Below are 113,593 nucleotides of genomic sequence, written 5' to 3' on the forward strand. Positions count from 1 at the left end.
CACCCGGCCGCGGGCCGCGTAGGCGGGCGAACGCCGTCCACTGTGGCCGTGCCGGCCCCGTGAGCGGGCGGTCAGCGTGCGGGTGCGGTAGGCGGCGCCGACCGGCGCGGCGCTGGGCGGCGGCGCCGCGGGAGCGCCGCCGGGCCGGTCCTCGGCGTCGGGCGCGACGTCCGCGCCGCCGGGCCCGTCGGGCCGCGGCTCGTCCGGACCCGGCCCGCCGCTACTGCCGCCCGGTCCCGGATCGTCGTCCGGACGCGGCCCGCCGCCGCTACCGCCCGGTCCCGGATCGTCGTCCGGCTCCGGCGGCGGGTCGGCCGCCCGCGCCTGGGCCAGCGCGTCGTCCAGGGCCTGCTGGTCGGCGCCCGGCGGGTCCAACGGGTCGCGCCGCCGCCGGTGGGGCAGCGCCAACCGAGCCGCGTCGTCGACCTCCTGGTCGGTGACCGTCGGCCGGTCCCGCCAGGCGGCCAGCGCGACCGCGGTGCGCGCGATGACGATGTCGGCGCGCAGCCCGTCGACGCCGTACGCCAGGCAGATGCGGGCGATCCGGACCAGCACCGCGTCCGGCAGGGCGACCTTCGGTAGCCGGGCCCGGGCGGTGACGATCCGCTCGGCGGTCGCCGCGTCGGCGTCGGCGAACCGCGCCGCGAACGCGGACGGGTCCGCCTCGTGGGCCAGCCGGCGGCGCACCACCTCGGCCCGCTCGGTGGCCTCCGCCGGCGCGCTCACCTCGACCACCAGCCCGAACCGGTCGACCAGTTGCGGGCGCGGCTCGCCCTCCTCCGGGTTCATCGTGCCGACCAGCAGGAAGCGGGCGGCGTGCCGGAGCGAGACGCCGTCGCGCTCGACGAACGCCCGGCCCATCGCGGCCGCGTCGAGCAGCAGGTCGACCAGGTGGTCGGGGAGCAGGTTGACCTCGTCGACGTAGAGCGCGCCCCGGTGGGCGGCGGCCAGCAGGCCGGGCTCGTAGGCCTTGGTCCCCTCGGTCAGGATCCGCTGCACGTCGAGGGTGCCGACGACCCGGTCCTCGGTGGCGCCGACCGGCAGCTCCACCAGTCGCGCCGGCCGGGTGCTCGACGCGGCGCCGGCGTGCGGGCCGTCGGGGCACGACGGGTCCGGCGCGGCCGGGTCGCAGGCGAAGCGGCAGCCCGGCACCACCGCGATGGCCGGCAGCAGCGCGGCCAGCGCACGCACCATCGTGGACTTCGCGGTGCCCTTCTCGCCGCGCACCAGCACCCCGCCGATGACCGGCGAGACGGCGTTGAGCAGCAGGGCCAGGCGCAGGTCGGCGAGGCCGACGACAGCGGAGAACGGGTACGCGGGGCTCAACCCACGTGCCGGCGCGACGACATGGCGCAATCCCTTCCGCGGGTGTCCACGCCCGCGATGGTTCGACGGCGAGCGGCCGAGTGTCCTGGCTCCCGGATCGACGCTTCCCCTCGGCCTTCCAACCCTTGCGGGCCGTGACCATCGGGTGAGGGTTCGCTCCCCGGTGACAGTGGCGGGACCGCCCCGGAATCGCACCGGGTTCCTCCGCACCGCTCGTTGCCCATGCTGACCCACCGAGGCGGGCCGCGTCAAAGGGAGGGGAATCACGCCCCCTCCAGATCGCCCTCCGTCCGCAGGTACTCCGCCCGCAACGCGTCGATGGTCTCCGGCGCCGGCGCGGCCCACAGACCGCGTTCCGCCGCCTCCAGCAGCCGCTCGGTGATGCCGCGCAGCGCCCACGGGTTCGACTTGTCGAGGAACTCGCGCACCGACGGGTCCAGCACGTACGCGGCCGCCAGCTGCTCGTACATCCAGTCGTCGACCACGCCGGCCGTGGCGTCGTACCCGAAGAGGTAGTCGACCGTCGCGGCGAGCTCGAACGCGCCCTTGTAGCCGTGCCGGCGCATCGCCTCGATCCAGCGCGGGTTGACGACCCGTGCCCGGAACACCCGCTTCGTCTCCTCCGCGAGCGAGCGCGTGCGGACGTCGTCGGGACGGTGCGAGTCGCCGATGTACGCGGCCGGGTCGCTGCCGCGCAGGGAGCGCACCATGGCCACCATGCCGCCGTGGTACTGGAAGTAGTCGTCGGAGTCGGCGATGTCGTGCTCGCGGGTGTCGACGTTCTTGGCCGCCACGGCCATCCGCCGGTAGACCGTCTCCAGGTCGCCGCGCGCGGCCCGGCCGTCCAGCCCGCGACCGTAGGCGTAGCCTCCCCAGACCGCGTACACCTCGGCGAGGTCCCGGTCGTCGCGCCAGTTGCGGGCGTCGATCAACGGCAACAGGCCCGCGCCGTACGCCCCCGGCTTGGAACCGAAGATCCGGGTGGTGGCCCGCCGCCAGTCGCCGTGCGTGGCCTGGTCGGCCAGGGCGTGGGCGCGGACGAAGTTGTCGGGCTCGTCCAGCTCGGCCACGGCCGCGATCGCGTCGTCGAGCAGGGCGATCACGTGCGGGAACGCGTCGCGGAAGAAGCCGGAGATGCGCACGGTGACGTCGATGCGCGGCCGGCCCAGCTCGGCGCGCGGCACGATCTCGAAGCCGGTGACCCGGCGGGACGCGTCGTCCCAGACCGGGCGGGCCCCGATCAGCGCGAGCACCTCGGCGATGTCGTCGCCCTGGGTACGCATCGCGCTGGTGCCCCAGACGGTCAGCCCGACCAGCGGCGGCCAGTTGCCGGTGTCCTCCCGGTGGCGGGCGAGCAGCGAGTCGGCGAGGGCGCGGCCCACGTCCCAGGCGTTGCGGGAGGGGATCGCCTTGGGGTCGACGGAGTAGAAGTTGCGGCCGGTCGGCAGCACGTTGACCAGACCGCGGGTAGGTGAACCGGACGGGCCGGCGGGCACGTAGCCACCGTCGAGGGCGTGCGTGACGGCGGCGATCTCGTCGGTGGTGGCGGCGAGCCGGGGCACCACCTCGGTGGCGGCGAACCGCAGCACCTCGACGACCGCGTCGGGGGCGCGGCCCAGGGTCTCGGTCGTGGCGGCCGCCGCCTCGCCGGGCGCCCAGTCGCGCTGCTCCATGGCCACCACCAGCCGGCGGGCGACATCTTCCAGGGCGTCGCTCTCCAGCGCGGTGTCGTCGAGGCCGAGGTGCGCGGCGAGCGCCTCGCGCAGGCCGGGCAGCGCGCCGCGGCGGCCGCCCCAGACCTGCCGCGCCCGCAGGATGGCCAGCACCATGTTGGTCCGGGCCTCGCCCTGCGGCGGCGCGCCGAGGACGTGCAGGCCGTCGCGGATCAGCGAGTCCTTGATCTCGCACAGGTAGCCGTCGACGTGCAGCACGAAGTCGTCGAACTCGTCGTCGCCCGGCTGCTCGCTCGTGTGCAGGTCGTGGTGTAGCTCGGCGGCGCGGATCAGCGTCCAGATCTGGGCCCGCAGCGTGGGCACCTTGGCGGGGTCGAGCGCCGCCACGGTGGCGTACTCGTCGAGGAGCTGTTCGAGCTTCGCCATGTCGCCGTAGGTGTCGGCGCGGGCCATCGGCGGCACCAGGTGGTCGACGATCGTCGCGTGGCCGCGCCGCTTCGCCTGGGTGCCCTCGCCCGGGTCGTTGACCACGAACGGATAGACCAGCGGGAGGTCGCCGAGGACCGCGTCCGGGGCGCACTCCGCCGACAGGCCGAGCCCCTTGCCCGGCAGCCACTCCAGGGTGCCGTGCTTGCCGAGGTGCACGACGGCGTCCACGTTGGACGCGAGCCAGCGGTACGCGGCCAGGTAGTGGTGTGACGGCGGCAGGTCGGGATCGTGGTAGATGGCGATCGGGTTCTCGCCGAAGCCGCGCGGCGGCTGGATCATCAGCGTGACGTTGCCGTAGCGCAGGGCGGCCAGGACGATGTCGTCACCGTCGACGTAGAGCTCGCCGGGCGGCGGTCCCCAGTGCGCGGTCAGGGCGTCCCGCAGCGCCGGCGGCAGGTCGGCGAACCACTGCCGGTAGGTCGCCGCGGGCACGCGGACGGGCGCGGCGGCGAGCTGGTCCTCGGTGAGCCACTCGACGTCGTGGCCGCCGGCGGCGATCAGCGTGTGGATCAGGGTGTCGCCGTCGGTGGGCACGTCGCCCACGTCGTAACCCGCCGCGTCGAGCGCCGCGAGCAACGCGACGGCGGAGGCCGGCGTGTCGAGGCCGACGGCGTTGCCGACGCGGGAGTGCTTGGTCGGGTACGACGACAGCACGATCGCCAAACGCTTCTCGCTGTTGGGGATCTCCCGCAGGCGCGCGTGCCGGACGGCGATGCCGGCGACCCGGGCGGCGCGCTCGGGGTCGGCGCGGTAGACGGGGACGCCGTCGGGGCCGGGCTCCTTGAACGAGAACGGCACCGTGACGAGCCGGCCGTCGAACTCGGGGATGGCCACCTGCATGGCGGCGTCCATCGGGGTCAGGGCCGCGTCCGACCGCTGCCAGGTGTCGCGGGTGGTGGTGAGGCACAGGCCCTGCAGCACCGGGACGTCGAGGGCGGCCAGCGCATCGACCGACCAGGCCTCGTCGTCACCGCCCGCGCTCGCGTCGGCCGCGTTGGTGCCGCCGGCGGCCAGGACCGTGACGATGAGCGCGTCGCAGCCGTCCAGCAGCTCGTAAAGGCCGGTCTCGGCGGAGCGCAGGGACGAGGCGTACACCGGAAGTGGTGTGCCGCCCGCCTTCGCCACCTCCGCGGCCAGGGTGTCGACGAACTCCGTGTTGCCGGCCAGGGCGTGGGCGCGGTAGAAGACGATGCCGATCGTCGGGCCGGTCTTCGCGCGGGCCTCGCCGTGGCGTCCGTAGGCCGGGAACTCGACCGGGGGCGCGAAGCCCTCGCCGGCCATCAGCAGCGTGTCGGCCAGGAAGCGGCGCAGCTGGAGCAGGTTGGCCGGGCCGCCGGCGACGAGGTAGCGCTGCGCGTCGGCGACCACGCCGGCCGGCACGGTGGACAGGGCGGTGAGCTCGGCGTCCGGAACCGCCTCGCCGCCGGTCGCGACCACCGGGAGGCCGGCCGCGAGCACCGCGTCGACCCCCTCGGGCCAGGCCCGGCGGCCGCCGAGGAGCCGCAACACGACCCCGTCGGCGCCGTCGAGCAGGGCGGGCAGGTCCTCGGTGGTCAGGCGGGCCGGGTTCGCCACGCGCCAGCCCGCGCCGGCCGCGGTGGCGGCGAGCAGGTCGGTGTCGGCGGTCGAGAGGAGTACGAACGTCACGCGTCGGAGACTAGTTCGCGGACCCGTGCCGCGGCCGCCTCGGGTGTCTCGACAGTGGGCATCGCGACGGTCAGCGGGCGGTCGACCAGGACGACCGGGATGCCGCGCTCGCGGGCGGCGTCGAGCTTGGCGCGGGTGGCATCGCCACCGCTGTCCTTGGCGACGACGACGTCGATCGCATGCCTCCGCAACAGTTCACGTTCACCGTCGATGGTGTACGGGCCGCGGTCGAGGAGCACCTCGACGGTGTGCGGAAGGTCCTCCGTCGGTGGGTCCACGCACCGGACCAGCATCGGCATGCCGAGTGTGACGAACGCGGCGAGGTGCTGCCGGCCCGTGGTCACGAACGGGCGGGCGCCGTGCCGGGGCAGGACGGCGGCGGCGGTGTCGAGGTCGGGGACGCGGTGCCAGCGGTCGCCGGGCTGCTCGGTCCATCCTGGACGCAGGAGGCGCAGCTTCGGTGTGCCGTGCGCGGCGGCGGCGTGGGCGCTGACGGTGGTGGCGAACGGGTGGGTGGCGTCGACCAGGACGGCCGGTCGATGGGCGGCCAGCCACGCGCGGAGGCCCTCGGCGCCGCCGAAGCCGCCGATGCGGGTCCCGCCCGGCGGGGTGCGCGGTTCGCGCGTGCGGCCGGCCCAGGACGTGACGACGGTGAGGCGCTCGTCTCCGTGCAGGAGGGTGGCGAGCGCGCGGGCCTCGGTGGTGCCGCCCAGCACGAGGACCGTGGTGGTCATCCGCGGCGGCGGAGGAGGTAGGTGTCCATGATCCAGCCCTTGCGGGCGCGGGCCGCCGCGCGTACCTCGTCGATCTCGTCCCTGATCTCGCCCAGCTTGCCGGCGCGCAGGATCTCGTCGTCGGTGCCGACGTAGGCGCCCCAGTAGATGTCCACGTCGGGATCGACGGTCCGGTACGCGTTGCGGGCGTCGAGCATCACCACCACGTCGTCGACGCCGTCGGGCAGGCCGTGCTCGGCCAGCCGGCGGCCGGTGGTGATCTGGACGGCCCGGCCGACGCGGTTGAGGGTGATCCCGTGCCGGGCGGCCAGCGCGCTGACGCTGGAGATGCCGGGGATGACCCGACATGTGAAAGCGACGCCGTGGATCTCCTCGAGCGAGGCGATCGTGCTGTCGAAGAGCGCCGGGTCGCCCCAGACCAGGAAGCCGCCGGTCTGGTGCTCGGTGAGCTCGTCGCGGATCAGGTCGCGGAAGAGGGCGGCCCGCCGGCGGCGCCAGTCGTCGACCGCGCCCGGATACGCGCGCGCGGTGCGGTCGCGTTCCGGGTCGCCGACGGTGACGACGCGGGCGCGGGCCGCGTACTCCTGGAGCATGGTCCGGCGCAGGTCGGTCAGGTCGCGCTTCTCGTCGCCCTTGTCGACGAGGAAGGCGGCGTCGAGGCGGCCGAGCGCCTTGACCGCCTCGATGGTGAGCTGGTCAGGGTCGCCGGCCCCGATTCCGATGACGAGCACCTCGCGCATGGGGTCCAAGTGTGCTCCATCGATGGGTTTAGGCTCGCACGCGTGCCGCCGCCCCGCCCCACCGCCGCAGCCGCCGCTCCGGCGCTGGCCGCCGCCGCCGCGATCGGACCCTATTTCGCCTGGGAGGCGTGGTCGCCGGCGGCGTCCTGGCGGCCGTTCACCGACCTTTTGACGCCGTCGGTGGCGCGGGACCGGGTCGCGGTGGCACGGTCGACTTTGGTCGGTGCGTTCGGCCTGTCCTCGGACGACGTGCCGGCGCGGGTGGTGGCGTCGATCTACTTCATGGGCGTGGCGTCCCGGCTGCTGTCGCCGCCGTACGGGGCGGCGGTGGCGGGCGGCGCGCTGCCGCAGCCCAGCCGGGCCAACCTGTGGTGGCGGCCGGTCGCGGCGGGGCCCGTTCCGATCGCCTACGGGGCGGTGCCGGCTGTGTCCACCGCCGGCGCGGCGCCGGCGGAGATCGCGTCGATGCTGGTCACCGTTCCGCTGGCGGAGACGGTGACGCCGCTGCTCGAGCTCTTCCGGGCCGAGTTCCGGCTCTCGCCGAAGGTGCTGTGGGGCAACGTCGCGTCGGCGCTGGCCGGCGCGGCCGGCGTCCTCGCCGACACGATGCCGCGCCACGCGGCCCGGGCGGGCGCGGTGCTCGACCATGCGCTCGCGCTGCCGCCACTGGCCGGCTCCGGCACGGTCGTCCGCCCGGCGGCCGACCCGCGGCGCTTCCTGGTGCGCGCGAACTGCTGCCTCTACTACCGCATCCCGGGCGGTGGCACCTGCGCGGACTGCGTGCTCACCTCGGACGCGGACCGCCGCGAGCAGTGGGCCGCGCTACTGGGGTGAGCCCCCTCTTTTATTTCGAAAACCATCAATGTTGCCCGTGCCGGGGCAGACGTGGTGGAATGGCTCGCATCGCCGCAGCACGGGGGCAACCGTGCTGATCACGGCCAGTGCCGGGCCACCTCCACGACGACGGGCTTCGCGGTCCCGTCGGCCAACGCTTCACGATCGGCGACGAGGTGACCATGATTTCCAGACAGACATTCGCGGGGTGGCACCGCAACCGCTTCGTATGGGTGGCGGTCGTCCTGCTGGCGGTGTCGGCCGGCGCCGCCGTGCTGGCCAACACGTCCGAGGCGCAGCCGGCTGACCTGCGCGGGCAGATCCTGAGCCGGATGCGCACGACGCTCGAGCAGGCCGATCCGGGGCAGCACCACCACGCCGGGCACCCTGGCCAGTCGGCGGTGGCGGCGTCGGTGGTCTGCGGGGTGCACGTCTACGGCTACGAGCCGGCCTCGGTCACGGCGCTGGCGGACGTGCGTACCGTCTATGGCTTCCATCTCTGCGGTGTCGCCGAGGCCAAGCGTCCCTGGGACGTCGCGGTCAAGCTGGCCGGCCCCGTGATCATGGACATGGCCACCGAGCCGCCGGGCATCCAGGTCGTCGAGGCGACGGCCGAGGTGAAGTTCGTGGACCGGCTGCGGGAGATGTTCCCGCCCGCGTACGCGGACCTGGCGTCGAAGGAGGCGCTGGCCGAGTCGGAGATGGCCGACCTGCGCCGCCGGTACGACGCCGCGGCGGGACTTTGACCCGTTACCTTGCTATTTATCACCATCGATGCCATAGTCGATGGAAGCGCTCCCATTCCGACCGTTTCATCAGAACGGAGGATGAACAGTGCATCCACGTAGATCCCGCCCGGCCCTTCGGGCGCTCGTCCTGCTGACCGCCATCGTGGTCGGCATGTTGCCCTGGGCCGGCGCGGCCCAGGCCCACGGCACGATCATCAACCCGCAGAGTAGGGCCTACCAGTGCTGGAAGACCTGGGGCAGCCAGCACATGAACCCGGCCATGCAACAGCAGGACCCCATGTGTTGGGCGGCCTTCCAGGCCAACCCCGACACCATGTGGAACTGGATGAGCGCGTTGCGGGACGGCCTCGCCGGCCAGTTCCAGGCCCGCACCCCGGACGGGCAGCTGTGCAGCAACGCCCTGTCCCGGAACAACACGCTCAACCAGCCCGGCGCCTGGAAGCGGACCAATGTCGGGACCAACTTCACGGCCCAGTTGTACGACCAGGCCAGCCACGGCGCTGACTACTTCCGGGTCTACGTCACCAAGCCGGGGTTCAACCCGGCCACCCAGAGCGTCGGGTGGGGCAACCTCGACCTGGTGGCGACGACCGGTCGGTACGCGCCGGCACAGAACATCTCGTTCAACGTCTCGGTCTCCGGACGCTCCGGCCCGCACGTGCTCTTCGTGATCTGGAAGGCGTCGCACATGGACCAGACCTACATGTGGTGCAGCGACATCAACATCGCCTGACCAACGAACGCGGGAGCCGTGCCTGCACTCCGGCCCAGGGCAGCGCTGTCCTGGGCCGGAGGTTTGCCGCCGCTGCGCAGTGGTATCTCCAGCGTCGTGACGGCAACGGATGAGGAGCGGGACGTCGTCGACCTGCTCCGCGCGCAGCACGACGAGATCAGGGCGCTGTTCACGCTGGTGCGCTCGAGCACGGGTGACCGCAAGCGCGAGGCCTTCCAGGAGCTGGTGCGGCTGCTGGCGGTGCACGAGAGCGCCGAGGAGCAGGTCGTGCACCCGGCGGCCCGCGGCGACGGCGACGACGCGGTGGTCGACGCCCGGCTGCGCGAGGAGGCCGAGGCGAAGCAGGTGCTGGCGGACCTCTACGACCTGGGGGTCGAGCACCCGAAGTTCGACATCAGGTTCGCGGACTTCGAGGACGGTGTGCTGTCACACGCGCTCAACGAGGAGCGCGACGAGTTCCCGGCGCTGCGCCGCCGTCACTCTCCCGAGAAGCTGCGCCGGATGGCCGAGGCGGTGGAGGCCGCCGAGGCGATCGCGCCGACCCGGCCGCACCCGGCGGCGGGGGAGAACCCGGTGACGAACCTGCTGGCCGGCCCGCCGGTGGCGATTGTCGACAAAGCCCGGGACGCGGTACGCGACTGGCGACAGTCCCGGGACGCCTGACCATCTTCGGTCTCGTCACCCCTTGAGCGCGCCCGTGAGGCCGCCGACGATCCGGCGTTCGAAGAGGCTGAAGAAGACCAGGGCCGGGATCATCGACAGCGACGTGAAGGCCAGCACCTTCGCCGTGTCGACCGAGTACTGCGACGCGAACGCCTGCACCCCCAGCGGGAGCGTGAACGCCTCCTGGTCGTTCAGCAGGAACAGCGGCAACAGATAGCTGTTCCAGCTGCCGATGAACGCCAGGATCCCGGTCGTGATCAGGCCCGGCACGGACAGCGGCAGCGCCATCCGCCAGAAGAAGCCGAGCCGGCTGCACCGGTCGATGGCCGCCGCCTCCTCGATCTCCTTGGGGATCGCCTGCAGGAACGGCACGAGGATGATGACGGTCGTGGGCAGCCCGAAGGCGATCTGGGGGAGGATCACGCCGGGCAGCGTGTTCACCAGGCCCAGGTTCTTCACGAGGATGTAGAGCGGCGTGATCGCGACCGTGATGGGAAACATCAGCCCGGAGGCGAACAGCGCGTACATCGCGCCGCGGCCCCGGAACTTGTAGCGGGCCAGGACGTAGCTGGCCATCACGCCCAACGTGACGACGCCGACCGTCGTGGCGACGGCCGCGATCGTCGAGTTGGTGACCTGACGCCAGAACGTCTCGCCGCCCAGCACGTCTGTGTAGTTGCTGAACACCCACGGGCTCGGCAGGCCGGCCGGGTCGACGGTGATCTGCGAGTTGGTGCGGAAGCCGCCGAGGATGATGTAGATGACCGGCCCGAGCATGAGACCGATCAGCATCAGGGCGACGAGATAGACGATCGGGCTGCCCCAGCGGGTGTCCCGCCGCGGCCGGCGCCGGGCGGCACTGAGTGTGGCCATGTCCTACCGTCCTTCGGTGAGCGCGCCCTCGGTGTCCCGGCGCAGCACGAAGCGCTGGTACACGAGGGCGATGAGCAGAGAGATGAAGAACACCACGACCGCCACCGCGTTGCCGTAGCCGAAGTTGCCCGCGTTGCGGCCCTCGGTGACCATGTACGTCACCATCGTCGACGTGCCGGCCGTCGACGCGACGTACTGGCCCCAGATGATGTAGACGAGGTCGAACAGCTGCAGCGCGCCGATGATCGACAGGAAGGCCCAGATCCGGATCGTCGGTCCCAGCAACGGCAGGGTGATCCGCCGCTGGGTCTGCCAATATGACGCGCCGTCCACCGCGGCCGCCTCGGACAGCTCCTCCGGGATGTTCTGCATCCCGGCCAGGAACAGGATCACCGCGAAGCCGATGTACTTCCACGTCAGGATCGCCATCAGGGTCCAGATGGCGAGTTTGGGATTGGCCAGCCAGTCCTCGGCCAACCCGCCGAGACCGATCGACCGGAGCACGCCGTTGACCGCGCCGCTGGACTGGAGCAGCAGGCTCCAGGCGGTGCCGGCGATGACCTCGGCGATGACGTACGGGACAAAGATGAGCACCCGGATGACCGACTGGCCGCGTATGCGCTGGTTGAGCAGCAGGGCCAGGGCGATGGCGATCGGACCCTGGATGACCAGCGACAGCACGACGATCAGGCCGTTGTGCCACAGGGCCGACAGGAAGGCACTGTCCTGCAGGATGGTCCTGTAGTTGTCGAGGTTGACGAAGTTCGTCGGGACCCCGAAGCCCTTCCACCGGTAGAAGCCGTAGTACCCGGCCAGGACGACCGGGAAGATGACGAAGCTGAGGAACATCAGGATCGCCGGACCGGACAGCGCCGCGATCTCCAGACGTTGGGCCCAACCGATTCCACGCCGGCGGGGACGGGGCGGAGGTGGCGCCTGCACGCCACCTCCGCTCCGCACGCGACCGCCGGGCGCATCCTGTGTGACCGCTGCGCCGTCGCTCATCGTCGCGTTACCCCTCAGCCCTTCTTGGCTGCTTCGTTCACTGCCTTGATGATTCCGGCGACGTCACCCTTGCCGGCCAGCAGATCCACGACGCTGACATTGAGGGCGTTGCCCACGTTCTGGCCGTACACCGTGTCCAGCCACTGCGAGACGTACGGCGCCTTGTTGTAGGCGTCGAGAACCGCCTTGAGGTAGTCCTCGGTGACCGCGCCCTGCGCGTCCTTGTTGACCGGCAACGCGTTGAAGCCCTTGTAGTAGGCCTCCTGCAGGTCCTTGGTCAGCAGGAAGTTCAGGAAGTCGGCGCACTCCTTGGGCGCGCCCTCCGAGCACGAGTAGCCGTCGGCGCCGCCCATGATCGCGGCCGGGTCGCCCTGGCCACCGGGGACCGCCGGGAAGGGGAAGAAGCTCAGGTCGGGCAACGGCTTCTGGTCCTTCGTCAGCGAGGCGATCACGCCCGGGTCCCAGGCGCCCATGAGCTCCATGCTCGCCTTGTAGTTGGCGACCAGGCCGGCTGAGCTTCCCGCGCCCTGCTGGGCCGAGGTGGTCAGGAACCCGTCGTTGAACGGCTTGGTGTCGGCGAAGGCCTTCAGGTCCTCGCCGGCCTTCGTCCAGCAAGCGTCGTCGAAGGTCTTGCTCTTGGCCGTGGCCTCGAGCGTCGACTGGCTGCACGCGCGCAGCGCGAAGAAGTAGTACCAGTGCGCGGCCGGCCAGGCATCCTTGCCGCCGAGGGCGATCGGCGTGCCGTTGGCCTTGAGCTTGGTCACCGCGGCGTTGAGCTCGTCGATCGTCGTCGGGACCGCCGTGACGCCGGCCTTCTCGAAGATGTTCTTGCTGTACCAGAGACCACCGGGAAGGATCGAGATCGGGACGGCGTAGGACTTGCCGTCGACCTGACCCGTCTGCAGCGCCGCTTCGCCGACCGCCTGCCTGGTCGCGTCGGTGATGTCGGCACTGATGTCCTTGAGCTGGCCGGCCTCGACCATCGCGGCCATCTTGCCGCCGCCCCGCTGCAGGAAGATGTCCGGCGCGGAGCCTGAGTTCAGCGCGGTCTGTAGCTTGCCGTCGAGGTCTTCGTTCTGAATGGACTGAATCTTGATGGTGACGTTCGGGTTGGCCGCGTGGAAGTCGGCGGCCGCCTTGTCCCAGAACGCCTTGCCCGGGCCGGTCGTGGCATTCATCCACAGCTGCATCGTGACGTTGCCGCCGGAGCTGCCGCTGTCGTCGTCGCCGCTACCGCACGCGGCCAGGCTCGCGGCGGCCAACGCCACCACGGCGGCCATCGCGAAAGTCTTCTTAGGTGCCATGCAGTCACCCCTCGGAACCGAAAGTTTCGGAGTGTTTCCGGAATATGACGCTCAAGCTAGGAACAGATCCATGTGCATGTCAAGATGTACGCGTGGACGGAAACTGGCGGTACATGAGCCGAATCCGCACCGAAATTATCTGTGGAAGTTGCGGCGGCCGCCCGGTCCTGGTCGGAGGCCCGAGGTGACCGGGGACCACCTCGGTCATCGCCTCGGCGACGTCCTGGTCACCGTGCTCGACGTCGATGGACGGCCGGTGTGCGACGACGAGGTCGTCGTCGAGCAGCGCGCCCACGCGTTTGCCTTCGGCAACATCGGCTTCGACCTCGTCCCCCTGGCCAACGAGGAGGCGGGCGGCGGCCTGGCGGGGCTGGCCGACCTGTGGCTGGACGTCTTCAACACCGCGACGCTGCCGTTCTACTGGGGTCCGTTCGAACCGCGGCCCGGTCGGCCCGACACCGCGCGGCTACGCCGGGCCGCGACGTGGTTCGTCGACCGCGGCTGCCGGGTGAAGGGCCACCCGCTGGTGTGGCACACGCTGAGCCCGGAGTGGCTGCACGAGCTGACCACCGACCAGGTCGAGGCCGCGGTCCGGCAGCGCATCCGGCGCGAGGTGGCCGGCTTCGCCGACGTCGTGTGGGCCTGGGACGCCGTCAACGAAGCGGTGATCATGCCGGTGTTCCGCAACGAGCGGCGCCGCAACGCGATCACCCGGCTGGCGTGGGACCGGGGGCGGATCGCGACCGTCCGGCTCGCGTTCGCGGAGGCGCGGGCGGCCGATCCCGGGGCCACCCTGGTGATCAACGACTTCGACCTGACCACGGCGTACGAATGCCTGATCGAGGGTGTCCTCGAGGCGGGCGTCCGGATCGACGCGATCGGGCTGCAGAGTCACATGCACCAGGGCTACTGGGGTGAGGAGCGGACGCTGGCGATCCTGGATCGGTTCGCCCGGTTCGGGCTCCCGCTGCACCTGACCGAGACCACGCTGGTCTCCGGCCCGCTCATGCCACCGGAGATCGAGGATCTCAACGACTACCGTCCGGTGTCGTGGCCCTCGACGCCCGAGGGGGAGCGGCGACAGGCCGACGAGATCGTGCGGCACTACCGCACGCTGTTCGCGCACCCCGCGGTCGAGGCCGTCACCTACTGGGGGATCACGGACGACGGCGCGTGGCTCGGCGCGCCCTGCGGTCTCGTCCGGGCCGATGGCACGCCGAAGCCCGCGTACGACGCCTTGCGGGGACTGGTGAAGGGCGAGTGGTGGCTTTCGCCGACCGTGCGGCGGACGGACGGAGCCGGGCGCCTGGTGGTACGCGGCTACCACGGGGATTACGTTCTCCGGTGCGCCGGGCGCGCGGCGCCCTTCACCGTTGACGCGACGGCGACGCCGGTGACGCTCCGGCTCGCGGAGTAGGCGGCCCGCCCAGCAGTTGGTCGTCACTCACCGTTGTCGTTTTCTTCGGATCATGGCGTGCGATCGCCGCCGGCGCGCGTCCGTAGCACGGCAAAAGAAGGCGCCGCGCGGAGTCGGCAGATCCCCGCGCGGCGCTTTCTTTCGGTGTTCTATCGGCCGGCCAGCAGCCGGTTGACCGCCGCGTCGACGTCCAGGTGGTCGGTTTCGCGACCGCGCGGGACGACGACGTAGGTCCGTCGCAGGAACCGCACCAGCACGCTGCGTGGCACCTCGAACAAGGCGTTCCCGTCGGGTGACGAGAGGGCCAGTGCGACGAAGTCGCCCCGCGGCGTGGCCCACGGCCAGACCCGGACGTCGCCGATGCCGGCGGGCTCGTCGAGGCCCGTGACGAGCAGCTCACGGGCGAACGACCAACTCACCGCCTCGCCGCCGGCCGAATCCGCGTGGAACAGGACGTGGACCGCGTACGGGTCGGCTGGGTCGTAGCGCAGGCTGGCGCGCACCGGCAGAGCGGTGGCGTCTGGTGCGACGAGCCGCAGTGAGGTTTCGACCTCAACGGTCGTCGGTCGGATGACACTCATGTACGTTCTCCCCCCGGCACCGCTGCGGGACGCGCTTGCCCCGCGTTTCCCATACTCAGGTGATACTCCTACTTACGCTCCGTCAATCGCTGATCTCACCCAGTAGTGGGAAGACGGTGCGTTATTGCATTACAAGCCCGGCAAATTGCGTATAATGCCCGACTTGCTGTGGTACTGGGCACCGTCCGGCGTCGGGTAGCTCAGACGTCGACTCAGTTCGGTAACGTCGAGCGGTCCCGTTGAGTGACGGGCCGAAGCGGAGCCGGAGTGGATTGGGCGATGAAACCATCCTCAATGGAGCAAATGGGCAGCGGCCCGGAGCTGGCGGCGACCACCGGGGAGGAGCACGGGGTGACGCTCGATCGGGGTAGCCCGCCCGAGAATTCGGAATCCGGGGCGGTTACGGACCTTTCCAGCACATCCCGCCCCCATCGTGGTCGCGTCGGCGAGACTCTGGAGCTGATCCGGGCAAACCCGACCGGACGGATGATCCTCCGCATCTCGGTCGCGATTGCCGGCCTGGCGGTGGTCGCTCTGGGTATTCTGCTCATACCGCTACCCGGCCCGGGCTGGTTCATCGTGATCGGTGGCCTGGCCATTTGGGCGCTGGAGTTCACCTGGGCCAAAAAGCTCCTCACCTTCACCCGCCGCAACGTCCGCGCCTGGACCTCCTGGATCGGCCGCCAACCGTGGCCGTTACGGTCGGTAATCGGCGCGGTGGGGCTGGTCTTCGTGGCCTTCATCGTCTGGGCCTCGGTACGCGTCAGCTTCGACATCGACCTGATCACGGAGACACGGAACTACTTCGGTTGGTGAGGCCGGTGTGCACGGCAGTGTCGGGATCGGGTATTGTCGTGCGCGCTGAGGGCGATTAGCTCAGCGGGAGAGCGCTTCGTTCACACCGAAGAGGTCACTGGTTCGATCCCAGTATCGCCCACAAGCTTCAGGTGCCCCTTGTCCGCGGAGTGCGCGGACCTGGGGCGCTTGTCATGTCTGCCCCGGGGCCGAGCCCCGGGGGCCCCACGGTGGTGGTTGCTGCGTCGAGCCTCGGGTGCCCCACGGTGGTGGTGGTTGCTCTGCTGCCGGCTTGCTGCGGCGAGGGGTGGCCGCCAGCTGGGGGTCGGGCCGAGCCTGGGGTGAGGTTGGCACGCGTTTGCTTGCCTGCCGCGTGCGGTCACCGACCGGGCGGGACGTCGGCCTGTTCCTCCCACCCCGCAACGGCGTCTACCTGATCCGCAACACTCTCTAACTCCAACGGCAACTCGATCACGGTCCCGCGGTCGTGCGATCTCCTCGTTGACGACCGCCGCGTTCGCGGGCGTGAATGGCTCGTCCTCGCAGATCGCGTGAATCCGTCCACCCTTCCGGCCGGCTGTCGTGAGCTTGTGCCCGAGAGGCTGGTCGCGCCGCCGTCCACCATGGACTTCATTACGTGGAGGGCGTACATCCGGATCCGCCGAATCGACGTCGAGTCCAGGCCCAGCGCGGCAGCGTCGTCACCATCGCGGACCTGCAAGCAGCAGCCGTGGACGTCGGAGCCATCGAAGACGCTGAAGAACCGGCGGCGGGTTAGCACGGGCTTAACCCGGCTTTATCCCGCCGCGCGCGAGGCTGGGCCGTGCTCAGGCCGGGGAGGGACCGGGCCGGGTCTACGCGGAAGGATCACCTATGCGAATTCGATCGCTCGGAGTGCCGGCTCTGGCCGTCGCACTGCTGACGGCCGTCACACCGACCGCCGCCATGGCCGGGCCCGCTACCTTCGGCCCGCCGGTCGACGTCGCGGCGGGCGGTGTGCCGGGCGCCATGGCCACCGGGGACCTCGACGGCGACGGCCGGGCCGACCTGGCGGTCGCGCACCCGGACGCGGACCGGGTCTCGATCCTGCTCAGCCGCGGGGCGACCGGCTTCCGGAGCAGGACCGTGGTGGCCCTCGGCGGCGCGCCCCGCTCGGTCGCGCTCGCCGACGTTGACGGTGACGGCCGGCGGGACCTGGTCGCCACGGTCGTCGACATCGGGCTCGATCAGGTGGTGGTCGCCCGTGGTCGAGGCGACGGCCGATTTCGGGTGCCCCGGGTGATCGACCTGGCCCCCAACAGCTTCCCCCGGAACCTGGTGCCAGCCGACCTGGACGGTGACCGGGACGTCGACCTCGCGCTGACCCTCGCCGGGCGGGAACAGGTGCAGGTGCTGCGCAATGACGGACGGGGCCGGTTCACACCAGGGGTGACGCTGGCGGCCGAGCCGACCGCCAACGACGGGCTGGCCGGGACCGACCTCAACGGGGACGGCCACACCGATCTGGTCGCGACCGGCGGCGGCTACGGCCGGGTGGTGACCTGGTTGAACGCCGGCGACGGCACCTTCGCGCCCGGGGTGTGGCACGAACTGCCGACTCCGCGCAGCCCGGCCGTGCTCGCCGACTTCGACGCCGACGGTCGGGTCGACGCGGTCGTACCGGGGTCCGAGTGGAGCGACGCCCTCTACCTGGCGGGCAACGGCGACGGCACCTTCACCGAGGAGCGCACGCTCGCTTTTGGCCAAGGTGAGCGGACCGCCGCCGCCGGGGACTTCGATGGCGACGGTCGCGCGGATCTCGCGTTCGGCGGCGGCTACTACGGCGTGCTGGTGATGCTCGGCAACGATGACGGCACTTTCCAGACTCCGGCCACCTTGGCCACGCCCGGTACTCCCGGCCCGCCCGTGGTCGATGACTTCACCGGGGACGGGCGGGACGACATCGTCGTGCCGAACGCCAACGGCCTGAGCGACATCCTCTGGTACTTCCCGGCCGGCTGAACGCTGGCAAGCCCGCCGACCGACGAAGCGCCCGGGATCCGCCGGGCGCTTCGTGCGGGTCACGCCGCCTCGCGGTCGTGGCGGACCTCCAGACCCAGCCAGGTGGCCAAGCCCGCGATCTCCTCGTCGACCGCCGCAGCAGTGGCGCCGTCGAACGGTTCGTCCTCGTGGATCGCGGCGACGCGCAGGACGCCGGCCTTGCGGTCGGCCGTGGCATCGAGCTTTCCGATCAGGCGGTCGCCGTGCAGGATCGGGAGGGCGTAATAGCCCCAGCGGCGTTTCGCGGCCGGCTTGTACATCTCCAGGCCGTAGTCGAAGCCGAACAGCTCCAGCAACCGCCGGCGGTCGTGGACCAGGCGGTCGAAGGGCGACAACAGCGCCGTACGCCCGGCGAAGTGTCCATCGAGGTAGACCGGATCCACCCGCCACGTACCCTTGACGCCCTCGACGACCGCGGGTTCGCCGGCCGCACCCACGTCGTACGGCTCGATCGGGACCTTCGTGGTCTTCGCGCGGGCGATGCCTAGCGCCGTCAAGCGGCGGGCGTCGCGGCGGCGCAGGGCCTCCTCCAGCGGGACCGGCGGGTCGTCGGGATAGACCCGCTCCGCCAGGTCCCACAGCCGCTCGCGGCCCAGGCGGCCGGCCACCGCTACCTCGCCGAGGACCGACATGATGTCCAGGAGGCGGATCACGTTCTGGTCGTTGGTCCAGCCCGTCGACCGCCACGGTACGGCGCAGGTGTCCGGCAACAGCCGCGACGGCAGTGGGCCCTCCGCCCCCAACCGGGCCAGGATGTCGCGCCGGCAGGCGTCGTTGGCGGTCAGCCACTCACGGCGGCGTTGCTGCCACGCAGCCGCGGCGTCTCCCCGTGCGGCCGTCATCTCCGCCCGATACAACGTGACGTCCTCCGCCGGCCGGATCGTCGCCCACAGCTCGACCAGCGACCGTTTCGCCAGCGCCGACACCAGGTCCGCCTGCGAATGGGTCGCGCCGAGGCGGCTCCAGGCGACCAGGTCGGCCGTCGGAGCCACGGCCGCCGTCGGGTCGATCTGGAGCAAGGTGAGATGTCGCACCAGGTCCAGAAGGGACGTCGGCCGGGTCGCGTCGAGGAGCTGAGCCCGGACGGCGATCCGACGAGCGTCCTCAATGGATAGCTTGTGGACGGTCATCACCGGCCCGCGAGGAACTCCAGCGTCCGCCGCACGACGAGCGCGGTGGCGTCGGCGTCATAGGCCGCCAGGCTCGAATCCGTGAACAGGTGCTGGTCGCCGGGGTAAAGGTAGAGCTCGCCGTCGTCGGCGGCCGCGACGATCGCCCGGGCCGCGTCGATGTCGCCGCCCTCCTCCGCGAAATAGGGGTCGTTCTCCATCGCGTGGATCCGGACCGGCACCGCGGCCGGCCACTCGCCGCCGAACTCGGCCGGCGGAACGCTGGTGTGGTAGAGCAGCGCGCCCCGGGCGCCCGGGCGGGTCTGCGCGAGCAGCTGTGCCGGCATGCCGCCCAGCGAGAAGCCGCCGTAGACGACCGCCTCGGGCAACGCCGATGCCGCCGCCGCACCCGCCGAGAGCAGGGCGTCGAAGCCGACCTTCCGGGCGTACGCCATGCCGTCGTCGATGGTGTCGAAGGTGTTGCCCTCGTAGAGGTCGGGCGTGTGCACGGTGTGTCCGGCGGCGCGGAGCTCGGCGGCGAACGCGAGCACGCCCGGCGTCAGTCCCTGCGAGTGGTGGTAGAGCACAACCTCAGCCATGCTGCCTCACTCTAGGTGGCCGGCGCGCCCCGCGCTGACCAGCCGCTCGCCCAGCGCCGTGACCGCCGCCCGCAACTCGGGCCCGCCGACGACCGTGAAGGGCATCGGCATGGCGGCGAGCTGCCGCGCGTACCACTGTGGGTTGCTGGTCGTCGCCCGCAGGCGGGTGCGCGTCTCCGTGTCGGGCTCGAGCCGGCCGAGGCTGCGCGGCGTCCAGCGGCGGACCTCGGCGACGGGCGCGTCGATCAGCACCTCGACCCGATGATCCCAGTCGCGGGCCAAATGATCTTCAAGGGTACGCAACGCGTCGAGCTCGGCCGGCGGCTCGAACGTCTCGGCGGTCCGTGTGACCGTGGTGATCCGGTCGACGCGCAGTGCCCGGACGGCCTCGCGCGCCGGCGACCAGCAGAGCAGGTACCAGCGGCTGTGCCGGAGCACGACGGCCCACGGGTCGACGGTCATGGCACCTTGCACCCGGGCGTATCCCAGGCTCAGTCGGCGGCCCGCCGCGCAGGCCTCGATCAGCTCGGCGACGGTCTCGTGCCGCACCGGGTCGGTGCCGGCCGGCCGCTGCCGCAGCGGGCGGATCGGCTCGACCACCTGGCGCGGTAGCACCCGGAGGATCTTGGCCAGCCCGCCGCCGACGAGATCGGTGGCGTCCGCCGCGCCGGGGTGGCCCTCCCGCACCGCCATCACGAGCCCCATCGCCTCGGCCGCGGTGAGCATCAGCGGCGGCAGGCGCAGGCCGCGACCGACCTGATAGCCGCCGTACGGGCCGGTGGTCGACTCGATCGGCATGCCGGCCTCGCGCAGGATCGCGACGTAGCGGCGGGCGGCCCGCTCCGTCACGCCGAGTCGCTGCCCGAGCCGCTCGGCCGTGATCCCTGGCGAGTTCTGGATGGCCTCGAGCGCGTTGAGCGCCCGCGCGGTCGGACTGAGGTCTCGCATCCCGGAAGTATTACGTCCGGGATCCGCTCTAGCCTCCTGCCCATGACGCCTCTCCAGGAACCACCTGCCGCCGGCAACGAACTCGACACCCTGCTCGGCGCGCTCGAACGGCAGCGCCGCTACATCGCCTGGAAGTGCGGGGGCCTCGACGCCGCCGGCCTGCGTACCACCCTCGGCCCGTCGACGATCACCCTCGGTGGCCTGCTCAAACACCTGGCCGTGGTCGAGGAGCACACGTTCGCGGTGAAGCTGTTCGGCCGTCCGATGAACCCGCCCTTCGCCGATGTCGACTGGGACGCGGACCCGGACTGGGAGTGGCACTCGGCCGCCTCGGACCCGCCGGAGTCGCTGATGGCCAGGTGGGAGGCGTCGGTAGCGCGGGCGCGGGAACTGGTGGCCGCGGCGCTGGCCGAGGGCGGCCTCGACCTCCTGGGCGTGGCCGCGTGGCCCGACGGCCGCCGGGCGAGCCTGCGGCGCCACCTCATCGACATGATCGAGGAGTACGCGCGCCATGTCGGCCACGCCGACCTCATCCGCGAGTCGATCGACGGGGTGGTCGGCGAGGATCCGCTTGACGACCAAGCTCGGTAAGTCGTAGCTTACCGTTCATGGCCACTTACCAAGCCTGGGAAGCCTTGGGAGACCCGCGCCGCCTCGCGATCGTCACGGCCCTGGCCGAGCGACCGCAGGCCGTCGGCGAGCTTGCCGACACGTTGCCGATCAGCCGGCCCGCCGTGTCCCAGCATCTGAAGGTGCTCAAGGACGCGGGCCTGGTCACCGACCGCGCGGTCGGCACGCGCCGGGTCTACCGCCTCAACCCGGCGGGCGTGGCCGCGCTGCGCGACCAGCTCGACACGTTCTGGGCCCGTGCGCTGGAGGGCTACCAGGAGGTCGTCGACGAGAATGAGGAGACGTCATGACACAGGCAGCGGACGTGGTGGTCCGCCGGCAGCTCGTCGTGGAGGCGCCGATCGAACGCGCGTTCGCGGTCTTCACGGAGCGGTTCGGCGACTTCAAGCCGCGCGAGCACAATCTGATGCAGGCCCCGATCGTGGAAACGGTCTTCGAGCCGCGCGTCGGAGGCAACATCTACGACCGCGCGGAGGACGGCACCGAGTGCCGATGGGCACGAATCCTGGCGTACGAGCCGCCGAACCGGGTGGTCTTCAGCTGGGACATCAATCCGCGCTGGCAGGTGGAGACGGATCCGTCGGCGACGAGTGAGGTCGAGGTCCGTTTCGTGTCCGAGTCGCCCGGTCGGACGCGGGTGGAGCTGGAGCACCGCAACCTCGACCGGCACGGCTCGGGCTGGGAATCGGTCCGCGACGGCGTCGCGCACGACGAAGGTTGGCCGCTCTACCTGAAGCGGTACGCGGCGCTGCTCGACTAGCCGCTACGTTGTGCGGGCGAGGCGGGGCGCCGCCTCGTCCGCACGTTCGGACGGGGGCGCGTTCGTTTCGACGGCTGGCTGCAGTAGTTTGTCGTACCCCTCTCCTAACCTCCTGAGCATGGAGACGCCGGTGCGACGGGTCGAGCGGGCCGACACGCCAGTCATGTTCATCGCGGCCCGGGACGAGTCCGACGAGATCGGTCCGGCCTGGGATCGCCTTGAGTCCATTGTGGGATCGCTACGCGGTCGCCGTTTCTTCGGCGTTTTCGACGATTCCGGCGTCTACCGCTGCTGTGTGCAGGTCCGCGACGGTGACGACGCTTCGGCGCTGGGCCTGGAGTCGGCGGTGATCCCCGGCGGTTCATATCTGTGCGCGACGCTACGCGGACCGCAACCCGAGGCATACAGCCTCCTAACGCCGACGCACGACGAGCTACGGCGCCGCGGCGAGCGCGACGCCACTCGACCCAGCATCGAAAGCTACCGCCGCCACGACCGGATCGACGTCCTCATGCCGGTGCTGTCCGGGCCGTGACGCGCGGCTGGTTCGATCGGGGATCCGCGAGGGCCAGGACTTGGTGCTGGGTTCCGGCAGAATGCGTGCGTGCGAGTCCATCCTGAGGTCGAAGATCTGTACCCGGAGGTGGCGGCCGCAGGCAGCCTTGCCGCCGCCCTCGACGCCGGGGCGGTTCGCCATGGTCTGTCACTCGGCTTCGTTCGATCGCCGGACACACTCGCGCTGCTGACCTCGGCAATCGTCCCGAGTGGAGTTGCGGTTCGCAACGATCTTGCGGTGAGCGGACGCAGGGATCAACGCCGTTTTGACGTCCAAGGATGGGGGGAGGGCATCTGGTTGATCGCCGGTGGCACCGGAGATCTGGTCGACGTCGTTCGAGCCGCGCACAGTTGGCGAGCCGGCGTGCCGCTGCACGACATCAGAAGCGCGGTGCCATTCGTGGAGCTGACTCGTCGAGCCGAGGTGGTCGAGCAAGGCCCGGCCAGCGTGGTGGAGGCTGAATGGCAATGGCTTCTGCGAAGCACTGACGAGACGGGTTCGCCGAACCAGCGAGCGCTGATCCAGGCGGCCTACCACGACCCGAGACTACGGCGCCTGTATCCGTACACCAGCAACTCCGTCTTGAACTTCTCCACTACCACGGGATATCCGTTCTCGCCCAGCCCGGTCAACCTCAGCGCGCATGGTGCGCGCTCGACCTTCCGGGTTGGGCGACATGTCGAAATCCTCGGAGAGACCGCCACTGCCGCGGAGGCCGTGGCGCTGGCCGTTGCTCACATCCCGGCAGACCTCGGCCCGGCCGTCGCTGGAAAATACGAGGCCTGACCGCCGAAACGGCAGGCGTTCACCGGTCCGTCACTGGAGGTATCGGGACGGTGACGTTCGTTGATACCTTGAAAGGATGCGGTCGCGGCGCGGAACCGACCCTGCCCCACAGGAACAGGACGTTCAGGCGTATCGCGGGGCCGTCAAGGATCTCCAGCGGTCCTCATACCGCAACCTGCGCTACGCCATCGCGAACGTGTGCGTCTTCTTCGGCTTCGCCGCGGCACTCAGCTCCACAACCGACGACGGACAAGCCGTCCCAATGATCGTGACGATCGTCGGCGGGCTCGTGGCGGCGTCGACCTACTTCATCAAGAGCTGGGCACTCGTGGTGTTCGCCGCCGTCGTTACCGCGTGTGGAGTGACGCTGATGGCGATCGCATCATGATCTAGCGCGCCCCGGCATGCCCCGGCCGTGACCAGCCGCGAGACCGGCGTTCGCGTAGCCTCGGGCGGTGGTTATAGAGATCGTTCTCGAAACGCATGCTCTGACCGAGGACAACGAGCGCGGTGTCGCGACCGGATGGTTGCCCGGGCGGCTCTCCGCCCAGGGACGCGAAGATGCGGCGGCGATGGGGCGGCGGCGCCAGAATGACGGGATCGGTGCCGTGTTCTCTTCCGATGTGCGGCGGTCGGTCGAGACCGCGGAGATCGCGTTCGGGGGCAGCGGCATTCCGATCTTCTACGACTGGCGGCTGCGGGAGTGTGACTTCGGTGAGCTCAACGGGTCCCCGGGCGACCGGCTGAAGGCCGGTCGAGCCCAGCACATCGACCGGCCCTATCCCGGTGGCGAGAGCCACCGGCAGGCACTGCGAAGGGTGGCCGGCATGCTCGCTGATCTGCCGTCGCGGTGGGACGGTCGGCGCGTCATGTTGATCGGTCACCTGGCGACCTATCGGGCCCTGGAACACGTCGTCAACGGCGTCCCGGTCGAGGACGCCGTCAACGCCGACTTCACCTGGCAGCCCGGAGGCTGGGAATACCGCCTGGAGACAGCAGCCTAGGGTTCCGTGCCGGCCACGCGGACGCCGTCCACATAGACCGTGATCCGGATGTTGGTGTCGTAGCCCGGGGCGTTCGGGCGGTAGCTGTGGTCGTCGGCCTCGGCGAACCGCGACCAGTCCGACTTGGCCAGCCGAAGCTGGATCTGGCCCGTCGAGGCGTTCGCCGCCAGTGTGCCCGCGGTGAAGCCCACCTCCAGATAGGCGTCCGCCCCCGGCCGGGCCGTCGCCAGCGGGACCACCCGCCGGGTCACCGAGCCGCAGCCGACCGCGGCCCAGTCACACCACGCGTTGACCGTTGGCGCCCCACCGTCCCTCGTGAACCAGTAGCGCGCCGTGACCCGGTTCAGCGACACCGGTGTCGACCCCGCGTTGTCCAGCGCCAACCCCGGCTTGATCTGGTTGTCCGACGGCGACCAGTCCAGGTTGAGGTAACGCGCCGCCAACGGGGCGGCGCCAGGGCGCGGCGCGGTCACCACCGTCAACCCGGGGGAGGGCGGCGACTGGTTGCCCGCCGCATCACGTGCACGCACTGTGAAGCGGTACTCCGACGCCGGCTGCAACCCCGTCACGGTGACCGACGCGCCGGAAGACGTCGCCGCGCGGTAGATGTAGTCGGTGTGCTGCGCCCACACCTCGTAACCGGTAACACCGGTGTCGTCGGTCGACGCCGGCCACGACAGCGTCACCGAGTCCGGGGAGACGGCCGACGCGACCGGAGTGCCCGGTGCCGTCGGCGCGGTCGTGTCCGCCGCCGGCCGGTCCAGCACGAACAGCGTGATGCTGTCCGCGGGAAACGTCGCCGAGAAGGACGAGCCCGCCACCGGCTGGTCGGCGGCCCGGACGATCGCCGCGGGGTTGTCCGCGCCGTAGCGGTAGACCCGGGCGGTCCCGGACGAACGCCCGACCAGCGAGACCGGCGCCGTCTGCTCAGCCCCGCTCTTGTTCACCACCAGCACCGTCAGCGCACCGTCAGACGACCGCTCGGCCCCGTACACGGACAGCACCGACTGGTCCGCGCTCGACGCCCGCACCCCGACATCGCCGAACCGACCGCCGGTGCCGTCATAGTTGCGGTACATCCGGAACGCGTACGCCCCCGGGTCGGACGACGCCGGCGGCGCCCACAACGTCGCCAGGTCCAGCCGCTCCCGACCGAAGATGCCGAGGATGTCCGCCTGCGCCAGCGCACCGTTCACATGGTCGAGCGCGCCCCAGTTGTATTCGGTCACCGCCGTCTTCGTACCCGGATACTGCGCCGCCACCAGCTCCCGCATCCGCGGCACCAACCGTACCGGCGTGTTGATCCAGCTCTCGTCCACATAGGTCGGATCCCACAGGGCGCGCGTCGACCGCAAGCGCAACGCATTGGTCGCCGGATCGGTTCCGTTGCCGAACGCCACCCCACTCGCCTGCGGATAGAAGTGCATGTCGAAGTAGTCCAGCACCCGCTGGCCGTGCGCCTCCTCATAGGCCCGCATCTGCTGCAGGTACCACGTCGCGAAGGGCAACCCGCCGCGCGCCGACTGGTCCGGCGGCGAGGCCCAGCAGCCGGTGCGGCCACACGTCTCCTGGTCGAGGCCCGAATAGTCCCAGCTCGTCCAGCCCCACCCGACAGGACCCAACGTGGCCGCGGACGGGTCGGCCGCCTTCACCGCCGCCCCGATCTCGTAGGCCCGGTCCCGCAACTCCACCGAGCTCGCCCCGACCGGATGCACGTCGCGATGCGTGCTGTGCCAGATGTCCGGCTCGTTGTCGAGGTTGTAGAACGCCACCCCGCCATCGGCGGCCGTGCCGTACTTCGACGTCAGATGCCCGATCCAGTCCCGCACATAGGCCGCACCCACCGGCGCGCTCGTGTCCCGCGGATCGTTGCCGGTGACGAAAGTGCCGTCCGGCCGCACACCGTTGCCGCAGTCGGGCCGCCACTCGTCCGTCCGTTGCTGCGGACCATATTTCGCCACCGAGAAGCCGCACGAACCGTCACGCGCCTTGGGCGCCCACCCGATCAGCGGCACGGTAAGGATCGTGTCGGCGCCGGTCGAACGATCCTGCTCCACGAACCTGTCGGTCGACGACCCGTCCGGCAGGTCGCCCGGAGCGGCGTTCTCCTCCGCGATGTTCTCGAAGAACCAGTCGCTGGCCCGGTTCGTGGTGTCGTACCGATAGTCGTACCGCGTCGTGGCGTTGCCGCCCCACCGCCGCACCGGCAGGTCGAGCTCGGCGGCCAGCGCGGCGTCCGCGAAGTTCATGCCATAGACGTACGGGCTGATCGCGTGCCGGTCGGCGGTGACGTCGACCGTCAGCGCGGGACCGGCGGCGGCGGCAACCGCGACGGTGGGGGAGGCGGCCAGCAGGACCGCGGCGAGCAACGGGCGCATAGGGAGTCCAAGGCGGTCAAGGCCCGCGAACGGGCGGCAGAGGATGAGGTCCCAGCCCGGACCGCTGCAGACTAACTGACCGACGTCGATTCCCGCTACCTCGGACGAGGCGCATGGGATGCGGGATCGCGCAGGCCCGACTACGGTCGGGCGATGGCCCTAATCGGTCAACCAGCAGGAGGCGGCGCGGGTGCGACGCCCGCTCCCGGCTGGGCCGGCGTCAGCACGGTCACTCTCCGCGAGCTGTCCGAAAAGCACGACCTGACCGCGGTACGCCGGTGCGACAGCCACGTCCTCGTGCTGGTCACGGTCGGCCACGGTCAGCACGAGATCGACTTCCGCACGTACCCGTGCCGGCCTGGGACCCTGCTCTGGGTCCGGCCCGGCCAGGTGATCCGGTTCGGTGGCAACGCCGGCCTCGACGCGATCGTCGTCTGCTGGGAGCCGGCCGCGGTCGCCGAGGTCGCCGACGACCCGGCGCTGCTCGACGGCGGCCTGGGGCCCGCCTACTGGCAGCTCGCCGGCGAGGACGAGGACGCCGTCATCAACGAGGTGAGCCAGCTCGTCGTCGACTGCCAGCGCCACAAGTCCGGGACCCTCGCCGCCGGCCTGCTGCGCCATCAGCTCGCCGTGCTGCTGCTGCGGATCGCGCTGCTGCCGGGCCGCGCGCCCGCCGAGCGCAACGACGCGTACGTCCGGTTCCGTCTGGAGGTCGAGAAGGACTTCACCCAGACCCGGCGGGTCGAGGAGTACGCGGAGCGGATGGGCTACTCCGTCCGCACGGTCACGCGGGCCTGCCTGGCCGCCACCGGACGCAGCGCGAAGCAGGTCATCGACGACCGGGTGACGCTCGAGGCGATGCGGCTGCTCGCGGTCACCGAGGACCCGATCGCCGACATCGGCCGCCGGCTGGGTTTCCCGGAGCCGACCAATTTCGGCCGCTTCTTCCACCGCGAGGCCGGCACCAGCCCGGGCGCGTTCCGGGCCGCGCAACGGTCCGGGCCGCGGGGCGTGCTGCCGACCCAGCGGCGGGGTTCGCCGGCAGATCTCCACGGGCGGCCCGCGCCGCGGATCGCCGGCGAGGCATGATGGTCCCGTGCAGATTTCGGCGCGTGGCGACTACGCGGTCCGGGCGGCACTGAGCCTGGCCGCGGCGTACCCGTCGGTCATGTCGGCCCAGGCGTTGGCCGCCGACCAGGACATGCCGCGCAAGTTCCTCGAAGCGGTCCTCGCCGACCTGCGCCGCGCGGGCATCGTGCGCGCGCAGCGCGGCGCCGAGGGCGGCTACACGCTGACGCAACCGCCCCGCGAGGTGACGATCGGCGCGATCCTGCGCGCGGTCGACGGCCCGCTCGCCGGAGTGCGCGGCCTGCGCCCCGAGGAGACGGCCTACGAGGGATCGGCCGAGAACCTGCCCCGGGTCTGGGTCGCGGTGCGGGCCGCCGTGCGCGAGGTGGTCGACGAGACGACGCTGGCCGACGTGCTCAGCGGCAAGCTGCCGGCCCACATCCGCAAACTCACCACGCTTCCCGACGCCTGGCAGCCGCGCTAGCCCGCTGACGCCACGCACCGCACCCCCGTCAACGCGATCCCGGCCCGCCGCTCGTCGTCCTCGTCGAGGCCGAGATCGGCGAAGAAGTACGGCGCGGCGGCGAGCGAACGCACCACGAACCGCCGGCGCAGCGCCGCGACGATGCGGTCGGCCCGGTGCAGGCCCTCCGCCGCGGCCCAGCCGTCGAGGTAGTCCGCCCAGGCCAGTCCCGACTCCCGCCACCGGGCCGCGTGCCGGTGCAACCACCCGTCGCCGCCGGCCGGGAGCCGGTCGAAGCACCAGCGGGCCGTCCGCTCGTCGAAGCGTTCCCGCGCCCACTCGACCACCACCACCGTGCCGCCCGGTCGCAGCGCGCCGGCGATCCGGTCCACCATCACGTCGAGGTCGGCAACGTGGTGCAGCGATGTGCACGCCACCACCGCGTCGACGGGTTCGGGCGCCGCGAAGCGTTCGAACTCCATCTGATGGAACCCCGCGCCCGCCGGTGCCTCCGGATCGACCCCGTCGGCGGCATGGCCGGCGGAGAGCAGCGCGGGAACGAACCCACCCGACGGTCCGCAGCCGATCTCGACCACCCGGGCCGGCGCCGGCGGCAGCGCGGCCCGCACGAACGGCCAGGTCGCGTCCAGCCACCGCCGGGTCGGCTCCGCCGTCATCGTTCGTCCACGACCTCGGCCGTCTCGACGCCCGTGACGGTGACCAGGGCGAACGCCTCGCCCGCGACGGGCAGTCGGGCCGCGGCGGCCGCCTCCACGTCGGCGACCGAGTTCCAGGACCAGGTGTCGGTCCAGGTTCCCTCCTCGTCCTTCGTGAGGCGGGTGGCGGTCGGGCCCGCGAACCCGGCACGGACGCTGGCGATCAGCTCCGCCCGCTTGGCCAGCAGTCCGTCGGTGTCCGAGGTGTTCGCGGTGAACCGGGTGACACGCACGATCGACATTTCCGATCTCCTCGCTAGAGTTGCTCACTAGTGACTGACTCTAGAGTTACACTAGGGCGGTGACGAGCGTCAAGGGCAAGGCAGCGAACCGGCGTACGGCCAAGGCGCGCGAGACGCGCACCCGCATGCTGGATGCGGCGCGGGAGCTGTTCGTGGAGCGAGGCTACGGCGCGACGACGCTGGCCGAGGTGGCCGAAGCCGCCGGCGTGGCGGTGCAGACGATCTATTTCACCTTCGGCAACAAGCGGGCGCTGCTCAAGGAGATGGTCGACGTCACCATCGCCGGTGACGACGAGCCGGTGGCCACCATGGACCGCCGGTGGTTCCAGGACGCGCTGGCCGCCCCGACCGCCGCCGCGCAGCTCCGCGCCCAGGTGGCGGGCTCCTGCGCGACGCTCGACCGGGTGGCGCCGATCATCAAGATGCTCACCCTCGCCGCGTCCAGCGACCCCGAGATCACGGGGCTGTGGCCCGACGCCGACCCGCGCTACACGGTGCTCTCGACCTCGGCGGCCGCCCTCGTGGCGAAGCCCGACGCCAGGCCCGGCGTCACCGCCGCCGACGCCGCCGACCGGCTCTACGCGATCCTCTCGCCGGAGCTCTACCTGATGCTGGTGCGCGAGCGGGGCTGGTCGCCGGAGCGCTACACGGAATGGGCGTTCGACACGCTGCGTCCACAGCTCTGCGCTTAGGGCCTATCCGGTGGATCATGCCGGCGCTCCGGCGGGCCCAGACGACGACCGACCGCACGTGGGGAGGGGCCGGATACAACACCGGTATCCGACCCCTCCCCACGCACGCCCGGACGCCGCCTGGACCTCGCCGGAGCACCACCCTGACCCACCGGATAGGCCCTAGCGGGAGCGGAGGCAGGATGGCACCATGCCGACCGACGACACCGCCGCCATCGAGCGGCTGATCCGCGACTGGGCAACGGCCGTGCACACCGGTGACCTCGACACGGTGCTCGCCGACCACGCCGACGACATCGTGATGTTCGACGTGCCACCGCCGTACGCCGGGGTCCGTGGCCTGGCCGCCTATCGCGAGACCTGGCCGCCGTTCTTCGAGTGGCAGCGGCAGGGCGCGGAGTTCACGATCGAGTCACTCGACGTCACGGCCGGTGACGACGTGGCCTTCGTGCACGCCCTGCTCCGCTGTGGCACCGCCGCCGAGCTCGAGGCGAAGCCGGAGATGCGGCTGCGGCTCACCGTCGGCCTGCGCAAGCGCGACGGTCGCTGGCAGGTCACCCACGAGCACCACTCGTTCGCCGACGACAGCGCGAGCTGACACCGTCCACATCGGATGGTCCGGGCCGGCCGGTTCGGCGGTACGGTGATGCGATGGAGTTTCAGGATGTCGTCCGCAAGCGGCGGATGGTGCGCAGCTACGATCCCGACCGGCCGGTGCCCGCCGAGGTCGTCGACCGGATCGTCCGCAACGGGCTGCGCGCCCCGTCGGCCGGCTTCTCGCAGGGGTGGGGCTTCCTGGTCCTCGACCAGCCCGCGGACCTCGACCGCTTCCGGGCGGCGATGCACCGCTCGGCCGAGCCCGAGAAGTGGTTCGCGTCGCAGTTCGCCGCTCCGCTGCTGATCGTGCCGTGCTCGCACAAGGACGCCTACCTCGACCGTTACGCGCAGGCCGACAAGGGCCACGAGGACCGCTCCGACGCCTGGTGGCCGGCGCCCTACTGGGACATCGACACCGGCATGGCGTCGCTGATGATGCTGCTCACGGCCGTCGACGCGGGGCTCGGCGCCTGCTTCTTCGGCATGCCGATCGACGCGATCGAGCCGTTCAAGGACGAGTTCGGCGTGCCGGCCGGCTTCACCCCGATCGGCGCGATCTCGGTCGGCTACAGCGACGAGCCGCCGCGCGACCTCAAAGGCCGCCGCCGGCCGACCGACGACGTCGTCTTCCGCGGCCAGTGGGGGGAAGCTGGTTAGGCTTCCGCCGGCGGGAACGCCGGCCCCCAGTCCGCCAGCATGGCGGTGCGCAACGCCTGCCCGTCGGTTACGAACGGGCACAGCAGAGACTCGGTGACGCTGAGTCGGGCCGCATGGTCGACCACGCGGAGGACCGCCGCGAGGGGAATCCATCGCCATCCCTTCCGGCCGCCCTGCCACGCCGACAGCAGCATGCCTCTTCCCTGCCGCGAACCACCGCCATCGCCTTCCGGATCGAAGACGCCGTCCACGATGCCGACGAAGACTCCGCTGATGTCGATCACCGCCATGCCCGCCCGGACATCGTTCATGTCAGGCTCTCCTCCCGCCGGGAACTGCGCACCCTTGGTTCGCGGTTGCTGGCCTGAACGGATGCACAAGCGTCGCGAAAAGTGCGGGAGCGGAGAAGATCAGCTGACCAGCACCGGGTCGCTCTCGTTGTTGGCGCGGTCGAGCGACGTCACGCAGTAGTTGCCCGCCGGGCCGATCCAGCTCGGCAGGTCGCTGGCCCGGACCGTGGCGACCAGGCTGGCCTTCTGCGCCTCCGGGTCGGCCAGATAGATCGCGTAGCCGGTCACGTCGTCGACCGGGCGCCAGGTCAGCACCGTGCGGTCGCCGTCGCGCCGGGCCCCGGTCGGGGTCGGCGCCGGCGGCCGCGCGTCGCGCAGCCGGGTGACGGTCGGCACCAGGGCGGGCGCCGCGTAGTGCGCGTCGCGATAGCGGGTCACGGCGCCGAGCCGGTCCGCACGCACCTGCTTGGCGCTGAAGTGGATGCTGCCGCTGACCCCGTAGCGGTCGTTGAGCGTGAGCTGCCGGTCGAGCTCCGTCGGCTTGCTCCACGGCCCCGGCTCGCCGACCCGGTAGTCGGCCTGCCCGACGTAGAGCTGCACGCCGGTGTCCTTGACCGTGTCGGCCCACCAGGGCAGCAGCTTCGCGTAGTCGGCCTTGTCGAACCCGATGTTCCAGTAGAGCTGCGGGACGATGTAGTCGAGCCACTTCTCCCGTACCCACTTGCGGGTGTCGGCGTAGATGGCCTCGTAGCTCTCCAAACCCTTGGTCGGTGAGCCGGCCGGGTCGGACGCCTTGTTGCGCCAGATGCCGAACGGGCTCAGGCCGAAGCGTACCCACGGCTTGGATTCGCGGATCCGCTGGCTGATCTCCTGCACGAAGGTGTCCACATTGGCCCGTCGCCAGTCGCCGCGGGACATGCCGCCGCCGTAGCGCGCGTAGCTGCGGTCGTCGTTGAACTCGTGCCCTTCCGGGTACGGGTAGAAGAAGTCGTCGAAGTGCACACCGTCGATGTCGTAACGTTTGACCGCGTCGAGGATCGCGTCCTCGACGTGCCGCCGCGCCTCGGGCACGCCCGGGTCGAAATAGAAGCGACTGTTCCGCGTGCCCTCCGGGAACGCCACCGCCCACTCGGGGTGCTTGCGCAACGGGTGGTCCGGCGCCAGCTTGGCGAAGTCGGCGCCGGCGCCGCCCGAGGTGGCCGGCTGGCTGCCCCGATAGGGGTTGAACCAGGCGTGGAACTCGAGGTTGCGGGCGTGCGTCTGCTCGATCATCCAGGCCAGCGGGTCCCAGCCCGGGTCCTTGCCGCGCTCGCCGGTCAGCCATTCCGACCACGGCGCGTACGCGGACGGCCAGAACGCGTCACCGCTGGGTCGGACGTGCACGAACATCGCGTTGTGGTTCATCTTCTGCGCGAGGTCGAGCCAGCCGAGGAACTCGGCCTTCACCTTGGCCTCGGGCAGCCCGGGCCGGCTCGGGAAGTCGATGTTGCTGACCGTGGTGAGCCACATCCCGCGCAGCTCGCGCTTGGCGACCAGGCTGCGCGCGTCGCAGGTGAGTGACACCCCGGCGGGGTCGTCGTCGGCTGAATCGGAGCTGCCACCGAGCAGTGTGATGCCGGCCGGCACCGTCACCGCGAGAACGACGACCACCAGCCCGATGAGCAACCGACGCTGCACGGCCACGACGCTAGGCCCACGATGTGGACGTGGTCAACGTAACAAAGCTGCCCCTAAGAAAAGCAATGCTTTCAGGTATACGGATGACCTTGGGCGGCCCGCCTGGTTGAATCGCACGATGGTCCAGATCCGCCCGATCACGCCGGCCGACGCCGAGCCGTTCGCCGCACTCAACGTCGCCAACCGGGAGTTCCTCGCCCCGTTCGAGCCCGACCGCGCCGAGTCCTTCTACACGCCCGCCGGGCAGTTGGCGATGATCGAGAGTGTGCGGGCGGACCCGCACATGCACCGCTGTGTCATCGAGGCCGACGGCGAGCCGGTCGGCATGATCACGCTGAGCGTCATCGAGCGCGGCCCGGCGCAGTCCGCCAACCTCGGCTACTGGGTGGCCCAGGCGGCCAACGGCCGGGGCGTCGCCTCCGCGGCCACGGCGCTGATGGTCCGCGTGGCGTTCGACGAGTTCGGCCTGCACCGGCTGCAGGCCGGCACGCTGACCGACAACGTGGGTTCACAGAAGGTGCTCGCCCGCAACGGGTTCGAGCGGATCGGCCTCGCCCCGGCCTACCTGCGCATCGCGGGGCGGTGGCAGGACCACATCCTGTTCCAGCTGATCAACGACAAGTGGGAGCCGGCGTGAGGATCACCAGCGGTTCGACCTTCGAGGAGCAGATCGGGTACGCGCGCGCGGTGGTCGACGGCGACCACGTCTGGGTCTCCGGCACCACGGGCTACGACTACGCGACGATGACGATCGCCGACGACGTGGTCGCCCAGTGCGCCCAGGCGATCCGCAACGTCGAGGCGGCCCTGGCCGAGGCCGGCTGCACGCTGGCCGACGTGGTGCGCGTCCGCTACCTGCTGCCGGACCGGGCCGACTTCGAGCCGTGCTGGCCGACGCTGCGGGCGGCGTTCGGCGACGTGCGGCCGGCCGCCACGATGCTGGTCTGCGGGCTGGCCGACCCGGCGATGCGGTTCGAGATCGAGGTCGACGCCCGCCGCCACTAGGGTTGTCTCGTGACACCTCCTGAGCTGCTCGTGGGGACCGACGGACGCTACGCGCGGGAGGTGTTCCACCAGCGCCATCCGACGCTGGTCGACCGGGTCGCCGACGCACACCCCTACACCGCGGCCCAGCGGGCGGCCCTGCGCGCGCTGCTCGACGAGTCGCTGGGCGGGGTGATCGGCCGGCTGCCCGCGGACGCCCCCGACCGGGCCGACTGGGACGCCTGGGACCGCGGCCACTTCGACCGGCCGTGGGCCGACGCGCCGTTCCTCTGGGCCGAGAGCTACTTCTACCGGCGGATCCTGGACGCGGTCGACTACTTCCGGCCGGGGCCGTGGCAGGGGGTCGACCCGTTCCGTCCGATGAAGGACGCGGAGCTGGCCGACCCCGACCTCGAACGCGACTTCGCCTGGGCCGCCGACCTGCCGGCGGCGCCCACCGAGGCCGGTCTCGCCACCGTGGTGCGCGCGGCGGTCTTCGGCAACCGGGCCGACATCAGCTTCCGGATGCAGGAGCCGGCATCGGCGGCCGACCCGGCCGCGCCGGACGAGCTGCTGGCCGACGACACCGGAGCACTGCGGGCCGCGTTGCGCACGCCGGGGCCGGTCTGCCTGGTCGCCGACAACGCCGGCCGCGAGGTGATGGCCGACCTCGTGCTCGCCGGGTGGCTGCTCGACACCGGCCTCGCCGACCGGGTCACCCTGCACGTCAAACCCTTGCCCTACTACGTCTCCGACGCCACGGCGTCCGATGTGGACGCGGCTGCGGCCCGGCTCGGCCGGCCGATGGACAAGCGCATCGCCGTGCGTACGCACCCGTTCTGGTGCGCCCCGCTGGACTTCCGCGCGCTGCCGCCGGACCTCACCGCCGACCTGCGCGCGCACCGGGTCGTGCTGGTCAAGGGCGACCTCAACTACCGCCGGCTGGTCGGCGACCGCGACTGGGAACCGACCACGCCGTTTCCCGCCGCGGCCACCGACCTGGGCGTGCCGGTGGTCGCGCTACGCACCTGCAAGTCGGAGGTGGTGGTCGGGCTCCACCGGGCCACCGTCGCCCGGCTCGACGCCGCGGAACCGCGCTGGCGGGTCAGTGGCCGGCACGGGTTGGTGCAGGCGCGCTGACCCGGCTCGCGAGGTCGACCAGGACCTCGCCGCCGTTCGGCGACATGCTGAGCACCTGACCGCGGGGGTTGAGCCGGTCGTCGGCGGCGTAGCGCTCGGCCAGCTCCGCCGACGCCCGCTCGTCGCCGGCGTCGGCGGCCAGCAGCAGCCCGGCGACCTCGTCGGTGAGGACCGCGCCGGCCTCATCGAGATGGTCCGACATGCCGCCCCAGATGTCCCAGAGCAGCAGCTCGTCGCCCTGCCGGGCCGCGAGCTCGCCGATCACGTAGCCATGGATCAACCAGGGACCGCGGATCGGCATGGACGGGTCCACGCCGTAGGTCTCGGCGTCGATCTCGCCGCGCCGGTAGGCCGTCCAGACGGCGGCCGCGGTGGCGAACGGCGTGCCGACGCCCTCGGGCCGGGGCATGTCGTCGGGGTCGAACGGCCAGTCGCCGGGGCCGATCTGCGGGTCGACCAGCACCCAGCGGTCGCCGTTCCAGTAGTCGACGACGACGTGGTCGTGGTGCCAGCCGGGCACGAAGAAGTAGTCGGCGAAGCCGATCCGGACCCGCGCCGGCACGCCCTGGTGTCGCAGCGCCGACACGGTGAGCAGCGAGAAGTCGCGGCAGCAGCCGCCGACCCGTTGGTCGGGCGCCCGCGGCACGTCCAACGGGCAGTCGTGCCGGGCCTGGTCGGTGGCGAGGAGGCGGTCGATCCAGCGGTGGTTGATGTCGTCGGCGTGGTCGGCGGGCAGCGTCACGGTGGGGTCGCGGTAGTGGGTGATCACGTTGCGTACCACCGCGGTCAGCTCACGTGGGTCGGTGGGGAGCTTGTCGAGCAGATGCGCGTACGCCCCCGGGTCGCTGTACGCGGTCTGTCGGGTGAGGTTCATCGGATGTCACTCTCCATTGTGGTCCTGACGGGAACGGCGACGTGGACGAACGGGTCGGCGTCGCCGATGTCGCACCATTCGGCGAAGTAGATCTCGCGAGGCGCCCCGACGGTCGGCAGTCCGGCGCCGCGCACGTGGTCGGTGACGTCGTCGTACGCGAGCATGATCTTGGGGTAGAAGCAGTCGCCGCGGGGCACGGTGGCCGCGGCCAGCGTCTGGGCCGGCTCGACCCGGATGACGATGTCGTCGCCCGGCTCGACCGTGCCGGTGAACGGCACGCAGACCTCGACCGTGGCCTCACTGTCGGGCGTGACGTGGCCGTGGAACAGCAGCCACCGCTCGCCGGCCGGCTCGGCGCCCGCCGCCCGGATGTGCGCGCCGATCTCGGCGGTGCAGGCCAGCATCGTCGGCACCAGGCTCTGCTGGTCGCAGTCCCGGGTGATGCCGGCGACCTTGGTCCGCGGTCGCTGGAGCAGCCGCACCGGGTACGGCGTGCGGGCCGGGCCGCTCCTGGTCAGCTGCCCGCGCAGGTAGTCGACGCTGGACCGGCGGGACTGGGCCTGCGCCTCCTGCGCCTGCCACCACCGGTCGAGCCGGATCGCCGCCTCGGTGTCGTCGCCGGCCAGCACCTCCGCCACGACAGCGAGCGGCATGTCGAGCTGGCGCAGCAGACTGATCCGGCGGGCCCGGTCGACCTGCTCGGGGCTGTAGCGCCGGTAGCCCGTGGCCGGATCGACGCTGGCCGGCCGGAGCAGCCCGGACACCTCGTACAACCGCAGTGCCTTTGGTGACAAACCGGTCCGCCGGCCGAACTCACCGATGGTCAGGTCGCGCACGTCCATGCGGCCAAGTCTTCACCTTGCCCAAGGGTCAAGGTAAAGACCGCAACGCATTGGGTATCCGGATGCGTCTCTCTAATAAGCGACGGGGAGGACGCTGATGCCGCCGGAGGAGTCAGGTTCGAAGCCCAGGAACTCGAAGCCCAGGAACTCGAAGCCCACGAAGAGGTCGCGGTTCGGCGCGCTGCCGCGCTGGACCCGGGTCTGCGTGATCCTGGGCGCGGTTCTCATGGTCGTCAGCGGCGGCCTGCTCGTCACGTCGCAGGCGCTGCTCGCCCGCTACGAAGGCGCGGTCACCACCGAGGACCTGTTCGGCGAGGGCGACGACGTCAAGCCCCGCGAGAGCGACATCAAGGGGCCGCTCAACATCCTGCTGGTCGGCATCGACCCGCGCGAGGCCACCCAACTGCCGCTGGCCGACTCCATCATGATCATGCACGTTCCGGCCGGGCTCGACCGCGGCTACCTGTTCTCGCTGCCGCGCGACCTGCTGGTCGAGATTCCGGCGTTCCCGAAGTCCGACTACCGGGGCGGGCGCGACAAACTCAACGCCGCGATGGCGCTGGGCAGTCGCGTGCCGGGCGGCGGCAACCCTGACCGCGCCAAGGGTTTCGAGCTGCTGTCGAAGACGGTCACCAACTACACCGGCATCCAGCGGTTCCACGCCGGCGCGATCGTCAACTTCAACGGCTTCAAGAAGATCGTCGACGCCATGGGCGGGGTCGTGATGACCGTCGACCAGGACGTCGTCTACTCCGAGCACCTGAAGCCCGACGGGACCCACCGGCCCAACAACGGCTGCGGCTGCGAGCACCCCTACTACGGGCCGCGGGCGAAATACACCAAGGGCACGCACAAGTTCAAGGGCTGGCAGGCGCTGGACTACGTGCGGCAGCGCTACGGCGTCAAGGACGGCGACTACGGCCGGCAGCGGCACCAGCAGCAGTTCGTCAAGGCCATGGCCCAGCAGGCGTTGAGCAAGGACGTGCTGACCGACCTGCCCAAGCTCGACCGGGTGATCCGGGCGGCGGGGGAGTCGCTGGTGTTCAACGGGCGCGGCCACAGCGTCGCCGACTTCGGGTTCGCGCTGCGCGGCATGCGCGAGGACGCGATCACGATGGTCAAGCTCAAGGGCGGCACGGTCCGGAACTCCAGCGGTGGGTACGCGGGTGAGGGGCTGCAGCCCGAGGCGAAGCAGTTCTTCGCGGCGATCCGGGGCGGCACGGTCGACGCGTTCATCGCCGCCAACCCGGAGATGGTCAACAGGTAGCCTTCCGGGAATGTCGGAGAGCCGGATCCGCGACACGTACGACACGGTGGCCGCGGCGTACTTCGCCGCCCTGCGGGACGAGCTGTCGGGCAAGCCGGTCGACCGGGCGTTGCTCGACGCGCTGCTCGAACTGTGTCCGGGCATCGTGGCCGACGTCGGCTGCGGTCCGGGGCACGTGACCGGTTATCTGGCCGCACGGCACCGCGCTGTGGTCGGCGTCGACCTGTCGCCGGCGATGGTGGAGATCGCCCGGGGCGCGTACCCCGGCCTGAGCTTCGAGGTCGGCTCGATGCTCGACCTGCCGGTCGCCGACGACGCGTGGTCGGGGATCGTGGCGTTCTACTCGATCATCCATCTGCCGCCGGTTGCGCGGGCGCGGGCGTTCCAGGAGTTCGCGCGGGTGCTGGCGCCGGGCGGATGGGCGCTGGTGGCGTTCCACGTCTCGGCCTCGGACCAGCCGCCGGGCAGCACCCACCACCTCGACTCGTGGTTCGGCTCGCCGGTCGACCTGGACGCGTTCTACCTTTCTCCGGCCGCGGTGGCGGACGACCTGGTCGCGGCCGGGTTCTCGGTGATGGCCAGCACCGAGCGGGCGCCGTTGCCCGGCGTCGAGTACCCCAGCCGGCGTTGCTATCTGCTAGCCCAGCTGGACGCGTAGCGCGGGCAGGCGCCAGGTGGCCGGGTCCGGAATCCGCTGCGGCGCGCCCACCAGCGTCAGGTGGGGATAGCGCTCGAACAGCGCGGTCAGGGCGACCTCGGTCTGCACCCGGGCCAGCGGCGCGCCGAGGCAGAAGTGCGGGCCGTGGGCGAAGCTGAGGTGCGGGTTCTGGGCGCGGCGCACGTCGAAGCGGTCGGGATCGGTGAACGCGCGGGGGTCGCGGTTGGCGGCGGCCAGCACGGCGGTGACCCGGTCGCCCTTGTGGATCAGCTCACCGCCGAGGTGGAGGTCCTCCTGGGCCTGCCGGGGGATGGTCAGCAGCTGCGGGCCGCACCACCGCAGGAGCTCCTCGACGGCGCCGGGCGCCTCGCCGGCGCGGAAGGCGGCCAGCTGGTCCGGGTGGTCGAAGAGGACGGGCAGGGCGTTGGCGATCAGCAGCGTCGGGGTCTGGCCCGCCAGCACCAGGTGCCAGACGAACGTGACGAGCTCGGCGTCGGTGAGCCGGTCGTCGTCGTGGCTGCGGAGCAGCTTGCTGATGACGTCGGATCCGTGATCCTGGCGACGCCGCGTGGTCGCGGCCCGGGCGCCGTCGACGATGGCGGGGATCGCCTCTGTGAACGCCTCGCCGTGGCCGGCGGCGACCGCCCGGCCGTACTCGCGCCACTGTGGACGGTCGTCGTCGGGGACGCCGACGAGGTCACAGATCACGTCCATGGGTAGGGGAGTGGCGAAGTGGGTGATCAGGTCGACGGTGCCGGCGCTGTCGGCGTGGCGGGCGAGGTCGTCGAGGAGGGCGTCGACGATCTGCTGGAGTCGGGGCCGGCCGGCTGCGGCGCTGCGGGCCGAGAACTCCGGCGTGACCAGTCGCCGCAGCCGGGCGTGCTCGGCCCCGGTCATGTGCTGCATGGTGCGCAGGTAGGGCCGGCAGTGGTCGGGCACGTCGAGGTGCTGGTAGCTCTCCTCGCCGAGCGCCAGCCGAGGGTCGGCCAGCATCGCCCGGGCCTCGGCGTGCCGGGTCACGCCCCAGATGCGGCCGAGGCCCGGTGCTGCGAGGGCCACGACGGGCGCGTGCTCGCGGGCTCGGCCGTACGCGCCGAAGGGGTCGTTCATCAGGTTCGGGTCGTTGAGCTGGATCTCCACCGGCAGTCCTTGGGATGTTAATATCAGATGGTCTCATCATCTGAATGGTGGCGTTATTTTGACACGGACGTTCACGGCGGCGCCACCCCTGGCGTCGCGACCGGTCGCGACGGGGGTGGCATGGCGAGGCTCAGCCGGGCCGAGGCGCAGGAGCGCAACCGGGAGAAGGTGCTGGCGGCGGCGCGGGCGGAGTTCATCGAACGCGGCTACCGCGCGGCCAAGATCGACGCGATCGCCGAGCGGGCCGACCTCACCCGGGGCGCCGTCTATTCGAACTTTCCGGGCAAGCGGGCCCTCTATTTCGCCGTGCTCGCGGCGGCCGCGATGACCGAGCCCGTCGACCCTCCGCTCGGTGTGCCCTCACCCCGGGAGGCGCTCGCCGCGTTCGCCCGCGCCTGGTGCGCCCGGCTGCCGATGTTCACCGACGACGACAACTCCCCGGCCCGGCTGGCCACCGACCTGCTGCCCGAGGTGATGGCCGACGACCAGACCCGCCGGCCGTACGCGCAGCTGATGCGCCTCAACGCGTTGATCCTCGGATTGGCGCTGGAAGGCCTGGAGTTCGCTGACCTGCGCACGCGCACCGGCCGCCGCGTCCGGGTGGCCGAGAGCGCACTGACCACATTGCACGGTGCCAGCCAGCTCGCGGCGGCCGCGCCGGGCTTCGTGGAGCCGTTCGACGTGGTCCGGGTGTGCGGCCAGCTGGCCGACCTCGACCTGGACGACGCCTGGCTGCCGCCCCACCTGCCCTACGCGGTGCGCCCGCGCCCGGTCGACGAGCGCTGGTCCCCGCCCGCCGGCGTGGCCGCCTCCGGTGTGGTGGCGGTGCTGGGCCTGCACCGGCTGGGCTCGGTGGAGGAGGCGGTCCGCACGGTCCCGCCCGGCGTCCCGGTGACGGCCGTGCTGGTGAGCAGCGCGCCGGCCGAGCTGTCACCGCTCGCCCGGCTGGCGTTGGCGGAGGTGGACAGCTGCCTGCGGTCGGCGTTCCCACCCACCGCGTGGTCGCGGCTGGCGATCGTGCACGACGACTCCGGCGCGGTCGCGGCCGCGGCGGGGGTGGCGGCGGTGAGCGACGCGACGGAGGCGGCGGTCCTGGTGCGCGACGGGCGGATCGTCGCGCGGGCCGAGGGCTTCGGCGCCTGTTACGCGGCCGCGACCGCCGCGGGCTGAGCGGACCGCGTCCGCTGCGCGGGCGTGACCGGCGCGCCTTGCCGCGGGGCGATCAGGCCGGCGTCCGCCACGCGGGCGTGACCGGCGCGAGCCGGCGCCTCGCGGCGGGGCGACCGGAGCGCGGGCCGGCGCGGTGGGATCGCTCGTTGCGGGGACCCGCCACTCTGGTGCGCGGGAGGTGGGCCGATGTCGTCCGATGGAGAGCGACCGAAGGCGGTAAGGGTGCCGCCGCGTTGGTTCGTCCGGCTCGCGTGGTCGGTGCACCGCGGCCTGGTCCGGCTGACCGGGCGGCGCGTGGCGTTGTGGCAGCCGCGGGGGCGGCGCTGGGGCACGCTGCGGTTGACCACGACCGGCCGGCGGACCGGCCGCCGGCGCAGCGTGATCGTGGCGTACTTCGAGGACGGACCCAACCTCGTCACGCTGGCCATGAACGGCTGGGGCGAAGGCGAGCCGGCCTGGTGGCTCAACCTGCGCGCCGACCCGGATGCCGAGGTCGAGCTCACCCGCGGCGAACGCCAGGTCCGCGCCCGGGCCGCGACCGGCGCGGAGCGGGAGCGCCTCTGGAACCGATGGCGCGAGCTGGACACCGACCTGGACGGCTACGCGGCCCTGCGCCCGCAGCCAACCGCCGTGGTGGTCCTGGAGCCGCGCGCCTGACCCGGCGATCGCCGCGACCCGCGCGGCGCGCCGGTGGCGGAGGATGGCGAGATGGGCAGGGTGCCGGTTCCACTGCGGGTGGCGTTGCTGCTGGCGCTGGTCGTCGTGCTGCTGCTGGCGGCGGTGTGGCTGCTGCAACGCCGGCTGGTCTACTTCCCGGACCGCACGGCGCCCGCCGCCGTTCCGGGGGTCGCGAACGTCGCGCTCCGCACCAGCGACGGACTGGCGCTGCGGGCCTGGCTGGTCCGGCCGCCGGCCGAGCGGGACCGCAGGATCGCCGTGCTCGTCGCCCCTGGGAACGCCGGCAACCGCGGCGACCGCATGCCGCTGGCTGACGCGCTGGCGGCCGAAGGCCTGACCGTCCTGCTGCTCGACTACCGCGGCTACGGCGGCAACCCCGGCAGCCCGACCGAACGCGGCCTGGCCGACGACGCCCGCGCCGCCAGGCAGGCCCTGCTGCGCGAGCCGGGCATCGCCGCCGACCGCCTGCTCTACCTCGGCGAGAGCCTCGGGGCCGCGGTGGTCACCGCGCTCGCCACCGAACATCCGCCGGCCGGGCTGGTCCTCCGCTCACCGTTCACCAGCCTCGCGGACGTGGGTGGCGCGCACTATCCATGGCTGCCGGTCAGCCTGCTGCTGCGCGACCGGTTCCCGGTGGCCGATCAGATCTCCCGTGTCGAGGCGCCCACGGTGGTCGTCTACGGCACGGCCGACACGATCGTGCCGCCCGACCAGAGCCGCACCGTGGCCGGCCGCGCCGGCGACCTGGCGGGCGTCGTCGCCGTCGAGGGCGCCGACCACAACGACGCCGCCCTCGTGGCCGGTGACGACCTGGTGCGCGCCGTGACGGATCTGGCCCGGCGGGTCTAGGGTCGATCACCTCGCCAGGCCGGACGCAGGGTGCGGGCGATCATCGACGGGCGGACGAGTCGGCTCGACGGGTCCTGAAGGGCAGCGACGCGCAGGAACTGATGGGCCACGACCGGGTCGCGCTCCGCGGCGCCGAGCAGCCGCCTGCTGTAGGCGCCGGCCAGCCGGACGCTCAACGGTCGCCGGCCCGGCACCTCCGGCAGCGCCAGGTCACCGCCGGTCGCGGCCGCCCACGCCGCACCGGCCGGCTTCGCGGCGGCACGGAAGTACCGGCGGGCCAGGTCCTGGTCGCCGGCGGCCACCACGGCGCGGAGCATTTCGGCCTGCCGGGCGGCCACCGACATGCCCAACGCGTACGCCGGATTGGTCGAACAGATGGCGTCCCCGAGCACGAGGAAACCGGGTGGGAAGCGGCGGAGGCGGTCGTAGCGGTGGCGGACGTTCGCCGGGAAGTGGGCCACCACCGGGTCGCCGAGCGGTTCGGCGGCCCGGAGCGCGGAGACCACGTCGGGCGGCGCGAGGGACGCCAGGGCGTCGAGGAGCCGCTCCGGCTCGCGCGGTGGGTGGTGGGCGCCGTAGCCCGAGACGGTGAGGACGCACCGGCCCTCCTCCTGGGCGAACAGCACCATCCCGCGTGCGCGGCCGGGTCGGGCGCTGACACCGACGACCAGCGCCGGCAGGTGGGGCTGGCGGAACTGGCGGGTCACGTACATCAGGTCGATCGGGACCCGCTCCTCGCGTGGCGCCGGGTAGCCGAGCTCCACCAGCCAGTTAGGCGCGCGGCTGCCCCGGCCGGTCGCGTCCACCACCAGGTCGGCGGCGAGGGGCTGCGACAGGCGTACGCCGGTGACGCGACCTCCCTCGGCGGTCAGCCCGGTGGCCGCCACGCCGTCGCGAATGACCACATTGGACAGTTTACGGACCCGGGCGCGAATGTGCGCCTCCAGGCACGGCCGGCTGACGAGGCCGGCGAACGGCTCCGGCGGTGGGCCGCACAGGCGCAACGGCGCCCCGCCACCAGGGGCGAGGCGGAAGGCGGAGAAGTCCCGGACGACCGGTGCGCCGGCCGCCACCATCGACGCGTAGATGCCGGGAAAGAGCCGGTCCACGGCCTCGATGCCGGCGGTGACCAGCACGTGCGCGTGCCGGCCCTGCGGCACGCCGCGCCGTGCGGCCGGCCCGGCCGGCAGGGCATCCCGCTCGACCAGGGTCACCCGTTCGCAGACGGCGCTCAGCGCCCCCGCCGCACACAGCCCGCCGATCCCCGCGCCCAGCACCACCGCGTGTCGCATCGCGGCCACCCCCTCCGACGCGTCGACGCTAGGCGGGCCGGGTGGGCGCGCGCTTCGGTGCGACCACGCACGGACGGGCGCGGACGCGTGGGTGATTTCCCGCAGCGGCTCAGCGGATGCCGTGGGCGAAGGCGTACGCGGCCGCGGCCGTGCGGGAGCCGACGCCCAACTTGGTGAGGATGTTGCTCACGTGCCGCTCGACGGTGCGATTGCTGATCGCCAGCTCGCCGGCGATGGCGCGGTTGGAACGGCCGACCGCGACCAGCCGGAGCACCTCCACCTCGCGGGCGCTCAGGCCGGCCACCTCCGCGCGTGGGCCGGGCGTCGCCGCGCCGAGCCGGGCGAACGTCTCGTGGGCCGCGTCCAGCTCCAGGGTGGCCGAATCCTCGTCGCCGAGCGCCCGGCACGCAAGACCGATCCCGATGCGGGCGCGGGCCGCCTCGTAGGGCGCCGTCAGGTCGCGCCACAGCTGTGCCGCCCGGCGCAGCGGCGGCAGGGCGGCGTCCGGTTCGCCGGCGGCCAGGTGGACCACCCCGTCGGCGTACGCGGACCGGGCCCGCAGGCCGGCGGTGTCGAACGCGTCGGCGATCCGGGCGAGCTCGGCCGCGGCGGAGCGCGCCGCCACGCGATCGGTCGCGGCCACCATGATCTCGACGTACGCGGGCAGCAGCCGGGCCCGGGCCAGCGGCGGCCCGGTCTCGAGCAGCTCCCGCCGGATCGCGGCGGCGGCCGCGCCCGCCCGGCCCTGGGTAAGCCAGAGCAGCGCGAGCCCGGGCTGGGTCGGCCCGCCGAATGCGCTCGCCGCGCGGTAGGCGTCGGCGGCCGCGGTGGCATCGCCCCGCAGCCGGTGCGCCTCCGCGAGCTGGTAGTGCGCCGGCCCGGCCATCGCGGCGCCGTGGCCCGCCGTCAGCTGGGCGCAGGCGAGCCGGGCCTCGCGCACCGCGTCCGGCCACTCGCCGCCGAGCAGCAACAGCTCCGCGCGATGGATCCGGCACACCGCGGAGAACACACCGGAGAACTGGGGTCGCGCGTCGCACCACGCGTTGAGCGCGACCGTCCACTCGCGAGCCCGGGTCAGCTCGTGCAGCTCGCGGCAGGCGTCGATGACGCTGCAGTAGAGCCAGCTCGTGACCGGCGCGGACGTCGCGCCGGAGGTCACCTCCAGCAGCGCCTCGTCGAGCAGGGCGAGCCCGTCGGACACGTGGCCCTGCCGGATGCGGGCCCGGCCCTGGATGTGCACCGCGATCGCGGCCAGGTCCGGGTCGCCGAGCCGGGCGGCCAGCAGGGCCACCTCCGCGGCCGTGGCTTCGGCCCCGGCGAGGTCGCCCGCGCCGAACCGCTGCTCCGCCTCCGGCACCAGCAGATAGCCGACCTCGGCCGGCTCGACGGCCGGCCCCGCGCCCGGCCCTGCGCCGGGCCCCGCGCCCGGCCCTGCGCCGGGCCCCGCGCCCGGCCCCGCGCCGGGCCCCGCGCCTGGCCCCGCGGCCGGCGCGGCGAGCCGGCGGGCGCGGGCCAGCCAGCCACCGGCCAGGGCGGGCTCACCCTTCACGACGAGCGCGTGCGCCAGGTAGAAGGCGGTGCGCATGGCCGGGCCGGTGGCCCCGGCGGCGGCGTACGCCGTGTAGAGGCGGTGCCGCACCGCCACCGCCTCGTCGAGGCGGCCGAGCACCTGGGCGCACTCGGCCAGCCGTTCGAGGTCGTCGAGCGACAGCGGGGCGGCCGCGTCGGCCGCGGCGAACGTGGCGCAGGCGTCCACCCACGCGTGCCGGCGGTGGTGTTCCCGGGCCTGTGCGAGCGTGTCCACCGATGCCTCCCGGTTCCATTCAACTCCCGGGCGGCCCGCACGTCAGCCCGCGGTGACGACCACCTTGCCGATGGCGGCGGAGGCCTCGACCCGGGCGTGCGCGTCGCGCATCGTGGCCGCGTCGAGGGGGCCGAGGCGGGTGGTCATCGTGGAGCGGACCGTGCCGGCGTCGACCAGCTTCGCCGTCTGCGTCAGCAGGTCGCTCTGGTAGGCGTCGTCCGGCAGCAGGATCGGCCGCGTGAACATCAGCTCCCAGTGCCACGTCACGCTCTTCGGCTTGAGCGGCAACAGGTCCAGGCCCGCCGGTTCGTCGGTGGCGGCGATGTGGCCGAGGGGTCGGATCAGCTCCGCGTACGCCTCGATGTTGCCCTTGGAGAACGGGCTGATGATGTAGTCGACGCCGTCCGGTGCCACGGCGCGCACCGAGTCGACCAGGTGGTGGCGGTCGACGACGTGGTGCGCGCCCATGTCGCCGGCCCACTGCTGCGAGTCGCCGCGACCGGCCGTGCCGACCACCGTCAACCCGGTGCGGGCGCGGGCCAGCTGCAGCACCATCGAGCCGACGCCGCCGGCCGCGCCGACCATCAGCAGGGTTCCGGTGCTGGCCTCGGTCAGTCCGAAGTGGTCGAACAGCATCTCCCATGCCGTGATCGTGGTCAGCGGCAACGCGGCCGCCGCGGCGAAGTCCAGCGACGCCGGCTTGGGTCCGACGATGTTCTCGTTGACGGTCTGGAACCGGGCGTTGCTGCCGGGGCGGTCGATGCGTCCGGCGTACCAGACCTCGTCACCGACCCCGAACCGCGTCACCGCGGCGCCGACGGCCGTCACGACACCGGCGGCGTCGTACCCGAGGATCCGGAAGCCGTCCGGGTCGCTGCCCGATCGCGACTTGACGTCGGCCGGGTTGACCGACACCGCCTCGACGCGGACCAGCAGGTCGTGCGGCCCGGGGGTGGGCACCGGCACGTCCGCGTCGACCAGGCTGTCGGGATCGGAGATCGGCAATGCCTTGCGGTAGCCGACCGCATGCATGAGATCGCCCATGTGCTCAACGGTAGGGGCTGCGTCCGGCTGCGTACGCCGGATGTCGCTCGTGGGCCGACGCCGGACGCGGCCGCGCGCGAGACCGTCGAGAGCGTCAGCAGATGTCTTTCCCGGTGAGGAGCTCATGATGTTGGGACAGCTCACGACCTATGCCGCCGACCCCGCCTGGCACAACGGCCCCTGGAACCACGGCGGACCCGGCTGGTGGATCGTCTTTCCGATCGTGTTCTGGGTGCTCGTGGTGTCGGTGATCGGCTACTTCATCTGGAACCGCTCACCGCGCCGGTCCGCCCGGCACGCGGCCGAACAGACGCTGGCGGAGCGGTACGCGCGCGGTGAGATCGACGAACACGAGCTGCGCGAGCGGCGTGCGAACCTGCGCGACAAGCGCTGACGGGCCGGGCCCGGCCGGGCACGCCGCTCGGCCGGGCACGCCGCGCCTGCGGCAGGGGGCGGTGCCGGCCGTCAGGCCGGCACAGCCCTCATTCGTCCCAGTCGGGCTCGATCAACTCCTCGTCGCCCCACAGGTCGTCGTCCGCGCGGCCGGCGCGTGGCGCGGGCGCCGCCCGCCCGGCGGGCACCGCCCGCCCAGCCGGCGCCGCCGGCGCCGCGGGCTCCGCGGGCGCGGCCGGTAGGGCCTCGGCCAGCACGTCGAGGACCTGCTGGCCGTACTTGGCCAGCTTGTTCTCGCCGACGCCGCTGATCCGGCCCAGGTCGGCCAGCGTGTGGGGCTCGTCGGTGGCGATCTGGCGGAGCGTCGCGTCGTGGAAGATCACGTAGGCCGGGACGCCCTGCTCCTTGGCTGTTGCCGCCCGCCAGGCGCGTAGGCGCTCGAACAGGCCGACCGCCTCGCCGGCCAACGGCGCGGCCGCCTTGGGAGCCGCGCGGCTCGCGGACTGGCGCGGCGTCCTGGGTGGGTCGCGGCGGAGCATGACCTGGCGCTCCTTGGACAGCACAGTGCGGCTGGCGTCGGTGAGCACCAGCGTGCCGTAGTCGCCCTCGACCGCGAGCAGGCCCTGCGCCAGGAGCTGGCGGACCGCCCCGCGCCACTCGGCCTCGGACAGTTCGGTGCCCACGCCGAAGACCGAGAGCTTGTCGTGCCGGAACTTCGAGATCTTGTCGGTCTGCCGGCCGAGCAGGATGTCGATCACCTGACCGGCGCCGAATCGCTGGTTGCGCTCGCGGTCGAGGCGCAGCACCGCGGAGAGCAGCTTCTGCGCGGCGATGGTGCCGTCGAAGGAGGACGGCGGCGTCAGGCACGTGTCGCAGTTGCCGCACGGCGAGCCGGTCTCGCCGAAGTAGGCCAGCAGCTGCACCCGCCGGCACGAGACCGTCTCGCACAGCGCCAGCATCGCGTCGAGGTGCTGGGCCAGCGCGCGGCGGCGGGTCCGGTCGGCGTCGGAGGTCTCGATCATCTTGCGCTGCTGCACCACGTCCTGCAGGCCGTAGGCCAGCCAGGCCGTCGACGGCAGCCCGTCCCGCCCGGCCCGGCCGGTCTCCTGGTAGTAGCCCTCCACCGACTTCGGCAGGTCGAGGTGGGCCACGAAGCGCACGTCGGGCTTGTCGATGCCCATGCCGAACGCGATCGTGGCCACCATGACCAGACCGTCCTCGCGCAGGAAGCGGGACTGGTTGTCGGAGCGGGTGCGGGCCTCGAGGCCCGCGTGGTAGGGCAGGGCCGCGACCCCGTTGGCCACCAGCAGCTCGGCGGTGCGCTCCACCGACGCCCGGGACAGGCAGTAGACGATGCCCGCGTCGCCCTTGTGCTCGGTGCGCAGGAAGTCGAGCAGCTGGGTGGCCGGGCTCTTCTTGGGGACGATGCGGTATTGGATGTTGGGCCGGTCGAAGCTCGCCACGTAGCGCTCGGCGTCGGTCAGCTTGAGCCGCGTGGCGATCTCGTCGCGGGTCTCGGTGGTGGCGGTCGCGGTCAGGGCGATCCGCGGCACGTCGGGCCAGCGCTCGTGGAGCACCGAGAGGCCCAGGTAGTCGGGCCGGAAGTCGTGACCCCACTGCGCCACGCAGTGCGCCTCGTCGATGGCGAACAGGGATATCCGCCCGCGCTCGAGCAGGCGCATGGTGGTGGGCGAGCCGAGCGCCTCGGGCGCCAGGTAGAGCAGGTCGAGGTCGCCGCGGGTGAAGGCGGCCTCGGTCTCCCGGCGCTCGTCCCAGTCCTGGGTGGAGTTGACGAACCCGGCCCGCACGCCCAGCGCGCGCAACGCGTCGACCTGGTCCTGCATGAGGGCGATCAGCGGGGAGATCACCACGCCGACGCCGGGGCGGACGATCGCCGGGATCTGGTAGCACAGCGACTTGCCGCCACCGGTCGGCATCAGGACCAGCGCGTCACCCCCGCCGACCAGCTGGTCGATGATCTCCGCCTGCTGGTTGCGGAACGTGTCGTAGCCGAACAGGCGCCGCAGCACCTCGATCGGCTTGGCGCCCACCATCTCCGCTGACGTCGTCACCCGGCGATTCTATGGGGCTGGCAGCCTAGCCCAGGAAGGCCTGTGGATAACCCGTTTACCAGGGATAACTCGTCGCGTTTGGGGTGCCCTCCCGAGGGAAACCCGAAGCGATGAAGCAGCTGCTGACCAGACTCGAACAGGCGTCCGGTCTCGACCGGATCAGCGATCCTATTCAGCGCGCGCTGCGGGCGGTGCTCAAGCCCCGCCTCCTGCGGGACACCCTGCACGGCGTACAGCTGGGTCATCCGGTCCATCCGGCCCTGGCCTCCTTCACGCTGGGCTCGTGGACGAGCGCCGCGGTGCTCGACGTCATTCCCCGCCAGGAGCTGCCCGCGACCACGCTGGTGGGTGTCGGCGTGGCAGGCGCGGTGCCGACCGCGCTGGCCGGCCTCAACGACTGGGCCGAGCTCGACCACGAACAGCGCCGGGTGGGCCTCGTGCACATGGCGGCCAACGTCGTGACGCTCGGGCTCTACAGCGCCTCCCTCGCCGCCCGCCTGCGCGGTGACCACCGGACCGGCCGGATCCTCGGCTTCGCGGCGTTCGGCGTCGTCAACGTCAGCGCGTTCCTCGGCGGCCACCTCGCCTACAAGCAGGGCGCCCAGGTCAACCAGGCGGTCGCGCAGCTGCACCGGATCAGCGACGGCTGGCACCCGGTGGCCGACATCAGCGCGCTGCCACACGGTGTGCCGGTCGCCCGCAGCATCGGCGAGGTGCCCGTGCTGGTCTACCGCGACGGCGACCGGGTGTCGGTGCTGCTGGAGCGCTGCGGCCACGAGACCGGCCCGCTCAGCGAGGGCCGCGTGGTCGACGTCGACGGCGACACCTGCGTCGAGTGCCCGTGGCACGGCAGCGTGTTCCGGCTCAACGACGGCCTCGTCATGCACGGGCCCGCCGGGTCGGACCAACCCGTCCTGCGTACGCGCATCGTCAACGACGTGGTCGAGGCCAACCTTCCGTAGCCCGCGCGGCCGTCGTGACATGCTTCGCCCGTGACCGCTGCTGAGATCGTGCCGGAGCCGCCGCCGTACCAGCCCATCCGGCGGCGGCGGACGGCGCTCACGCTCGCCACGATGGTGCTCATCCTGTTCGGAGTGCCGTGCGGGCTGCTGGTGTTCGCCGGGCAGGACTGGCCGGCCTGGGTGCTCGGCCTCGGCAGCGCGATCTTCTTCTTCGGCGCGGTGGCCTACGGCCGGCTGATGGTGCTCGGCCACGGCCGGCGCCACCGCGACTGGGCGGCCCGCATCGGCGACACCATGCTCGGCGTCATCTGGGTGCTGTTCACGTGCACGATCCTGGCCCAGCTCGTGCGCCTCGGTCTGTTTCTCGGCGGTGTCGACGACCCGCTCCGGTCCCGCGTCACGGCCGGCGCCGCGGTGCTGGCCGCGCTGGTGCTGCTCGGCTGGGGCCACTACGAGGCGATGCGGGTCTCCCGGGTACGCGCGATCGACGTCACCGTCCCGCGCCTGGGCGCCGGGCTCGACGGCCTGCGCGTGGTGCTGCTGACCGACACGCACTACGGCCCGATCAACCGGGCGCGCTGGTCGGCCGGCGTCGTCGACGTGGTCAACGCGCTCGACGCCGACCTGGTCTGTCACACCGGCGACATCGCCGACGGCACCGTCGCCGAGCGGCTCGAGCAGGCGGCGCCGCTGGGGCAGGTGAAGGCCCGCTACGGCCGGGCCTACGTGACGGGCAACCACGAGTACTTCTCCGAGGCGCAGGGCTGGCTCGACCACATGCGCGACCTCGGCTGGGAGTCGTTGCACAACCGCCACTTCGTGCTGACCCGCGACGGCGCGAGCCTGGTCGTGGCCGGTGTCGACGACCGCACCGCGGCGAACTCGGGCGACCCCGGACACCGCACCGACCACGCCGCCGCCCTCGCCGGCGCCGACCCGGACCTGCCGGTCCTGCTGCTGGCCCACCAACCGCGGCAGATCGACGGCGCCGTCGCGCACGGCATCGACCTGCAGATCTCGGGGCACACCCACGGCGGCCAGATCTGGCCCTTCCACTACCTGGTGCTGACCGACCAGCCGGTGCTGCAGGGGCTGAGCCGGCACGGCGAGCGCACCCAGCTCTACACGAGCCGCGGCACCGGCTTCTGGGGGCCGCCGTTCCGGGTCTTCGCGCCGAGCGAGATCACGCTGCTCACGTTGTGGGCCGGTCACAGGTAGCAGAGGCTGACCAGGCCCGAGACCACGCCGAGGGCGATCGCGTTGCGGAAGTTGCGGTGGAGGTCGTGGGCGCGGATGTGCATGGCGACGGCGATCGCGAAGTAGGCGACCAGCGCGGCACAGGTCACCACGCCGAGGTACGGGACGACCAGGCCCAGCAGCAGGCCGGTGCCGGCGGCCGCCTTGATGGGCGTGAGCAGGCGCCGCACCAGCGGCGGGGTGTGCACGTCGTCGAGGCAGCGGCGGACGAAGTCGACGGGCTTCCAGCAGAAGGCGGCGTCGGCGTACTGGACGGCGGCGAACGCCACCACCGGCCAGACCGGGTCGGCGAGGATGGCCATGGTCACAGGACGGGATGACCACCGGATGTGTGACATAGATTCGACGGCGTGCGATGGGTGATCGTGGGCGCCGGCGCTGTCGGCGGTGTGGTCGGTGGCCGGTTGGCCGCCGCCGGCGAGGACGTGGTGCTGGTGGCCCGCGGGGCGCACCTCGACGCGATCCGCCGCGACGGGCTCGCGCTGCACTCGCCGGAGGGCCGGCAGACGCTGCGGCTCCCCGCGGTCGGCGCGGTCACCGAGCACGAGTGGCGCCCCGGCGATGTCGCCGTGCTCGCGGTCAAGGGCATGGACACGCCCGACGTGCTGCCCCCGCTGGCGGCCGCCGCGCCGCCGGAGACGCCCGTGCTCTGCCTGCAGAACGGCGTGGCCAACGAGCGGGCCGCGCTGCGGCACTTCCCCAACGTGTACGGCGTATGGGTGATTCTCCCCGCCACCCACCTCGCGCCGGGCGTGGTGGTCGCCCACAGCGCGCCGACGCCCGGCGGGCTCGACGTGGGCCGCTATCCGGGCGGTGTCGACGACACGGCCACGGCGGTCGCGGCGGGTCTGCGCGGCGCCGGCTTCGCCTCGGAAGCACGCCCGGACATCATGCGCTGGAAGTACGCGAAGCTGCTGATGAACCTCGGCAACTCGATCCAGGCCCTGTGTGGCCCCGAGGCCGACGGCATCGACAAGGTGGACGCCCTGCTCCGCGCCGAGGCGACCGAGGTGCTGCGGGTGGCCGGCATCGACGTGGCCACGGCGGCGGAGGACGCGCAGCGCCGGCGGAACCTGCTGTCGATCCAGCCGGTCGAGGGCACGCCGCGCGGCGGCGGGTCGAGTTGGCAGAGCCTCGCCCGGGGCACGGGCACGGTCGAGGCCGACTACCTCAACGGCGAGATCGTGCTGCTGGGCCGCCTGCACGGCGTCGCGACCCCGGCCAACGAACTGGCCCGCCGGCTGGTCAACCGCGCGGCCCGCGACCACACCCGACCCGGCGCACTCACCCCCGCCGAGTTCCTGTCCCTGCTGCCCTGACACCGCGTAGCGTGCCGGGCTGTGATGGTTGGACGCTCAGCCGAACAGTCGCGGATCAATCGTGTGGTGGCCGACGCGAAGGGCGGTCGCAGTCGCTCGCTGGTGCTACGCGGGGAGGCCGGAATCGGCAAGACGGCGCTCCTCGACTACGCGGAGAGCGTCGCTGGCGGCATGCGGGTGCTGCGGGTGGTGGGGATCGAGTCCGAGGCCGAGGTGGCGTACGCCGCTCTGCACCTGATGTTCGTCCGCGACCTGCACCTGCTGGAGAGGTTGCCCGAAGCGCAGGCGGAGGCGCTGCGGGCCGCGTTCGGCGCCAGCGACGCCTCCGTCGAACGGATGCTGCCGGGCGCGGCGACGCTGTCGCTGCTCTCCGAGATCGCCGACCACCGGCCGCTGCTGTGCCTGCTCGACGATGCGCAGTGGTTCGACCAGTCGTCGATCGACGCCCTGCTGTTCGCGGTGCGCCGCCTGCACGCCGACCCGGTCGCGACCATCTTCGCGGCGCGCGACGGCGAGGCCGCGTTCCCGGCGTCCGGTGTGGAGAGCATCGCGCTGCGGCGACTGGACACTGTGGATGCCGCTCGCCTCGCCGTGGCCGCGTCGGCGCTGCCGAGCGGTGTCGTCGACCGCATCGTGGCGGAGTCCGGCGGCAACCCGCTCGCGGTCGTCGAGTTGGCGGCCCACGCGACGGAGGCGCCGGAGGACCCGGCGCCGGTCGCGCCCTTGCCGGCCGCGGGGCGGCTCGACGCGCACTTCCGCCGGCTGGTGGGCGCGCTCGCGGAACCGACCAGGACGGTCCTGCTGCTGGCCGCGGCCGACCACGGCTCGCCGCTGCCGACCCTGCTCGCCGCCGCGGCCGAGCTCGGCAGCGACGCGGCTGACTTCGAGCCGGCCGAGCGGAGCCGGCTCGTGCACGTCACGGCCGACGGCGTGCTGTTCCGCCACCCGCTGATCCGGGCCGCGGCCTATCAGGAGGCGCCCTTCGCCCGTCGGCTCGCCGCCCACCGCGCCCTGGCCCGGGTGCTGACCGATCCGCGCGATGCCGACCGGCGGGCCTGGCACGTCGCGGCCGCCGCCGCCGGGCCGGACGACGCGGCCGCGGACGGTCTGGAGCAGGTCGCCCAGCGGGCCACGGGGCGGGGCGCGGCGGCGGCCGTGGCGCGGGCCCTGGATCGGGCAGCCCATTTGACCGCGGCGCCGACCGTCCGCGGCCGGCGGCTGGTCGCCGCCGGCCGGGCGGCCTACGACGCCGGGCAGCTCGATCGGGCTGTCGAGCTGGCGGCGGCCGGCGCCGAGCTGACCGACGTGCCCGCCGAGATCGCGGAGGCCGGCTGGATCCGCGCGCAGGTCGCCTACGAGCGGGCGTCGCCGGCCGAGGCGTGCCGACTCGCGTTGGCGGCCGCGGCGCCGGTGCTCGCGACCGACCCGCGTCTCGCCGTCTCGATCCTGATCGAAGCCACCTGGTGCGCGCGCGACGCGGCGGACGTGGAGCTGCTGCGGCGCTGCGCCGGGTGGCTCCGGGCGCTGACGCAGGACGCCGTGCCCTCGATCGGTGGTCTGGTGGGCTTCGCCGACCTGCTGTGCGGTGACGTGGCGGCGGCGGTCGGGCCGATGCGCGACGCGCTCCTCGCGGCCCGCGACAGCGAGAACGGGGCCAAACTGGAGCGCTTGAACGCCGCGTTCCTCGGGTTGCTGGTGGGGGAGGACGACCTGGCCCTGGCGATGCTCGACCGCCAGGTCGGAGAGCTGCGTGGCCGCGGCGAGCTGGGCTGGCTGCCGTACGCCCAGGAGCCCTTGGCGCTGGCCCAGCTGGCGACCGGCCGCCTCCGCGACGCGGACGGCAGCGTCGCCGAGGCGATGGCGCTCGGCGCGGAGCTCGGCCTGGAGCTCCAGGTGGTCGTCCTCTCCGCGACGGCGGCGTGGCTCGCCGCGGCCCGGGGCGAGCCCGACCACGCCCGTCGGCTGGCGACCCGCGTCGTCGCCGACTCCCGCCGGCACGGGATGGCGGCCGCACAGGCCAACTGGGCACTCGGTCTCGTGGACCTCACGAGCGGCGACCCCGGGCGCGCGCTGGAGCGACTCGAGGACGCCTGCGTGGCCGCGCCCGGCCGCGACATCATGGTGCGGGCGGTCCCCGACCACGTCGAGGCGGCGGTACGGGTCGGCGACGCCGCTCGGGCCCGGCTGTTCCTGCCCCGACTCGCGGAGTGGGCGGCGCACACGAAGAGCCCGGTGGCCGCCGCGCTCCTGCTGCGGTGCGAGGCGCTCCTGCACGACGGGGAGGCCGCGGACCGCCGGTTCGAGGAGGCGTTGGCGGCCGAGCGCTGCGGCCCGTACGACCGGGCCCGGACCCGGCTCGTGTTCGGCGAGTGGCTCCGCCGGCACCGGCGTCCGACGGCGGCCAAGGAGCAGCTCCTGGCGGCGTACGAATCCTTCGACCGGATCGGCGCACAGGGTTGGCTGCCGCGCGTGCGGGCCGAGCTGACCGCGCTCGGGGAGACCGCACCGGGGGAGGCCGGGAGCGCCACCGGGCTGACGCCGCAGGAGCTGCAGGTGGTGCGGCGCGCGGCGACCGGCATGAGCAACCGGGAGATCGCCGCCGAACTGTTCCTCAGCCCGCGCACGGTGGGCCATCACCTCTACAAGGCGTACCCGAAACTCGGGGTCAGGCGGCGGGCGGAGCTGGGGAAGCTCGACTTATGAGGGCCGCCGGGCCGGTGGTCGCGCAGCAGTCGTTCGACAGATGCGGACCCCATCGACCGGCTCCTAGCGTGATCGCATGGGAAAGGTCGTCGTCCACAACCAGGTCACCGTCAACGGCGCTTTCGAGGCGCCCACACCCGAGGAATGGCTGGAGCTCGACGCCGACAGCGGCGACGCCGGCCTCGAGCAACTGATCCTCGCCGACGCGCTGCTGCTCGGCCGCAAGACCTATGAAGGGCTGGCGGCGGTCTGGCCGCACCTCGCCGCGGACCCGACGATGGGCCACTACGCGGGGCGGATCAACGACATGCCGAAGTACGTCGCCTCGCGGACGCTCTCGGGGCCGCTGGAGTGGAACGCCACGCTGATCGAGGGCGAGGTCACGCAGGCCGTACCCGCGCTCAAGGACAAGCACACCGGCAACCTGATCATCTCCGGGTGCGGGGAGCTGGCGCACACGCTGGCCGCGCAGGGGCAGGTCGACGAGTTCTGGTTCTGGATGAACCCGCACCTGTGGCCGGACGGGCCGCGAATCCTCGACGGTGTGGGCCCGATCCGCCTGCAGCTGGTGTCGGCCACGCCTTATCGGTCCGGGGTGGTCTGGCTGCGCTACCGGCCGGCCGGCGCGTGAGGGGGAGTGCCGCGATGAACACGTCCTCATATCTGAGCGGTGTTGTCGAGCAGACGAACACCTTCGCCGACTGGGTGCACGACAAGGATGCGGCGACCCCGGTGCCGACCTGTCCGAAGTGGACCGTGGCCGACCTCGTCGACCATGTCGGCTCGACACAGCGCATGGTGGCGATGCTCGTGGGCGAGCGGATGCTCGAGCCGAGCAACGCGTTCGCCCGATACGTTCCCGCTCCGACCGACCCGGCCGAGTGGCGCGCCTGGTTGACGCAGGGCGCGGCCGAGGCCAAGCAGGCGTTCGAGTCGGTCACCGACGACACGCCGGTGTGGGACCCGTCCGGCGCGGACGCGGGCGTGCCGTTCTGGTCCCGCCGGCTGTTCGGGGAGGCCAGCGTGCACCGTGCGGACGCGGCCGCGGCGCTCGGCGTGCCCTACGAGTTGGCGCCCGAGCGGGCCGTCGCGGCCATCGAGGACTGGCTGGACACCCTGACCTCGCGCGGCTACTGGGAGAACAGGCCGGACTTCGCCGACGCGCTGCGCGGCGACGGCCAGACCCTGCACTTCCACGCGACCGACGCGACCGGGGAGTGGCTGGCCCGCCGCGAGCCGGACCAGGTCGCCCTGGAACGCGCACACGCCGACGCGGACGTCACGGTCAGCGGCCCGGCCGTCGACCTGCTGCTCGTGCTGAGCCGCCGCCGCCCCCTGGCCGCGGCGTCCAGCCTGGCGATCGACGGCGACCGCGCCCTGCTCGACCTCTGGATCAACCACATGGACTGGGTCACCGACTGACCCGCGTCACCGCGTCCGTCGTGGACGGTCGGGCGGTGTCGCGCTTCTGACAGGGATTGTGTGCACGTTGGTCACTAGTGTGTCTCGCGGTGTAAGCCATCGGCGGAATCCGTGGGACGGGGTGGTCGACCGTGGACGCGAAGTTGCTCGTCAAGCAGTTCAACACCGACGCCGGGCTGGCGTTCATCGAGATCATTCGGGCTGTGGACAGGCCCGTCGGGGCGCGGGAGATCAAGCAGGAGATCGTCGCGGCCGGCGGCAAGCAGGGTGATGTCGATCGGCAGTGGAAGCGGCTTCAGCCCTATCTGAAACTGCACCCGCATGTCGAGAAGTCGGGCGCCACGCGCTACGAATGGTCGGCGGCGCCGCACTCGTCGGCCGAGTCGCTGCAGCTGCTGTCCGCGCAGTCGTCCGTACGCGTGCCCGGCTGGCTCACCCAGGCCCTCGCCGCCAACGTGGCCGACAGCCTCGCGGTCGCCGAGACTTCCGGCGACCGCGCCCAGGCCAGCTGGACGCGGCAGCGCGAGCAGGACAAGGCCCGCGTCCTCGCCGACCTCGCGACGGTGATCGGGGCCATGCGCGCCGAGGGCGCGACGCTGGCCGATCTGGACGGCTGGCTGCGCGACGAGACCGAGCGCAAGCGCCTGCGCCCGGTGGCCCAGGTGGGCGAGACGGTGACCTTCGACCCCGACCGACACGAGATCGCCGGCGGCCGGGCCGCACGCGGGGCCGCGGTCACCGTCACCCGCACGGGCTACCTCTGGCAGGGCGGCGACGGCCCGGTCGTGCTGGTCAAAGCCACCGTCGCGCCATGAGGCGCCGCGCGAAGAACCTCGTCGACGCCTGCGGACACACCGTCTACGACCTGTTCCAGGAGCGGTACTACTACCTCGACTACTTCCAGCGGGACTACGTCTGGGAGGAGCCGCAGGTCAAGAAGCTGATCACGGATCTCGCCGACAAGTTCCTGGACCAGTGGAAGACTCCTCACGCCGCTCGCGACGTGGACTATTACGACCCCTACTTCCTCGGTCCGTTCATCGTCTACGAGAACGACCGCAAGACGTATCTGGCCGACGGGCAGCAGCGGGTCGTCACGCTCATGCTGTTGCTGATCTATCTCCGGCGGCTCGTGGACGAGCTGGACGGGCAGCCGGGCCACGGCGCCACGCTGGCCACCCTCGTCGTGACCGAGCGGTTCGGCCGGAAGACCTTCGCGGTGGACGTCGACAAATACCGGGCCTGCTTCGAGGCGCTCGTCGACGGTCGCGACTACAACCTCGACGGCGAGCCACCATATGTGCGGCGGATCTGGGCGGCGTTCCAGCACATCGAGACGCATCTGCCGGCGCCCCTGCGCGGTGAGAGCCTGCCGCTGTTTGTCGAATGGCTGCTCTACCGCGTCTCGCTCATCGCACTGTCGGCGGGCGACCGCGAACGCGCGATCGAGATGTTCCAGTCGATGAACGACCGCGGCGTGCACCTCTCGCCGATGGACCATCTGAAGCGCTATCTGCTCGGCGACGCCGCCGACCACGACTATGAGCTGCTCGACCACCAATGGCAGTCGATGGTGTCCGACCTGGAGTCGGTGGAGCGGGGCTCGGCTTTCCGCTACGTCCGCGAGGTTCTCCGCGCGAAGTACTTCGACCCGGCCCACGACGGCGGCCCCAGCCTGGACAACGCCACGCACGAGTGGGCGCTCGCCCACGAGAAGGACATCTGGCCCGACCGCAGGAACGGCGATCGCGCGCGGTTCTTCACCGACGTGCTCGCACCCATGAAGCAGACCTACGCCACCCTGCTGCGGGCGCAGACCAAGGTCGTCGCCGGACTGGAGGCCGTCCGCTACAACGCCTGGAACGGCGTTTCCAGCCAGTTCACCCTGACGCTCGCGGCCATGCGACCGGACGACAGCAGGGCGGCCCGTCAGCGCAAGGCCCGCCTGGTGGCCAACGTCATCGACCTCTTCGTCGTGACACAGGGCGTCAGCAACGAGCCCTATGACCAGAAGGCCGTCGACGCCCTGGTCGAAGCGCTGCTGCCCAGGGTGCGGCTGTGTCACACCGAGGACGAGCTGCGCGAGGCGCTGGCCGAGGCGGCGGACGGTTGGGTGGAACGCCTCGCCGACCTGGTCGACCTGCGCTTCCACAACAACGGCCCGTTCATCCACTATCTGCTGACCCGGCTCACCGCGTGGCTGGAGGTCGGCGCCGAGCGTGAGGACCCGACGGACCGGTTCCTGCGCCGCCGCACGGGCGACCGCGGTTTCGAGATCGAACACCTCCTCACCAGCACGGCGGCCAAGTATGCCCACGTGCAGCCCGACGCCCGCGCCTATGCCCTGCTGCGCAGCCGCCTCGGCGCGCTCGTGCTGCTCGACGGTCCCGACAACGGCAGCTATGGCGGGCTGCCGCTGGCCGACAAGGTGCCGCTCTATCGCGGCGACACCCTGCTCGCCGCCACCCTCAACCCCGGCTTCTTCGACGAGAAGGGCAAGGTGCGGCTGCGCCGGTTCGTCAAGGAGCAGCGGCTGGCCGGCGCCTTCCCGGCCTATGCCGGCGACGCCGGGTTGGCCGATCTCGTCGAGGCCCGGGGCAAGCTCTATCGCCTCATGGCCGAGCGGATCTGGGACCTCGGCAGCCTCGGGCTCGTTACCAGCGGCGCGCCGCCGCTCAGCGGAAAGGGGGCCGGGCAGCCCAGACGCACGCGCCGCCACCACGGCGTGCGCCTGACCGACCTGGTCGCGGCCGGCCTGGTGCGCCCCGGCGACCGGCTGGAGGGCAACCGCAAGGGCCGCGCGCACCTGGCCCAGGTGCTCGACGGCGCGCGGATCCGCACCGCCTCCGGCGCGGTGTTTCCCAGCCTTTCGGCCGCGGCGATGGACGCCCTCGACCTGTCGGCGGCGAACGGCTGGACCTTCTGGCGCCTTTCGCGGACGGGCGACAGCATGGACGCGCTGCGCGACCGCCTGCGCGCCCGGGCGGACGGCGGCTCATGACACGGCGTAGGTCAGGTAGGCGAACGGACCGACCTGCTCGACCGAGGTGAGCGACAACCGGGACGAGGTGAGCCGCCGGGGCAGCAGCGGCGCGCCCGCGCCGAGCGTCACCGGCGCCATGCCGAGGATGATCTCGTCGAGCAGGCCCGCGTCGGCGAACGTGCCGACCAGCTCACCACCGCCCACCAGCCAGATGTCGCGATCACCTGCCGCCGCGGTCATCGCCTCGTGCACCGGACGCACGTCACCGGAGACGAACGTGATGTCGGCCCCAGGGATCGCCGGTAGGTCGCGGTGCGTGAACACCCAGGCCGGGCGGTCCGCATACCACTCCTGCCATTTCTCCGGATGCTCCAGCAGTTTCTCGTGGTCGAGCACCCACTCATAGGTCGTCGCGCCCATCGCGAAGGCGCCGATCCGCGCGAAGAACGGCGCGAAGCGGTCGTCGCGGTCGGTGACCTCGAAGAGCCAGTCGAGCGAGTTGGCGGAGTCGGCGATGAACCCGTCGATCGTGGTCGCGGTGTAGTAGCGGGTAGCCATGAAGACACCACACCACGTGGGTGCGACAGAAAAGCTAGAGCGCGGGCGGCGGGTCGGACCGCAACCGGCTGTAGAGGTAGCCGTCCCGCCAGGCGCCGTCGCGGAACTCGCACGCCCGCACGACGCCCTCCAGCTGGAACCCGGCCTTCACCAGGGACCGCTGCTCGGCCACGTTCTCCGCGTGGGTGCCGGCCTGGATCCGTTGCACCGGCGCCAGCGCGAACAGGTAGTCGCACAGCATCGCCTGCGCCCGCCAGCCGAGGCCCCGACCGCGGAACTCCGGCAACAGCGCGATCCCGATCTCGAAATAGGGCCCCCGCCCGGCATAGAGCCCCTCGGCGTAGCTGACGAACCCTGCCCGCCGCTCGCCCGCGCAGACCATCAGCCGACCATCGCGCGAGCCGAGGAAGCCGTCCTCGGCAAATCGCTTGGCCACACCCTGGACGTCCTGGAACCCGCGCCAGTCGAGCCCGATCAGCCCGGGCTCGACACAGAACCGGCGGAACAGGTCGAGGTCGTCTTCGTCGCTGACGGGCCGCAGCACAGGGAGGTCGCTCGCCACCATCCACCCATCCTGCCGCCCGCGCCCGCGGCTGTGTGACCCTCGACCGATGGAGGCATGGCTGCAACAGGGGTACGGCGTCCGCTTCGACTGGGGACCCGAAGGAGCGCGGAGGTTGGCGCCGGGCAGCGCGTACGCCGTTGTCGTCGACGTCCTGTCGTTCACCACCTCGGTGTCGGTGCTGGTCGACGCCGGCACCCGGGTCCACCCGCGGGCGTGGCACGAGGCGCCGCCCGCGTCCGACGGCGGTATTCCCGTCGCGACCGGCCGCCGCTCCACCACACCCGAGCGTCCGTGGTCGCTGTCGCCGGCCGCGCTGCGCCGGGCGCCGCGTACGCCCGACCTGATCCTGCCGTCCCCCAACGGGTCCGCCATCGCCGCCGCGATCCAGGACCACTGCGGCCTCGTCGCGGGCAGCCTCCGCAACGCCGCGGCGGTCGGCCGGTGGCTGCGGGCGGCCGGGGTGGGAACGCCAGAGCGCCCGCTCACCGTGATCGCCGCCGGGGAGCGGTGGCCCGACGGCAGCCTCCGCCCGGCCATGGAGGACCTGCTCGGCGCCGGCGCCGTCATCGCCGCCCTGCGAACCGGAAGTCCGTCGCCCCGGGGCACGGCGGACCTGGCCGCCCGCGCCACCGCGGACCTGACCACGTTGTCGCCCGAGGCGGACCTGGCCGCGCGCGCCTACCGCGCCACCGCCGACCCACGACAGGCCATCATGGACAGTGCCTCCGGTCGTGAGCTGGCCGCCATCGGCTTCGCGGACGACGTGGCCGTCGCCGTCGAGATCGGCGCCAGCGACACCGTCCCGATCCTGCGCGACGGCGCGTTCAGCGCAGCAGGCCCCGGATCGGGTGCGGGCTGACCTTGACCCGGGCCTGCTGCCCAGTTGGCGTCCCGGATGTCGCGCATCGCGCCCCGCCGGGTCACCGGATCGAGCCGGTCGAGGAACAGCACGCCGTCAAGATGGTCGGTCTCGTGCTGGAGGCACCGCGCCACCTCGTCGGTGCCCACCACCTGCGCCGGCCGGCCGTGCTGGTCGACCCCGTGCCCGACCGCGTGCCGCCGCCGCCGCGTGTCGTAGTGGAGCCCCGGGATCGACAGGCACCCCTCCGGACCGAACTGATCCTCGTCGGACGGGAACTCGAGGGCCGGGTTGACCAGATGGCCGCGTACGCCGTCGACGTCGAACACGAACACCCGCAGCGGCACGCCGATCTGGGGCGCCGCGAGCCCCGAGCCGCGCTGGTCGCGCAGCGTCTCGGTGAGGTCCTTGACCAGCGTGCGGAGCGCCTTGTCGAAGTCGGTGACCGGGTCGGCCGCGCTCGTCAACACCGGGTCGCCGAAGAGCCGCACGGGCCGGATCGTCACGACGCACCTCCACAGCTCACTTTGCAAAGCTTTGCAAACAGCAGGGTACGATGCGAGGCGTGATCGGGCAAGAGACCGAGTTGGCGTTGCGGCACCCGCTGCGGGTGGCGCTGCTCGACCTCCTGGCCGCGGCCGGCTCGGTCACCGCCAACGAGGCGGCCCGCCGGCTCGGCGAGAGCTCGGGCGCGTGCTCGTTCCACCTGCGACAGTTGGAGCGCTATGGCTACGTCGAGCCGGTGGCCGGCGCGCACGGCCGGGCGCGGCCGTGGCGGCTGCGCCCGAGCGCTCAGCCGCGGCAGGACTTGGGCCCGCTGGCGCGGGAGCTGGAGGACGAGGGCTACCACCGCTGGCTGGCCCGCCGCGACACGGCACCCGAGCACTGGCAGCGCGACGAGGCGTTCAGCGACGTCCTGCACCTGACGCCCGCGGAACTGGCCACGGTGGCCGACGAGATCCGCGCGGTCCTGGCCCCCTACACCCGCCGCGAGCCACCACCCACCAGCGCCCCGGTCGGCGTCGTCGCCCGCCTCTTCCCACTTATCCCGGAGGCCGACGCATGATCGAGCTCGTGCACACGTCCGCGGCGGGTGCGACGGCACTGGGGGCTGCCTACCGGCTCTTGGAAGAGGTGTTCGAGGGGGACTTCGGCGCCGAGGACTGGGAGCACTCGCTCGGTGGCATGCATGCCTTCGCGTGGGAGGGTGACGATCTCGTCGGGCACGGGAGCGTCGTGCAGCGCCGCCTCGTCCACAACGGACGTGCGCTGCGCTGCGGCTACGTCGAGGGGGTCGGCGTCCGCGCGGATCAGCGCCGCCGCGGCCACGGCGCCGCGGTGATGGGGGCGCTCGAGTCGGTGATCCGGGCGGCGTACGACCTGGGCGCGCTCGGCACCACCGACCTCGGCGAGCCGTTCTATCGCAGCCGTGGCTGGCTGCGGTGGACCGGCCCGCTCGCCGCCCTCACCCCCGACGGCAGCAAGCCGACCCCCGAGGAGCAGGGCGCCGTCTACGTCTTCCCGGGCGTCATGCCGCTCGACCTCTCGGCCCCGCTCACCTGCGACTGGCGCGACGGCGACGTCTGGTAGCCGGCCTCCAGATAGACGTCGCCACCGGACAGCGCCGCCCGCACCCGGCGGGCCAGCCGCGGGCGCAGATGCGCGTCGAGCGCCGCCGGCGCCACGAAGGCGAACGCCGACAGCTCGGCGGCCGGCAGCACGATTTGCGCCACGTCGGCGGTTGTCAGGACGCCGCCGTCGAACAGGAACATCAGGCCGGCGTCCCACGGCGGCTCGGCCGCGAGCCAGTCGACCACCCGCAGCGGCCCGACCGGGAAGTCGGCGCCCAGCTCCTCGCGCACCTCGCGGCGCGCCCCGGCGAGCGGCGACTCGTCGGCCTCGACCGCGCCGCCGGGCACCTCCCAGCCGGTCTTGTAGGTCGGCCGGACCAGCAGCACCCGCCCGGCGCCGTCCTCGAACACCACGCCCGCCGCGACCCGCACCCGGGCCAGGCCGGCGATGTGCGCGGCCAGGTCGAAAGTCATGCCGGAAATTCTTCCGGGCCATGTCGAGAATCCGGCGCCGGCCGCTACGTATCAGCATGAGGAGAACAGAAACGCTTCGTACGCTGGTGTCCGGGATCGCGATGGGCGAGTCGCCGCGGTGGCGGGAGGGGCGCCTGTGGTTCTGTGACTGGGGCCGGGGGCAGGTCGTCCGGGTGGAACCCGACGGCACGCCGACCACCGTGGCCGAGATCGCCGACCTGCCGATCTGCATCGACTGGTTGCCCGACGGGCGGCTGCTGGCCGTGTCGGGCCAGCAGGGGCTGCTGCTGCGGGTCGGCGCCGACGGCGCGCTCGAGCGGCACGCCGTTCTCGGCGACGGCCGCTGGAACGAGATCGCGGTCGACCGGCGCGGCAACATCTTCGTCAACGACATCGGCTTCGACTTCCCGGGCGGCGAGTTCCGGCCGGGCCGGGTCTGCGTGCTCACGCCCGGCGCCGACACGCCGCGGGAGGTGGCCGGCGGGCTCGCGTTCCCCAACGGGATGGCGGTGCGGGGCGACACCCTGATCGTCGCCGAGTCGTACGCCGGTCGGCTCACCGCCTTCGACATCGCGCCCGACGGCGGTCTCGGCGCCGGTCGGGAGTTCGCCGCGGTCGAGGGCTCGGCCCCGGACGGCATCGCCGTCGACGCCGACGGCTCGGTGTGGTTCGCCGACGTGCCCAACCAGCGGTGCGTCCGCGTGGCCGAGGGCGGCGCGATCCTCGACACCGTCGACGCCGACCGGGGCTGCTTCTCCTGCGCGCTCGGCGGCGAGACGGGCCGCACGCTGTTCATCACCGCCAACGAGTGGGGCGAGCAGGGCGCGGGCGAGGGCGTGGTCTACGCGACCGAGGTCTGAGCGCGCAGCACCCGGGCCAGCACGTCGAGCGCGGCCGGATAGCGCGCCTCGCCCGGCGTGCCGTACCCGACGATGATCCCTTGTGGATGACCGCCGGGAGCGTGCCAGTGGCTGCCGAGGTCGCCCAGCGCGAGTCCGCGCCGGGCGGCCTCGGCCAGCACGTCCGCCTCGCGCGGACCGCCGGGCGGCAGCTCGACCAGCGCGTGCAGGCCGGCGGCGACACCACCGACGCGGGCGCCGCGCAGCCGGGCCAGCAACAGGTCGCGCCGGGCCCGGTAGCGGGCACGGGCGGCGCGCACGTGCCGGTCGTACGCGTGACTGGTGATCATCTCCGCCAGGGTGAGCTGGCCGACCACCTCGGTGTGGTAGTCCGTGTGCCGCTTCGCCGCGACCACCGGCTCGACGAGCCGCTCCGGCAGCACCATCCAGCCAAGCCGCAGCGCGGGCCCGAGCGTCTTGGCCGCGGTGCCGACATACGCCACCCGCTCGGGCGCCACGCCCTGCACCGCGCCCACCGGCTGCCGGTCGTAGCGGAACTCGCCGTCGTAGTCGTCCTCCACCACCAGCGCGCCGCAGTCCGCGAAGGCCCGCCGCCGCGCCGGCGCGAGGGTGACCCCGGTCGGGTACTGGTGGGCCGGCGTCAACACCACCATGTCCACATCGGACGCCGACGGAAGCCGGGCGCCGGACTCGTCCACGGCCAGCGGAACGACCCGGGCGCCGGCCCGCCGCACGACCGCGCGGTGGAAGGCCAGCCCCGGGTCTTCCATCGCCACCACCCGGTGGAGCCCGGCCAGCAACGCGAGCGCCTGCACGTAGCCGGAGGTGACGACGATCCGGTCGGGGTGGGCGAGCACGCCGCGGGCGCGGCCCAGGTACTCGGCCAGGGCCGAGCGCAGCGCGACATGGCCGCGCGGGTCGCCGTAGTCGAACGTGGCCGCGGGCACGCGCGCCAGCGCCCGACGGCTGGCCCGCAGCCAGGCCGTCGTCGGGAACGCGCTGACGTCCGGCGCGCCGGGTCGCAGGTCGAACCGCGGCGGCGCGGGCGTGGTGGCGGCCGGCGTGAACGCCACGGGAGGCGGCACCGGCGCCACCGTCGTCCCGGAACCGGTCCGCGCGGTCAGGTAGCCCTCCGCGACCAGTTGGTCGTAGGCGGCGGCCACGGTGCCCCGGGCCACCCCGGTCTCGGCGGCCAGTGCCCGGGTGGCCGGCAGCCGACTGCCGGGTGCCAACCGCCCCGCCCGGATCGCCGCCCGCAGGGCCCGCTCCAGCCCGGCCCGCCGGCCGCCGGCGGGCAGGTCCAGGTGGAGATCAACACCGAAAGCGGCCCAATCGAACGCCACGATATTGGACCTTAGCGCGGGTCCATTCGCCGCCTAGCGTGGAGCCATGACTACGACGACGATCCGCCTGGCGGCTGACAAGCTCGCGCCGCACATGAACCGGGCGATGAACGCCTTCGACGCCGCCTCCCGCCAGACCTCGCTCGAGGCGCCGCTGCTGGAACTGGTCCGGGCCCGGGCCTCGCAGCTCAACGGCTGCGCCTACTGCGTCGACACCCACAACGCCGACGCCCGCGCCGGCGGCGAGACCGAGCGCCGGCTCTACGCCCTGCCGGTCTGGTCGCAGACGCCGTTCTTCTCGCCCCGTGAGCGGGCCGCCCTCGCCCTCACCGAGGCGATGACCCGGCTCACCGACGGACCCGTGCCGGACGAGGTGTTCGCCGGCGCCCAGGCGGAGTTCACCGAGATCGAGCTCGCCGAGCTCGTCTGGTCGATCACCGTGATCAACGCCTGGAACCGGGTCGCCGTCACCACCCACGCGTGGCCGCTGTCGTGACCGGGGCCGACACGCTGCGCGCGCTGCACCGCCCGGGCGACCCCGTCGTGCTGGCCAACGCCTGGGACGCCGCCTCGGCCCGCGCGGTCCAGGCCGCCGGCTTCCCGGCCGTCGCGACGAGCAGCGCGGCGGTCGCCCTCAGCCTCGGCTACGCCGACGGCGAGGCCACCCCGGTCGACGAGATGCTCGACGCGGTCGCCCGGATCGTCCGCGCGGTCGACGTGCCGGTCACCGCCGACCTCGAACGGGGGTACGGGCTCCCGCCGGCCCAGTTCGTCGAGCGCGTGCTCGCCACCGGCGCGGTGGGGTGCAACCTGGAGGACTCGGACCCGCGTACGAAGCGACTGGTCGATGTGGACAGACAGGCCGACTTCCTGGCCGCCGTGCGGGCCGCGGCCGGCCCCGACCTCGTCGTCAACGCGCGGGTCGACGCTTACCTCCGCGGCGTGGCCGACCCGCTGGCGACGGCACGCGACCGTGCCCGCCGGTTCCGGGCGGCCGGCGCCGACTGCGCCTACCCGATCCTGGCCACCGCCGAGCCGGACATCGCCGTGCTGGCGGCCGACGGCCCGGTCAACGTCCTGTTTATTCCGGCCACGCCCGCGCTGCCGGCGCTGGCCGCGCTCGGGGTGGCCCGGGTCAGCTTCGGCGACGGCATCCACGAGGCGCTGGCCGCCGACCACGCCCGGATGCTCGCCGCGATCGTGGCAGGGGCGTCGCCGTACGGGGGATGAGCGTTACGGTTGGACGGTGACCGACGTGCGCGAGCCCCGGCATGACCTGGCCGACCCGAAGATCCTGCTGCTGGACTTCCTCGACCACTACCGGGCCGTCGTCGCGCGCAAGATGGCCGGTCTGGGCCCGGAGGAGCTGCGTGGCAGCCGGCTGCCGTCCGGGTGGAGCCCGCTGGAGCTGCTCAAGCACCTGGTCTACATGGAGGAGCGCTGGATCCGCTGGGGCTTCGCCGCGGAGCCGGTGCCCCATCCGTGGGGCGACCAGGACGACGAGGGCCGCTGGCAGGTCCGTCCGGAGGAGACGGTCGACGCGCTGCTCGCGGCGATGGACCTGGCCGGCGCCCGCACCAGGGAGATCGCCGAGCGGGCGCGCTTCGACGACCGGGCGGCGGTCGGCGGCCGCTTCGCCACCGCCGCCGACGCGCCGACGCTGGGCTGGATCCTGACGCACGTGCTCCAGGAATATGCCCGCCACGCCGGCCATCTCGACATCGCCCGCGAGCTGATCGACGGCGCGGTCGGCGAATAGGACCACTTTCGGGCCCGGCGTCGGGCGGGCGACACCACGGCGCGGGCGGCGTCCGTACCGTGCGGTTCGTGACCCTCCGGCTGGCGACGTTCAACGTCGAGAACCTGTTCGCGCGCGCCAAGGCGCTCGACACCGAGGAGCGCGAGGAGGGGCAGCCCGCCCTGACCGCGTTCGAGACCTTCAACCGCATCGCGGCCAAGCCGGTCTACTCCGACCAGGACAAGGCCGAGATGCTCGCCGCGCTGACCACCCTGCGCGTGCTCGTCGAGACCGACCAGGGGCTGCGCCTCAACCCGAACCAGTTCGACACCGCCTGGGCGCTGCTGCGCGAGAACCGCGGCGACTTCCTGGCCGCCCCGACCAACGCGCCGCCCCGGATCGTGGCCAACGGGCGCGGTGACTGGCTCGGCTGGGTCGAGCTGACCGTCGAGCCCGTCGACGAGACCTCGACCCGGATGACCGCCCGCGTGATCGAGGACCTGGCGCCCGACATGCTCTGCGTGGTCGAGGCGGAGAACCGCCCGGCGCTGGCCCGGTTCAACGAGGAACTGCTCGGCGGCCGGTTCGCGCACTGCATGCTGGTCGACGGCAACGACCCGCGCGGCATCGACGTCGGGCTGTTCTGCACCGACAAGGTCAAGGTGCGCTGGGTGCGCAGCAACGTCGACGTGCCCGACCCCAAGCGCAAGGGCAAGCGGCTGTTCAGCCGGGACTGCCCGGTCTACCAGCTCAGGCTGCCCGGCGGCGAAGACCTCTTCCTGCTGCTCAACCACCTCAAGAGCCAGTCGTTCAGCAGCGGCGACCCGGACCCGCTGCGGACCCGGCAGGCGCAGGAGGTACGCGCGATCTACGACGGGCTGCGGGCGGAGGGCGCCGGTTTCGTGGCGGTGCTCGGCGACCTCAACAAGGGCCCGGTGGGCGACCGGCACCCGACGCTCGAGGCGCTGATCGGCCCCGACTCGCCGCTGGTCGACGCCTACGGGCTGCCCGCCTTCGGCCAGCTCTGGGGCGACAAGGACGACGACCACGAGCGGCCGGGCAGCTTCCAGTCGTGCTCGCTGAAGAACCGGCTGGACTACATCCTGCTCTCGCCGGACCTGGCCGAGCGGGTGGTCGACGGCGGAGTGTTCCGCAAGGGGCTGTGGGGCACGCCGAGCAACGTCAACCCGCCCAAGCTCTGGACGGTATACCCGGAGATCACCAAGGGCCGGCACGGCGCCTCCGACCACGGCGCGGTCTGGGTCGACCTCGACCTCTAGACGCGGGCCGGCTCTGGCTCCGGCGAAGCGCCGGAGGTGGCGGTGGCGGCGGCGGTCGCGGCCGCGCGGCGGTCGGCCAGGTGGGCCCGCACCGACCAGGCCACCGCCGCCGCCCAGACGGCGTAGATCACCGCGTAGACCGCGTAGCGCACCCCGTCCGGGGCGTCGATCCAGTCGCTGCGCAGCAGCGTGCGGGTGTTGGTCAGGATGATCACGCCGCCGACGGCCGACCCCAGCACCCGCGGCGGCACGAGCCGGACCAGCCAGGCGGCGATGGGAGCGGCGATGATCCCGCCGGCCAGCAGCGCGACGACCCAGCCGACGTTGATCTGCTCGGAGCCGATGCCGACGAAGAAGCCGATGCTGGCGGCGATCGCGACCAGGAACTCGCTGGTGTCGATCGAGCCGATCGTCTTGCGGGGCTCGAGCCGGCCGCTGGCCAGGATCGCGGGCGTGCCGACCGGGCCCCAACCACCGCCGCCCGTCGCGTCGACGAAGCCGCCGACCAGGCCGAGCGGGGTCAGGAACCGCTTGCGCAGGGGCTTGCCGAGCTGCGCCTTGGGCAGGCCCGCGACGGTGAACCGGCTGAGGATGTAGAGGCCGAGGGCGAGCAGGATCAGCGACATCACCGGCGCGGCGGTCTCGGTCGACAGGCTGGACAGGAACGTCGCGCCGGCGAAGGCGCCGATCGCGCCCGGTATGCCGATGCGGAGGACGACTTTCCAGTCGACGTTGCCGAAGCGCCAGTGCGCGGCGCCCGAGACCAGTGTCGTGCCGATCTCGGCGAGGTGCACGGTGGCCGACGCGGCCGCCGGGTTGGTGCCGATCGCCAGGAGCAGGGTCGTCGACGTGACGCCGTAGGCCATGCCCAGGCTGCCGTCGACGAGCTGGGCGCCGAGTCCGACCAGCGCCAGGAGCACCAGCTTGCGCACTCGCGATCACCACCCTTCCCTAGTTTGTCGGTAGAGAATATGTGTCCGGTCGGTGAAGGGGCAAGGGTGGGGCGACGAAACGCCGCGAAGGGTCGATGATGGGCTGATGGGTGCCTATGCCGACGCGTACCGGACGAGCCTGAGCGACCCGGAAGCCTTCTGGAGCGCCGCCGCCCGCGAGATCGAGTGGTTCCGCCCGCCGACCACCGTGCTCGACGACAGCGCGCCGCCGTTCTACCGCTGGTTCCCCGACGGCACGCTCAACACCTGCTTCAACGCGGTCGACCGGCACGTCCGGGCCGGCCGCGGCGACCAGGCCGCCATCGACTACGACAGCCCGGTCACCGACAGCCGGCGCACCCTCACCTACGCCGAGCTCCAGGACCAGGTGGCCCGGTTCGCCGGCGTGCTGCGCCACCTCGGCGTCGACCGCGGCGACCGCGTGGTGATCTACATGCCGATGGTCCCCGAGGCGGTCGTGGCCATGCTGGCCTGCGCCCGGCTCGGCGCCGTGCACTCGGTGGTGTTCGGCGGCTTCGCGCCGCGCGAGCTGGCCGCGCGGATCGACCACGCCCGCCCCAAGGTGCTCGTCACCGCCTCCTGCGGCATCGAGGTCAAGCGGATCGTCGAATACCTGCCGATCGTCGACCAGGCCCTCGACCTGGCCGCTTACCGACCCGGCAGCGTCGTGCTGCTGCAGCGGCCGCAGTCCCCGGCGACCCCGCGGGCCGGGCGCGACCTCGACTGGCACGCCGCGCTCGGCGAGGCCGAGCCCGTCGACTGCGTGCCGGTCGCCGCCACCGACCCGCTCTACATCCTCTACACCTCGGGCACCACCGCCCGGCCGAAGGGCGTCGTGCGCGACAACGGCGGCCACGCCGTGGCGCTGCGGTGGAGCATGCGCAACGTCTACGACACCCATCCGGGCGAGACCATGTGGACCGCCTCAGACATCGGATGGGTGGTCGGCCACTCCTACATCATCTACGGGCCGCTGCTCACCGGGTGCACGTCGGTGCTCTACGAGGGCAAGCCGGTCGGCACGCCCGACGCCGGCGCGTTCTGGCGGGTCGCCGCCGAGCACTCCGTCAAGACGATGTTCACCGCGCCGACCGCGTTCCGGGCGATCCGCCGTGACGACCCCGACGGCGCCCACCTCGACCGCTACGACCTGCGCAAGCTGCGTTACCTGTTCCTGGCGGGGGAGCGGCTCGACCCCGAGACCTACAACTGGGCCCGCGAGCGGCTGCGCATCCCGGTGATCGACCACTGGTGGCAGACCGAGACCGGCTGGCCCGTGGCCGCCAACCCGATGGGCCTGGAGCCGCACCCGCCGCGACCCGGCTCGGCCACGGTCCCGATGCCGGGCTACGACGTCCAGGTGCTCGACGACGCCGGCCGACCCGCGCGGGAGGGGCAGATCGTGATCAAGCTGCCGCTGCCGCCCGGCACGCTGCCGACCCTCTGGCAGGACGACGACCGTTACCAGGCCTCGTATCTCAGCGCGCACCCCGGCTACTACCTCACCGGCGACGGCGGCTACGTCGACGACGACGGCTACCTGTTCGTCATGGGCCGCACCGACGACGTGATCAACGTGGCCGGCCACCGGCTCTCCACCGGGGCGATCGAGCAGGCGGTCGCCGGCCACCCGGCCGTTGCCGAGTGCGCCGTCATCGGGGTGACCGACGAGCTCAAGGGTCAGGTGCCGCGGGCCCTGGTGGTGCTCAAGGCGGGCGCCTCGGTCGACGGCGAGACGCTCGCCGACGAGGTGAAGGCGCTGGTCCGCGAGCGGATCGGCGGCATCGCCGCGCTGCGCCGGGTCGACGTCGTGGCGGCCCTGCCCAAGACCCGCTCGGGCAAGATCCTCCGCAAGACGATGCGCGGGCTGGCGGCCGGCCGCGACGAGCCCGTGCCCTCGACCATCGAGGACCCGGGTGTGCTCGACGCCCTGCGCCCGGTGCTCCGGGACTGAGCGGTCAACTGCTCCGGGCCGGGGCCGGCGGGCGGACCGGGAGCTCGGGCGCCGCGTTGTCGAGCGGCACCTCCGGGCCCCGGATCAGGCCCAGCTGCACGGCGTGGCGGGGGAGGAAGGCGTGCAGCAGCCAGTCGCCGACGACCCGGATCCGGTTGCCCGGCAGCGACAGCAGGTGATAGCCGCGGGTCGCCACCATGGCCGGCAGGCCCGCGAGCACCACGCCGAACGGGTTGGCCGTGGCCGCCAGCCCGCCCAGGTCGACCACGAAACCCAGGTCCTTGTGGCGGTACGGCTTGGCCTTGCCCGTGCCGTACTCGGCGGCGATGTTGTGCGCGGCCTGCTTTCCGTGCCGCACCGCGTGCTGGGCGGTCATCGGGGTCGGCCGGCCAGGATTCTCCGGGTCGGGCACGGCGGCGGCGTCGCCGATCGCATAGACCCGGGGATGGCCGGGCACCCGCAGGTATTCGTCGACCACTATGCGACCGCGGTCCGTCGGCAGGCCCAGGTTGTCGACCACCGGGTCGGGCCGCACGCCGACGCACCAGACCAGCGAGCGGGTCGGGATGTAGCGGCCGTCCGTCAGGCGTACGCCGTCGAACAGCGCCTCCTGCACCGAGGTCCCCATCAGCACCTCGACCCCGCGCTCGCGGAGCACCCGGTCGGCCTCCTTGGACATCCGCGGGTCGAGCTCGGGCAGCACCCGGTCGGCCAGGTCCAGCAGGATCCAGGTGGGCTTGATGGGCGTCTTCTTCTGCTTGGCCAGCAGGTCGGTGAACTGCACGCCGTGCGCCGCCACCTCGGTGCCCGTGTAGCCCGCGCCCACCACGACGAACGTGCAGCGGGCCAGGCACTCGCCCGGGTCGGGCTCGTTCTGGGCCATCTCGAGCTGGCGGACGATGTGGTCGTGCAAGAAGAGGGCCTCGGGCACGCCCCGGAAGCCGTGGGCGTGGTCGGCCACGCCGGGGATCGGCAGCAGCTTGTTGACACTGCCCAGGGCGATCACGAGCCGGTCGTACGGGATGTGCCGGCTGCCGCCTTCCGCGTCGGTGTAGTGCACCTCGTTGGCCTCGAGGTCGAGCGCGTTGGCCTCACCCAGGGCGAGCTTGACCCCGGGCAGCGCGGAGGTCAGCGAGACCGCGATCTGCCGCGGCTCGAGCACCCCGACCGCGACCTCCGGCAGCAGCGGGACGTAGAGGAGATAGTCCGTCGGGTTGATCAGCGTGATGTCGGCCCGGCCGCGGGCCAGGCGGGTCAGTTTGTGCGCTGCGTGGAACCCGGCGAAGCCGCCGCCGACGATGACCACCCTCGGACGTGCCATGCCACCCACGTTAGTGGCCCCTGAGTGGTCCGGCACGCTAAGTGCCAAATCGTCCGGCCAGCATACCTCCGATGTCTCGCCACGTGCGGTGACAGAACCATCGGGACAGACATCGAAGTTCGGGGATTGACGCGCCGAGACATCCAATGTTAACTACACGTCACAGACAAGGGTCGATGCTCATTTCGGCGGATGAGCACCGGACGAACGATCTAGAAGGGATCGTGTCGGATGAAGGTGCGTTCGCCGATCGTCGCCAGCGTGCTGTTGCTTCTGGTGACCGGTGGGCTCGTCGCGACCGGGCCCGGCCCGGCGGCCGCGGCGCCCACGGATGCCGCCTACAACGCGGGCACCGGCGCTCTCAACGTCGACTACGCGAGTTACCTGTCGAAGCACGACATCGTCTACAACCGGCCGAACACCAACCCGCTGCACGGGCTGACGGTCGGCAACGGCCGCACGGGCGGCATGTTCTGGAACCAGAACGGGCTCACCGGCCAGGTGTCCGGTGTGGACCTGAGCCAACAGTCCACCTACGCGGCCGGCAACATCAACCTGTTCACCTCGCCGCAGATCGACAGCGGCTACAGCACCTTCCAGCAGCGGCTGTCGCTCTACGACGGCACCCTCACCACGAAGTACGACAACAACCGCACGGTGACCGTGCTCGGCGCGCCCAACTCCGAGGTCATGGGCATCCACGTCGAGGACTCGCGGCCGGGCGTGTCCAGCATCGGGCTGGACCTGTCGCTGTGGGACATGAACACCGTGCAGAACATCGCCGACGTGCCCAACCTGACGACCTGGCGCACGGTCAGCACGTTCGCGGACTCGACCGGTGTGGGCCTCTCCCGCGGCCAGGCCGACCCCAACAACTTCGGCTACACGTTCGCGGCGACGGTCGAGGGCGCCAACTACACCGCGCAGACCGTCAACGGCACGCGGGTGCGGCTCAACATCACGCCCACGTCGAGCTACACGATCTGGTTCACCGCGGCCAGCCGCGTCAACTCACCGGGCCTCAACTCGGTGCAGCAGGCCCGCAACCAGCTCGCCGCCGTGAAGTCCGCCGGCTACGCCAGCACGCTCAACGCGTACCGGAACTGGTGGCATGCCTTCTGGGCCAAGTCGTTCGTGCAGTACGGCGGCAGCGCCGACAACGACTACCTGGAGAACGCCTACTACCTGTTCACCTACATGATCGCGGCCGGCGGCTACGGCAACTACCCGCTGCACTTCATCAACGGCAACTTCCGGGCCACGCAGGACAACTCGAAGTGGTCCAACGGCTACTGGTACTGGAACCAGCGCGACGTCTACAACTCGTTCTACGGCTCGAACCATCCCGAGCTGATGAGGTCGTTCAACAACCTCTACGCCCGCAACTACAACGCGCTGAAGTCCTACACGCAGACGCGCTACGGCACCGACTCGCTCTGGGTGCCCGAGACGATGGGCTGGGACGGCAACGCCCGCGGCACCGTCAACAGCGACTACGTCAACGACATCTACTCGACGGGCACCGAGGCCGCCTACAACATGTACCTCTACTACCGGTACACCAACGACACGGCCTATCTGCGTGACGTCGCCTATCCGTTCATGCGCGAGTCGGTGCGGTTCTACCAGAACCGCTTGTCCCGCAACGGCGCGCAATATTACATGGCCAGCTCCAACGCGCACGAGACCTACTGGGACGTGCGCAACGCGCTCACCGACCTGGCCGCGGTGCGGCTGCTGTTCCCGCTGACGATCCAGGTGTCCACCCAGCTCGGTGTCGACAGTGGACTGCGGGCCGGCTGGCAGGACGTCGTCAACAACTTGGCGCCCTACCAGATCTCCAACGGCGCGTACCTGCCGCACGACCCGCCGACGGCGCAGACCCGCAACGGCGAGAACGTGGCGTTGGAGCTGGTCTGGCCCTACGACCAGACGGGCATCGGCTATCCCGACACGCAGACCGCCATCAACACCTGGAACGTGCGCCCGCACCCCTACGGCAACGTGTGGGCCAACGACCACGTGCACGCCGCGCGGCTCGGCCTCGGCCCGCAGACTCAGGCCGGCATGAAGACCATGCTGCAGAAGTACCAGAACTACCCCAACGGCATGACCAACAACACCAACGGTGTGTACGAGTACATCGGCATCCACCTCGCCGCGATGAACGAGGCGCTGATGCAGTCCTACAACGACAAGATCCGGGTGTTCCCCGCGATCCCGTCGGAGTCGAACTTCGTCGGCAAGTTCACGCTGCTGGCCAAGGACGGCTTCCTGGTCAGCTCCGAGCGGGAGGCGCAGGAGACGAAATATGTCGGTGTCCGCAGCCTGCACGGCAAGCAGGCGCGGGTGGTCAACCCGTGGGGCACGCAGCAGATCCGGGTCCGCCGCACGAGCGACAACGCCATCATCACCACCGTCTCGGCGGCCGAGGTGACGTGGGCGACCGCGGCCAACACCAGCTACGTGGTCGAGCGGGTGAGCAAACCGCTGACGTCGTACGCGTCGACGACGCTGACCGGCACGGCCAACCAGGGCGCGAAGTCGCTGTCCGGCACGGCGTCGACGTTCGGCCTCGGCCCGGCCGGCCAGGGTGGCCTGGTCAACGACACCGACCTGACCTACGGCGCCAACTGGTACCACACCACGGCCCGGGGCTACGGCGACTACAACGACGACACCCACCACAGCAACACCGTCGGCGCCGAGGCGTCCTACACGTTCACCGGCACGGGCGTGGAATACCTCTCGGAACGCTTCAGCGACATGGGCAACGTCGACGTCTACATCGACAACGTGTTCCAGGCCAACGTCAACCTCAACGTCAGCGGCGCCCGGCAGGCGCAGCAGGTGGTCTACAGCAGGACGGGGTTGGCCAACGGGCAGCACACGATCCGCATCGTCAACAAGACGACCTCGGTGGGCATGGTCGACGCCTTGCGGATCCTGACGGGCGGCACGACGCCGACCGGCGGCACGGCGCTGCGGGCCTCGGCCAACAACCTCTACGTGACCGCCGCGGGCACCACCCCACTGATCGCCAGCAGCGCCACGATCGGCGGCTCGCAACGCTTCGACGTGGTCGACCTCGGCGGCGGCAACGTGGCGTTGCGATCGCGGGCCAACAACCAGTTCGTGTGCGCGGAGGGCGCCGGCGCGCAGGCGCTGGTCGCCAACCGCGCGTCGGCGGGGTCCTGGGAGACGTTCGCCCGGGTCAACAACTCCGACGGCACGATCAGCCTGCGGGCCACCGTCAACAACAAGTACGTCGTCGCGGAGAACGGCGGTGCGGGCAACCTCATCGCCAACCGCGACGCGATCGGACCGTGGGAGAAGTTCACGCTGGTCGCGGGCTGACCCCCGGTCAACGGGGCCAGGGGAATGGCACACCCTGGCCCCGGGCTCCACCCAGTCGTCCAAGCCGAGCGCGGCGGCCCGGCTCCGAGTCACCCCCATCGGAGGAGCGCAGTGTTGAGACGTTTGGTGGCGGCCCTCGCCGGGCTCGCCGTGGTGCTGGTCGCCGCGTTGTACGCGGCACCCGCCTCGGCGGCGCCGGTGACCCGTGTCCTCGTGTTCTCCAAGACGGCCGGATTCCGGCACTCGTCCATCCCCAACGGCATCGCGGCCATCCAACAACTCGGGTCGCAGAACGGCTTCACGGTGACGGCCACCGAGGACGCCAACCAGTTCACCACCGCCAACCTGGCGCAGTACCAGGTCGTGGTCTTCCTCTCCACGACCGGCGACGTGCTCAACGCCACCCAGCAGACCGCGTTCCAGTCCTACATCGCCAGCGGCAAGGGCTACGTGGGCATCCACGCCGCCGCGGACACCGAGTACGACTGGGCCTGGTACGGCGGCCTGGTCGGCGCGTACTTCTCGTCGCACCCGGCCATCCAGCAGGCCAACGTGCTGCGCCAGGAGACGGGCCACCCGCTGACCTCGTTCCTGCCGGCCACCTGGACCCGCACCGACGAGTGGTACAGCTACCGGACCAACCCGGAGCCCAACGTGCGCGTGCTGCTCAAACTCGACGAGAGCAGCTACTCGGGCGGGACCATGGGCGGCAACCACCCGATCACCTGGTGCCAGAACTACGGCGGCGGTCGTGCGTTCTACACCGGGCTCGGGCACACCGAGGCGTCCTACACCGAGGCCAACTTCACCCGGCTGCTGCTCGGCGGCATCCAGTGGGCCGGCGGTGCGACCACCGCCGACTGCACACCGCGGTCGGCGCCGCCGGTGAGCGGCACGGCGATCCGGGCCGGGGCCAACAACCTGTTCGTCACCGCCGGCTCCGGCAACCTGATCGCCAACGCGTCCGCCGCGTCCACCACCGCGCAGCGCTTCGACGTGGTCGACCTCGGCGGCGGCAACGTCGCACTGAAGTCGCGCGCCAACGGCATGTACGTCTGCGCGGAGAACGCGGGCGCCAACCCGCTGATCGCCAACCGTGCCGCCGTCGGCGGCTGGGAGACTTTCGCGCGGGTCAACAACCCCGACGGCACGGTCAGCTTCCGAGCCCAGGCGAACGGCCGCTACGTGGTGGCCGAGAACGCCGGAGCCGCGGCTCTGATCGCCAACCGCACCGCCATCGGTGCGTGGGAGAAGTTCACCCTCACCACCAGCTGACGAAATCCTCACGCGGTTCCGCACGGCCAGGTGCCGTGCGGTCCGCCGCTGCTCCGCACCCCTACCCACCACAGGAGCATCCACATGCGACGTACGTCCCTGCGCCGCAGACCGCGCTTGCTGAGCGCGCTCGGCGCCGCCCTGCTCACGGCGGCCAGCCTCACGGCCCTGACCGTCACGCCCACCCCGGCCGCCGCCGCGCCGCCGGCCACCAACCTGTTCGAGAAGGTCAAGCTCGACGGCGGCACCTCGATGGGCGAGCCCATCGAGCTCGCCGTCGCGCCCGACCACAAAGTCTTCTACATCAACCGCGGCACGTCGTCCGGCGGTGGCCAGGTCCGGCTCTACAACCCCGCCACGAAGGCCACCACGGTGGCGCTGACGCTGGCCCTGGACGCCCGGTTCGAGGACGGCCTCATCGGCATCACGCTCGACCCGGGCTTCGCCACGAACCGGTGGCTCTATCTCTTCTATTCGCCGGCCCAGAGCACGCTGGTCAACCGGATCTCCCGGTTCACCTTCAACGCCGGCACCAACGTGATCGACCCGGCGTCCGAAGACATGATCATCGAGTGGCCCACCGAGCGGCGGCTGTGCTGTCACAGCGCCGGCTCGATGACCTGGGACACGGCCGGCAACCTCTATTTCGCGGTCGGCGACAACACCAACTCCGGTGGCGACTCGGCCGGCATGGCGCCGATCGACGAGCGCACGTCGCGCGACGCGCAGTACGACGCGCAGCGCACGTCGGGCAACACCAACGACCTGCGCGGCAAGATCAACCGGATCAAGCCCCAGGCCAACGGCACCTACACGATCCCGAGCGGCAACCTGTTCGCCCAGGGCACGGCGGGCACCAGGCCCGAGATCTACGTGATGGGCGTCCGCAACCCGTACCGCATCTGGGTCGACAAGAAGGCCAACAACACCCTCTACTGGGGCGAGGTCGGTCCGGACGCGGGCGCGACGATCGCCAACCGCGGCCCGGCCGCCTACGACGAGTTCAACCGGGCCACCGCGCCCGGCAACTACGGCTGGCCCTACTGCGGCGGCCCCAACGTCGCCTACAACGACTGGGACTTCGCGGCCAACGCGCCGCGCGGCTGGTTCCCGTGCGGCGGCACGACCGGGCCGGTCAACAACTCGCCCCGCAACACCGGCCTGCAGCAGCTGCCACCGACCAAGCCCGCGCTCGTCTGGGAACAGCACGGCGGCAGCAAGGAGTGGCCCGCCCTGGACAACCCCGGCGGTTGCGGCTCGCCGAACCACACCGAGGTCTACCACTACGACCCCAACCTGGTCTCGGACGTGAAGTGGCCGCAGTACTACGACAACAAGTGGCTCATCTCCGAGTACTGCCGCAACTGGATCAAGGAGGTCCAGTTCAACAACGGCAACCCGTCGACCGGTACGCCGACGGTGATCGAGCCCGTGCTGGCCGGGATGCAGCTCGTGCACCCGATCGACATGGAGTTCGGCCCGGACGGCTCGCTCTACCTGCTCGAGTACGGCAACGGCTACTTCTCGGGCGACGTGGCGGCCGGGCTCTACAAGATCAACTATGTGGCCGGCGGGCGGGCCCCGATCGCGGTGGCCTCGGCCAACCGGGACAACGGCCTGGCCCCGCTGCAGGTCACCTTCTCCAGCGCGGGCAGCACCGACCCCGACGGCAACCCGCTGACCTACCAGTGGGACTTCGACAACAACGGGACCGTCGACTCCACGGCGGCCAACCCGACCTACACCTACACGACGGTCGGCGACAAGCGGGCGCGGCTGACCGTCAACGACGGCACCGGGCGCAGCGGCACGACGCTGCTGCCGATCGTGGTCGGCAACAACCGGCCCACGGTCACGCTGAACGGCGTACCGGCCGGCGGCATGATCTCGTGGGACGAGAACGTCACGAGCACCGCGACGGCGACCGACCCGCAGGACGGCACGATCCCGTGCGCCAACGTGGTCATCCGGGCCGCGCTGGGTCACCAGGAGCACGCGCACGAGGAGGGCCAGGGCACCGGTTGCGGGTTCACCGTCAACACCGGTCCCGTGCACGCCGGCCCCGACTCGACGCTGTTCTTCGTGCTGCGATCCAGCTACACCGACCGGGGCGCGACCGGCACCGTCCCGCTGACCGGGGAGAAGGAGATCACTCTCTGGCCCAAGCAGTGGCAGGCGGAGCACTACGTGACCCTCAACGGCCCGCAGGTGATCAACGCGGCCGGCGCCGAGGGCGGCAAGCGGCTCGGTGACATCCAGAACGGTGAGTACGTGCGGCACCACGGTGTCAGCCTGAAGGGCATCAACCAGCTCCGGGCCCGGGTCTCCTCGGGTGGCGCCGGCGGCACGATCTCGTTCCGCTACGACTCGACCACCGGCCCCGAGGTCGCCCGGGTCGCGGTGCCGAGCACCGGCAGCTGGGACACCTACACCGACATCACCGTGCCGGTGAACAAGCCCGACGACAACACGCACGACCTCTACATCGTGTTCACCGGCGGCAGCGGCGCGTTCCTCGACCTCGACAGCTACACGTTCGTGGGTCCGGGCGTCTCGACACCGGGCGGCGGCGGCGGCCCGCGGACCGGCGCCGTCAAGGCGCTCGGCAAGTGCGCCGACGTCAACGCCAGCGGCACGGCCGACGGCACGAAGATCCAGATCTGGGACTGCAACGGCGCGCCGAACCAGACCTGGACGGTCGGCACCGACGGGACGATCCGCTCGCTCGGCAAGTGCATGGACGTCCAGTCCAGCGGCACGGCGAACGGCACGAAGATCCACCTCTGGACCTGCAACGGCACCGGCGCCCAGCAGTGGGTCACCGGCGTCAGCGGCAGCCTGCGCAACCCGCAGGCCAACAAGTGCCTCGACATCCCGGGCTCCAACACCACCAACGGAACCCAGCTGCAGATCTACGACTGCAACGGCACCGGCGCCCAGAACTGGACGCTGCCCTAACGGCCGGAGCGCAAAGCCGCGTGGGGCCCGGTCGCGCCGACGTCCGGGCCCCACGCCCGAATCCTCAGGAGCTCCCATGCGCATCCGCGCCATCGCCGCGGCCGCGGCGCTCGCCCTCGTGGCGGGCCTCGCGGTCGCACCGCCGGCGGCCACGGCCGCCCCGCTCACCAAGGTCCTCGTCTTCTCCAAGACGGCCGGCTTCCGGCACTCGTCGATCCCCAACGGCATCGCGGCGATCCAGCAGCTCGGCTCGCAGAACGGCTTCTCGGTCACCGCGACCGAGGACGCCAACCAGTTCACCACCGCCAACCTCGCGCAGTACCAGGCGGTGGTGTTCCTCTCCACGACCGGCGACGTGCTCAACGCGAGCCAGCAGACCGCCTTCCAGACCTACGTGACGGGCGGCGGCGGGTTCGTCGGTGTGCACGCGGCGGCCGACACCGAGTACGACTGGCCGTTCTACGGCGAGCTCGTCGGCGCGTGGTTCCAGTCGCATCCGGCCAACCAGACCGCCACGATCCGGGTCGAGGACCGGGGCAACGCCTCGACCGCGCACCTGCCGGCCACCTGGTCGCGGCTCGACGAGTGGTACAACTACCGCACCAACCCCCGCTCCACCGCCAAGGTGCTGGCCAGCCTCGACGAGTCGTCGTACTCCGGTGGCTCGATGAGTGGCGACCACCCGATCACCTGGTGCAAGAACGTCGGCAGTGGACGGTCGTGGTACACCGGGCTCGGACACGTCGAAGAGGCGTACACCGACGCGAACTTCACCCGGATGCTGCTCGGCGGCATCCAGATCGCGGCCAACAACCGGCCCGCCGACTGCCGGCCGGAAACCGGCTACACCGCGCTGTTCGACGGCACCCAGGCCAGCCTCAACAACTGGCGGCAGATCGGCGCCGGCAGCTTCACCCTGGCCAACGGCACACTCAGCTCGGTCGGCGGGATGGGTCTGCTCTGGTATCCGGTGCGGACGTTCAGCAACTACTCGCTGAAGGTCGACTGGATGATGCCGGGCGACGACAACGGCGGCGTGTTCATCGGCTTCCCCGACCCGGCGGGCGACCCGTGGAACCCCGTCAACCAGGGTCACGAGATCCAGGTCGACGCGACCGACGCCGACCCGACCCGCACCACGGGCAGCGTCTACAGCTTCCAGGGGCCGAACTACGCGCTGCGCGACGCGGCCCTGAACCCGCCGGGCTCGTGGAACACCTACGAGATCGGCGTGCACGGGCAGCGCGTCGAGATCTGGCTCAACGGCGTCAAGATCAACGACTACCAGAGCCCGCGGGCCATCGCCAACGGCTACATCGGCGTGCAGAACGACGGCGCCGGGTTGGACATCAACTACCGCAACATCCGCATCAAGGCCGAGGGCGGCAACCCGCCGGCGACCGACATCGCCCAGGGCAAGCCGGTTTCGGCATCCAGTGTGGAGGGCGGGAACCTCGCCGCGTACGCCACCGACGGCAACCCGGCGACCCGGTGGGGGAGCCTCTACAGCGACCCGCAGTCGATCACGGTTGACCTCGGGCAGTCCTACAACCTGTCCCGGGTGCGGCTCAACTGGGAGACCGCGTTCGGGCGGGCCTACCAGATCCAGACGTCACAGAACAACTCCACCTGGACGACCGTCCACTCGACCACCACCGGCGACGGCGGGGTCGACGACATCGCCCTGTCCGGCACCGGTCGCTACGTGCGGATGAACGGCACGCAGCGCGGGACGCAGTGGGGCTACTCGCTGTGGGACTTCAACGTCTACGGCACGCCCGGCGGCGGCACCGGGCCGACCCTGCTGTCGCGCAACCAGCCGGTGACGGTGTCCAGTGTGGAGCCCGGTTCCGCGCACGCGGGCGCCAACGCCGTCGACGGCAACACCGGCACCCGCTGGGGATCCGCCTACAGCGACCCGCAGTGGATCACCGTCGACCTGGGGTCGGCGCGGACCGTCAACCGCGTCCGGCTCCAGTGGGAGGCCGCCTTCGCGCGGGCCTACCAGATCCAGACCTCGACCAACGGCTCGACCTGGACCACCGCCTACGCCACCACGACCGGTGACGGCGCCGTCGACGACGTCACCCTCACCACCCCACCCACCGCACGCTACGTCCGCGTCAACGGCACGCAGCGGGCCCTCACCCAGTACGGCTACTCCCTCTGGGAGCTCGAGGTCTACGGATCGTGAAAGGACAAGGTATGCGCCCATCCCCTCGGCGCTGGTCACGGCTGCTCGCCGTCGGCCTGCTCGGCGCCGCCAGCTCCACGCTGGCGGTGACCACCGCCGCGGCGCCCGCCGCCGCGGCGCCCGTCCCGGCCTCCGACTACCAGGCCGTCCAACTGGCGGTCGGCTCGGCCGAGATCGGCGAGGCGATGTCCCTCGCCGTGCTGCCGGACCGCACGGTCATCCACACCGCCCGCAACGGCACGGTGCGGGTGACCGACCCCAGCGGCAACACCAAGGTGGCCGGCACCATCCCCGTCTACACCCACGACGAGGAGGGCCTGCAGGGCGTCGCGGTCGACCCGGGATTCGCCTCGAACCGCCACGTCTGGCTCTACTACTCGCCACCGCTGTCGACGCCGGGCGGTGACGCGCCGACGACCGGCACCGCGGCGGACTTCAACGCGTGGAAGGGTCAGCTCAACCTGTCGCGGTTCACCCTCAACGCCGACAACACGCTCAACATGGGCAGCCAGGTCGTCGTGCTGACCGTGGCCAACGACCGCGGCCAGTGCTGCCACGTCGGTGGCGACATCGACTTCGACGCGGCCGGCAACCTCTACCTGACCACCGGCGACGACACGAACCCGTTCGAGAGCAACGCGTACACCCCGATCGACGAGCGGACCAACCGGAACCCGCAGTTCGACGCGCAGCGCTCCTCGGCCAACACCAACGACCTGCGCGGCAAGGTCCTGCGGATCAAGCCGCAGGCCAACGGGACCTACACGATCCCGGCCGGCAACATGTTCGCGCCGGGGACCGCGAACACCCGGCCGGAGATCTACGCGATGGGCTTCCGGAACCCGTTCCGGATGAGCGTCGACAAGCCGACCGGCATCGTCTACCTCGGTGACTACGGGCCCGACGCGGGCGCGGCCGACCCCAACCGCGGTCCCGGCGGCCAGGTCGAGTTCAACCGGATCACCGGGCCGGGCTTCTACGGCTGGCCCTACTGCACCGGCAACAACTCGACGACCGAGACCTACAACGAGTACACGTTCCCGACCGGTCCGTCGCAGGCCAAGTACAACTGCGCCGGCGGGCCGACCAACAACTCGTTCCGCAACACCGGCCAGCAGACGCTGCCGGCGGCCAAGCCGGCCTGGATCCGGTACGGCTTCGACTCGACGCCGCCGGAGTTCGGTGGCGGATCCGAGTCGCCGATGGGCGGCCCGGTCTACCGCTACAACGCATCCCTCAACTCGGCAGTGAAGTTCCCGCAGTCGCTCGACGGGCGCTACTTCGCAGGCGAGTACGGCCGTCAGTGGATCAAGGCGATCGCCGTGAACGCGAACGGCGGCTACGGCGAGATCTCGGACTTCCCGTGGGACGGCACGCAGGTCATGGACATGGCCTTCGGGCCGGACGGCGCCCTCTACGTGCTCGACTACGGCACGGGCTCCAACAACCAGGCGCTCTATCGCATCGAGTACATCGGCGGCGGCAACCGCAGCCCGGTGGCGGTCGCGTCGGCCAACCGGACCTCCGGCCCGGCCCCGCTGAGCATCACGTTCTCGTCGGCGGGCTCGTCGGACCCGGAGGGCGGGGCGCTCTCCTATCTCTGGACGTTCGGCGACGGCACCACGTCGACGGCGGCGAACCCGACGAAGACCTACAACACCAACGGCACCTACACGCCGACGTTGCGGGTCACCGACCCGACCGGACTGTCCGGCACGGCCAGCCTCGTCGTCACGGTCGGCAACTCGGCGCCGACGGTCAACCTCAGCGCCCCGGCCGACGGGACGCTGTTCAACTTCGGCGACACCATCCCGTACACCGTGAGCGTCTCGGATCCTGAGGACGGCACCATCAACTGCTCGCGGGTGTCGGTGACCTATTTCCTCGGCCACGACAACCACTCGCACCAGATCACGTCGAAGACGGGCTGCTCCGGCACGCTCACCGTGCCCACCGACGGCGAGCACGACGCGGCGGCCAACATCTTCGGCATCTTCGTGGCCTCCTACACCGACAACGGTGGGCTGACCACGACCAACCAGAAGGTCCTGCAGCCGCGGCACCGCCAGGGTGAGCACTTCGCGGCCCAGTCCGGCGGGGTGCAGGTCGCCAACCACGGCCCGGCCGAGGGTGGCGCGACGGCCGGCTACATCGACAACAACGACTGGATCTCGTTCCGGCCCTACAACCTGTCCAACGCCAGCAGCATCACCGCGCGCGTCGCGTCGGGCACGGTCGGCGGCACCATCGAGGTGCGCAGCGGCTCGCAGACCGGCCCGCTGCACGGCACGCTGACGGTCAGCCCGACGGGCGGTTGGGAGACGTACGCCAACGTCACCGCCAACCTCACCGGCGTGCCGTCCGGCCCGACGCAGCTGTTCTTCGTCTTCAAGGGCGGCGCGGGCAACCTGTTCGACCTGGACGCGTTCACCATCAACTCCGGTGGCACGTCGACCGGTGGCTCGACGCTCAGGGCGCTCGTCAACAACCAGTTCGTCAGCGCCGCCAACAGCACGACGCCGCTGATCGCCAACAAGGCGACGGCGGGCGCCACCGAGCGGTTCGACGTGGTCGAACTCGGCGGTGGCAACGTCGCGCTGCGCTCACGGGCCAACAACATGTACGTGTGCGCGGAGAACGCCGGCGCGAACCCGCTCGTCGCCAACCGGGCGGCGGTCGGGCCGTGGGAGACGTTCGCCCTCGTCCGCAACGCCGACGGCAGTGAGAGCCTGCGGGCGACCGTCAACAACATGTACGTGGTCGCGGAGAACAGCGGCACCCAGCCGTTGGTCGCCAACCGCGCGGCGATCGGCGCGTGGGAGAAGTTCGACCTGGTCTGATCCCGGCTAGTCATTGGACGAATCGCCCCGGCAACGGGGCGATTCGTTCGTCGATCCTCGCAAACTCTTGTCACACATCCGATCACCTGGTAAACATCGGACCTATGAATGCGCGTGAGGATCATCGATGACCGCCCGCTTCGTGTCGCTGGACACCTACGACGTGCGGTTCCCGACCTCGCGCGAGTTGGACGGCTCCGACGCGATGAACCCGGACCCGGACTACTCGGCGGCCTACGTGGTGCTGCGGACCGACGAGGTCGATGGGCACGAAGGCCATGGGTTCGCCTTCACGATCGGCCGGGGCAACGAGGTGCAGACGGCGGCGATCGCCGCGCTGCGGCCCTACCTCGCCGGCCGGCTCGTGAAGAGCGTCCTGGACGACCTGGGCGCGTTCTGGCGCGAGCTGGTGCACGACTCGCAGCTGCGCTGGCTGGGCCCTGAGAAGGGCGTCATGCACATGGCCATCTCCGCCGTGGTCAACGCCCTCTGGGACCTCAAGGCCAAGCAGGCCGGTCTGCCGCTCTGGCAGCTGCTGGCCTCGATGCCGCCGGAGGAGCTCGTCTCGCTGGTCGACTTCCGCTACCTGACCGACGCGCTCACCCCGCAGGAGGCGCTCGCGCTGCTCCAGCCGGGCGCCGTCGGCCGCGAGGAGCGCGTCGCCGAGCTCCTCGCCAACGGCTACCCGGCCTACACGACGTCGCCCGGCTGGCTCGGCTACGACGACGAGAAGCTGCGCCGGCTGTGCCGCGAGGCGCTCGACGCCGGCTTCCGGCAGATCAAGCTCAAGGTGGGCGCCGACCTCGACGACGACCTGCGCCGGCTGCGGATCGCCCGCGAGGTGTGCGGGCCGGACATCCGGATCGCCGTCGACGCCAACCAGCGCTGGGACGTCCAGGACGCCATCGACTGGGTCGGCGCGCTCGCGCCGTACGACGTGTGGTGGGTCGAGGAGCCGACCAGCCCCGACGACGTGGTCGGCCACGCCGCCATCGCCCGCGGCATCGCGCCCGTGCCGGTGGCCACCGGCGAGCACGTGCAGAACCGTGTGGTCTTCAAGCAGCTGCTCCAGCTGGGCGCGGTGTCCTATGTGCAGCTCGACGCCGCGCGGGTCGCCGGCGTCAACGAGAACGTCGCGATCCTGTTGCTGGCGGCCAAGTTCGGCGTGCCGGTCTGCCCGCACGCCGGCGGTGTCGGCCTCTGCGAGCTGGTGCAGCACCTCTCGCTGTTCGACTACGTCGCGGTGTCCCGGTCGATGGACAACCGGGTCATCGAGTACGTCGACCATCTCCACGAGCACTTCCGCGATCCCGTGCAGATCCGCGCCGGTCGTTACCTGGCACCCCAGGCGCCCGGCTTCAGCTCGACCATGCGTCCCGAAAGCCGGGCCCGGTTCGCCTTCCCCGACGGACCGGCCTGGTCCCGCACCGTCTGACCCACCCCTACCCATCCCTGCCCACCACAGAGGACTGCGATGACTCTTCACAGACGCGCCGTCGTCAGCGTGGCGGTCGTCGCCGCGTTGGCCGCGGTGACCGCCGGTTGCAACTCGTCCGACTCGGGCTCCAGCGGAGGCAGCGGCACCGGCAGTGGCGGCACCGCCAACCCGCCGATCGCCGTCGACCTGCCCCGGGCGGACAGCGACTTCTGGAACTCGTACGCGAAGTACATCCCGCAGTACGCGCAGGAGAGCGGCATCAACCTGATGACGCCGACCAACTCGCAGAACGACATCGCCAAGCTGGTCGCCAACGCGCAGGCGCTGACCGCCCAGGGCGCCAAGGCGATCGTGATGGCGCCCCAGGACACCGGCGCCATCGCCAGCACGCTCACCCAGCTCGAGGGCAAGAAGATCCCTGTCGTCTCCGTCGACACCCGGCCCGACAAGGGCAAGGTCTTCATGGTGGTGCGGGCCGACAACCGCGCCTACGGCCAGAAGGCGTGCGAGTTCCTCGACGAGAAGCTGGGCGGCAAGGGCAAGGTCATCGAGTTCCAGGGCTCGCTGTCGTCCGTCAACGGCCGCGACCGGTCCGAGGCCTTCGCCGAGTGCATGAAGACGAAGTTCCCCGACATCACCATCTTCGAGGAGCCGACCGAGTGGGAGGGCGCCAAGGCGTCCGCCGCGCTGCAGACCCGGCTCGCCCAGCACCCCGACATCAAGGGCATCTACATGCAGGCCGGCGGCGTGTTCCTGGCGCCCACCCTGCAGCTGCTGAAGTCCAAGAACCTGCTGGTGCCGCCGACCGACCCCAAGCACATCTTCATCGTCTCCAACGACGGCATCCCGCAGGAGTTCGAGGCGATCCGCAAGGGCGAGATCGATGCCACCGTCTCGCAGCCGGCGGACCTCTACGCCAAGTACGCGCTGTTCTACGCCAAGGCCGCGGTCGAGGGAAAGACGTTCACCCCTGGACCGACCGACCATGACAGCACCATCATCGACGTCGGCAACGGCGTGCTCGAAGACCAGCTGCCGGCGCCGCTCGTGACGAAGGACAACGTCGACGACGCGTCGTTGTGGGGCAACCAGATCGGGAAGTGATGACCGCACTGCTGTCCGACGCGGCCGGGAGTGGGGCTGCCGCCCCGCCCCCGGCCGTCTCGGCCGAAGAGGTGACCAAGCGCTTCGGCGCGACGACCGCGCTGGCCGGGGTGAGCGTGGCGATCCGGCCCGGCGAGACCCACGCGCTCGTGGGCCGCAACGGCGCCGGCAAGTCCACCCTGGTCTCGGTGCTCACCGGCCTGCAACGGGCCGACGAGGGCCGGGTGTCGTTCGGCGGCGAGCCGGCGCCGGCACCGTCCGATCGCGACGGTTGGCGCCGCCGGGTGGCGTGCGTCTACCAACGGTCGACCATCATCCCGACGCTGTCGGTGGCGGAGAACCTGTTCCTCAACCGGCAGGCGTCGCACGGCCCGATCCGGTGGGGCGCGTTGCGGCGGCGGGCCGGCGCCCTGCTGGACGAGTACGGCGTCGCCGTCGACCCGGCGGCGCTCGCCGGCGACCTCAACGTCGAGCAGCGGCAGCTGGTCGAGATCGCCCGCGCGCTCTCGATCGGCACCCGGTTCATCATCCTCGACGAGCCGACCGCCCGCCTCGACGCGACCGCGATCGAGCGGCTGTTCGAGCGGATGCGGTCGCTGTCGGCGTCCGGCGTGACGATGCTGTTCATCTCGCACCACCTCCGCGAGGTCTACGAGGTCTGCGACACCGTGACCGTGCTCCGCGACGCCCGCTGGGTGCTCACCGAGCCCGTGTCGGCGGTGGGCCACGACGCGCTGGTGGCGGCGATGACGGGGGAGGCGGTCGGGCTGACCGACGTCGCGCCCCGCACCGTGCCCGACTCGGCGCCGGTGCTGTCGCTGCGTGACCTGACCTTGGCGGGGGCTTACGACGGGATCGACCTCGAGCTGCGGGCCGGCGAGATCGTCGGTGTCACCGGCTCGGGCAGCAGCGGCAAGGTGTCGCTCGCCGAGACCGTCGGCGGGCTGCGGCGGGCCGACCGCGGGACGGTGTCGGTCGGATCTTCGCCGGTAGGCGCCGGAGTTCCGGCCGCTCTCAAGGCCGGGATCGGGTTGGTGCCGGAGGATAGGCACCGCGAGGGGCTGGTGCCCCTGTTGTCGGTGGCCGAGAACGCTACCCTGCCGATCGCCGACCGGCTCGGGCCCGCGGGCGTCGTCGTGCCGCGGCGGCGGTCTTCGGTGGCGGCGGACATGGTGCGGCGCTACGACATCCGCACCGAGAGCCCGCTGGCGCCCGTGTCCAGCCTCTCCGGCGGCAACGCGCAGAAGGTCGTGCTGGCCCGCGCGCTGTCGACCGACCCGCGGGTGCTGGTGCTGATCAACCCGACCGCCGGCGTCGACGTGCGGTCCAAGGAGTCGCTGCTCGGTGCGGTGCGGGCGGCGGCCGACGGCGGGACCGGCGTGCTGATGGTCTCCGACGAGCTCGACGACCTGCGCCACTGCGACCGGGTGCTGGTCATGTTCCACGGCCGCGTGACGGCCGAACTCGCCCACGGCTGGGAGGACGCGCAGGTGGTCGCGGTCGTCGAAGGTGTTTCTGCAGAAGGAGCGGAGTCATGAGCGGCACTGCCACCGCGCCACCGGCTGTCGACGTGCCTGGCGCGCGCCGGCGGTTGCGGGGGCCCGCGCTGGCGCGGATGCGGGACCTGGCGCTCGTACCCGCGATCATCGTCCTGGTTCTCGTGGGTGCGCTCATCGACCCGGTGTTCCTGAGCAGCGCCAACATCGTCAACGTGCTGCAGCAGCAGACCGAGCTGTCGTTGCTGGTGCTGGCCGAGGCGATCATCCTGATCGGCGGGCGGTTCGACCTGTCGCTGGAGTCCACTGTGGGCCTCGCGCCGGCGCTGGCCGTCGCGCTGGTCATCCCGGCGGCCAGCAACGGCCTGGGCACCGAGTGGTCCACCGCGCTGGCCATCCCGATCTGCCTGCTGGTCGGCGTCCTCATCGGAGCGTTCAACGGGATGCTGATCCTGCGGTTCGGGCTGTCGGCGTTCATCGTGACGCTCGGCATGCTGATCGTGCTGCGTGGTCTGCAGATCGGCATCACCGGTGGGCAGAACCTGTTCGAGCTGCCGTCGTCGGTCCTCTACCTCGGCAATGCGGTCTGGCTCGGCCTGCCAGCCTCGATCTGGATCTGCGCGGTGCTGTTCGCGATCGGCATCGCGGTGCTCGGCTGGTTCCGCCACGGGCGCGCGGTGTACGCCATCGGTGGCAACCGTGACGCGGCGCGCGCGGCCGGCATCCGGGCCGACCGGGTGATCTTCGTGGTCTTCGTCGTCGGTGGCCTCCTGGCGGCGCTGGCCGGTCTGCTGATGACCGGTCGACTCGGCTCGGTCGCGTCGGCGCAGGGCTCCGGCATGATCTTCACGGTGTTCGCCGCGGCCGTCATCGGCGGGGTGAGCATGGAGGGCGGCAAGGGCACGCTGTTCGGCGCGCTCTGTGGCGTGATCGTGCTCGGCCTGATCAACAACATCCTCACGCTCGCCGGCGTCTCGGCACAGTGGATCCAGGCCATCTACGGCCTGATCATCCTGGTGGCGCTGATGCTGGCCCGGGTGACGACGGGCAAGGCCCAGGACTGAGGTGGCGACGCCGTGGCGTTGACCGACGCAGCGATCGACAAGATCAAGGAGATGATCGTCTCCGGGGCCCTCGGCCCCGGGGACCGCCTCCCCAAGGAGGCCGACCTCGCCGAGCGGCTGGGGCTGTCCCGCAACTCGTTGCGCGAGGCGGTCAAGGCGCTGTCCATCATCAAGGTGCTCGACGTGCGGCAGGGCGACGGCACCTACGTCACCAGCCTCTCGCCGGACCTCCTGCTGGAGTCGCTCAGCTTCGTGGTCGACTTCCACCGCGACGACACCGTGCTCCAGTTCCTCGAGGTGCGGCGGATCCTGGAGCCCGCCGCGACGGCGCTCGCGTCGCGGCGGATGAGCGACCCCGAGATCGCCAAGCTGCAGCGGGTGCTCGACGAGCTCGGCCCGTCGCCGTCGGTCGAGGCGCTGGTCGCCAACGACCTCGAGTTCCACCGGGCGATCGCGGCCGGCTCGGGCAACGCGGCGCTCTGCTCGCTGATCGACGGGCTGTCCGGGCCGACCACCCGGGCCCGGATCTGGCGCGGGCTGACCCAGGAGGGCGCGGTCGAGCGGACCCGCGAGCAGCACCAGGCGATCGTCGACGCGATCACAGCGCGGGAGCCGGACCTGGCCCGGTCGTGGGCGACGGTACACATCGCGGGCGTCGAGGAGTGGCTGCGGCAAGCGCTCTGATACGTCGCACGACGTACTGTCGGATACTCCCTGCCGAGTACGAAACCGTCGTACCTCTTTCATAGAGTCATCGCGTCCCACACAGACTTACTTCGGACGGGGTTGTGCGATGCGGTCGCTCTACATCTGGCTGTCCCGGTTGATCGCGCTCGGCGTGGTGGTGCAGGTGCTGGTCATCGCCTGGAGCGCGTTCGACATCATCAACAAGGCGGGTGACGGGGTCCCGTTCACCGAGGACACCGACGCCAACGCCGGCGCGGCCATCCACTCGGTGGTCGGCATGATGGTGATCCCGGTGCTGGCGCTGCTGTTCGGCATCGTGGCGTTCTTCGCCAAGGTGCGCGGCGGCGTGGCCATGGCCTGGGGCGTCGTCGGCCTGGTCGTCCTGCAGATCGCGCTGGCGTTCGTGTCGTTCAGCGCGCCGGTCGTCGGCATCCTGCACGCCCTCAACGCGTTCGCCATCGCCGGTCTGGCCGGGATGGCCGGTGGTCGGGCGACCCGCTCCGAGGCCCCGGTCGCCCCCGCGCGGGTCGGTGACCCCGGGGTTCCCGCGGGCGCATGACCACACCAGTCGACCCGGCCGAGACTGCCACCACCTCGGCCGGGCAGGACAGTCATGCCTCGTCTCCCTCCCCGACCGGCGGTGCGGAGGCCGCCGGGCGGCGGGGATGGGTGGGGCAGCTGCTGCGGTGGGGCGCGATCGGGTTGTCGGTGGTGCTGCTCGGGACGCTCGGTTACCTCTGGTGGGACAGCCGCCTGCCGTCGTCCTATTCGGTGATGGACATGGGCTATGCCGACTACGGCGGTGGCGCGGTGCCCGTGGGCGGGCACCAGCATGCCGGCGGCACGTCGGTGGCGTCGCTGACCGGGCCGGCCGGGCCGGCTGCGGTCACGGTGTCACTCACCGCGCGCAAGGAGGCGTTCACACTGGCGAGCGGGGAGCGGGTCGACGGCTTCACGCTCAACCACTCGTCGCCGGGCCCGGAGATCACGGCCACCGTGGGCGACATCGTGCAGGTCGAGCTCGTCAACGAGTCCGTGCCCGACGGGGTGGCCCTGCACTGGCACGGCGTGCGGGTGCCCAACGCCGAGGACGGCGTCGCCGGGGTGACCCAGGACGCGGTGCCGGTGGGCGGGCGGCACACCTACCGGTTCCGGGTCTCGGACGCGGGGACCTTCTGGTACCACTCCCACCAGGTGTCGCACGAACAGGTGAAGGAGGGTCTGTTCGGCGCGCTGGTGGTGCTGCCGTCGCGGGATTCGGTCCCGGGTGTGGTCGCTCAGGTGCACACCTATGACGGTCGGCGGACGGTGCAGGGTGCGACGGGGTCGCGGCACGTGTCGGCGCCCTCCGGAGTCCCGACGCGGGTGCGGGTGGTCAACACCGACAGCGGGCCGCTGCGGGTGGCCGTGGCCGGGGCGCCCTACCGGGTGCTGGCCGTCGACGGGCACGACCTGCACGAGCCTGGCGAGGTGTCCAGCCGGGTCGTGGTGGTCGCCGCCGGTGGGCGGGTCGATCTGTCGGTCACGCCGCCGCCGGCCGGCGCGGGTGCGGTGCGGGTCGACCTGGGCGCGGGGTTGTCGCTGGTGGTCGGGCCGCCCGGGGCGGAGGCGCCGACCGCGGACACGGCGGCGGCGCCGCTGGACCTGCTGGCCTACGGGACGCCGGCGCCGGTCGACCTCGACACGTCGCACGTCGACCGCGACTTCACGCTGACGATCGACCGGTGGCCGGGGTTCGTCGACGGTCGTCCGGGCCTGTTCTGGACGATGAACGGCCACCTTTATCCCGATGTGCCCATGTTCATGGTCCGCCAGGGCGACGTGGTGCGGATGACGATCACCAACGACTCGGGCGAGGTGCACCCGATGCACCTGCACGGCCACGTCGCGCTGGTGCTGTCGCGCGACGGGGTGGCGGCGAGCGGCAGTCCGTGGTGGACGGACTCGCTCGACGTCGACGAGGGGGAGACCTTCGTGGTGGCGTTCCGAGCCGACAATCCGGGCATTTGGATGGACCACTGCCACAACCTGCCGCATGCGGCGGACGGCATGGTCGCGCACCTGGCCTACGAGGGCTATTCGACGCCGTACGTGATCGGGGGTCAGGCCGACAACGAGCCGGAGTGACCAGGACGTCCGGAGTGACGAAGACAATATGAATGACCTTGCACGTTTTCCGCCCTGCCGGGTAGCTTCGGTGGTTGACCTGGTGATCGAGAGCGGGCGGTTATGCACGTCGATGTCGAGAAGGTCCTGACCGGCGCGCGACGCGAGGAGGCCTGGCAGCTCTACCAGACGGCGTTCGAGGAGCTACGCTACGCGGCCGTTCAGCGCCACCTGATGCACCGAGCGGAGTTCGACGAGGTGATGTCGGACGACCGCGTCGAGAAGTACGTCGCGGTCGCGGAAGACGGCACGCTGGCGGGTCTGTCCACGTTCACCAACGACTTGGACGCGATGCCGCTGATCTCCCCGGACTACTTCGCGCACCGCTGGCCGGGCCACTACGCCGAACGCCGCATCTGGTACCTGGGCTTCTTCGCCATCGCCGACCCCCACCGCCGCTCCGGCGTCTTCGAAGCGGTCATCGAGATGATGTGGCGCCACGTCCGGGCCAACGCGGGAATCGCGGCCCTGGACATCTGCGCGAGCAACGAGGCCCGCCACCTCAACGACGCGATCACCCGGACCCTGACCGCCCTGACCCCGGATGTGGTCGCCACCCGCCTGGACACCCAGGCCTTCTGGTCGTGGGAGCTCCCGGTCGCCTCCTGACCGCCGGCGCTCGGCTTCACGGCCGCCGCCTCATGACCGCCGGCGCCCGGCTTCACGGCCGGCCGCTCCCCGCCATCGTCGACCGAGACCGGTGGCGGCTTTTCTGCGCCAAGGGCAGGGTGTCGTCGGGGCGCACATGCCGCGAGGCGTGGGTACATGCGAAAGCATGTCGGCTCCAGGAGCATCCTCAGCCTGCTCCGCGCGGCCATCGCTTCGCAGGCTCCGAGCGCTGACTCCGAGACGGGAGAGCGGCGCCGGACGTCGGCCGAGCGGTAGGGCGCCGACACCTTGCCCGGCCCGGAGACGCCGCGCCGCCCGCGTTCTCTGCCCATCGGCGTGAGCCCGAACCGCCGACCGGTCGCTCGGCGCGGGTGACCGGGAGCCGGCTCCGTCGAAGCTTCACCTGACGCAGCGTCGGCCCGCCCTTGATCCGGTTGGTCCGCCAGCGACACCGGGCGTGACGGCACCGATATCCGCCTGTCCGCCTTGGTCATGGTGCTGACGTCGACACGGGGAGACCCTGGGGCCTCGCTGGGTCGTCGTGGCGCCGGGTCAGGGTTCGTCGCGGTCGAGCCGTGGCTGGGTCGCGCCGGCGTCGAGCCGTGGGTCGACGGCTCCCTCGACCGGCGCACCCGCCGAGCGGCGCGCCACCTCGACGATGTCAGCGGAGGGCTGGGGCAGTCTGCTCTCCTCCGCCGCGCGGCGGCTGTTCTTGGCGGGGATGCGCGGCGCCGGGTGTGTCGTGTCCGGCGGCTCGTTGCCCGCGGGGTCGCGCCCGAGCGCATCGGCGGTCGGGGCCAGCGTCGGATCGGCGACGCTGCCGTTGGCAGTCGACCGTCCGTTCACGGCGTCATCCGGGGGTTCGGCGACCGTGGAGCGTGCCGCCTCCGCGGCGTCGGGCCGATCCGGCCCGCCCCAGGGAAGATAGGCCGCCTTCTCGGCAAGTGTCCAGTGCGGACGGTCAGCGTCCGGCGCCCCCGACTCGACGAGACCCGCCCGCTCCGCGCCGTTGCCCCGGCCGCCGGCCAGCGTCGGCCGCCGAACCTGCCGGGCCGCCGTCGCGGCGACCGACTCATCGTCCGTCGCGGTGCCCGCCCGCTCCGCTTCGCGCTCCGCGGGTCCGTTCAGGGCGGCCGCCGGCGGTGCGGGAGCGTTGCCGTTGACGGCGCGTGAATCGGGGGCGGTTGCCCGCTCGATGGTGGCGCCGCTGCCGACGGCCGTGCGGTCCGCTTCCGGTTCGTGATCGCCGCCGGCGGACCCCGGCTTGTCCGCGGTGCGGCCGTTGCCGTTCGGGCGCGCGGCGCTCGCCACGGCGGCCGGCTCGCCCGGGATCGGGTCGAGGAGGCGGCGTTCGGCCTCCGTCGTGTTCGTGGGGTCCGGTGGCGGCCCCAACCTCGGGAAGCCGCTCACCTTCGTCTCCTGCTTGGGTTGCGCCGGCTCCGGTCGCGCCTCGCGCGCCAGCGCCCCACCGCGGCCGATCGCGGCCGGCTGACGCAGACGGGCGAACGTTTCGGGATCCTGCGGCCGACCCCACAGCCAGCCCTGCCCGTAGACGACCCCGAGCGCCTGCAGGACGTCGCGCTGCGCCTGGGTCTGGACGCCCTCGGCGACCACCGTCAGGCCGAGCGCCGAGCTCATCGCGACCACGGCCCGGACGATCTCCTCGTCCTCCGGGTTGGTGCCCAGCCCGCCGACGAAGGAGCGGTCGATCTTGACGCCGGTGACCGGGTGGCGGCGGAGGTAGCCCAGCGCGGAGAAGCCCGTGCCGAAGTCGTCGACGACCAGGCGCACGCCCAGCCCGCGCAGCTCGGCCATCACCTGGTCGGTCACCTGCGACCCGTCGACCATGACCGACTCGGTGATCTCCAGCATCACCGACGCGCCGTCGAGGCCGTGTTCGACGAGGGCCTCGTTGAGCTCGCCGGGGAGGCGCGGGTCGCGCAGCTGGCGTGGCGAGACGTTGATCGACAGCCAGAAGTCCTCGTTGACCACGTCGTCCTTGCGCCACTCGGCGAGCTGGCGCAGCGCCTCGCGCATCACCCACCGGCCCAGGTCGGTGATCAGCCCGGTCTCCTCGGCGACCGGGATGAACTTCGTAGGCGCGATCGTGCCCTTCGTCGGGTGCTCCCAGCGGATCAACGCCTCGACGCCGGTCAGCCGGGCGCCACCAAGACGCACGATCGGCTGGTACGCGAGACGGAGCTGATCATGCGCGAGCGCGTGCCGGAGGGCGAGCTCGATGTCGATCCGGTCGCGTACCCGGTCGTGCATCGTCGAGTCGAACAGCACCCAGCGGCCGCGCCCTTCGGCCTTCGCCTGGTACATCGCCGTGTCGGCGTCGCGCAGCAACCCTTCGGCCGTGACCAGCGCGGAACCCGCGGCGTGCGGATCGCGTACACCCTCGTCGTCGGTCTTCGGCAGCGCCGCGGTGACCGAGCCGGCGATGCCGATGGAGCCGGACACCACCACGTCGGAGGCGGTCGCCTTGAGGGGAAGGGTGAGGCTGGCGAGGATCCGCTCGGCGAGCGCGATGGCGTCGTCGCGGCTGCTCACATGGGCGATCACGAACTCGTCGCCGCCGACTCGGGCCACCGCGGCGCCGGCCGGCACGGTGCGGCGCAGGCGCCGGGCCACCTCGACGATCACTCGGTCGCCGGCATAGTGGCCCCACGAGTCGTTGACCAGCTTGAACCCGTCGAGGTCGAGGAAGAACAACCACAGCGGGCGGTCCGGGTCGCGCGGCTTGGCCAGCGTCTGGCCGACGTGGTCGACGAGCAGCGCCCGGTTGGGCAGCGCGGTGAGGTGGTCGTGGGTGGCCTGGTACTCGTACTCGCGCTGCGCGGCCGCGTACGCCTGCACCGCCGACACCGCCCGCAGCAGCAGCAACGCCACCATCAGCGCGCCGCCGACGGCGAGGACGATCCGGTCGAGCAGGCTCTGGTCGGGGATCGCGGCGAGCAGGACGAACGGCACCGCCATCGCCGGGATGATCAGTGCGAGCCGGCGCCAGGACCAGGCCTGCACGGGCAGGGGGGTACGGCGGCCGATGTCGCGCATCGACGGGTGCAGCGCGCACGCGCCGATCAGCACGAAGCCGAACACGAACGGCAGGTCGAACAGCCGGTTGCCGGCCACGGTGCCGTTGACGCCGATGATCGCGTAGCCGATGTCGCCGGCCAGCAGCAGCACCATCGAGCCGATGAGCATGAGGTAGCTGGGGCCACGGATCGAGGTGGTGAAGGCGACGTTGGCGACCAGCAGAACCAGCACCAGGTCGAAGATCGGGTAGAGCCCCGCCACGGTCGACACGGCAGCCGACCGGTCGTCTATGCCCGCGGCCGGCACGGAGAACAGCAGCGCGAATATCAGGCCCGCGCCGAGTCCGATCAGCATCCCGTCGATGACGGCGTGCCGCTTGGGCCCGTGCTTGACGGTGAGGAAGCCGACCAGCGCCGCGAACATCAGCACGTAGCCGGGCACGGTGAAGCCGTCGGCGGTCAGTTGGGCGGCGCCGGGCTGCTCGCTCGACCAGGGCCGCATGATGGCGCCGACGACGAAGAGCGCGGAGGCGGCCGCGAGCAGCAGCCAGGGCCAGCGCGGTCGGGCGTTGTGGCGACCCGAACCCACGACGAGGGCCCCGGCCGCGCCGGCGCCGACCACGGCGAAGATCACGCCGCTCACGGCGGCGCTGTCGAAAATGATGTACGTGATGGCGGCTGCTAACCCGGCCAGGACGAAGACCCAGGCCGGAGATGCGGAGGCCAGCGTCTTCCGACCGGCCGAGACCGCACGTGGCATTTCATCGCCCCCTGCGCGGCTTCCGGCGACGTTTCCCAGCGAACCACGACTGTAGCAGGATCGATCGGCGTTAAGTGACTGTTCTTCGCGTTTGTCAGACGGATTGACATTGCCGCGTCGAATTGACTGGAACGAAAGCCTGATCGGTCCCATCAGGAGGACCCAAACAGGACGGTAGACGAGCGTAGTTGCGTACTGGGCAAGGCCGGGATCATGGTTCCCGCTGTGGTTCGGGTGGTCGCCGTTCAGGCTGTTGGCGCGCGTGGTTGAGGCAATCCAACTGGCCACTGATCCCACGTGGACTGTGTTCACGCACCGTAAGCAAAGGCAGGTAGCTCCTCGGTATGCCCGCTAAGTTAATCGGCAGTAACCTCGGCCGACTGATACCGGACGTTTGTTGTTGCCACACTGCGGCGATTGCGGGCCCGAGCTCAGATCGGGTGCGCGGCGGCAGCCGGGTCGTCGTCCGTCCTCACTGGATGCCTGACCAGGTCCGCGATGGCCGAGGTGCTAGGCGCCGCGTCCAACGCCTCCAAGGTCCCGCCGGTGTTGAGCCAGCGTTGCGCGGCGCGGGCGTCGCCGCCCGCGGGCAGCGTCCCGGCGATCAGCATCGGCAGGAACGCGGCATAGCGCGGCACCATGTGCGCCGGGAACCGATGCGGTATCCGGGCGACCGCGGTCGCCACGCGGATCGCGTGCTCGTTGCCCGGCGGCACGCCCGGCCGGTCCGTCTCGGCGGCGAGCCAGCGCCAGTCGTGCGCGGCCGTGCAGTCGAGGCAGCTCTCCGGCCCGGCGCCCAACCCGCCGGCCGCGCCGCAGCTCAGGCACGGGGAGAGGCCGAGCGCGGCGTCGTAGACCCGCCAGTCCACGCCCCGCGGATCCGCGACCACCGTCGCCGCGAACGCCGGCACGTCAGCGTCGGCGACGCCGTATTCACGTCGGGCGGCGCGCCACGCGACCCGCAGGTCGTCGTCGAGCCAGCGCAGGCAGGTGGCGCACGACGGCGCCCGCGCCGGGCGGCGCCAGCCGCACTCCGCGCAGCGGGGCAGCTGGCGGAGGTCCATGCGGCGATGATGGCAGAGTCGGCGGGGGCCGGTTCAACTGGTTTTCCCTCGGGGAGGAGGCGGACGTGAAGGTGATCCTGGTCGGCGGTGGGGACGTCGGCGCTGGGGTGCGGCAGACGTTGGAGCAGCACGGCTACGAGGTGGTGACCGTCGGCCGCACGTCCGGCGGGCATCAGGCCGACCTCACCGACAAGGCGAGCCTGGACGCGTTGTTCGCCCGGCTGACGCCGTTCGACGCCGTCGCGAGCGCGGCCGGTCAGGTGTTCGGCGGGCCGCTCGGCGAGGCCAGTGACGAGCAGTGGGCCAAGTCGATCGCGAGCAAGGGCATGGGCCAGATCAACCTGGTACGCGCGGCGTTGCCCCACATCAACGACCGCGGCTCGTTCACGCTGATCTCGGGGGTGCTGGCCGACGAGTACACGGCCAACAGCACGCTCGGCAGCACCGTCAACCACATGGTCGAAGGCTTCGTGCGGGCCGCGGCCAACGAGTTGCCCCGCGGCCTGCGGATCAACTGCGTGAGCCCCACGGTGCTGACCGAGTCGGCGCACTACCACGCGTCGTTCCCAGGCTTCGCCACCGTGCCGGCGGCAGAGGTCGGCCTCGCCTATCTCCGCGCGATCGCCAACCCGATCACCGGCCGCATCCTCAAACTCCACAAAACCAACTCGTAAGCCGGCCGCTCAGAGCTGCGGTGCCGACCAAAGCGGCCCACGACCGCCACCGGACGGCGGGTCTGCCCGAATACGGCAGCGGTATGCGGCCCGAGACCGGCGGCTGTCCGGCTACGACGGACGGTCCCCGCCCGGCAGCGGGGCTGGCCAGCTATGACGGCGGTATCCGGGACGGTCCCGCCCGGCCGCTGCTGTCCGGCGACGACGGACGGTCCCCGCCCGGCAGCGGGACTGGCCAGCTACAACGCCGGTATCCGGGACGGTCCCGCCCGGCCGCTGCTGTCCGGCCAGGACGGACGGTCCCCGCCCGGCAGCGGGGCTGGCCAGATACGGCGCCGGTATCCGGGACGGTCCCACCCGGCCGCTGCTGTCCGGCCAGGACGGACGGTCCCCGCCTGGCAGCGGGACTGGCCAGCTGCGACGCCGGTATCCGGACGCCACCAGACGACAGACCGGACTCCGTCTTGGCGCCGCGGGGCGCCCTTAAACGGCCGCCGGCAAGGCCTCCTCGAGCAGCGCCGCCACGCGGGACGCGTCGCCCGCGTCGTGGGCCGCCAGCAGCTCCGCGAAGCGTTCGGCCGGCAGGATGGGGACTCCCAGGTCCTCGGCCTTGGTGGCCTTTGAGCCGGCGCCTTGGCCGACCACTACCAGGTCCGTGCGTTTCGAGACCGAGCCCGACGACTTGCCGCCCAGTCGTTCGACCGCCTCGTTGCCCTCGTCGCGGGTCAGGCCCGGCACCGCGCCGGTCACCACCACCGTCATCGGCGTCCCGTCGGGCTTGCGGAGCGGCGCGACCGGGCTGTCCGAGGACACAGTCGCCGCGCCGGGCTCGACCGGCTCCGTCATGTTGACCCCGCGGGCCGCCAGCTTGTCGATGATCGGTCGGAGCTCCACGAGCTCGGCCGCGATCGTCACCGCGCGCTCCGGTCCGACGCCGTCCACCGTCTGCAGGTCTTCGACCGTGGCCGCGAGCAACGCGTCCATCGTGCCGAAGTGGCGGGCCAGGCGGCGTGACATCGAGCGGCCCGTCATGCGCAGGCCCAGGCCCGTCAGCACCCGGGACAGCGGCTGGGCCGCTGAGCCCTGGATGGCCGCCACCAGCTTGCCCGCCGACACGTCGCCCATGCGGTCGAGCGGTTTGAGGGTGGCCACGTCGAGGTCGTAGAGGTCGGCCGGGTCGGCGACCAGACCCGCGCCGACCAGGAGGTCGATGATCTTGTCGCCCAGGCCCTCGATGTCCATTGACGTGCGGGCCGTGTAGTAGGCCAGCGACTCGTGGGCCCCGCAGGCGCGGCCGCGGGTGCAGCGCCAGCGCTTCTGGGAGCGGTCGATCTCGCCGCCGCAGCGTGGGCACTCGGTCGGTGGCGTGAACGGCTTCGCGGACGCGGGCCGCTCGTCGAGCTTGGCCCCGGTGACCTCGGGGATGACGTCGCCGGCGCGGCGGACGAAGACCGTGTCGCCGGCGCGGACGTTGCGGCGGGTCAGGTCGTCGAAGTTGTGCAGCGTCGCCGACGTGACCGTCACGCCGCTGATCTGGACCGGCTCCAGCACCGCGACCGGGGTGATCACGCCGGTGCGGCCGACCTGCACCTCGATGCGCAGCAGCGTGGTCGTGCGGGTGTCGGCGGGGAACTTGTAGGCGATGCCCCACCGCGGCGCCCGGCTGGACGAGCCGGCGTCGTCGCGGTCGGCGGCGGCGTCGGCCTTGACCACCGCGCCGTCGACGCCGAAGCCGAGGGTCAGCCGCCGCTCGTTGAGGTCGTCGATCGCGGTGACCACCTCGTCGATCGACGCGCACAGCGGCATGCCGGCGCCGGAGCCGGCCGTGGTCGCCACCCCCAGCGACGCCACGTAGCCCATCGCGCCCGCGTGCGACAGGTGGGCCGCCGGGTCGAGCCCGTGCACCGCGTAGGCGAAGAAGGACAGCGGCGCCGAGTAGGCCCGGTCGACCGCGCGCAGCGTGCCCGCCGCGGCGCTGCGGGGGTGGGCGAACGGCGGCTCGCCGTGACCGGTGCGCAGCTCGTTGGCCAGCGCGAAGTCGGCCTCGGTCATGAACACCTCGCCGCGGACCTCGAGCGTGACCGGCTCGGTCAGCTGGTGCGGCAGGCCGACCGCCCGGCGGGCCTGACCGGTGACGTCTTCGCCGGCCCGCCCGTCACCCCGGGTGATCACCTGGGCCAGCGCGCCGTCGACATAGCGGGCCGAGATGGCCAGGCCGTCAATCTTGGGTTCGACCGTGTAGCCCGCCGCCGGCCGGCCCAGGACCCGGTCGAGCCGGGCCGCCCACTTGCGCAGGCCGTCGGCGTCGAACACGTTGTCGAGGCTGAGCATCGGGGTGGTGTGCGGCACGTCGCCGACCACCGCGCCGCCCGCGCCGACCGTTTCCGTCGGCGACTCGGCGACCGTCCACTCCGGACGGGCGGCCTCGGTCGCCGCGACCCGCGCCAGCAGGGCGTCGTAGGTCGCGTCGTCCATCGCCAGGGTGGAACCCGAGTAGTAGTCACGGGCGGCGGCGCGGATCTGCTCGACCGCGGCCGTGTAGTCGGCGCGCGAGTCGAAGGCCGCGGCGTGCGCGGGATCGACGGTCGTGGACATCGCTTGGCCCCCCATGCTGCGGTGCTGAGTCACCAGCACCCTAGCGGGCCGGTCCGACAAATCCGCCCGCGCGGCTCAGGCGGTGTCGCGGCGCACGGCGCACGCCCGCAGGGCCCGCAAGAAGTCGATCTTGCGGAAGCCGGGCCAGTAGACGTCGCAGAAATAGAGCTCCGAGAACGCCGACTGCCACAGCAGGAAGCCCGACATCCGCCGCTCGCCGCTCGTCCGGATGACCAGGTCGGGGTTCGGCAGCCCGCTGGTGTAGAGGTGCAGGTCGATGTCCTCGGGGGAGAACGTGGTCGCCAGCGCCGATGCCGACGCCCCGGACGCCGCCGCGGCGACCAGCCGCCGCCGCACCGCCTCGACCACCTCACCGCGGCCGTCGTAGCCGATCGCCACCGTCAGCGTCCACGGCCGGTCCGCGGTCGCCGCCTCGGCCTCCTTGAGCGCCAGCCGGGTCGAGTCCGGCAGCACGTCGACCCGCCCGGCCACCCGCACCCGCCACGGGCTCGACGGCCGGGCCAACCGCTCCCGGCACGCGTCCTCGATCAGCCGCAACAGCCCGTCGACCTCGCCGGCGCCGCGCTTGCGCAGGTTGTCGACGGACGCGGCGTACACCGTCACGCACTCGATGCCCAGCTCACCGCACCAGCCCAGGACGCGGTCGAGGTGCTCGGCGCCGTGCCGGTGGCCGGTGCTGGCGTCCGCGTACCCCATCTGGCGGGCCCATCGCCGGTTGCCGTCCGTGACGATCGCGACGTGTCGGGGCACCGAGGTCAGCGACCGTCGAAGCCGGTGCGCGTAGACGCGCTCCAGGACCCGGCGCAGCGACATGATCATGCCCGATCAAACCACGAACCCGCCGGCAGCGCGGCTCCGACCGGCAAAATGAGGACAACGGACGGGGGTACGCGCATGCGAGTGGCAGTCATCGGCGGGACCGGACTGGTCGGGCGGCACGTGGTGGACGTGCTGCGGGCCACGGGGCACGACCCGGTCGCGGTGTCCCGCGGGTCGGGCGTCGACGTGAGCACCGGCGCCGGGCTCGACGACGCGCTCGCCGGGGCCGCCGCCGTGGTCGACGCGGTCAGCTTCGAGGCCGCCGACCGCGCCGCGGCCGAACGCTTCTTCTCCGCGGCGACCGAGAACCTGCTGGCGGCCGAGCAGCGGGCCGGCGTCGGCCACCACGTGCTGCTGTCGATCGTCGGCCTCGACCGGGTCGAGGGCAACCCGCACTACGCGGGCAAACGGATCCAGGAGGCCCTGGTCAGCGACGGCGCGATCCCGTGGACGATCGTCGCGGCTACCCAGTTCTTCGACTTCGGCGCCCAGCTCGCGGGCTGGACGAGGACCGGCGACGCCGCGGTGGTGCCGCCGCTGCTCGTGCGGCCGGTCGCGGTCGCCGACGTGGCCGGCCTGCTGGCCGAGGTGGCGGTGGGCAAGCCGCTGGGCCGCACGGTCCAGATCGCCGGCCCCGAGACGCACGACCTGGTCGACATGGCCCGGCGCACGCTCGACGCCCGCGGCGAGGCGGTCCGGCTGATCGCGAGCTGGGACGACAGCCCGCTCGGCGTGGAGATGGCGGGCAACGTGCTGCTGCCCGACGACGGCGCCCGGATCGCGCCGACGACGTTCGAGACCTGGCTGGCCGCGCAGCGGGGCTGACGCCGTGCCGGCCCGGCTGCCATCCTGGACCGGTGACGCCGGACACCGCACCGAAGCCCACAATAGACAGACGGCCCGAGCTCGACGCGATCCGCACGTTCGTCGTGGTCGGGCTGATCTTCTTCCACGCCGGGCTGGTCTTCGACGAGTCCGACGACTTCTACGTCAAGAACGCCGACACCACCAGCGTCACGACCGTCATCGCCGGTTTCGCGGTGGTCTGGGCGATGCCGGCCCTGTTCCTGATCGCCGGCTTCGGGTCGTGGCACTCGATGCGCCGCCGCGGCCCGGGTGGCTTCGCCCGCGAGCGGCTCCAGCGCCTCGGCGTGCCGCTGCTCGTCGCGATCCTGACCTTTCTGCCGGTGCCGGTCTGGCTGCGGCTCAAGGCGGCCGACGCCGGCTACGACGAGAGCTATCTCCACTTCCTGCCCAAGTTCTACGACGTGCGCCTCGACCTGGCCGACTTCCCGTTCGTGGTGGGCGGCGAATACTTCGAGACCGGGCACCTCTGGTTCGTCGTCCTGCTGCTGGCCTTCTCGTTGCTGCTGGCCGCGTTCATCCGGTGGGCGCCGGGCCACGAGCCGCTGGCGCGGGCGGTCGGCCACCGCGGGGTCGTGCTGCTGCCGGCCGCCGCGACCTCGGCCATCTGCGCGTTCGTCGGCATGGAGGAGTCGTTCGCCGGCTGGAGCCGCTGGGCGTACCTGCTGTTCTTCGTGTCCGGGTTCCTGCTCGCCTCGGACGAGCGGTTCCGGCTGGCGATGCGGCGCGACGCCGTGCTGGCGGCGGTGGTCGGCGGGGTGGTCTTCGCCGTCACGGGCCCGGTGCTGCTGACCGCCGGCGACGACCCGTTCACCGCGATGACCGCCCACGCGATCGTGGCCCGGGCCCTCTTCGGCCTCGCCGGTTGGTGCCTGGTGGTCGCGATCCTCGGCCTGCTCGACCGCCGCAATGCCGGCCGCCACAACGCCGGCAAAGCCCCGACGACGAAGGACCGGCGCGTCTACTACTACCTCGCGCTCGGCGCCCTGCCGATCTATGTGCTGCACCAGCCGATCGTCGTGGCCGTCGCCTACGGCGTGGTGCGGTGGGACGCGCCGATCCTCGTCAAATACGTGGCGATCGTCGCCGCGTCCCTCGCGCTGACCCTGGCGGCCTACGAGTTCCTCGTCCGCCGCACCAGGCTGACGCGCTACCTCTTCGGCATGCGCGACTGAAAACTAGCCCTTCAGGCCCGTCATCGAGATGCCCTGGATGAACCGGCGTTGGAAGATCAGGAAGATCACGATCATCGGCAGCGTGGCCACCACCGAGCCGGCCATCAGCAGGTTCCACGACGTGCGGTTCTTGACCACGAACAGGGCGAGCCCGAGCGGCGCGGTGTAGTGGTCGCTTGACGACACCACGATCAACGGCCAGAGGAAGTCCTCCCAGGCGTACGTGAAGGTGAAGATCGCAGTCGCGGCCAGTGCCGGTCCGCACAGCGGCAGCACCACCTTCCAGAACACCTTGAACTCACCGGCGCCATCGATCCGGGCCGCGTCCAGCAGCTCGTCCGGGATCGCCATCATGTACTGCCGGAGCAGGAAGATGCCGAACGCGCTCACCGCGCCGGGCAGGATCAGCCCCCAGTACGAGTCGAGGAAGCCGTGCCCGCCCTGGCCCATGAAGTCGTTGCCGCCGAAGAACGGCACGTGCTTGAGCACCAGGTAGTTGGGGATGAGCGTGACCTGCGGCGGCACCATCATCGTGGCCAGGAAGACCATGAAGATGATGTTGCGGCCCGGGAACTTGCGCTTCGCGAACGTGTAGGCGGCCAGCGAGTTGAAGAACAGCTGCAGCGTGGTCACCGACCCGGCCACGAACGCGCTGTTGACGAACCACCGCCACGCGCCCTCGCTGCCCTCCGCCAGCTCGCCCGCCTTGCCGATGCCGAAGAAGCCCTTGTAGCCGTCGAGCGTCGGGTTCTTGGGGATCCACTGTGGAGGCCAGGAGAAGATGTCGCCGACGTGCTGGAACGAGGCCGAGACGAGCCAGGCGAACGGGGCCACGAACAGGATCGCGCCGGGCACCAGCAGCAGGTAGCAGAACCCGAGCCAGAGCCGGCGGCGCCAGACCGGTCCGCGGGGCTTCTCCGCCGGCGCCGGCGCGGTGGTGGCGGGACGGTCGACGACGGCGGTCACAGGTCAGCCTTCCGGTAGAGGCGCAGCTGGAGCGCGGTGAACACCAACAGCAGCAGGAACAGCGCGTACGCCAGCGTGCTCGCGTAGCCCATCTCGTAGAACTTGAACGCCGCCTCGTAGATGTAGTAGACCATCGTCGTCGTGCGGTTGAGCGGTCCGCCGTTGGTCATGATGTAGATCTGGGTGAACACCTGGAACGAGCCGATGATGCCCATCACCATGAGGAACAGCGTGGACGGCGCCAGCATCGGCAGGGTCACGTAGCGCAGCCGGGCCCACGCTCCGGCGCCGTCGATCCGGGCGGCTTCGTAGAGGTCGTTCGGGATCGCCTGCAGCGCCGCCAGATAGACCACCATCGAGAAGCCGACGCTGGCCCACACGCTCATCAGCACCACGGCCGGCATCGCCAGGTTCTTGTCGGAGAGCCAGGTCAGCGGCTGCGTGATGAGGTGCGTCTTCAGCAGGTAGAAGTTGAAGAGGCCGAAGTCGCCGTTGTAGAGCCACTTCCAGATGATCGCGGCGACCACGAACGGCGTGATGTTGGGCAGGAAGTAGAGCGTGCGCAGGATGCCCCGGCCGCGGATCGGCTGGTTGAGCAGCAGCGCCACGGCCAGCCCGATGGCCATGCCGAGCGGCACGGAGGCGCCGGTGAAGTACGCCGTGTTGATGATCGAGCGCCGGAAGTCCTCGTCCTGCACCATGTCCTGGTAGTTCTGCAGCCCGACGAACGGCTTCTCCGGCTCCAGGATGTTCCACTCGCGGAACGTCAGGTAGAACGCGAACCCCAGCGCGAAGACCGTGAAGATCGAGAACAGGATGAGGCCGGGGGCGAGGAACCCGTACGCGGACCGCTCCCGCCACATTCTGTGCAGGACGCCCCGCTTGGCGCCCCGCCCCCGCCCGCTCACCTGATGATCTTCTCTGCTTCGGCCGCGGCGTTGTCGAGCGCCTGGGCCGCGGTCTGCTCGCCGTAGATGGCCTTGGCCAGCTCGGCGTTGAGCGCCTCCTCGATCTTCGGCCAGTCCGGGTTGGCGACCACGTTGCTCACGCCGCACGGCATCGCCTCGGCGAAGCCCTTCAGGATCGGCTTGGTGGCGACCAGGTCGGGCGACTCGAGCAGGCTGGTGATCGGGGGAAGGGTGGTGCCGGCCTTGGACTTGTAGGTCCACTGCGCGACGTTCTCGGGCTTGCTCAGGAACTCGACGAACTTCCACGCGGCGTCGGTGTTCTTGCCCTGGCTGAACAGGACGAGTGCGTCACCGGCGATCGTCGTGCCGCAGCCGGCCGAGCCCTTGGGCAGCGGGGCCACCGACCACTTGCCGTCGATCTGCGGGAACTCGTCGCCCAGCGTGCCGGCGAACCAGGAGCCCGCGACGTACATGCCGACCTGGCCGTTGGCGAAGGCCTGGCGACCGTCGTACGAGTTGGAGTTCAGGTAGTCCTTCGGGGCGTACTGGGCCATCTTGACGTAGAACTCGGCGGCGCTCTTGGCCTCGGCCGAGTTGAAGAGCACCTCCTTGCCGTCGTCGGAGAGCAGCTTGCCGCCGGCCTGCCAGAGCCACGGATACCAGTAGTACGCGGCCTCGGGCGAGCTCGCGAACATCGCGTTGCCGTAGGTGCGCTTGGCGGCGTTGGTCAGCTTCTGGGCCGCCTGCTCGTACTCGGGCCAGGTGGTCGGCGGCGCCGTGATGCCGGCGGCCTGGAACATGTCGGTGCGGTAGAACAGCGCGGTCGACTCACCGTCGAACGGCAGGCCGTACATGCTGTTCTCGTAGGTCACGAAGGTCTTGAACGCCGGCACGTAGTTGTCGGCCTTCACGACGTCGGAGCGCCCGATGTAGTTGTCGAGGTTGACCAGCGCCTTGCGGGCGGCGAACTGGGCCGTGGTGCTCGCGTCGATGAACGCCACGTCCGGGGGATTGCCGCCGGCCACCTGCGCGGTCAGCTTCTCGTTGGCCTCCTCGGCCGGCACGTTCTGCAGCTCGACCTTGATGTTCGGGTGCTCTTTCTGGAACTTGTCGACCAGGGTTTTCATGTCGGGCTCCGCGCCGACCCAGGACGCGAAGGAGATGGTCACGGGGGAGGTGGGCTCCGGTACCGGCCCTTCGCCGGCGCCCTTGTCGGTCGACGAGCCGCCACTGGTCGAGCAGGCGGCCAGCGCGAGCGCCGCGGTCGTCGTCGCCACCACCGTTGCCAGGGACCTACGGGACAGGCGATGCGTCATCGGATCAGCTCCCTAAGTCTTTATCGACGAATCACAGGCGTAACCCGCATGCAAATCGTTTGGCATACTGCGGCTAGGGTCATCGTCCGATCAGGCGTTGTCAAGAGATCCGGCCTAACGATCCGATCGTCGGGCCGCTCGAAGGGAAAACGTTTTGCTACCGTCTGGAGCCATGCCTCCGCCAGCGGGCTCAGCCGAGCCAGTGCGCTCGGCCGACGACGCCCGTGTGACGCTGGTGCAGGTCGCCAAGCTGGCCGGCGTCAGTCCCACGACGGTGTCCCATGTGCTGTCCGGCAAGCGCTGGGTCGCCGAGTCGACGCAGGAGACCGTGCGCGAGGCCATCCGCCAGCTCGGCTACCGGCCCAACAACGTGGCCCGCAGCCTGCGCACGCGGCGGTCCAAGATGGTCGCCGTCGTCGTACCGGACATCACCAACACGTTCTACGCCGTGCTCACGCGCGGCCTGGCCGACGCGGTCGACGGCGCCGGCTACGGCACCTACGTCTGCAACACCGACGGCCTACCCGAGCGCGAGAACAGCTTCCTGGCCGACGTGCTCGACCGCGGCGTCGACGGCGTCGTCATGGCGGCCGGCGAGGTCACCGGTGGCGTCGGACCGGGCGGGCTCGGCGTGCCGGCCGTCCGCATCGGCGGCGATCCCGACGACGACCCGCGCGTCGACCTCGTCGCCCCCGACGACCAGTTCGGCTCGCACGCCGCCGTGCGCCACCTGGTCGAGCGGGGCGCCCGCCGCATCGCCATCATCGAGGGCCCGCACGCGTCTGGCTCCGGCCGCGACGAAGGCTACCGCCAGGCGCTCGAGGAAAGCGGACTGGCCGTCGACCCCGAGCTGATGGTCCGCGGCGACTGGACCCGCCCCGGCGGGCGCAAGGCGATGCACGCGCTGATGGCGCTGCCGGCGCGCCCCGACGCGGTCTTCTGCGCCAACGACCTGAGCGCGATCGGCGCGATCGACGCCGCCCACGAGCTCGGCCTGGACGTGCCCGGTGACGTGGCCGTGGTGGGCTTCGACGACGTCGACGCCGCGACCATCGTCAACCCTCCACTCACGACGGTGCGCAACCCCGCCTACGAGACCGGGTACGCCGCCGGCGAGCTGTTGCTGAGCCGGATCACGGGCAGCTACACGGGCGAGGGCCGCACCGTCGTGCTGCCGTGCACCCTGGTCGTCCGCGCCTCCGCCTGAGGGCGCTCACATCGTCACCACCGCCTTCACGAAGCCCTCCGGCTTGGCCCGGGCGGTCTCGAACGCCTCGTTGACCCGGTCCAGCGGGAAGCGGTGCGAGACCAGCGGCGCCAGCGACAGCCGACCCGCCGTCAGCAGCCGCATCCCGACCGACATCCCGCGCATGATGGCGTCGACGTCCCGGTAGTGGGCGTTGACGATGCCGAACGCCATCCAGTTCCAGTGGGCCAGGTTGATCCGCCGCGCCGCGCCCTGGTGGAAGCCGACCAGCACCAGCTTCCCGCTCATCCGGGTCGTCTCGCCGACCACGTCCAGGGCGCCCTGGCTGCCGGTGGCCTCGAACGTGACGTCGGCGCCCCGCCCGCCGGTCTCCTCCGCCACCACCGCCGCCAGCGACTCCGACCGCACGTCGACCACCCGGGTGGCGCCCAGCGTCGCCGCCCGGGCCAGCGCGTCGGGCCGGGTGTCGGCGACGATGAGCTGCCGCGGCCCGCGCAGGCCGACCAGCGCCTGCACCAGGTTGCCCATGAAGCCCGCGCCGATCAGCACCACGTCGTCACCGAGCCGCACGTCGGTCTCCTCGACGGCGTTGACCGCGCACGCCAGGGGCTCGGCCAGCGCCTCGTCGAGCGGGACCCCGCCGGCCGGGAAGCACCAGGCCGCCTTGACCGTGACGAACTCGGCGTACCCGTGTGAGGTGACCCAGCAGCCGACCGGGTCGCCGGGCCCGAGCGTCGTCACCTCCGGGCCGGCCTCGACCACCGTGCCGCTGACCTCGTGGCCGATGAACCGGGGATAGTCACCCGCGTCGCCGGCGAAGCCTGCCAGCTCCGACGAGCAGACCCCGCACGCGGCCACCCGGACCAGCACCTCGTCGGGCGCCGGCGCGGGCCGGGCCACCTCCTCGATCTCGAACCGGCCGGGACCGGTCAGCACGGCGCGCCTCATGCGAACACCACGATGGTGTACGGCCCGAGCCCGTCCAGCGCCACCCGATGCCGCCCGTCGGCCGCCGTGACCGCCAGCGGGGTGACCGAGCCGTCGCTGCCGTACGCCGTCGCCGTCCCGAGCGACCCGGGCAGCCGGACGTCGAGCGACACCTCGCCCGTCGGCCGCACCCCGTCGGTGTCGGCGTCGTAGCCGTAGTTGACCACGTGCACCGCCACGGCGCCGCCGGCCAGGGCCGCCGTGTTGACCGCGAGCGCCTCGACACCGGTGCCGGCCAGCTCGACCTGCCGTTCGCCGGGCAGCACCGACTCCAGCCCGGTGAACGTGTCGAACCGCACGACCGTGCCGCCACCGTCCGCATAGGACGCCAGCGCTGCCTGCTGGGCCTCGGTGAGGTAGGTGCAATGGGGCAGCAGCACGGTGCGATAGGGCGCCAGGGTCTCGCCGGTGACCCGGTCCGGGGCCGTCCGGTCGTCCGGGAAGATCACCACGTCGAACGGGACGCCGGCGCCGGCCAGCGCCTCGGTCACCTGGCGGTAGGGCACCACGACCGAGTCGTCGCGGGCGTTGACCAGGTTGTCGCTCACGTCGGCCTTGGCGATCAGCTCGCGGTTGCTCTCGACGCTGTAGACGACGGCGACCTCGTTGGCGCTGCGGCGGGCGAAGAAGCGCTCGTGCTCGGCCAGGAAGCGCTGGGCGTCGGCGGCCACCTCGTGCGGGGCGTAGAACGCGTCCTCGATGGTGGCGCCCATCCACGACCCGTAGGGCACGGACATGTTGATCCCGAACGCCGCCGCCTCGAAGAGCGAGAGCCGGAACAGGTCGTAGCCCCGCCCCTCCTTCAGCGAGTCCACGAGCGCCGGGACGACTCCGCCGTACGGGTTCTCGACGACGATGACGTCCTTTTCGCCGGCGAAGCCGGCGACGTAACGGAACCACTCGGGCTGCCGGTGGGTCGTGTTGCGCATCTCGGTGACGATCAGGTCCACGTCGTCGACCAGGCCCAGGTACTGCGGGTCCATGTTGAAGAAGTTCCCGGAGACCAGCACCTCCCGGCCCACCGAGCGGCCGTACTCCCGCGCGTAGGCGGCCAGCTCCCCGAAGTGGGCCCGGATCGCGCCGAGCTGGTAGCGGTAGTACTCCGCGTAGAGCGGCGTCTCGTCGAGGCGGGTCTTGAAGTCGAAGCCCCGCTCCAGCAGCCACTGCCCATAGTGGAACGTGTCGAGGTCGACGCCCTCGGGCAGCACGGGCAGGGTGGCCAGGTGGTCGCGGAAGCCGGCCATGCAGTCGCGACAGAAGCAGCCGCCGTACTGCAGGGAGCCCAGCGGCAGCTCGGTCTCGTCGAGCTGCACCCCGTCGACGCCGGCGTCGATCTGGATCTTGATGATCGCCTTGAGATAGTTCCGCCAGACTGGGTTGTTGCGGTCCATGTAGAAGCACTGGTGCTCGCGGTCCGGGCACTCGACCCAGCGGGCGTGCAACGCGGTCTGGTGGATGTCGCGGGCGCAGCACTCCTCGATCAGGTCGGTGACCGGCTCGCCGGCGCTGTTCACCAGGCCGTCGGGGAAGTACGCCTCGACCGGCTTCCACAGCTTCGGATAGCGGTTCTGCGCGAACTCCCGCAGCCCTATCCAGTCGCGCTTGCCGACGCCGCGCAGCTCGTTGACGGCCAGCACCTCGTCCTCGGCCTCCGTCAGCTCGACCGGGAACTCCCAGCCCTGCGCCTCGAAGACGATGCCGAACACCTTGATGCCCCGGGCCTGCGCGGCCGCGATGAACTCGCTGTCGTTGACGAAACCGTAGAACCGCGAGCGGGCGTCGACCGGGCCGAACGCCTCCTGCTCCAGCCAGGGCAGGGAGATCGAGCCGCCGCCGAGCGAGGCCCAGACCAGCGTGGTGGCCCGGTAGTCGACCAGGTCGTCGATCATCCGCAGCCGGCGCGGCGGGAGGCTCGGGTGGTAGCAGTGCTGGCGGGGGAACCAGGCGTCGAAGTACACGCCACGTTGCATGCTTTGTTGCTCCCGTCTCTCAGACGATCAGCGGTGCGAGGGTGCGGTGGGCGATCTCGAGCCCTTGGCGGACCCGCTCGGGCGTACCCGACCAGACCGGGTCCTCGTGCTCGACCGAGACGTAGCCGTCGTAGCCGCCCTCGTGGAGCACGTCGAGCAGGCGCGACCAGTCGACCTCGCCGCGGCCGGGCACCCGGTAGCGCCACCAGCCGCTGGTCCACGGCGACGGCTTGTCGATCAGCTGGCCGAAGACCCCGAAGCGGTTGCGGGCGGCCGGGTCGACCTGCACGTCCTTGGCCTGCACGTGCTTGACCAGACCGAGGTTCCCGGCGAGGGCCGCGACCGGGTCGATGCCGAGCCAGACCAGGTGCGACGGGTCGAAGTTGAGGAAGAAACCCAGCTTGGCCAGCCAGTCCCAGAGCTCGGGGGAGTAGGCGAGGTTGGCCGGATAGCCGTCCGGGTGCCAGCCCTCCATCGGGCAGTTCTCCACCACGAACACCACACCCCGCTCCCGGGCGTACGCGACCAGCGGCGGCAGCAGGTCCTCGGCGAGCCGCAGGTTGTCGGCGACCGGGCGGGTGACGTCGCGGCCGATGAACGTGCCCACCAGGGGGCAGCCCAGCACCGCGGCCTCGTCGACGCAGCGCTTCAGGTGGTCGTGGATCCGGGCCCGCGCGGCGGTGTCGTGGTGCAGCAGGTTCTCGTAGTAGGCGACGGCCGAGATGTCCAGCCCGTGCCGGCTGAGGATCTCGCCGGTGTCAGGGCCGAGGTGGCTGGCCTCCCACGGCCGGCCGGGGTCGGCCGGCCACGCGGCCACCTCGAGGGCTGAGTAACCGTGGGCCGTGGCCCACCCGGCGATCCCGTCGAGGGGTTCGCCGGGCAGGCACGCGGTCAGGAAACCCAGCTTCATCGAGGGTCAGGCTGGTACGTGTTGCCG

Annotated in this window: 102 protein-coding genes, 1 tRNA gene, 3 pseudogenes and 1 riboswitch (2 of these 107 running past the window's edge); of the genes and pseudogenes, 63 read left to right on the forward strand and 43 right to left on the reverse strand. The window is 71.7% G+C overall.

Annotation, left to right across the window (positions count from 1 at the left end):
• From O7635_RS19540 to cobF, 4 genes are all read right to left on the reverse strand, one after another.
• Window positions 1–1,326, reverse strand: partial view of a VWA domain-containing protein gene (locus O7635_RS19540; protein ID WP_278081883.1) — the 5' portion only. Its footprint begins 654 nt before the window's first position; 1,326 of the gene's 1,980 nt are visible here — the first part of the coding sequence; it begins with the start codon at window positions 1,324–1,326; its stop codon lies beyond the left edge, outside the window.
• Window positions 1,327–1,404: 78 nt separating this feature from the next.
• Window positions 1,405–1,531: riboswitch (cobalamin riboswitch) on the reverse strand.
• Window positions 1,532–1,589: 58 nt separating this feature from the next.
• Window positions 1,590–5,135, reverse strand: coding sequence for a cobaltochelatase subunit CobN (gene cobN, locus O7635_RS19545; RefSeq protein WP_278081884.1), 3,546 nt, complete (start codon window positions 5,133–5,135; stop codon window positions 1,590–1,592).
• On the reverse strand, window positions 5,132–5,869 hold the full coding sequence (locus tag O7635_RS19550; protein WP_278081885.1) for a cobalt-precorrin-6A reductase: 738 nt from the start codon (window positions 5,867–5,869) through the stop codon (window positions 5,132–5,134). Before O7635_RS19550 ends, cobN begins: the two co-directional genes overlap by 4 nt.
• Entirely contained in the window at window positions 5,866–6,609 is a 744-nt protein-coding gene (gene cobF / locus O7635_RS19555) for a precorrin-6A synthase (deacetylating) (RefSeq protein WP_278081886.1), read from the reverse strand. Before cobF ends, O7635_RS19550 begins: the two co-directional genes overlap by 4 nt.
• Before the next feature lie 42 nt (window positions 6,610–6,651).
• On the opposite strand from cobF, the gene O7635_RS19560 reads away from it, so the two are divergent.
• The 4 genes from O7635_RS19560 (at window position 6,652) to O7635_RS19575 (ending at window position 9,588) form a co-directional block, all read left to right on the forward strand.
• Complete coding sequence (locus tag O7635_RS19560; protein ID WP_278081887.1) at window positions 6,652–7,443, forward strand: (2Fe-2S)-binding protein; 792 nt, start codon at window positions 6,652–6,654, stop codon at window positions 7,441–7,443.
• Between the two features lie 182 nt (window positions 7,444–7,625).
• On the forward strand, window positions 7,626–8,189 hold the full coding sequence (locus O7635_RS19565) for a hypothetical protein (RefSeq protein ID WP_278081888.1): 564 nt from the start codon (window positions 7,626–7,628) through the stop codon (window positions 8,187–8,189).
• 88 nt (window positions 8,190–8,277) lie between these two features.
• A complete protein-coding gene (locus O7635_RS19570; protein WP_278081889.1) occupies window positions 8,278–8,925 on the forward strand; it encodes a lytic polysaccharide monooxygenase in 648 nt (215 codons plus the stop codon).
• Between the two features lie 96 nt (window positions 8,926–9,021).
• On the forward strand, window positions 9,022–9,588 hold the full coding sequence (locus O7635_RS19575; protein WP_278081890.1) for a hemerythrin domain-containing protein: 567 nt from the start codon (window positions 9,022–9,024) through the stop codon (window positions 9,586–9,588).
• A gap of 15 nt (window positions 9,589–9,603) precedes the next feature.
• On the opposite strand, the gene O7635_RS19580 is transcribed toward O7635_RS19575, so the two are convergent.
• The 3 genes from O7635_RS19580 to O7635_RS19590 all read right to left on the reverse strand — a co-directional run bounded on the left by O7635_RS19580 (window position 9,604) and on the right by O7635_RS19590 (window position 12,770).
• On the reverse strand, window positions 9,604–10,461 hold the full coding sequence (locus tag O7635_RS19580) for a carbohydrate ABC transporter permease (protein ID WP_278081891.1): 858 nt from the start codon (window positions 10,459–10,461) through the stop codon (window positions 9,604–9,606).
• 3 nt (window positions 10,462–10,464) lie between these two features.
• Window positions 10,465–11,403, reverse strand: coding sequence for a sugar ABC transporter permease (locus tag O7635_RS19585; RefSeq protein WP_278081892.1), 939 nt, complete (start codon window positions 11,401–11,403; stop codon window positions 10,465–10,467).
• A 77-nt stretch (window positions 11,404–11,480) separates the two neighbouring features.
• Entirely contained in the window at window positions 11,481–12,770 is a 1,290-nt protein-coding gene (locus O7635_RS19590; protein WP_278081893.1) for an extracellular solute-binding protein, read from the reverse strand.
• Between the two features lie 184 nt (window positions 12,771–12,954).
• On the opposite strand from O7635_RS19590, the gene O7635_RS19595 reads away from it, so the two are divergent.
• On the forward strand, window positions 12,955–14,187 hold the full coding sequence (locus tag O7635_RS19595; RefSeq protein WP_278081894.1) for an endo-1,4-beta-xylanase: 1,233 nt from the start codon (window positions 12,955–12,957) through the stop codon (window positions 14,185–14,187).
• Between the two features lie 149 nt (window positions 14,188–14,336).
• On the opposite strand, the gene O7635_RS19600 is transcribed toward O7635_RS19595, so the two are convergent.
• On the reverse strand, window positions 14,337–14,768 hold the full coding sequence (locus O7635_RS19600; protein WP_089247988.1) for an SsgA family sporulation/cell division regulator: 432 nt from the start codon (window positions 14,766–14,768) through the stop codon (window positions 14,337–14,339).
• 294 nt (window positions 14,769–15,062) lie between these two features.
• Here O7635_RS19600 and O7635_RS19605 point away from each other — a divergent pair, with 294 nt between their 5' ends.
• The 3 genes from O7635_RS19605 (at window position 15,063) to O7635_RS19615 (ending at window position 17,564) form a co-directional block, all read left to right on the forward strand.
• Window positions 15,063–15,584 carry a TIGR02611 family protein gene (locus O7635_RS19605; RefSeq protein WP_278085530.1) on the forward strand — a complete coding sequence of 174 codons (522 nt, stop codon included), beginning with the start codon at window positions 15,063–15,065 and terminating at the stop codon, window positions 15,582–15,584.
• Window positions 15,585–15,633: 49 nt separating this feature from the next.
• Window positions 15,634–15,705, forward strand: a tRNA-Val gene (locus tag O7635_RS19610).
• A gap of 731 nt (window positions 15,706–16,436) precedes the next feature.
• On the forward strand, window positions 16,437–17,564 hold the full coding sequence (locus O7635_RS19615) for a VCBS repeat-containing protein (protein ID WP_278081895.1): 1,128 nt from the start codon (window positions 16,437–16,439) through the stop codon (window positions 17,562–17,564).
• 59 nt (window positions 17,565–17,623) lie between these two features.
• On the opposite strand, the gene O7635_RS19620 is transcribed toward O7635_RS19615, so the two are convergent.
• The 3 genes from O7635_RS19620 to O7635_RS19630 all read right to left on the reverse strand — a co-directional run bounded on the left by O7635_RS19620 (window position 17,624) and on the right by O7635_RS19630 (window position 20,259).
• Entirely contained in the window at window positions 17,624–18,637 is a 1,014-nt protein-coding gene (locus O7635_RS19620; protein WP_278081896.1) for a crosslink repair DNA glycosylase YcaQ family protein, read from the reverse strand.
• 95 nt (window positions 18,638–18,732) lie between these two features.
• Window positions 18,733–19,311, reverse strand: a complete 579-nt coding sequence (locus O7635_RS19625) for a dienelactone hydrolase family protein (RefSeq protein ID WP_278081897.1) — start codon at window positions 19,309–19,311, stop codon at window positions 18,733–18,735.
• 6 nt (window positions 19,312–19,317) lie between these two features.
• Entirely contained in the window at window positions 19,318–20,259 is a 942-nt protein-coding gene (locus O7635_RS19630; protein WP_278081898.1) for a WYL domain-containing protein, read from the reverse strand.
• Window positions 20,260–20,301: 42 nt separating this feature from the next.
• Here O7635_RS19630 and O7635_RS19635 point away from each other — a divergent pair, with 42 nt between their 5' ends.
• The 7 genes from O7635_RS19635 (at window position 20,302) to O7635_RS19665 (ending at window position 23,995) form a co-directional block, all read left to right on the forward strand.
• Window positions 20,302–20,850, forward strand: coding sequence for a DinB family protein (locus O7635_RS19635; protein ID WP_278081899.1), 549 nt, complete (start codon window positions 20,302–20,304; stop codon window positions 20,848–20,850).
• A gap of 17 nt (window positions 20,851–20,867) precedes the next feature.
• Window positions 20,868–21,179 (forward strand): metalloregulator ArsR/SmtB family transcription factor, encoded by a 312-nt coding sequence (locus O7635_RS19640; RefSeq protein WP_278081900.1) that lies wholly within the window; start codon window positions 20,868–20,870, stop codon window positions 21,177–21,179.
• The gene (locus O7635_RS19645) at window positions 21,176–21,649 is read left to right on the forward strand and encodes an SRPBCC family protein (RefSeq protein ID WP_278081901.1); all 474 of its coding nucleotides are present in this window, start codon (window positions 21,176–21,178) and stop codon (window positions 21,647–21,649) included. The genes O7635_RS19640 and O7635_RS19645 overlap by 4 nt, the downstream gene beginning before the upstream one ends.
• A 118-nt stretch (window positions 21,650–21,767) precedes the next feature.
• Complete coding sequence (locus O7635_RS19650; RefSeq protein ID WP_278081902.1) at window positions 21,768–22,184, forward strand: GyrI-like domain-containing protein; 417 nt, start codon at window positions 21,768–21,770, stop codon at window positions 22,182–22,184.
• 69 nt (window positions 22,185–22,253) lie between these two features.
• Window positions 22,254–22,991, forward strand: a complete 738-nt coding sequence (locus tag O7635_RS19655) for a DUF6193 family natural product biosynthesis protein (RefSeq protein ID WP_278081903.1) — start codon at window positions 22,254–22,256, stop codon at window positions 22,989–22,991.
• A 76-nt stretch (window positions 22,992–23,067) separates the two neighbouring features.
• Window positions 23,068–23,379, forward strand: coding sequence for a hypothetical protein (locus tag O7635_RS19660; protein WP_278081904.1), 312 nt, complete (start codon window positions 23,068–23,070; stop codon window positions 23,377–23,379).
• Between the two features lie 67 nt (window positions 23,380–23,446).
• Window positions 23,447–23,995, forward strand: a complete 549-nt coding sequence (locus O7635_RS19665; RefSeq protein WP_278081906.1) for a histidine phosphatase family protein — start codon at window positions 23,447–23,449, stop codon at window positions 23,993–23,995.
• Here the strand turns inward: O7635_RS19665 and O7635_RS19670 are convergent.
• A complete protein-coding gene (locus O7635_RS19670; protein WP_278081907.1) occupies window positions 23,992–26,373 on the reverse strand; it encodes a glycoside hydrolase family 44 protein in 2,382 nt (793 codons plus the stop codon). The genes O7635_RS19665 and O7635_RS19670 overlap by 4 nt on opposite strands.
• Before the next feature lie 153 nt (window positions 26,374–26,526).
• Between O7635_RS19670 and O7635_RS19675 the strand changes: the two genes are divergently transcribed.
• Both O7635_RS19675 and O7635_RS19680 read left to right on the forward strand, forming a co-directional pair.
• Window positions 26,527–27,462 carry an AraC family transcriptional regulator gene (locus tag O7635_RS19675; protein WP_278081908.1) on the forward strand — a complete coding sequence of 312 codons (936 nt, stop codon included), beginning with the start codon at window positions 26,527–26,529 and terminating at the stop codon, window positions 27,460–27,462.
• 7 nt (window positions 27,463–27,469) lie between these two features.
• Window positions 27,470–27,925 carry an Rrf2 family transcriptional regulator gene (locus O7635_RS19680; RefSeq protein ID WP_278081909.1) on the forward strand — a complete coding sequence of 152 codons (456 nt, stop codon included), beginning with the start codon at window positions 27,470–27,472 and terminating at the stop codon, window positions 27,923–27,925.
• Here O7635_RS19680 and O7635_RS19685 read toward each other — a convergent pair.
• Window positions 27,922–28,581: a methyltransferase domain-containing protein gene (locus O7635_RS19685; protein WP_278081910.1), complete on the reverse strand. Its 660-nt coding sequence runs from the start codon at window positions 28,579–28,581 to the stop codon at window positions 27,922–27,924. The two genes, O7635_RS19680 and O7635_RS19685, sit on opposite strands and share 4 nt — an antisense overlap.
• Window positions 28,578–28,862 (reverse strand): hypothetical protein, encoded by a 285-nt coding sequence (locus tag O7635_RS19690; protein WP_278081911.1) that lies wholly within the window; start codon window positions 28,860–28,862, stop codon window positions 28,578–28,580. The genes O7635_RS19685 and O7635_RS19690 overlap by 4 nt, the downstream gene beginning before the upstream one ends.
• Window positions 28,863–28,921: 59 nt before the next feature.
• Here O7635_RS19690 and O7635_RS19695 point away from each other — a divergent pair, with 59 nt between their 5' ends.
• From O7635_RS19695 to O7635_RS19705, 3 genes and pseudogenes are all read left to right on the forward strand, one after another.
• Window positions 28,922–29,554 (forward strand): TetR/AcrR family transcriptional regulator, encoded by a 633-nt coding sequence (locus O7635_RS19695; protein WP_278081912.1) that lies wholly within the window; start codon window positions 28,922–28,924, stop codon window positions 29,552–29,554.
• A gap of 190 nt (window positions 29,555–29,744) precedes the next feature.
• Window positions 29,745–30,131 (forward strand): annotated as a pseudogene (locus tag O7635_RS19700) (SgcJ/EcaC family oxidoreductase); the annotation flags it as partial.
• Window positions 30,132–30,205: 74 nt separating this feature from the next.
• Window positions 30,206–30,808 carry a nitroreductase family protein gene (locus O7635_RS19705; protein WP_278081913.1) on the forward strand — a complete coding sequence of 201 codons (603 nt, stop codon included), beginning with the start codon at window positions 30,206–30,208 and terminating at the stop codon, window positions 30,806–30,808.
• Here the strand turns inward: O7635_RS19705 and O7635_RS19710 are convergent.
• Together O7635_RS19710 and O7635_RS19715 are read right to left on the reverse strand one after the other, a co-directional pair.
• Window positions 30,805–31,119: a hypothetical protein gene (locus O7635_RS19710; protein ID WP_278081914.1), complete on the reverse strand. Its 315-nt coding sequence runs from the start codon at window positions 31,117–31,119 to the stop codon at window positions 30,805–30,807. The genes O7635_RS19705 and O7635_RS19710 overlap by 4 nt on opposite strands.
• Window positions 31,120–31,218: 99 nt before the next feature.
• Window positions 31,219–32,775, reverse strand: coding sequence for a family 10 glycosylhydrolase (locus O7635_RS19715; RefSeq protein ID WP_278081915.1), 1,557 nt, complete (start codon window positions 32,773–32,775; stop codon window positions 31,219–31,221).
• 118 nt (window positions 32,776–32,893) lie between these two features.
• On the opposite strand from O7635_RS19715, the gene O7635_RS19720 reads away from it, so the two are divergent.
• Genes O7635_RS19720 through O7635_RS19730 form a run of 3 tightly spaced genes read left to right on the forward strand, consistent with a single transcriptional unit; the run spans window position 32,894 to window position 34,899 of the window.
• Window positions 32,894–33,412, forward strand: coding sequence for a GNAT family protein (locus O7635_RS19720; protein WP_278081916.1), 519 nt, complete (start codon window positions 32,894–32,896; stop codon window positions 33,410–33,412).
• Window positions 33,409–33,780: a RidA family protein gene (locus O7635_RS19725; RefSeq protein WP_278081917.1), complete on the forward strand. Its 372-nt coding sequence runs from the start codon at window positions 33,409–33,411 to the stop codon at window positions 33,778–33,780. The genes O7635_RS19720 and O7635_RS19725 overlap by 4 nt, the downstream gene beginning before the upstream one ends.
• A 9-nt stretch (window positions 33,781–33,789) precedes the next feature.
• Window positions 33,790–34,899, forward strand: a complete 1,110-nt coding sequence (locus O7635_RS19730; protein ID WP_278081918.1) for a damage-control phosphatase ARMT1 family protein — start codon at window positions 33,790–33,792, stop codon at window positions 34,897–34,899.
• Here O7635_RS19730 and O7635_RS19735 read toward each other — a convergent pair.
• The 3 genes from O7635_RS19735 to O7635_RS19745 all read right to left on the reverse strand — a co-directional run bounded on the left by O7635_RS19735 (window position 34,865) and on the right by O7635_RS19745 (window position 36,843).
• Window positions 34,865–35,773, reverse strand: a complete 909-nt coding sequence (locus O7635_RS19735; protein ID WP_278081919.1) for a transglutaminase-like domain-containing protein — start codon at window positions 35,771–35,773, stop codon at window positions 34,865–34,867. The two genes, O7635_RS19730 and O7635_RS19735, sit on opposite strands and share 35 nt — an antisense overlap.
• Window positions 35,770–36,615, reverse strand: a complete 846-nt coding sequence (locus tag O7635_RS19740; RefSeq protein WP_278081920.1) for a MerR family transcriptional regulator — start codon at window positions 36,613–36,615, stop codon at window positions 35,770–35,772. The genes O7635_RS19735 and O7635_RS19740 overlap by 4 nt, the downstream gene beginning before the upstream one ends.
• Before the next feature lie 72 nt (window positions 36,616–36,687).
• Window positions 36,688–36,843: a hypothetical protein gene (locus tag O7635_RS19745; RefSeq protein ID WP_278081921.1), complete on the reverse strand. Its 156-nt coding sequence runs from the start codon at window positions 36,841–36,843 to the stop codon at window positions 36,688–36,690.
• Here O7635_RS19745 and O7635_RS19750 point away from each other — a divergent pair.
• Window positions 36,821–37,882 (forward strand): LCP family protein, encoded by a 1,062-nt coding sequence (locus tag O7635_RS19750; protein ID WP_347405337.1) that lies wholly within the window; start codon window positions 36,821–36,823, stop codon window positions 37,880–37,882. The genes O7635_RS19745 and O7635_RS19750 overlap by 23 nt on opposite strands.
• A 10-nt stretch (window positions 37,883–37,892) precedes the next feature.
• Window positions 37,893–38,540 carry a class I SAM-dependent methyltransferase gene (locus O7635_RS19755; RefSeq protein WP_278081923.1) on the forward strand — a complete coding sequence of 216 codons (648 nt, stop codon included), beginning with the start codon at window positions 37,893–37,895 and terminating at the stop codon, window positions 38,538–38,540.
• On the opposite strand, the gene O7635_RS19760 is transcribed toward O7635_RS19755, so the two are convergent.
• Complete coding sequence (locus tag O7635_RS19760) at window positions 38,520–39,680, reverse strand: cytochrome P450 (protein ID WP_278081924.1); 1,161 nt, start codon at window positions 39,678–39,680, stop codon at window positions 38,520–38,522. The genes O7635_RS19755 and O7635_RS19760 overlap by 21 nt on opposite strands.
• Window positions 39,681–39,800: 120 nt before the next feature.
• Here O7635_RS19760 and O7635_RS19765 point away from each other — a divergent pair, with 120 nt between their 5' ends.
• From O7635_RS19765 to O7635_RS19775, 3 genes are all read left to right on the forward strand, one after another.
• A complete protein-coding gene (locus tag O7635_RS19765) occupies window positions 39,801–40,850 on the forward strand; it encodes a TetR/AcrR family transcriptional regulator (protein ID WP_278081925.1) in 1,050 nt (349 codons plus the stop codon).
• A 186-nt stretch (window positions 40,851–41,036) separates the two neighbouring features.
• Window positions 41,037–41,507 carry a nitroreductase/quinone reductase family protein gene (locus O7635_RS19770; protein WP_278081926.1) on the forward strand — a complete coding sequence of 157 codons (471 nt, stop codon included), beginning with the start codon at window positions 41,037–41,039 and terminating at the stop codon, window positions 41,505–41,507.
• 51 nt (window positions 41,508–41,558) lie between these two features.
• Entirely contained in the window at window positions 41,559–42,377 is an 819-nt protein-coding gene (locus O7635_RS19775; protein WP_278081927.1) for an alpha/beta hydrolase, read from the forward strand.
• Here the strand turns inward: O7635_RS19775 and O7635_RS19780 are convergent.
• The 3 genes from O7635_RS19780 to O7635_RS19790 form a co-directional block, all read right to left on the reverse strand.
• The gene (locus tag O7635_RS19780; protein WP_278081928.1) at window positions 42,374–43,669 is read right to left on the reverse strand and encodes a hypothetical protein; all 1,296 of its coding nucleotides are present in this window, start codon (window positions 43,667–43,669) and stop codon (window positions 42,374–42,376) included. The genes O7635_RS19775 and O7635_RS19780 overlap by 4 nt on opposite strands.
• A gap of 109 nt (window positions 43,670–43,778) precedes the next feature.
• The gene (locus O7635_RS19785) at window positions 43,779–45,473 is read right to left on the reverse strand and encodes a helix-turn-helix transcriptional regulator (RefSeq protein ID WP_278081929.1); all 1,695 of its coding nucleotides are present in this window, start codon (window positions 45,471–45,473) and stop codon (window positions 43,779–43,781) included.
• A gap of 42 nt (window positions 45,474–45,515) precedes the next feature.
• Entirely contained in the window at window positions 45,516–46,517 is a 1,002-nt protein-coding gene (locus O7635_RS19790) for a zinc-binding alcohol dehydrogenase family protein (protein ID WP_278081930.1), read from the reverse strand.
• A gap of 127 nt (window positions 46,518–46,644) precedes the next feature.
• Here O7635_RS19790 and O7635_RS19795 point away from each other — a divergent pair, with 127 nt between their 5' ends.
• Window positions 46,645–46,911, forward strand: coding sequence for an SHOCT domain-containing protein (locus O7635_RS19795; RefSeq protein ID WP_278081931.1), 267 nt, complete (start codon window positions 46,645–46,647; stop codon window positions 46,909–46,911).
• 247 nt (window positions 46,912–47,158) lie between these two features.
• Here the strand turns inward: O7635_RS19795 and recQ are convergent.
• Window positions 47,159–48,964 (reverse strand): annotated as a pseudogene (gene recQ, locus O7635_RS19800) (DNA helicase RecQ); the annotation flags it as partial.
• 128 nt (window positions 48,965–49,092) lie between these two features.
• Here recQ and O7635_RS19805 point away from each other — a divergent pair.
• Together O7635_RS19805 and O7635_RS19810 are read left to right on the forward strand one after the other, a co-directional pair.
• Window positions 49,093–49,944, forward strand: coding sequence for a Rieske 2Fe-2S domain-containing protein (locus O7635_RS19805; RefSeq protein ID WP_278081932.1), 852 nt, complete (start codon window positions 49,093–49,095; stop codon window positions 49,942–49,944).
• Between the two features lie 30 nt (window positions 49,945–49,974).
• Window positions 49,975–51,162 (forward strand): metallophosphoesterase, encoded by a 1,188-nt coding sequence (locus O7635_RS19810; RefSeq protein ID WP_278081933.1) that lies wholly within the window; start codon window positions 49,975–49,977, stop codon window positions 51,160–51,162.
• Here O7635_RS19810 and O7635_RS19815 read toward each other — a convergent pair.
• Entirely contained in the window at window positions 51,153–51,503 is a 351-nt protein-coding gene (locus tag O7635_RS19815; protein ID WP_278081934.1) for a DoxX family protein, read from the reverse strand. The two genes, O7635_RS19810 and O7635_RS19815, sit on opposite strands and share 10 nt — an antisense overlap.
• 48 nt (window positions 51,504–51,551) lie before the next feature.
• Here O7635_RS19815 and O7635_RS19820 point away from each other — a divergent pair, with 48 nt between their 5' ends.
• From O7635_RS19820 to O7635_RS19845, 6 genes are all read left to right on the forward strand, one after another.
• Window positions 51,552–52,520: a 2-dehydropantoate 2-reductase gene (locus O7635_RS19820; RefSeq protein WP_278081935.1), complete on the forward strand. Its 969-nt coding sequence runs from the start codon at window positions 51,552–51,554 to the stop codon at window positions 52,518–52,520.
• Window positions 52,521–52,544: 24 nt separating this feature from the next.
• Complete coding sequence (locus O7635_RS19825; RefSeq protein ID WP_278085531.1) at window positions 52,545–55,223, forward strand: LuxR family transcriptional regulator; 2,679 nt, start codon at window positions 52,545–52,547, stop codon at window positions 55,221–55,223.
• A gap of 76 nt (window positions 55,224–55,299) precedes the next feature.
• Window positions 55,300–55,854 carry a dihydrofolate reductase family protein gene (locus tag O7635_RS19830; protein WP_278081936.1) on the forward strand — a complete coding sequence of 185 codons (555 nt, stop codon included), beginning with the start codon at window positions 55,300–55,302 and terminating at the stop codon, window positions 55,852–55,854.
• Window positions 55,855–55,868: 14 nt separating this feature from the next.
• Complete coding sequence (locus O7635_RS19835; RefSeq protein ID WP_278081937.1) at window positions 55,869–56,645, forward strand: maleylpyruvate isomerase family mycothiol-dependent enzyme; 777 nt, start codon at window positions 55,869–55,871, stop codon at window positions 56,643–56,645.
• Between the two features lie 131 nt (window positions 56,646–56,776).
• Window positions 56,777–57,460, forward strand: coding sequence for a hypothetical protein (locus tag O7635_RS19840; protein WP_278081938.1), 684 nt, complete (start codon window positions 56,777–56,779; stop codon window positions 57,458–57,460).
• The gene (locus O7635_RS19845) at window positions 57,457–59,646 is read left to right on the forward strand and encodes a DUF262 domain-containing protein (RefSeq protein ID WP_278081939.1); all 2,190 of its coding nucleotides are present in this window, start codon (window positions 57,457–57,459) and stop codon (window positions 59,644–59,646) included. The genes O7635_RS19840 and O7635_RS19845 overlap by 4 nt, the downstream gene beginning before the upstream one ends.
• Here O7635_RS19845 and O7635_RS19850 read toward each other — a convergent pair.
• Window positions 59,641–60,186: a dihydrofolate reductase family protein gene (locus O7635_RS19850; protein WP_278081940.1), complete on the reverse strand. Its 546-nt coding sequence runs from the start codon at window positions 60,184–60,186 to the stop codon at window positions 59,641–59,643. The genes O7635_RS19845 and O7635_RS19850 overlap by 6 nt on opposite strands.
• A gap of 34 nt (window positions 60,187–60,220) precedes the next feature.
• On the reverse strand, window positions 60,221–60,751 hold the full coding sequence (locus O7635_RS19855; RefSeq protein WP_278081941.1) for a GNAT family protein: 531 nt from the start codon (window positions 60,749–60,751) through the stop codon (window positions 60,221–60,223).
• A 46-nt stretch (window positions 60,752–60,797) separates the two neighbouring features.
• Between O7635_RS19855 and O7635_RS19860 the strand changes: the two genes are divergently transcribed.
• On the forward strand, window positions 60,798–61,610 hold the full coding sequence (locus O7635_RS19860; RefSeq protein WP_278081942.1) for a 2-phosphosulfolactate phosphatase: 813 nt from the start codon (window positions 60,798–60,800) through the stop codon (window positions 61,608–61,610).
• On the opposite strand, the pseudogene def reads toward O7635_RS19860, so the two are convergent.
• Window positions 61,576–62,116 (reverse strand): annotated as a pseudogene (gene def, locus O7635_RS19865) (peptide deformylase). The gene O7635_RS19860 and the pseudogene def sit on opposite strands and share 35 nt — an antisense overlap.
• A 59-nt stretch (window positions 62,117–62,175) precedes the next feature.
• Between def and O7635_RS19870 the strand changes: the two are divergent.
• The gene (locus O7635_RS19870) at window positions 62,176–62,676 is read left to right on the forward strand and encodes a winged helix-turn-helix domain-containing protein (protein WP_278081943.1); all 501 of its coding nucleotides are present in this window, start codon (window positions 62,176–62,178) and stop codon (window positions 62,674–62,676) included.
• On the forward strand, window positions 62,673–63,200 hold the full coding sequence (locus O7635_RS19875; protein ID WP_278081944.1) for a GNAT family N-acetyltransferase: 528 nt from the start codon (window positions 62,673–62,675) through the stop codon (window positions 63,198–63,200). Before O7635_RS19870 ends, O7635_RS19875 begins: the two co-directional genes overlap by 4 nt.
• Here O7635_RS19875 and O7635_RS19880 read toward each other — a convergent pair.
• The gene (locus O7635_RS19880) at window positions 63,122–63,655 is read right to left on the reverse strand and encodes an NUDIX hydrolase (RefSeq protein WP_278081945.1); all 534 of its coding nucleotides are present in this window, start codon (window positions 63,653–63,655) and stop codon (window positions 63,122–63,124) included. The two genes, O7635_RS19875 and O7635_RS19880, sit on opposite strands and share 79 nt — an antisense overlap.
• A gap of 56 nt (window positions 63,656–63,711) precedes the next feature.
• Between O7635_RS19880 and O7635_RS19885 the strand changes: the two genes are divergently transcribed.
• Complete coding sequence (locus O7635_RS19885) at window positions 63,712–64,515, forward strand: SMP-30/gluconolactonase/LRE family protein (protein WP_278081946.1); 804 nt, start codon at window positions 63,712–63,714, stop codon at window positions 64,513–64,515.
• On the opposite strand, the gene O7635_RS19890 is transcribed toward O7635_RS19885, so the two are convergent.
• A complete protein-coding gene (locus O7635_RS19890) occupies window positions 64,497–65,858 on the reverse strand; it encodes a PLP-dependent aminotransferase family protein (RefSeq protein ID WP_278081947.1) in 1,362 nt (453 codons plus the stop codon). The two genes, O7635_RS19885 and O7635_RS19890, sit on opposite strands and share 19 nt — an antisense overlap.
• Window positions 65,859–65,904: 46 nt before the next feature.
• On the opposite strand from O7635_RS19890, the gene O7635_RS19895 reads away from it, so the two are divergent.
• The 4 genes from O7635_RS19895 to O7635_RS19910 all read left to right on the forward strand — a co-directional run bounded on the left by O7635_RS19895 (window position 65,905) and on the right by O7635_RS19910 (window position 68,876).
• Window positions 65,905–66,354 carry a carboxymuconolactone decarboxylase family protein gene (locus O7635_RS19895; protein WP_278081948.1) on the forward strand — a complete coding sequence of 150 codons (450 nt, stop codon included), beginning with the start codon at window positions 65,905–65,907 and terminating at the stop codon, window positions 66,352–66,354.
• Complete coding sequence (locus O7635_RS19900) at window positions 66,339–67,088, forward strand: isocitrate lyase/phosphoenolpyruvate mutase family protein (RefSeq protein ID WP_278081949.1); 750 nt, start codon at window positions 66,339–66,341, stop codon at window positions 67,086–67,088. The genes O7635_RS19895 and O7635_RS19900 overlap by 16 nt, the downstream gene beginning before the upstream one ends.
• 16 nt (window positions 67,089–67,104) lie before the next feature.
• Window positions 67,105–67,617 carry a DinB family protein gene (locus tag O7635_RS19905; protein ID WP_278081950.1) on the forward strand — a complete coding sequence of 171 codons (513 nt, stop codon included), beginning with the start codon at window positions 67,105–67,107 and terminating at the stop codon, window positions 67,615–67,617.
• 68 nt (window positions 67,618–67,685) lie between these two features.
• The gene (locus O7635_RS19910; RefSeq protein WP_278081951.1) at window positions 67,686–68,876 is read left to right on the forward strand and encodes an endonuclease/exonuclease/phosphatase family protein; all 1,191 of its coding nucleotides are present in this window, start codon (window positions 67,686–67,688) and stop codon (window positions 68,874–68,876) included.
• Here O7635_RS19910 and O7635_RS19915 read toward each other — a convergent pair.
• Window positions 68,873–69,808, reverse strand: coding sequence for a sulfite exporter TauE/SafE family protein (locus O7635_RS19915; protein WP_278081952.1), 936 nt, complete (start codon window positions 69,806–69,808; stop codon window positions 68,873–68,875). The genes O7635_RS19910 and O7635_RS19915 overlap by 4 nt on opposite strands.
• A 106-nt stretch (window positions 69,809–69,914) precedes the next feature.
• Between O7635_RS19915 and O7635_RS19920 the strand changes: the two genes are divergently transcribed.
• Entirely contained in the window at window positions 69,915–71,783 is a 1,869-nt protein-coding gene (locus tag O7635_RS19920; RefSeq protein ID WP_278081953.1) for a propionyl-CoA synthetase, read from the forward strand.
• Window positions 71,784–71,787: 4 nt separating this feature from the next.
• Here the strand turns inward: O7635_RS19920 and O7635_RS19925 are convergent, their stop codons facing one another.
• Window positions 71,788–73,104 (reverse strand): NAD(P)/FAD-dependent oxidoreductase, encoded by a 1,317-nt coding sequence (locus tag O7635_RS19925; RefSeq protein WP_278081954.1) that lies wholly within the window; start codon window positions 73,102–73,104, stop codon window positions 71,788–71,790.
• A gap of 231 nt (window positions 73,105–73,335) precedes the next feature.
• Here O7635_RS19925 and O7635_RS19930 point away from each other — a divergent pair, with 231 nt between their 5' ends.
• From O7635_RS19930 to O7635_RS19990, 13 genes are all read left to right on the forward strand, one after another.
• Window positions 73,336–76,461, forward strand: coding sequence for a carbohydrate-binding protein (locus O7635_RS19930; RefSeq protein ID WP_278081955.1), 3,126 nt, complete (start codon window positions 73,336–73,338; stop codon window positions 76,459–76,461).
• Between the two features lie 111 nt (window positions 76,462–76,572).
• The gene (locus tag O7635_RS38145) at window positions 76,573–77,736 is read left to right on the forward strand and encodes a ThuA domain-containing protein (protein WP_347405293.1); all 1,164 of its coding nucleotides are present in this window, start codon (window positions 76,573–76,575) and stop codon (window positions 77,734–77,736) included.
• Window positions 77,737–77,820: 84 nt separating this feature from the next.
• A complete protein-coding gene (locus O7635_RS19940) occupies window positions 77,821–80,694 on the forward strand; it encodes a ricin-type beta-trefoil lectin domain protein (RefSeq protein ID WP_278081956.1) in 2,874 nt (957 codons plus the stop codon).
• A gap of 76 nt (window positions 80,695–80,770) precedes the next feature.
• A complete protein-coding gene (locus O7635_RS19945; RefSeq protein ID WP_278081957.1) occupies window positions 80,771–82,888 on the forward strand; it encodes a ThuA domain-containing protein in 2,118 nt (705 codons plus the stop codon).
• An 11-nt stretch (window positions 82,889–82,899) separates the two neighbouring features.
• Entirely contained in the window at window positions 82,900–85,728 is a 2,829-nt protein-coding gene (locus O7635_RS19950; protein ID WP_278081958.1) for a PQQ-dependent sugar dehydrogenase, read from the forward strand.
• A gap of 127 nt (window positions 85,729–85,855) precedes the next feature.
• The gene (locus O7635_RS19955) at window positions 85,856–87,163 is read left to right on the forward strand and encodes an enolase C-terminal domain-like protein (RefSeq protein WP_278081959.1); all 1,308 of its coding nucleotides are present in this window, start codon (window positions 85,856–85,858) and stop codon (window positions 87,161–87,163) included.
• A 39-nt stretch (window positions 87,164–87,202) separates the two neighbouring features.
• Window positions 87,203–88,270 carry a sugar ABC transporter substrate-binding protein gene (locus O7635_RS19960; RefSeq protein ID WP_278081960.1) on the forward strand — a complete coding sequence of 356 codons (1,068 nt, stop codon included), beginning with the start codon at window positions 87,203–87,205 and terminating at the stop codon, window positions 88,268–88,270.
• Window positions 88,270–89,808 (forward strand): sugar ABC transporter ATP-binding protein, encoded by a 1,539-nt coding sequence (locus tag O7635_RS19965; RefSeq protein WP_278081961.1) that lies wholly within the window; start codon window positions 88,270–88,272, stop codon window positions 89,806–89,808. The genes O7635_RS19960 and O7635_RS19965 overlap by 1 nt, the downstream gene beginning before the upstream one ends.
• Complete coding sequence (locus O7635_RS19970) at window positions 89,805–90,830, forward strand: ABC transporter permease (protein WP_278081962.1); 1,026 nt, start codon at window positions 89,805–89,807, stop codon at window positions 90,828–90,830. The genes O7635_RS19965 and O7635_RS19970 overlap by 4 nt, the downstream gene beginning before the upstream one ends.
• Window positions 90,831–90,842: 12 nt before the next feature.
• Window positions 90,843–91,514, forward strand: a complete 672-nt coding sequence (locus O7635_RS19975; RefSeq protein WP_278081963.1) for a FadR/GntR family transcriptional regulator — start codon at window positions 90,843–90,845, stop codon at window positions 91,512–91,514.
• 109 nt (window positions 91,515–91,623) lie between these two features.
• Entirely contained in the window at window positions 91,624–92,076 is a 453-nt protein-coding gene (locus O7635_RS19980; RefSeq protein ID WP_278081964.1) for a hypothetical protein, read from the forward strand.
• Window positions 92,073–93,644 (forward strand): multicopper oxidase family protein, encoded by a 1,572-nt coding sequence (locus O7635_RS19985; protein WP_278081965.1) that lies wholly within the window; start codon window positions 92,073–92,075, stop codon window positions 93,642–93,644. Before O7635_RS19980 ends, O7635_RS19985 begins: the two co-directional genes overlap by 4 nt.
• A 102-nt stretch (window positions 93,645–93,746) precedes the next feature.
• Window positions 93,747–94,292, forward strand: a complete 546-nt coding sequence (locus O7635_RS19990; RefSeq protein ID WP_278081966.1) for a hypothetical protein — start codon at window positions 93,747–93,749, stop codon at window positions 94,290–94,292.
• A gap of 552 nt (window positions 94,293–94,844) precedes the next feature.
• Here O7635_RS19990 and O7635_RS19995 read toward each other — a convergent pair.
• Window positions 94,845–98,090: an EAL domain-containing protein gene (locus O7635_RS19995; RefSeq protein WP_278081967.1), complete on the reverse strand. Its 3,246-nt coding sequence runs from the start codon at window positions 98,088–98,090 to the stop codon at window positions 94,845–94,847.
• A gap of 431 nt (window positions 98,091–98,521) precedes the next feature.
• Window positions 98,522–99,154: a hypothetical protein gene (locus tag O7635_RS20000; protein WP_278081968.1), complete on the reverse strand. Its 633-nt coding sequence runs from the start codon at window positions 99,152–99,154 to the stop codon at window positions 98,522–98,524.
• 65 nt (window positions 99,155–99,219) lie between these two features.
• On the opposite strand from O7635_RS20000, the gene O7635_RS20005 reads away from it, so the two are divergent.
• Entirely contained in the window at window positions 99,220–99,828 is a 609-nt protein-coding gene (locus O7635_RS20005) for a short chain dehydrogenase (protein ID WP_278081969.1), read from the forward strand.
• Window positions 99,829–100,311: 483 nt separating this feature from the next.
• Here the strand turns inward: O7635_RS20005 and ligA are convergent, their stop codons facing one another.
• Together ligA and uppS are read right to left on the reverse strand one after the other, a co-directional pair.
• Window positions 100,312–102,423, reverse strand: coding sequence for an NAD-dependent DNA ligase LigA (ligA, locus tag O7635_RS20010; RefSeq protein ID WP_278081970.1), 2,112 nt, complete (start codon window positions 102,421–102,423; stop codon window positions 100,312–100,314).
• Window positions 102,424–102,498: 75 nt separating this feature from the next.
• Window positions 102,499–103,263: a polyprenyl diphosphate synthase gene (gene uppS / locus O7635_RS20015; protein WP_347405294.1), complete on the reverse strand. Its 765-nt coding sequence runs from the start codon at window positions 103,261–103,263 to the stop codon at window positions 102,499–102,501.
• Window positions 103,264–103,338: 75 nt separating this feature from the next.
• Here uppS and O7635_RS20020 point away from each other — a divergent pair, with 75 nt between their 5' ends.
• A complete protein-coding gene (locus O7635_RS20020) occupies window positions 103,339–104,088 on the forward strand; it encodes an SDR family oxidoreductase (protein ID WP_278081971.1) in 750 nt (249 codons plus the stop codon).
• Window positions 104,089–104,120: 32 nt separating this feature from the next.
• On the forward strand, window positions 104,121–105,302 hold the full coding sequence (locus tag O7635_RS20025) for an acyltransferase family protein (RefSeq protein WP_278081972.1): 1,182 nt from the start codon (window positions 104,121–104,123) through the stop codon (window positions 105,300–105,302).
• A 3-nt stretch (window positions 105,303–105,305) separates the two neighbouring features.
• Here O7635_RS20025 and O7635_RS20030 read toward each other — a convergent pair whose 3' ends face one another.
• Genes O7635_RS20030 through O7635_RS20040 form a run of 3 tightly spaced genes read right to left on the reverse strand, consistent with a single transcriptional unit; the run spans window position 105,306 to window position 108,492 of the window.
• The gene (locus O7635_RS20030) at window positions 105,306–106,268 is read right to left on the reverse strand and encodes a carbohydrate ABC transporter permease (RefSeq protein ID WP_278081973.1); all 963 of its coding nucleotides are present in this window, start codon (window positions 106,266–106,268) and stop codon (window positions 105,306–105,308) included.
• Window positions 106,265–107,176 carry a sugar ABC transporter permease gene (locus O7635_RS20035; RefSeq protein ID WP_278081974.1) on the reverse strand — a complete coding sequence of 304 codons (912 nt, stop codon included), beginning with the start codon at window positions 107,174–107,176 and terminating at the stop codon, window positions 106,265–106,267. Before O7635_RS20035 ends, O7635_RS20030 begins: the two co-directional genes overlap by 4 nt.
• A complete protein-coding gene (locus O7635_RS20040) occupies window positions 107,173–108,492 on the reverse strand; it encodes a sugar ABC transporter substrate-binding protein (protein WP_278081975.1) in 1,320 nt (439 codons plus the stop codon). Before O7635_RS20040 ends, O7635_RS20035 begins: the two co-directional genes overlap by 4 nt.
• A 172-nt stretch (window positions 108,493–108,664) precedes the next feature.
• On the opposite strand from O7635_RS20040, the gene O7635_RS20045 reads away from it, so the two are divergent.
• A complete protein-coding gene (locus O7635_RS20045; protein WP_278081976.1) occupies window positions 108,665–109,699 on the forward strand; it encodes a LacI family DNA-binding transcriptional regulator in 1,035 nt (344 codons plus the stop codon).
• A 6-nt stretch (window positions 109,700–109,705) separates the two neighbouring features.
• On the opposite strand, the gene O7635_RS20050 is transcribed toward O7635_RS20045, so the two are convergent.
• The 4 genes in view from O7635_RS20050 to O7635_RS20065 are tightly spaced (at most 19 nt apart) and all read right to left on the reverse strand, a layout consistent with a single transcriptional unit that may run on beyond the window.
• Window positions 109,706–110,647 carry a zinc-binding dehydrogenase gene (locus O7635_RS20050; RefSeq protein ID WP_278081977.1) on the reverse strand — a complete coding sequence of 314 codons (942 nt, stop codon included), beginning with the start codon at window positions 110,645–110,647 and terminating at the stop codon, window positions 109,706–109,708.
• Window positions 110,644–112,656, reverse strand: a complete 2,013-nt coding sequence (locus O7635_RS20055; protein WP_278081978.1) for an alpha-amylase family protein — start codon at window positions 112,654–112,656, stop codon at window positions 110,644–110,646. The genes O7635_RS20050 and O7635_RS20055 overlap by 4 nt, the downstream gene beginning before the upstream one ends.
• A 19-nt stretch (window positions 112,657–112,675) precedes the next feature.
• The gene (locus O7635_RS20060; protein WP_278081979.1) at window positions 112,676–113,566 is read right to left on the reverse strand and encodes a sugar phosphate isomerase/epimerase; all 891 of its coding nucleotides are present in this window, start codon (window positions 113,564–113,566) and stop codon (window positions 112,676–112,678) included.
• Window positions 113,563–113,593: the final stretch of a phytanoyl-CoA dioxygenase family protein gene (locus tag O7635_RS20065; RefSeq protein ID WP_278081980.1), read on the reverse strand. The gene runs 704 nt beyond the window's last position; only the last 31 of its 735 coding nucleotides appear in the window; its start codon lies off the right edge, out of view — the gene reads right to left on this strand; its stop codon occupies window positions 113,563–113,565. The genes O7635_RS20060 and O7635_RS20065 overlap by 4 nt, the downstream gene beginning before the upstream one ends.

It is taken from the genome of Asanoa sp. WMMD1127 (assembly GCF_029626225.1).
In the GTDB taxonomy this organism is placed as follows: Bacteria; Actinomycetota; Actinomycetes; order Mycobacteriales; family Micromonosporaceae; genus Asanoa.

Excerpts from the sequence above, each read along its gene's own strand:
- O7635_RS19550 (WP_278081885.1), bottom strand. The coding sequence starts at position 5,869 with ATGACCACCACGGTCCTCGTGCTGGGCGGCACCACCGAGGCCCGCGCG.
- cobF (WP_278081886.1), bottom strand. The coding sequence starts at position 6,609 with ATGCGCGAGGTGCTCGTCATCGGAATCGGGGCCGGCGACCCTGACCAG.
- O7635_RS19565 (WP_278081888.1), top strand. The coding sequence starts at position 7,626 with ATGATTTCCAGACAGACATTCGCGGGGTGGCACCGCAACCGCTTCGTA.
- O7635_RS19580 (WP_278081891.1), bottom strand. The coding sequence starts at position 10,461 with ATGGCCACACTCAGTGCCGCCCGGCGCCGGCCGCGGCGGGACACCCGC.
- O7635_RS19590 (WP_278081893.1), bottom strand. The coding sequence starts at position 12,770 with ATGGCACCTAAGAAGACTTTCGCGATGGCCGCCGTGGTGGCGTTGGCC.
- O7635_RS19600 (WP_089247988.1), bottom strand. The coding sequence starts at position 14,768 with ATGAGTGTCATCCGACCGACGACCGTTGAGGTCGAAACCTCACTGCGG.
- O7635_RS19605 (WP_278085530.1), top strand. The coding sequence starts at position 15,063 with ATGGAGCAAATGGGCAGCGGCCCGGAGCTGGCGGCGACCACCGGGGAG.
- O7635_RS19615 (WP_278081895.1), top strand. The coding sequence starts at position 16,437 with ATGCGAATTCGATCGCTCGGAGTGCCGGCTCTGGCCGTCGCACTGCTG.
- O7635_RS19625 (WP_278081897.1), bottom strand. The coding sequence starts at position 19,311 with ATGGCTGAGGTTGTGCTCTACCACCACTCGCAGGGACTGACGCCGGGC.
- O7635_RS19630 (WP_278081898.1), bottom strand. The coding sequence starts at position 20,259 with ATGCGAGACCTCAGTCCGACCGCGCGGGCGCTCAACGCGCTCGAGGCC.
- O7635_RS19635 (WP_278081899.1), top strand. The coding sequence starts at position 20,302 with ATGACGCCTCTCCAGGAACCACCTGCCGCCGGCAACGAACTCGACACC.
- O7635_RS19640 (WP_278081900.1), top strand. The coding sequence starts at position 20,868 with ATGGCCACTTACCAAGCCTGGGAAGCCTTGGGAGACCCGCGCCGCCTC.
- O7635_RS19645 (WP_278081901.1), top strand. The coding sequence starts at position 21,176 with ATGACACAGGCAGCGGACGTGGTGGTCCGCCGGCAGCTCGTCGTGGAG.
- O7635_RS19650 (WP_278081902.1), top strand. The coding sequence starts at position 21,768 with ATGGAGACGCCGGTGCGACGGGTCGAGCGGGCCGACACGCCAGTCATG.
- O7635_RS19660 (WP_278081904.1), top strand. The coding sequence starts at position 23,068 with ATGCGGTCGCGGCGCGGAACCGACCCTGCCCCACAGGAACAGGACGTT.
- O7635_RS19670 (WP_278081907.1), bottom strand. The coding sequence starts at position 26,373 with ATGCGCCCGTTGCTCGCCGCGGTCCTGCTGGCCGCCTCCCCCACCGTC.
- O7635_RS19675 (WP_278081908.1), top strand. The coding sequence starts at position 26,527 with ATGGCCCTAATCGGTCAACCAGCAGGAGGCGGCGCGGGTGCGACGCCC.
- O7635_RS19685 (WP_278081910.1), bottom strand. The coding sequence starts at position 28,581 with ATGACGGCGGAGCCGACCCGGCGGTGGCTGGACGCGACCTGGCCGTTC.
- O7635_RS19690 (WP_278081911.1), bottom strand. The coding sequence starts at position 28,862 with ATGTCGATCGTGCGTGTCACCCGGTTCACCGCGAACACCTCGGACACC.
- O7635_RS19705 (WP_278081913.1), top strand. The coding sequence starts at position 30,206 with ATGGAGTTTCAGGATGTCGTCCGCAAGCGGCGGATGGTGCGCAGCTAC.
- O7635_RS19710 (WP_278081914.1), bottom strand. The coding sequence starts at position 31,119 with ATGAACGATGTCCGGGCGGGCATGGCGGTGATCGACATCAGCGGAGTC.
- O7635_RS19720 (WP_278081916.1), top strand. The coding sequence starts at position 32,894 with ATGGTCCAGATCCGCCCGATCACGCCGGCCGACGCCGAGCCGTTCGCC.
- O7635_RS19735 (WP_278081919.1), bottom strand. The coding sequence starts at position 35,773 with ATGAACCTCACCCGACAGACCGCGTACAGCGACCCGGGGGCGTACGCG.
- O7635_RS19740 (WP_278081920.1), bottom strand. The coding sequence starts at position 36,615 with ATGGACGTGCGCGACCTGACCATCGGTGAGTTCGGCCGGCGGACCGGT.
- O7635_RS19745 (WP_278081921.1), bottom strand. The coding sequence starts at position 36,843 with ATGAGAACCGCGCCCAGGATCACGCAGACCCGGGTCCAGCGCGGCAGC.
- O7635_RS19755 (WP_278081923.1), top strand. The coding sequence starts at position 37,893 with ATGTCGGAGAGCCGGATCCGCGACACGTACGACACGGTGGCCGCGGCG.
- O7635_RS19765 (WP_278081925.1), top strand. The coding sequence starts at position 39,801 with ATGGCGAGGCTCAGCCGGGCCGAGGCGCAGGAGCGCAACCGGGAGAAG.
- O7635_RS19770 (WP_278081926.1), top strand. The coding sequence starts at position 41,037 with ATGTCGTCCGATGGAGAGCGACCGAAGGCGGTAAGGGTGCCGCCGCGT.
- O7635_RS19775 (WP_278081927.1), top strand. The coding sequence starts at position 41,559 with ATGGGCAGGGTGCCGGTTCCACTGCGGGTGGCGTTGCTGCTGGCGCTG.
- O7635_RS19780 (WP_278081928.1), bottom strand. The coding sequence starts at position 43,669 with ATGCGACACGCGGTGGTGCTGGGCGCGGGGATCGGCGGGCTGTGTGCG.
- O7635_RS19790 (WP_278081930.1), bottom strand. The coding sequence starts at position 46,517 with ATGGGCGATCTCATGCATGCGGTCGGCTACCGCAAGGCATTGCCGATC.
- O7635_RS19795 (WP_278081931.1), top strand. The coding sequence starts at position 46,645 with ATGTTGGGACAGCTCACGACCTATGCCGCCGACCCCGCCTGGCACAAC.
- O7635_RS19805 (WP_278081932.1), top strand. The coding sequence starts at position 49,093 with ATGAAGCAGCTGCTGACCAGACTCGAACAGGCGTCCGGTCTCGACCGG.
- O7635_RS19815 (WP_278081934.1), bottom strand. The coding sequence starts at position 51,503 with ATGGCCATCCTCGCCGACCCGGTCTGGCCGGTGGTGGCGTTCGCCGCC.
- O7635_RS19825 (WP_278085531.1), top strand. The coding sequence starts at position 52,545 with ATGGTTGGACGCTCAGCCGAACAGTCGCGGATCAATCGTGTGGTGGCC.
- O7635_RS19830 (WP_278081936.1), top strand. The coding sequence starts at position 55,300 with ATGGGAAAGGTCGTCGTCCACAACCAGGTCACCGTCAACGGCGCTTTC.
- O7635_RS19835 (WP_278081937.1), top strand. The coding sequence starts at position 55,869 with ATGAACACGTCCTCATATCTGAGCGGTGTTGTCGAGCAGACGAACACC.
- O7635_RS19845 (WP_278081939.1), top strand. The coding sequence starts at position 57,457 with ATGAGGCGCCGCGCGAAGAACCTCGTCGACGCCTGCGGACACACCGTC.
- O7635_RS19850 (WP_278081940.1), bottom strand. The coding sequence starts at position 60,186 with ATGGCTACCCGCTACTACACCGCGACCACGATCGACGGGTTCATCGCC.
- O7635_RS19855 (WP_278081941.1), bottom strand. The coding sequence starts at position 60,751 with ATGGTGGCGAGCGACCTCCCTGTGCTGCGGCCCGTCAGCGACGAAGAC.
- O7635_RS19860 (WP_278081942.1), top strand. The coding sequence starts at position 60,798 with ATGGAGGCATGGCTGCAACAGGGGTACGGCGTCCGCTTCGACTGGGGA.
- O7635_RS19875 (WP_278081944.1), top strand. The coding sequence starts at position 62,673 with ATGATCGAGCTCGTGCACACGTCCGCGGCGGGTGCGACGGCACTGGGG.
- O7635_RS19880 (WP_278081945.1), bottom strand. The coding sequence starts at position 63,655 with ATGACTTTCGACCTGGCCGCGCACATCGCCGGCCTGGCCCGGGTGCGG.
- O7635_RS19885 (WP_278081946.1), top strand. The coding sequence starts at position 63,712 with ATGAGGAGAACAGAAACGCTTCGTACGCTGGTGTCCGGGATCGCGATG.
- O7635_RS19895 (WP_278081948.1), top strand. The coding sequence starts at position 65,905 with ATGACTACGACGACGATCCGCCTGGCGGCTGACAAGCTCGCGCCGCAC.
- O7635_RS19920 (WP_278081953.1), top strand. The coding sequence starts at position 69,915 with ATGGGTGCCTATGCCGACGCGTACCGGACGAGCCTGAGCGACCCGGAA.
- O7635_RS19925 (WP_278081954.1), bottom strand. The coding sequence starts at position 73,104 with ATGGCACGTCCGAGGGTGGTCATCGTCGGCGGCGGCTTCGCCGGGTTC.
- O7635_RS19930 (WP_278081955.1), top strand. The coding sequence starts at position 73,336 with ATGAAGGTGCGTTCGCCGATCGTCGCCAGCGTGCTGTTGCTTCTGGTG.
- O7635_RS19940 (WP_278081956.1), top strand. The coding sequence starts at position 77,821 with ATGCGACGTACGTCCCTGCGCCGCAGACCGCGCTTGCTGAGCGCGCTC.
- O7635_RS19945 (WP_278081957.1), top strand. The coding sequence starts at position 80,771 with ATGCGCATCCGCGCCATCGCCGCGGCCGCGGCGCTCGCCCTCGTGGCG.
- O7635_RS19950 (WP_278081958.1), top strand. The coding sequence starts at position 82,900 with ATGCGCCCATCCCCTCGGCGCTGGTCACGGCTGCTCGCCGTCGGCCTG.
- O7635_RS19955 (WP_278081959.1), top strand. The coding sequence starts at position 85,856 with ATGACCGCCCGCTTCGTGTCGCTGGACACCTACGACGTGCGGTTCCCG.
- O7635_RS19960 (WP_278081960.1), top strand. The coding sequence starts at position 87,203 with ATGACTCTTCACAGACGCGCCGTCGTCAGCGTGGCGGTCGTCGCCGCG.
- O7635_RS19965 (WP_278081961.1), top strand. The coding sequence starts at position 88,270 with ATGACCGCACTGCTGTCCGACGCGGCCGGGAGTGGGGCTGCCGCCCCG.
- O7635_RS19970 (WP_278081962.1), top strand. The coding sequence starts at position 89,805 with ATGAGCGGCACTGCCACCGCGCCACCGGCTGTCGACGTGCCTGGCGCG.
- O7635_RS19980 (WP_278081964.1), top strand. The coding sequence starts at position 91,624 with ATGCGGTCGCTCTACATCTGGCTGTCCCGGTTGATCGCGCTCGGCGTG.
- O7635_RS19985 (WP_278081965.1), top strand. The coding sequence starts at position 92,073 with ATGACCACACCAGTCGACCCGGCCGAGACTGCCACCACCTCGGCCGGG.
- O7635_RS19990 (WP_278081966.1), top strand. The coding sequence starts at position 93,747 with ATGCACGTCGATGTCGAGAAGGTCCTGACCGGCGCGCGACGCGAGGAG.
- O7635_RS19995 (WP_278081967.1), bottom strand. The coding sequence starts at position 98,090 with ATGCCACGTGCGGTCTCGGCCGGTCGGAAGACGCTGGCCTCCGCATCT.
- O7635_RS20000 (WP_278081968.1), bottom strand. The coding sequence starts at position 99,154 with ATGGACCTCCGCCAGCTGCCCCGCTGCGCGGAGTGCGGCTGGCGCCGC.
- ligA (WP_278081970.1), bottom strand. The coding sequence starts at position 102,423 with ATGTCCACGACCGTCGATCCCGCGCACGCCGCGGCCTTCGACTCGCGC.
- uppS (WP_347405294.1), bottom strand. The coding sequence starts at position 103,263 with ATGATCATGTCGCTGCGCCGGGTCCTGGAGCGCGTCTACGCGCACCGG.
- O7635_RS20020 (WP_278081971.1), top strand. The coding sequence starts at position 103,339 with ATGCGAGTGGCAGTCATCGGCGGGACCGGACTGGTCGGGCGGCACGTG.
- O7635_RS20040 (WP_278081975.1), bottom strand. The coding sequence starts at position 108,492 with ATGACGCATCGCCTGTCCCGTAGGTCCCTGGCAACGGTGGTGGCGACG.
- O7635_RS20045 (WP_278081976.1), top strand. The coding sequence starts at position 108,665 with ATGCCTCCGCCAGCGGGCTCAGCCGAGCCAGTGCGCTCGGCCGACGAC.
- O7635_RS20050 (WP_278081977.1), bottom strand. The coding sequence starts at position 110,647 with ATGAGGCGCGCCGTGCTGACCGGTCCCGGCCGGTTCGAGATCGAGGAG.
- O7635_RS20055 (WP_278081978.1), bottom strand. The coding sequence starts at position 112,656 with ATGCAACGTGGCGTGTACTTCGACGCCTGGTTCCCCCGCCAGCACTGC.
- O7635_RS20060 (WP_278081979.1), bottom strand. The coding sequence starts at position 113,566 with ATGAAGCTGGGTTTCCTGACCGCGTGCCTGCCCGGCGAACCCCTCGAC.